This is a genomic window from Parabacteroides sp. AF21-43 (assembly GCF_003635435.1).
GTDB classification, from domain to species: Bacteria; Bacteroidota; Bacteroidia; order Bacteroidales; family Tannerellaceae; genus Parabacteroides; species Parabacteroides distasonis.
The window spans coordinates 57,672-173,014 of record NZ_QTMG01000002.1; the positions used below are offsets into that span (position 1 = coordinate 57,672).

Sequence of the window (115,343 nt, forward strand, 5' to 3'; positions counted from 1 at the left end):
GGGAGGCTTCTTTTTACGTGATAGCTGTTCCTACCCCGATAGACAGCCATAACGAGCCGGATCTATCCCCTTTGTTGGGTGCGACTCGCACGGTAGGCAAAGTCCTTAAACGAGGCGATTATGTAGTATACGAATCTACCGTATATCCGGGATGTACGGAAGAGGATTGCATCCCGATCTTGGAGGAGGTTTCAGGGTTGAGAGTAGGAGAGGACTTTAAGGTTGGATATTCACCGGAACGAATCAATCCGGGTGATAAGGTACATACCTTGGTAAATACCGTGAAGATCGTTTCCGGCTGCGATGCCGAAGCTTTGGAAACGATATCGGACGTCTATAAGCTGGTCGTTCAAGCGGGGTTGCACCGTGCGCCTAGTATCAAGGTAGCCGAAGCCGCCAAGATTATCGAGAATACCCAGCGTGATGTGAATATAGCCCTTATGAACGAGCTTTCCATTATTTTCGATCGAATGGGGGTAAATACGTTTGATGTCTTGAAAGCCGCCGGAACGAAATGGAATTTCCTGCCTTTCTCTCCCGGATTGGTAGGTGGGCATTGTATAGGGGTAGATCCTTACTATCTGGTGCATAAAGCCAAAGAATTGCAATATCACACGAAGATGATCAACTCTGGTCGCTACGTGAACGATTCCATGGGACGGTATATCGGAAAGAAGGTCGTGAAAAAGATTATCTCGCAGGGGAAAAATATCCTAGGAGCGCATGTGTTGGTGATGGGTATGACTTTTAAGGAAAACGTATCGGATATACGTAACTCGAAAGTAGCCGATATTATCAATGAGTTTAAGGACTTCGGAGCCGAGGTCGATGTGATGGATCCGTTCGCTTCCCCTTTGGAAGTATTGCAAGAGTACGGTATCCGGTTAGTAGAGAGGCCCGGGAAGAAATATGACGCGGTAGTGGTAGCTGTCGCTCATACGACTTATTTGAAGCTGGATGAGTCCTACTTCATGTCGATCACGAACGAACATGCCGTGTTGGCGGACGTGAAAGGAGTCTATCGAGGTAGCATCCATCAGATGATCTATTGGAGTCTGTAATTGTTAAAAAGTAACACAAGCTGCAAAGAAATTTCGATAAACTTAAAAAAATGTGTTGTACAATATCTTTTTTTATTTGCTCAATTATATTAATTAGCCCATCTTTGCATGCAGATAACCTAAACAATCTTTTTGCCTTAAAGACTAATACCTATTAAAAACCTATAAAGAGAGCCTTTGCGAAAAGGCTCTCTTTATGATTTTCAAGGGATTAGTAGTTCGTTTCCTCTATCTTTGAGGTGATTCTGCTAATAGCCTCATTCAGTTTGTCTTCGGGTAATATTACGTTAAAATCTCCCCAGAAACCCTCGTCGTAGTTGAAGTGAGTATCCGAGAAAACCGTGCGGGTGGGAAGGGATTCAATGCGTGAGAAGCGGTTCACATTGGCTGTATCTATCTTACAGGTAACCATTTCGAACCAAGTATGTAAAATATTTGTGTTAAAAAGTTGTCTTCTTTTTTTAATTTTAAAATGCAGATCTCCCCGGATATGGTTAATGTAGTAGGTGCCATTCCATTGCTTGTAAGATACCGTATAGGCTACTTTCTGGGGCGTGATCCGTAAATTCCGGCTTTTTCTCTCGACGAACATGCCGGCCGCTTGCTCGATATATTGGGGATTGACCTCAAAGTCCACTCTTAATAAGGCATTATTTTCCATGTCGATATATATCTGTCCCCGATAAAGCGGTTCATTGATACTCTTTCGTTGCTCGAAAGAGATGACGTTAGCAAGTCGATCACCCACTACCGTGATGTCGGTATGGGCGTATGTATAGGGTGAATCCGGGCTAGGATCCAGAAACTCCGGTAACTGTTTCATCAAGTCCAAGACAAGGCAGGAGTAGATACCCGACTTCATTTTTGTGATCAATGTGTCCTTTTCCTGCTCGTTACTGATGCGGCGCATCTTTAGTAGTTTCACTTGATCGGCCAAGGCATTGCTGTGGTAAGATGCCTTATATACCTTAAAAACAGCCTCGGTCAGTCCTACGAGTCCTTTTTTACGTTCAACGCCTTCTCTGTAAAATGTGGTAAGGTAAATCGGGTGCTGGGAATAATTGCTTCTTCTCTCGTTCAGCATCTCCTGTAATAAGCGTTTCGGATTGGTTAGACGCACGATAACTTCTTGGATGGAGATTACTTTAGGCTCTAGGGATAAGACGGTATGTTTATCTATTAACTCCCGACCATCTATCTCTTGGGGAAGATAGCCGATATGAGAGAAACGTACCTTGGATAATCGGAGTGAGTCCGGTAATTTCAATCGGAACTCTCCATTCTGGTTGGTGATGGTGCCGATAGCGGCCTCGCCGATTCCTACCGATCCGAACGCGATTGGCTCATGGGTATATTGATCCTGTAAAGAACCTTCTATCGAGAAATAGGTTTGTATGGAATCGGGAGTTACGGATGCGCTTTTAGGAGCGGAGGGACTCTCTGGCAGATAAAGCAAGAGATGGTTCTCTATCGTACGGATCGCCAGATTTTTATTACCGGTAATAGCGTATATAGCTTCTTGTATCGTATAATCTCCACCTTTTATCGATGTTGTTTGTTCATTATCGATAATCTTACTGTCGTATATAAAAAGATAGCCGGAACGTTCCGTGACGAGTCCCAGCAATTGGTAGATATTTCCTTTTGATTTAGGCAATCGTATGACCTGTCCCAGTACGTTACCATTCTGGGCATTCATAGGGATGAGAGCTACGAGTAACAGCAACCATCCTACGATCAGCTGTCTCAAGGTTCGGAAATCATCCATATATTATTTTGTTGCGTACATTTTAGTTTTAACGCCGCGCAGATCAGTTCAGCCATCGTTGCGGGTGAGTTATTATAGAAACTAACGGTCAGCCGTCTATTCTCTAAATCAGCCGTTGTCTTCAATGGCATCATCGGATACTCCAGATTAATTACATGCAAGATATCTCCTAAGCGCTCATCCTTAAACTGGATACGGCGGGTGTAATCGGAAAATTGTTCGTTATCTTGAGTCGGAGCTACTTGTAAACGGTTGGAGAATAAGGATACGGTTTGACCGGCCTTTACCAGCGTTTGTTCTCCGTTCTTCTTGAGTGTCACTTTCACTAATCCCCGGCGAACGGCCAATTCAAAGGCGCTTTTATCCGAGCTTTTGATATTGAATGAGGTTCCCAATACCTCGATCCGGGCCTGCTCTGTCTCGATTAGGAAAGGACGTTCCTTATTCCCGCTTACATCAAAAAGGGCGTTTCCTAATAGAGACACCTCTCTTTTTTCTCTTTGGAAATGTTCCGGATAGCTTAACTGGCTGTTATCGGCCAGATAAACGATAGACCCGTCTTCCAAAGTCGTGACCAAGGTGGTGGAAGCCTCGTTATTATGCAGGGTGAGCAGAGTGGTCTCCGGTGTCCGTTCTTGTCCAAGGAAAATAGCTGTAGCTACCGATACGCAAAGTATAATGATAGCGGCGGCCCATTTCATGAGTCCGATCCGGTATGGGATTTGTGTACCGGAAATTGGCTTATCCAGCAGCCCGTCTTGCTCCAAGCGAGTGTATAATTGTGCCCATGCTTGGTCTGTCTTCGATTTATTTTTTTCTATTTGATTCATAACTGTTAGGTATAATTCTCGATTTCTTTTCTTAGTGTTTGTAGTGCCTTGGTCATTTCCGCTTCTACTGTCTTTATGGACAATGAGAGGCTGGAGGCTATCTCCGCGTATTTCATTCCTTCGAAACGGTGCATCCGAAAGATCCGGAGGCGGCGTTCGGGCAATTTACCTAATGCCCGGTTGACCAAGGATTGCAATTCTTTGTACTCAAGTTGATCTTGCGGGGTATACGATTCGGATTCCGGATTCTCTCCGGCTAAAACCGTATTCCGGTATCGGTATCGTACTTCCCGATGCTCCAGATATTGTAAGGACCGGTTCCGGGTAGCTCCATAAAGGTAGTTCTTGATGGAACGTAAGATTGGAAGAGATTCTCTTTCTTTCCAGAATACATAAAACAAGTCCTGAACGATCTCCTCCGCGACTTCCTGCTCTCCTGTTATACTGGTTGCGTACAGGCAAAGAGGGGTATAATAAAGCCTGAAAATACTTTCGAATGCTTTAATATCCCCTTCCTTGATCTTTTTGAGTACGAACAAATCCATAATAATTTGGTTTCAACAGATAATTGATAATGGACAAAGATAATGATTTGTCCATATCATTGTCGATAGTATATTTACACGGTCAATTTTTATGTTGCTTCTTTAATTTATATACCGCATTCTCCAAAGACTCGGTAGGCTCGATAATGTTGTAAGCTCCCCAGAAGTTCTCGTCGGCGAAGTCCGATACCTTGTCGGATAGAGACTGATCCGCTTTAAAAGACATCCGGTAGGGGATGGAGTTATTTTGTTCTTTACCATCGGTAACGACCATCTCGGATACGATCGTGTAGTTGGTAGAGAAAAGTTTTCGTTTCCAGTCGCATTTAAAGCGAACCTCATTGCGGATATAACTCAGATAGCTCATGCCGTCACGTTCTTTGTAAGTTACGAGGAAAGCTACCTCCACGGGTTTAAATCGCAAGCCAAAAGGCTTTTTGCGGAGGATGGCCTCGGTAGCCTTATTCCGGTCATCCATGCTGAGGGCGAATTCCGCACGGCTGAAGGAAAGCCGTTCCTTATCGATATACAATTTACCGTAATATAAGGCGTAAGGCAAGATCGCTTGAGGTTGGAAACTGATTACGTAATGCGGTCGGTCGTTTAACATCACGCTTTCTTCCATACGGAAGGCGTAATAAGGTAAGATATTCGGGTCGAGCAATAAATCCGGATTCTTCACCACATCCACGTAAACGGATAGGTTAGGGCCTCCCAATAATTTCACGGCTAATGTGTCGCTAGCCTTCTCGCTCAATAATTTACGTCCTTTATAGATCTGTACCCGATCCCGTTCCACGTTCCTGTCCTTATAGGGAGTTTTGTAAACATCGATAACCGCTTCCGAGATATTGATGTAACGACGGCCTTTTTGTGCGGTCTCCCGGTAGAACCCGGTAAGCATGCTACCTGTGGCGATGTAATTCTTATTTACTTTCTCAATCGCCTCCTCTACGATATATCGAGGATCTCCGGCCCGGATAATGACTTCGCTAAGCGTATTCATGTTCGGTTCGAGTAATACCGTACATTCTAATATGTCCTTATCGTTCACGGGGATCAAGCCATTCAAATATCCGATATGCGATACTTCTACTTGTCTGGCATGGAGGCCGTTTTTCACTTTGATAGAGAACTCACCGTCATTATTGGTGATCGTTCCCACGTTGGTTCCCGGAATAGAGATATTTACGTATTCCAGTTTTTTTCGTGTTTGCTTGTCTTTTACTACACCGCTGACAGTGATAAACTCATCGTCTGCGCTATCCTGTGCCTTTATAGAGGTTACACCGCAAGCCAACAGTATCATCAGGATAAATCCCATAGTTTGTTTACAGAGCGCTTTCATATTTGTATTGTTTTAATGGTAAATAATCACTTTGTACTTATAGGATCGCTCAGAAAAGAAATACCCTATGGGATTTATCGAAAAAAGAATGACTAAAAAAGCAAAAAATAGCAGATTTGGGCTTTTGTTTTGAGTTTCAAGTGGTTGTGGCAGTTGTTGGCTTTAAGTGACGTTCGTGAGGAAATGCGAAAATGACGGATTTGAGAAGTAGAAACGCTTTCAAGTCATTACCTCAAAGAAACTCTCTAATAAGCATTTTTAACGGCTTCGGTTTTTACTTCTCAATTCTGCACAGGTTGTGAATTTGCCATGCAACTCTCATGATTTAATTTTGCACAGAACAAAAAGCAAGGAATTATGAGAAGTACATTCAAGACAGTCTTCTATGTAAACGGAAGCAAGGAGAGAAACGGAATTGTCCCTATCATGGGACGTGTGACAATCAACGGAACTATCGCACAGTTCAGTTGCAAGCTGAGCGTGACCAAGGCGATATGGGATGCCAAGGGCAACAGAGCCAAAGGCAGAAGCAAGGAAGCCAATGAGGTGAACTTTGCGCTTGATAACATCAAGGCTCAAATCGCTAAGCATTACCAACGGCTTTCCGACCGTGAGGCGTTCGTTACCGCTGAAATGGTGAGAAACGCATATCAAGGCATAGGTACGGAGTATGAGACATTACTCAGAGCTTTTGACAAGGAGAACGCAGCCTTTGCCCAACGCGTGGGAAAAGACCGAGCTGTCCGAACCTACCGCAAGTATCTGACGGTAAGAAAGTACGTTGCCGAGTTCATCAAATTTCAGTACAAGCGCAGCGATATGTCCATGAATGAGCTTACCGAGGAGTTCATCCGTGATTTTTGTCTGTATTTGAAGAATGTCATTGGACTCACGCAATCTACCATTTGGATATACTCCATACCATTGAAGCATATCGTCACGGCAGCACACTACAACGGCAAGATACAGAGAAATCCGTTTGCCATGTACCACGTTGACCCAGACCACAAGGAGCGTGAGTTCTTGACAGAGGAAGAATTGGACATATTTGCAGGAATAGAGTTGGAAAATCCCAACTTTGCTTTTGCGAGAGACTTGTTTATGTTTGGTTGTTGGACAGGTATCTCTTTCGTTGACATCAAGAATCTTACAGAGGACAATGTTGCCATTATAAGTGGGTCTCCATGGATAGTTTCTCAGCGTCAAAAGACAGGCGTACCATTCAAAATTAAACTGATAGATGCAGCCATACAGATAATTGAACGTTACAAGCCATTGAGAAAAGATATGCACTTGTTTAATATTGGCTCACTTGACATGGTAAACAAGCGTATAAAGAAAGTGGCAAAAATGTGTGGCATCAAGAAGCGAATTTCATTTCATGTAAGCCGGCATTCGTTCGCAGTTTTGGCTTTAAACTACGGTATGCCGATAGAGAGTGTAAGCAAGATACTGGGACATACGGACATCGCCACAACACAAATTTACGCAAAGGTGACAAGTACTAAATTGGAGCATGACATATCAGCTTTTGAAAGTCGAATCAAGGGGCATATGCCGACAATGGGAGGAATGGCATGAAAAGGACAGTAATCACCGTGGACGGAAATGGAATGTTATCCATTCCGTCCAACTTGCAAGACTTGTGGATGAGTGAGGGTGAATTGGTTGATATGCTTCATGTCACCGCCATGAAACTCCATGCTGTGATAAGGTCAATATACAAGGATGGTTTATTGACGGTGTCGGAAGTCCAACAGAAACAGGAAACTTCCAATGGCATTTGGCAAACGTTGTATGGCTTTCCGATGATTGTTGCCCTTTGCTTCCGTATAAACTCATACGGGGCAGCTCGGTTTCGTGTCACCATCTTCAAGAGATTGTACGGGGCAAAAGAGAAAAGTAGTGTCATTATCCTACAACTCAATAGAAGAACAACCGCCTTTAGTTGAATGTCCTCTTGCTTGTTTGTTGGCTTGGCGCTGTCGTACTGTCGTGAATAAGTACTGAAGCATAAGCATGACATTCTTACTTGTAGGGGGATTAGTTCTGTTCATAAAAATGACGGACAAAACACCCCTTATTTTTGTTGAATTGTTGAATATGATGAAAGAAGTATTGAACATCAGGCATTTACGGCTCAACATATTCTCAACAAATCTCTCAACAAAAGAAAGATAATGTTGAAAAGAGAAAACCATGAACACCATTCCTTTCTTTCTTTTTTGCCCAGTAATTTGTTGTGTAGAGCTATTTGTTGAGAGTTTGTTGAGGGTATAAGTGGTTGGTTCTCATAAAGATAACACCTATCTTCAACAATTCAACGTTTTACATGCCCTCACTTGGTACGCTGTAAAATGTGCTTGTGGATTAATTGGCAACCGCTCTATTCTCCGAAATGGTTGCAGCAACGTTCCTTGGAGGCTTTGCGCCTCCAGCCACTTGGGCGAACCTCCGCAGTGTTTTAGCATGGCATTAGATTTATGCAGACTATACCGAGGACACACAGCACACATAACACACTCGGCATAGTTCACAAAGGAAATCAACAACACACAACTGAAACACTTGGCAAGTTTCACACTGAAAATATCACCTTTTCCTTTGCAAACTCCATGTACAAAGTAGCTTGTGTCTGTGACCTTGTTCTTTCAATGTGGCAGCTTTGATGTTTGGCGTAAATTGAGAGAATTAAGGTCTGCAACCTTGGGCATGGAAAGCCGAAAGGCAAATATCTCGTCTTTTGTTCTTAGAGGAGGGAGCGAGGTTATGTTTTGGGAACCCCAAAACGCCTCGCTCCACCATGAGGGCGGAGAAATTTTGCTCCCAACGGTTGCAGAAAGTGAGTGTACCAACTGTAGGCAGTGCATAGAAATATGTAAATAGATTTGTCAGGTGTAGTTTATTCTTCCTTTATTTGCACAAAAGTATGTTTTGAGTGTTATAAAAAATAAAAAAATGCACTATTACGTTGATACTTTTGTATTTTTGCACTCAGTTATCTTGGACAGCAGAATTTGAAACACTGAAAATCCGTAATCTGTCTATATGTAAAATCTTTAAATTTGGATTATTATGACTAAGAAGTTTTGGTTAATAGCACTCATCGTAGCTTGCACTGTTGTATTTGGCAGTTGCGATAAGTCTGAGGAATTGAGTGTTGAGCAATGTAAGTTGGATATGAATCTATTCAACCAAACCTATACTGTTAATGATGAGGGGTGCTGTGTGCTAAAAGGGAGAAAGCCAATAGCAGCAGAAGAAATACAGAGTAAGGTCAAGGGCTATGGTTGGGAGAGTATTGCCACTTATGAGGTACAGGAAAACGGAAAGTTGAGCAAGGAGGAATTTTGGAAAGACAGATTTGGTGGCAGCCCTACACACTTTTGGTTTGAGACATCACAGCAAGCTTTTAGTTATTTTTATAGTGATGCCTTGCCAGCCTTTTGTTTCAGTCGTGTATCATGGACTTATGACATGGACAAAGGCTTCATACTGTTTGGCAGCAACAAGCAGACAACAGACAGCAGATACATGCAGATTCTTAAGCTTGACGAGTCGAATGGCAAGACCTTAATGTACACCATACAAAAATTGGGAGCGACGAGTGATGGCAGCAATGGTTACAAGTCTATATATGGCATGATTGTATATAAACGCATGACCGAAACCGATTTGGAAATGATGAAGAAAAGTTACACGTATGATACGGATATTGACCGTTCTGTTCCCGACAACTGCAAGTTTAAGATTAAGGCATACTATGCAGAAGACGACAAAGACAACACAGACCCTGTGTTTCAGACCTTCTGCCTTGTAACATTTGAGCTTACCGATGAATATGGTTTCAACTCTTCAGATAATGCCTATTACAACTACTACGATTCAATTACTTGGACGAGTGATTGTCGTGATATGCCAGATAGCTTTGGAATCATGGAACGTAAGACAAACTGTTTGAATACTTCCTATTGGTGGAGCACATACTTCTTCACGCCTCATGACAATACTATTGTCTATGCCAATGGCTATAAAGATGGCCGTATTGTCTATCAAGCCCGAAAGAGGCTCTATTTGGTGAATGATGGATTCTTTGGTTACGATTGGGATAACGTAAGGTATAATTCCAAGAACCCCGAACTAACAGAATATTGCTTGCTGGACAAGAGCCGTGAGTTTATCCTAACTCCACCTACTGCCTACAAAGAAGACATTACAAAACCGTATGCAGAGTTACGTATTGTACTGAAAGGAGCAAAAGACAAAAACGACAAGGAATATATGTTAGGCGTGCTTGAACGTGAAAGAGAAGGTCTGTTGAAGATTATGGACCAGTACTATGAAGCACATAGTACTATAAAAAAAACAGAAAAGGCTTCGCTGTGTAAAACGTTTAAGGCACTACCCGAAGATGCTGATATTAAAGCATATTGGCGTACAAAACATTCTCGCATGGTACTGATACTTAAAACTGACGGGGAAGACCCTATAAACAGTGAATACTATGTGCATGCGGAACCAATTAAATGATAAATAAGTTTAATGTGGATAACGCAATTGAATGTAGCTTATATAACAACAATAGTCATAAGGCGAAGTTAATCTTTGTTTTATGACTATTGTTTTTTGCACCAACATAGTGTGGTTTCATTTTTATTTTGTATTTTTGCAACTGTAAAGAGTTGTTAGGCAAAGCAAACATATGCATATTGCAGAAGTTGTGACTATTGCCAAGTCATTACCTCTATTGAGGTTGAACACTTATAAATCGCTCATTTTAAGCTATTCAGCAGATTATAGAAGAATTTTACGGAAAAATCACACAACCTTTTGTCCGGGCTGCAAAGTCAACATTTCTTTAGGTACCGCTTTCTTGATGCTCTCTATTAAAATACCCGCTACGGTATGCCGGATAAAATCTTTACGGGTGACAAAGACGATCTCCCGTGTCGGCTTGGGAATGGCGAACGGACGTACCAATTCTTTCTGCTCTTTACTTAATTGCAGGGTAGCCAATTCCGGGATGAACGTAATACCGTTACCGCTTTCCACCATACGCATAAATGTCTCTAGGCTACCTAAACGGTAAGCGGCTTGGCGAACCTTTACCTTTTCCATCTGGCAGAAACGCATCAGCTGGTCACGGAAGCAATGTCCCTCGTCCAGCAGCCACAACCGCTCGTCGTTGATATCGGCGGTACGGATCAAATCCTTTTTGAAGATAGATTCATTATGAGCCACGTATCCGAAGAATTGCTCATAATATAATATGTCTCCTTGTAAATAGGATTCTGTGGGTTGGTTCGCTATGATAGCGGCATCGATTTCCCCGTTTTGCAGGGCGGCCATAGTGGGAGCGGTTTTCATTTCCAGCATACGGATGTCAAGATCCGTATGCTTTTCCGATAATTGCTGGAAAAAGCGAGGTAGCAAATAAGGGGCGATAGTCGGTAGCACCGCTAAGCGGAACGTACCTTTCAATGACTGTTCCTCCTCGTTCACGATATCTTTGATAAGAGAAGCTTGATAGAGGACATTTCTCGCTTGCTCAATAACCTTACGTCCGGCAGGTGTGGGGCGAACGGGCTGCAGGTTTCGATCGAACAATTTAATACCTAGTTCGTCTTCCAGCTTTTGGATCATCATACTCAATGTCGGTTGTGTCACCCTACAATGCTCTGCTGCCTTTGCGAAATGACGATAAGTATCCACCGCTAGGATATATTCGAGTTGCTGTATATTCATAGTACTTAATTTTACAAGCGTTAGAAATTAATGAAGACAAACTTACGGAAAAACGCTGGAATAATCGAATAAAAGTGGAAGAATAAAGCAACTTAATTTGAGTATTAGGCATTTAGGGGGAAATCGGGGAAGTTGGGTGAAAAGCCAAAATACATTTGCTTATCATGGAACAGACGAATGGGCTAACAGGATGATAGATTTACACAGAAAAAATATGTAACTTTGGAGAGTAATTTACAAATGGTTTACAGTCGTATATATAATGAGCTAAAAATTAATTGATTAAAGTATATGTCAGACAGTATCGTCATTATTCCTACATACAACGAGAAGGAGAATATTGAGAATATCATTCGTGCCGTGTTCGGGCTGGAGAAAGTGTTTCATATCTTGGTGATCGATGATGGCTCTCCGGATGGGACGGCGGCTATCGTGAAGGGCTTGCAGAAGGAGTTCCCGGAGCGTCTTTTTATCGTGGAGCGTAAAGGGAAGCTGGGATTGGGTACCGCTTATATCCGGGGTTTTAAATGGGCTATCGAGCATAAATATGATTTTATTTTCGAGATGGACGCCGATTTCAGTCATAATCCCAATGACCTGCCGAAGCTATACGCCGCTTGTACCGCACAGGGTGCCGACGTAGCCATCGGGTCGAGGTATTGCAACGGGGTGAATGTGGTGAACTGGCCGTTGGGCCGTGTGTTGATGTCTTATTTCGCCTCGGTGTATGTCCGTATCGTCACGGGTATGAAGATACAGGATACGACGGCGGGCTTTAAATGTTACCGCCGTGAGGTGCTGGAGACGATCGATCTGGACCGTGTCCATTTCAAGGGATACGCCTTTCAGGTGGAGATGAAGTTTACGGCTTATAAGTGCGGCTTCAAGCTCGTGGAGGTGCCGATCATCTTTATCAACCGTGCCTTGGGTGTCTCCAAGATGAACTCTTCGATATTCGGGGAGGCTTTATTCGGCGTCCTTCAATTGAAATGGTGGAGTTTCTTCAGGAAGTATCCGAGGAAACATGCGAGCCATGCCTAATGAAAACAGAGTTTGACAATTTATAATAGAATAAGAAAGATGAATAAAATATTAATCCAAAATCCGAGAATCATCAACGAGGGCCGTTCTTTTATCGGCTCGGTGTTGGTGGAGGGGGATAAGATCGCGGCGGTGTTCGAGGGGGAGGTTCCCGGGAATGTGCGTGCCGAGGCGAACCAAGTGATCGACGCTACGGGGAAATGGTTGATACCGGGCGTCATCGATGATCAGGTGCATTTCCGGGAGCCCGGGCTTACCCATAAGGGGGATATCGGGACCGAGAGCCGTGCGGCCGTGGCCGGTGGCGTGACGACCTTCATGGACATGCCGAACACGAAGCCACAGACCACGACGATCGCCGATCTGGAATGGAAATTCAACCGTGCCGCCGAGGTCTCCCGTGCGAATTACTCCTTCTTCTTCGGTGGGACAAACGATAATATGGACGAGATCCGCAGGCTGGATCGTAGCCGTGTGCCGGGACTGAAACTCTTCCTCGGCTCGTCTACGGGAAATATGCTGGTGGACAAGAAAGACTCGTTGGAGCGTATCTTCGGCGAGGCCGGTATGCTGATCGCCATCCATGCGGAGAAAGAGGAGGTGATCCGGCGTAATATCCAGTATTACACGAACCTGCATGGCGAGGATCTGGATATCTCTTTCCATAGCAAGATCCGTAGCGAGGAGGCCTGCTACCAATGCTCGGCCGAGGCGGTTGAACTGGCTACCCGCTTGGATTCCCGTTTGCATATCCTGCATCTCTCCACGGAGAAGGAATTATCGTTGCTCAGTAACCATCTTCCCTTGAGCGAGAAAAAGATAACCGGCGAGGTCTGCGTGCACCATCTGTGGTTTCATGACGGCGACTACGCCCAATTCGGTAATCGTATCAAGTGGAATCCCGCTATCAAGACGATCGAGGATCGCGCGGCGCTGCGTGAGGCGGTCAATAACAATACGATCGATATCGTGGCTACCGACCATGCCCCGCATCTACCGGAGGAGAAGCAAGGCTCTTGCTTGAAGGCGGCTTCCGGAGGACCGCTTATCCAGCACTCCTTGATCACGATGTTGGAGCTGGCGATGGAAGGCCGTTTCACGTACGAGAAGGTGGTCGAGAAGATGGCGCATATGCCGGCGGAGCTGTTTCGTATCGATAGGAGGGGATACATCCGTCCCGGATACTACGCCGATATCGTATTGATCGATCCGGAGCAGACTTGGACGGTATCGAAGGAGAATATCTTGTACAAATGCGGCTGGTCTCCTTTCGAGGGCTATACGTTCCACCATGGCGTATGGAAGACTTTCGTGAATGGCGAGTTGGCCTATGGCGATGGAGAGGTGAATGACGCCGTGAGAGGTAAAGAAGTCCGTTATCTATAGCAGTAGAGACGGGGCATGCCCCCGTCTCATCCTATCTATTGGATATCGATCAGTTTATGGGTTTGCAGACTTAGTCTCCACCGGGGATGCCGGAGGATGTAATCCACTACCTCTTTCGTATTTTGGCAGGAGCAGGGTTGCAGGAAATGGTACCGTGCGGGGATTTCGGCGTATGCGGACAGGTCTTGCCCGGTATAAACCACCTTTATCTCGTCGACTCTTTCCAATACCACCGGGGCGTTCTCCTTGGGCGAGCAAGTCACCCAGTCGATGCCGTCGGGCAAGGGGCGTGTGCCGTTGGTCTCGATACAGATCTGTTTCCCCGCCTCACGTAAGCGGGATATAAGCGCCTTGTCGATCCACAGGCTAGGTTCTCCTCCCGTCAGGATTACCATCCGTGCGGGAAAGGAAGATACCTTCTCCACGATCTCCTCGTCCGTCATCATTACGCCCTCCTCGTGGCGGGTGTCGCAGAAGCTACATCTCAGGTTGCAACCGGAGAAGCGGACGAATACGGCGGGAGTCCCCGTATGGAACCCTTCGCCTTGCAAGCTGTAGAATATCTCGTTAATCTTCCTCATAGATCGCCGTGTTACCCTCAGACTCTTTTACCTCTACCTTGAAACAAGACGGGATCTGCTCGTATACCCAAAAGGCTATGTTCTCCGCCGTCGGGTTGAAAGGCAAGATATCGTTCAAGTTCTGGTGGTCCAACAGGGATTTCACCGATCTCTTGATATGACTGAAATCGACTACCATGCCATCGGCGTTTAATTCCTTGGAGCGGCAATAAACCGTGATCATCCAATTGTGACCATGTAGATTCTCACATTTGCTGGGGTAGGACAATCTCAAGCTATGGGAAGCGGAGATCTCCATACGTTTAATTACGGTATACATACGATAATAATGTTTATACGATAAATAATAATGTACCTAATGTCACCTCGGCACACAAAAAAATCCCGGATATTAATCCGGGATGCAAATATACGAAATATTTAGTTTGTTTGTACGACACTTGTCTACGATCGGTAGAGACAGGCGGTACGTCGATCGGCTATGCCTCTTGGTTCAGCGCCTTCATCGAGAACAGGAAGATCGTTCCTTTGCCCTCGCCCTCGGACTCGAACCAAAGCTTTCCTCCATGAAGCTCCACGAAGTCCTTGCAAAGCATCAATCCCAGACCGGAGCCTTTCTCGTTCTTCGTCCCGTAGGTCGTGAAATGCGAGTCTTGTTTCAAGAGCTTGTCTTGATCCTCTTTCTTGATGCCCTTGCCGGTATCTTTCACGCTAACGGTTACGAAATCCCCCTCGGAGCGTGAGGATAAGGTGATCGTGCCCCCCTCGAAACTAAACTTCATGGCGTTAGAGATCAGGTTACGGATAATCGTCTTGAGCATATCGATATCGACCAAGCCTACCAGCTCTTTATCCAGATTTTCTAGGATAATCTTCACGCCTTTTTGCGCCGCCATCGGGACATACATCTCGGCGGTACTGTCGATGATACTGTTTATGTCGGTCTGTTGCTTATATACGTGCTGCTTGTTCAAGCGGTTCTTGGCCCATTTCAGCAGGTTGTCCAGCAAGAGGAAGATCTCCTCGGAGGTCTTGTTCATCATCTGGATCATCTCGTACACCTCGTCGCCTACCCGCTCCTTGTCCACCATCATCAAGATGGCGTTATTCATCATTTTCAACGAGCCTAGCGGGGAACGCAGGTCATGGGCGATAACGGAGTATAGCGTATCCCTAGACTCGATCGTGTTCTCCAGCTCGGCCTTGATGCGCTTGATGCTGTAAAGCTCGTAGCGGTGGGCCACCCTCTTCACCAGCTCCTCACGTTGGAAAGGCTTTGTGACGTATTCGGTGGCGCCCAATTGGTAACCTTTCACGATGCTTTGCATATCGCTTAGGGCGGACATGATAATCACGGGTATATCCGTAGTCTCGGGATTGCTTTTCAGATGCTGGAGGACCTCATATCCGTCCATCTCAGGCATCATGATATCGAGTAATATCAGATTTGGGTGTTTCTCGTTAGCTATGCGTAGCGCTTTTGTCCCGCTGTCGCAAGTCAAAAGCGTATATCCCTCTTTCTTCAGTATGGCTTGTACTAGCATGACGTTTGTAGGGACATCATCTACGATAAGAACTTTATACTCTGAGGCCAATTTATCCATTGTATCTAAATTGTGTTCTAGTTTTCTTGATATTCAAATAGTATCAATAGCGCAAAAGTATTAATTAAAGTCGACATATAACGACTATTTATCCATCTATTTTTTTATTTTTTTATCCCGCGCCTCGTTTGGCTTTTTCCCAAGCGCCTGTGCCTTTATGCTTAGCGAGATAGCTATACCCTCGTATGACATTGATATTCATGAATAAAAAGTAATAAGGAATGAATAATAGCTTGTTCCGGATGTTCCGTTTTTCCATTTTATACCCCAAGTATCCCAGCAGGTAAAACGCTAATTGCAGGGCAAGGATGACCGTGTAAAGGGTATGCCCGGTACAGGCTAGGAGAAGGTTGAGGGGCAGGAGGGCGAAGAGCACGACCGGCGTCAGCGTCCAGCGCAGTACCCGGTGGCTGATGTATTGGAAGCTCAGTATCCCGTACCGGAAGATATTCAATAATCCCCGTAGCCGCCATACCGATTGCAATCCTCCGGCCGATATGCGTACTTTACGTTTCTCCTCCTCCCGCATGTTCAGGGAGGCGCTCTCGAGGGCGTACGCCTCTTTGCTGTAGGCGATCTTGTAGCCTCTCATCGCTATGCGCAGGGAGAGGATGAAATCGTCCAGCAGGGTATCCGGGGGCATCTGCTCGAAGAGGGAGGTGCGGATGGCGAAGAGCTCGCCTGCCGCCCCGACGGCGGAGTATAGGCGGTAGTCCAGTCGCTTGAGGGCGGACTCGTATTTCCAGTATATGCCTTCTCCGGCGGTGGCTCCTTGCTCGGCTTGTATCTCTACCCGTTTCTCTCCGGCCACGCAGCCTACCCGTGGGTCGCTGAACTGGCGTATGATCTCCTTGATGGCGCCCTTGTTCAGCATCGTGTTGGCGTCGGTGAAGATGACGTAGGGGGTATTGACGTAGGGGAGGGCCCGGTTCAAGGCGGCGGTCTTTCCTTGTCGCCGCGGTTGGTACAGTACGGTGACCTCCGGGTACTCTTTCAGTCTTTCATTCGTGTTGTCATTGCTTCCATCGGTGATCCAGACCAGTCTCAGCTTATCCGCCGGATAATCCAGTTGTCTGCAATTCACCATCTTGCTCGCCACGATCGCCTCCTCGTTGTAGGCGGCTATCAGCAACGTGGCCTCCGGTAGTGTCTCGGGAAGGCGGGGGAGCCGGGGTTTAACGAACAGCTCCTTGATCTTTACCATAAGGTATAATACGATCCCATACCCCAGATAGGTATAGAAAACGATCCCGATGCCGATCCAGAAGAGGATCTCAATGACTTGACAGCTCTTTTCCATAATTCATATCCTTGTTGATTGCGATTAATCCGTTTATTAATCCCTTGCCTAGCGCCCCGATCAGCCGGAATTTCCCTTTTACGAGATAGATCGAGAGGCGTTTCGGGAAAGCCACTAGGGTTTGGTAGATGTATGAGTAAATCCTTTCATCCCTTTTATCGATCGATCGTTTGGCGAATAAAAGGCGGTTGCGGGTATGATAATAGACCTGAAGCGGACTTTGTTTCCCTACGCTCATGCTCTCCTTATGATAGACGGTGGAGGTAGCCTCGTACCAGATTTTCAGCCCGGCCCGCCTTATTTGCACGCACCAGTCCAGCTCCTCGTAATAGAGAAAATAAAATTCAGGCATCATCCCGAACTTCTTGATATCCGTGGTCCGGATCATCATGGCCGCACCGTGGGCGAATGCCGTATAGCGGGATTCTCTGAATTGTCTCGTGTCGGTTTGACCGAATCCGATATTCTCGTTGCGGAGGGTAACCGGGCTCATCGGGGTGGAGCCTGCGTACTGTAGCTGCTTTTTCTCAGGCCAGCACGCTATCTTGGGGGAGACACATCCTATTTGCGGATTGTTGTCGAGAGCCCTTGCTAGGTTCTCCAGTATCGGTTGGTTGATGATCGTGTCGTTGTTGAGAAACAGGATATAATCACCGTCGGCGTATGAAATCCCTAGGTTGTTCCCGCCGGCGAACCCGAGGTTCTTGTCGCTGCGAATCACTATCGGCTTGGGGCTATATTTACTGAGTACGCGGTGTTCGCCGTGATTTTTCGAGCCATTATCGATGATGATAATCTCATAAGGATAGGTCTCGTACCGACCGAACGACTCGATTAGGTCTACGGTATCATCCTTCCCATTGTAATTGATGGTGATGATGGATACTTTTTTAGCCATTATTTTCTTTATTTTTTATCGTTATGTCATGAGGAGTACTCTGGAAGCTGGTGTCCTTCTCCTTCACCCGGCGCAAGGAGGCTATATATCCTTTTATCAAGACGCAAAAGAGAAAAGGGAGCCTCGACAGGTTCATGTAGAGCTTCCGGGTATGCATCTTCCGGGGGATAGCCAGCGTATACGTCAAGATGCTGACCAGTATTAGCCCATACCATTTCAGGGCAAGCGGGAAAACCGTGAGGCTCCATGCCAAGGCGAGGAGGGACGGGATGATCAGTTTTAATATTCTCGGGAGCGGGAACCATTGGACCGCCTTGTCCATATAATTCCAGTTGAGGGTACGGAGGTCGAGATGCCGTATGATCAAAGAGAATGCTAGCAGTTGGGCGTGGAACCAGCGGGATCTTTGCCGTGCCATGACCTCTTGGCGTGAGGTCTTCTCGTCGTACACGAGGATGTCCTCGGCGTAATCGACAAAGATATTTTCCGTGGCGAGATAGATCTCCAGCTCCTTGTCCTCGGCGAAAGTGCCGCATTGGGGCATGTGGGATTTCAGCCATCCGAAGTCGAATACCATGCCGGAGCCTATCAAGGAGGAGGAGATCCCGACATTGACCCGCCCCTTGCGGAAGATGGTGTTGTTGATCTCTTCGGAGATACCGTCCCATACCGCTATCGGCGTATTGTCGTTCTTGAGGGTACGGTGCGCTTGCAGGGCGATGTTGTCTTGCGTGATATCGTTGACCCGGGTCAGGAAATCCGTATCCGTGAGGTTGTCGGCATCGAGGATGACGACTTTATCGATTCCCTCTTTCAGGTATTCCAAGGCGTAGGTGATGGACTTATGTTTCATGCTATGCTTGAAATCCGGCGTGAGGAGCTCGATCGGGAGCTTGGCGAGCGCTTGGTTCGTTTCCTCCCGCATATGGTCCGATACCACGATCACCCGGTATTTGTCCGCCGGATAGTCTTGCAGGAGGATGCGCTCCACGGATTCCTGTATGACTTGGTCTTCCTTATAGGCGGCGAAGATGACGGCGAACTTCTGGAGCCGTATGCTCCGGTGCTTCCGGTACCTCCTCCGAAAAAAGGACGCCAACGTAAAAAATAGGTCATAGCCTATGAAAAAGGCGATGAAAATGAATAGGGCGATATCTATGTAGATCAACAAGTGCATTCGCTTTTTTTTACAAAAGTACTTATAATTTTCAATAAGAGTTTGATTCTGCCGTTTTTTCTCACCTAAGGGGGCCATATCTTTCCCAGCGAGCTCAGCGCCGCCGAGAGTATCAGCCCCCAGCCCAGCAGGTTCAAGGGGCCGGGCGAGGGGTGGACGAGAGCGAGAGTATCGCCCCGATAGCCGCCAACGCCGCCTCCCGCATGTCTAGCAGGAGGGAGAGTACCGCCAGCAGGAAGAGGCTGGCCAAGGCGAGCAGGCGGAAGTGGGGGAAAGGGGGGCGTGGGCTCCGTGGGAGTGTCGGTCGTGTCATGGGGCGGTTGTTTTTGGGGCGTGTGAGATCCTAGGTTTAGCAAGAAATCCAGCAGGCTGCGGACGAAGGCAAGTATTTGTCGTATCTTATTCATATCAATTGTTGTTTTTTAGGGATGAGTAAATCGGTTCGATCTCGTGGCAGAGCTGTACCAGCGTCTCCCGGTAGCGCTCCCGGTTGTCGCCGTTCAGCTCGCTGATGTAGGGGCTGTAGGCGATGGCCTTGGCGTAGTCGGCGGGGAAACGGCTCATGGCGGCGGCCTGCGGGTAGGAGCAGACGAGGAGGCGGGCGAAGTCGAGGTAGGAGTTGCGTGCCGAGTCGTAGCGGCGGAACAGCAACTCGCCCCGCTTGTATCGGGCGGTGACGCGGCCCCCGTGCCAGAAGGCGTTGCTCGCCCCGTAGCTGGTGATGCCGAAATGGTTGTTGGCCTCACGGGCTAGGCGGGAGGTGCCCCAGCCGCTTTCTAGGGCGGCTTGGGCAAGGAGGATGATGGGGTTTAGGTGGAAGCGGTCGCCGGCGGACTGGGCGTCGGCAAGGTGGGTGGAGATATAGGCTTGTTTCATGATATATACGATGAATTATGGTTTGATTTTTCTTGGAAAATTAATCTTAAATTACTATCTTTGAATAAGTTAATAAATAAACAGCATCAGTATGGAAAAGCGGGAGACCGGTGTCGGCGCCTATTATTTTTGTGATATAGCGATGAGTTATTTTCCCTTATTGTCGAAGAAGAAAGCCTCGGATAAGCTGTCCCGGTGGATACGTGTCAGCGGAAAGTTGATGGAGCGGCTGGAGGAGTGCGGATGGCATCCCCGCCAACGGATCTTATCGCCCCGTCAGCGGGAGTGCATCGTTTCTCATCTAGGGGAGCCCTGAGTCAGATTTCGTCGGGGGATTCGCTGTCGCCTCCTCCCGGGGCGGGTGCGTCGGGCACGATCTTCTCGAACTTGGCGAGGCCGGTGACGCTCTTTAGCGTCACGCTCGGACGGAAGACGATCCGGGGACGTTTGATAAGGGAGGCGTTGAAGTCGGCCTCCAGCTTGGTGCCCTTGCTGCCGATCACGGCTTGGAAGTGGCCGAGATCGCCCAGCTGGACGGTCTCCCCTTTCTGGAGGCGTTGCTTGAGGATGTAGAGGAGGCCGTCTACCACGACCTGCACGTCGCCCCGGGAGGCGGTGCTGCGGTCGGCGATCTGGTCGCACAGCTCCTCGAAATCGCAGGTGCCGGTGGACTTGTTCACGGCGTAATACAACTTGGAGCCGGCGGCGGCTCCCTTGGTCATGTCTTTTCGTAAGACTAATCGGTACTTGATCGGCATAATGTCTGGTGTTTTTTTGATTACGTTGTAAAGGTACGACATGCCGCCGGTGGGATTCCGGTCAACGGGGACGAAGGGGGGCGAGGTCGGGTGAATGGGGGTAAAGAGGTGATTTTAGGGGGGAGAATGCTTGTTTGTCAAGAAAAATAAGCGTATGTTTGCCTTATCAAAATTCGATTGACATGAAAAATTTACGGTATGAAAGAGAAAGACAAGCGGCGAGACGCGAGAGGTGAGTCCCGTGAACGGGCGAAGTGCCAGCGTGAGACGTTGGGCAAATATTTTTACGATTTGTCAAAACTGACGTTCACGGCGTTGGTGCTGGGTGGAATAGCTATGTTATTCCAATCGGAAAAGATAGAGATAAGTATGATTGGAATGTTCATGGTAGGGATCTTGTTCTCTGTCGGGTTAGCTTTCTGTGGTAATAAAATCTTGAAATAATAAAGAGCTATGAATCCATTGACATTTCTTTTCGGGGTAATGCTATTGATACTTGTGGTGTTTATCGTTTGGATGTACACGCCATCCGGCAAGCGTTGGTTGGATAGCATGAAATAAAAGGACTATCGTATTTCCGGTCCGGACACTACTGTGTTTGGCTTCGGATACTACTGTGTTGGCTTCCCAACACAATAGTGTTCGGTGCCAAACACGGTAGTGTTTTTTTGTGGGCGGCTGATGGTTGGCGGGTCAGCCCTCCACCCGCCTCACGCTCTGGCTTCCCAGCACCCTCCCGATCCGGTCGCTCAAGGCGAAACAATCCCTTAGTTCCCCGAGGCATGCCGCCCGCTCATCGGTCGAGGTAGCGGAGCGGAGGCGTGCGGCCGTGCGTTGTAGCCGGTCGTGTATGAAAGGCTCGGCGTAGAGGAAGAGCTGGCGTTCGGCCTCGTCGGGCAAGAGTTCGTCGGGGAGCCTTTCCGGCGGTCCCTCCTCCGGGTAGGAGGAACGGAGGGAGAGGATGAGGGCGGAAAGAGACTCGTCCGTGATCCCGTCCGGATGGCCGCCTCCCGAGAGGAGAGTCAGCAGGTCGAGATGGGCGGGTTCCGTCAGGGGCATCCCGCCGGCGGACAACTCGGAGGCGACCCATGCCGGGAGGGAGATACCGCTACCATCCCCGGCGTAGAACATCCGGTCGTGGTTGGCGAGGCAGAAACGCAGCAAGGCCCTTTCCCGGAGGCGTGCGGGAGGGAGGCCCGTCACTACTTCCGCCGGCCCTGTCCGGACAGGCTCGCCGGGAGAGGCGGACAACTCCTCACGCAATACGTCGAGAGGGATACCCGTAGCCTTGGAGAGCTCCTCCATCCGCCGGTACACGGCCAGCGGAGAGCCTACGAGACGGATCTCCCCGAGCACCTCCCGTATCCCCCCGGCGTCGGGTCCGCCTTTCCGCCCCGCCGCCTCCCGGATGCGGTGGCTCAGGTAATCCACCGCCTCTGTCCGCACGAGCCTGCGCAGCGCCTCGGCCCCTAGCCGGCGGAACACCTCGTCCGGGTCCATGCCACCGGGCAGGGGAAGGAGGCCCACCTCGCATCCCCGTGCCAGCAAGAGATGGGCGGAGCGGAGGGTGGCGGTCTGTCCCGCCGGGTCCGGGTCGAGGGCGAGCGTGACGTGCCCTGTCAGCCTCCGTATCACCCGCACGTGATCCTCGGTGAGCGCCGTGCCGCAAAGCCCGGCGGCGTGACGGATACCGGCGGCGTGGAAGGCGATCACGTCCTTGTAACCCTCGCATAGCAGCACGTCGCCCTCGGCGCGGACGGCCCTCACCGCCTCGTACAGGCCGTAGAGGATACGTCCCTTGTTGTACGCCTCGCTGTTGTCGGAGTTGACGTATTTGGCCGTTCCTGCCCCGTCCGCCCCCCGGTACCGCCCGGCGAAGCCCGCTATCTGCCCCCCGGTGGTCCTTACCGGGAAGACAAGCCGCCTCCGGAAGCGCCTGAAGCCCTCGGGGGCGTCGGGCGGGCAGATACCTACCCCGAAGTGGGAAAAGGTCTCACGGAGCGCCCTGAGGTCTTCCTCGCCGTTCTCGTCCTCGCCCGTTATCCCCTCGGCGGGATCGTAGGGAAGGAGGGAGCGGGCGAAGGCCTCGTTGCCGCGTAAGATCGCCTGTCGTGCCTCGTGCCGTCCGGCCTCTTCCGTGCCCCGTTCCTCCTCCACCTCGATGCCATACTTGCGGGCCAGCAGCCGTACGGCCTCCTCGAAGCCACATCCCTCCATGTGGCGCACGAGGCGTATGGGGTCCGCCGCCTCGCCGCAACTGAAGCATTTCCCGATATTGAGCGCCGGGCTGATCCGGAACGAGGGGTGACGCTCGTCGTGGAAAGGGCAGAGTGCCACGAGGTCCTTGCCGGAGCGCCGTAGCGTGAGGTACCCGGCCGCTACCTCGTCGATGCGGGCGGTTTCCCGTACCCGCAGTAAAGTGTCACGTGCGATCATCCGAACAGGTCTTTATCCAGCTCCGCTTTCGCCGGTCTGCGGTCGTTCGGCACCGGCGTGCGGTCGTCGGTGAAGCGGGTAACCCCCTTGTTGTGGCAGAAACGCACCTCCCCGGACTCTCCGTGCCGGTTCTTGGCGATCGAGAGGGTACCCCGGCCCTCGGTGGAGAGACGGGTCTCCGGGTCCTCGTCGATGTTCATCACGGAGAGGCGGCGGAGGAAGAATACCGTATCGGCGTCTTGCTCGATGGAGCCGGAGTCACGCAGGTCGGACAGCATGTTCTTCAGCGTGGGTCTCGCCTCGCAATTCCGGTTCAGCTGGCTCAGCAGCACGACGGGGATGTCGTTCTCCTTGGCGATCAGCTTTAGTTGCCGTGTGATGGCCGATATCTGGTCGTTCGTGCTCTTGCGGTCCTCGGAAGGCGAGAGCATCAGTTGGAGGTAGTCCACGATCACCATCTCGCACCGCCCCTGCTTCCGCCGGAGCGAGATCTGGTAACGCAGGTCGGCCACGCTCAGGTCCGTGCGCTCGTCGATCCATATCGGCAGTCGCTCCAGCTCGTCGGAGGCCCTTTGTATCCTCTTCATCTCGGGGGCGGAGAGGGTCCCTTTCAGGATCTTGGAGGGCTCTATGTCCGCTATGCATCCCAGCAGCCTGAACACCAGCTGCTCCTTCGACATCTCTAGGCTGTAGAGGCAGACCGGGTGCCCGTTCCTCGCCGCGTTCAGCGCCATGAAGAGGGCGAAGGCCGTCTTGCCTACCCGGGGGCGTGCGGCGATCACGTTGAGCGTGCCCGGCATCATGCCGCCCGTCATCCGGTCCAATCCCTCCAGGCCGGTATGTATGCCCGGCGTGCGTCCTTCCGTCACCCTGCGTTGTATCTCCAGCATGCGCTCCTTGGCCAGCAGGGTGGCTTCCTTCATGCCTACGCTGTTCGTGGCGTGCGAGAGCCGTTCCATCAGCCGGCCCACGTGCGAGTCCATCTCCTTCAGCAAGGCCTCCGTGTCACGGTCCGGCCGTGAGGCTTTCAAGGCCGAGTCGTAGCAGCTCAGCATGAACTGCCTCGCCACGTAGGCCTCCCGCAGGTGCCGTGCGTGGGTAGGCATGTACTCGTCGCTGGTTTCCAGATACCGTCCGCCCAGCGCCAGCTGGTACAGGTCGGTGGCCAGCGTCTCCTTATCGGGCGCTATCCTCCGCAGCTCCTTCTCCACGGAGAGGGCGTCGGCGCTCTCCCCCCGGTTGTAGATGTTCAGGTACGCCTCGAAGGCCATCGCCACTTGCGGTAGCGTGAACATCTCCGGCAGCAGTTGCGCCGCCAGCGTGGGCATATGCCGGTGGGAGGCCATAAGCCCCGATAAGATCGCTTTCTCGATCTCCTGCTCCTGCGGGAGGGCGAGGCCGTCGGGCAGTGTCGCCGGGCGGTCGTTCTTGTTTTTGCTCGTGTTTGCCATGCTTTACTCCTGTTCTTGTTTGTCGTTATCTTTCTGTATCTTCTCCTCCTTGATGAAGAGGGACTTGTAGAAGGGTACCTTGATGGCGAGGCCGTTTCCTGCCTTGATCTTATGGATCATGTTTTCCTCGGCCAGCTCGTTCAGCGCTTTCCTCGCCGCGTATAAGGAACATCCCAATGCCCTGGCCATGGTCGTGATATGGATGATGCACTGCCCCTCGTAGATAGATACCCGCTTGCCGCCGGCGTATCGATAGTTGTAAGGCTTGTTGGCTAGTTTACCGAAAATGTATATGAACACGCCGATCTTAAGGCGTGTTTTGTTCTTCGGATAGTAATCTTGCAGTAATAGGTCGATAAATAACCTCGGAAAACGTGTGTAACCTCCACTTTTTAACTCTTTGACGCTAACTGTCTGTTTCATTGTACTTTGTATTGTTTTGAATGGTGAAAATAAAGAATCGAACCTAGTTTCGAACCCCCGATCGAATGGGGGGTTTAAGGATTAACAATCTGTTAAATAGTGGTTTGTCTTGAATAGGTGTCTATTTTTCGAATGCCCTTTTTAACGTCATTTCGCACTATATAAGATATAAATAGGTATTTATAATAAAAATAAAAGAATAGAAAACGAAACGTTTCCTTCTTTTTTTGAATTAATAATTATTTATTTTGTATCTCATTAAATCAACTTATTTGTATTTCCTACTTTCTTTACAAAGGTAAGGTTATGTTTTGGTTTATGCAAGCATTATTATTGGTTAATTATTTTGTTTTATAACATGGTATAATTTTTTCTAATGTGGGTTTAAATGATTAATTTGATTCTTTATTATGACTAGATTGGGGTGAGTAACCTTTTGCTTAAAAATGAATTTATTATCTTTAAAAAATTATGTTTGTTATAGAGACGGGGTATATCCCGTCTCTTATTATATGATAATGTTACTTATTTAATTAAATTAGATTCCTCGTCTTGATACTTTTCTTGTTTGGTGAAAAGCTGGTGTATGTTCCTTAACGCTTTGTATACCCTTACTTTTAGGCTATTGAGCAAGGAGCCGTCTTGACCCACCGTTCCGTACCCTGTGACGGCCCTCGCCTTGCGATCGTGAATGAATACGATCTTACCTACTTCTCTTAGATGCATGGCTAATGTACCGTCTTCTCCTCTTTTTATATCTACCCGAATCCCGATTCTCCGGGCCGGCTCTGTATGATAGGCGAAAACGAGCCCTCTTACGCTTAGTTCCGGGCGCTTGAATGATAGAAAGTATAGATAGATATCCCGTGACAACTCGTAGAAGAACAGGTCGAGCCTTGAGTGTCGCTCATCCGGGATATAGCTCCATGAGGAGCAGCAGGCTACGTTTCCCGGAATCCGCAAATGATCTACTAGGATCTGGACGTATAGGGGAGGGTACATGGTATCTGCGTCGATATTGATATGGTATCTGCCTCGTGCGTGGTCTAGTCCGCATTGGCGGGCATATCCACAACTATGTCGTTTTTCCAAATAATGCGGGAGGCCTACGAGACGGAATATCTCACCGGTCCTATCGGATGAATCATTGTTTACGCCGATGATCTCCACGGGATATTCGCATCTCATCTCACTCAGCGCCCATAGGCAAGGCAATAAATGCCTCTCCTCATTGTAAGCTATGACGGATACGGTAACCACGGGCTCGTCGCTTTGTACCTTCGCTAGTTTTTGCTTGATTTCTTGAATGATCCCCTCATGGACGTTGTCTAGGGGTTGATTGTATATGGATATGTATTTTTTTGCCCATTTCATGATAATTATCGTTTTAATAGCATCTTCTCCAAAGACCTTACGGCCTTGTATCCGAATATCTTGATGAATAATGTCCGTGTACGGTAGTAGGCGAAAGCCTTATGCGAAAACCATGAGTTTTGGTAATGATGAATCGCATGGGTCTCAGGGGTGAGGAATACCTCTCTCGAATCGAATACCTTAGGCGAGAAGTATTCCTTGGGCAAGACATAGACAGCCTCTCCTAGGTCTTTTTTCTTCAGATCGTCGATATTGCTACCGCTGGGCATGTTTATGACGGGCTTTAGACGGAGTATGGTCTCGTTCAGGATCTCCGGTAGCATACGGATATCATAACTTCCGTCTTCACGTATGAAATTTCGTCCTTCATAATAATCCAAGCAGCATTTGATCCAGTCACAACCTTTTTCGGCTCCTAATATGGCCGCCTCAATCGTACCGGAAGTTTCCGCCCCGACGAAATAGGGCAGCTCAAGAAAGTTATCGAGGCTCTTCAGTATCTCCACGTCTGAGTCTAAGTAGATTCCTCCATGGTGGTAAAGAGCGTACAACCGGATGTAATCGGCGGCGAACGCGTATTTCTTGGTGTTGAACGCTTGCTCTACCCATGGGACTTCGTGGATGTTAAAACGTTTCGTGTCCCATAAAATGATCTCGTAGCTAGGAAGGTGTTTTTTCCAGCTATCAAGGCAGTCTTGTATTTTCCGTGGATATGGATCACCACTTAACCAACAGAGATGTATGATTTTAGGAATCATGGCTTATTCTATTTTTTGTTTTCTATATCAATTTCACTTAATACTTTACTCATTTGGCTCTCCCACGAAAGCGATAGGACGGACTCCCTGATCTGGCAGGGAGATAGCGTTTGCCCCCTATGAAATTCCAGGATAGCGGGAATCTCGATCGGGCTTTCATCTGCTTTGGCTTTCAGTATATAAGACTTTCCCTCGAAATCACTGTCCATCTCGGAGTAAATGAAAGGGAGTCCTCTTGCTGCGTACTCTCTGTTTTTCAGTGTTTTGATGTGGGTGATGCCGCTTCTATGGCGTGCGAGGCTCCCTATGCCCATATCGGCCTGTTCGAAGAGCTCATCCAATTCTTCCCCGTGTCTCATCCCGTGTAGGATCACATATCTCTCTAAGTTATATTTCTTGATGAGTGGGAGAATATCGTTCTCTTCCCGTTTCGCCGCGAAATTGCCGACGATGTGGAAATATACATTATATCCGGAGTTTGCTTGGTAATAATTGACTAAGCCTTTTACTAGGCGGTCGAAGCCATGCCAGTAATGGATTTCCGCCACCCCGATCAAGTGGAGCTCATGGCTCGTGTCGTTTATGTGTTTCTTTAGCTTGATTTGTTTGAAGTCTATCCCGTTCGATATTTGTATGGTACGGCTACCGAATATTGTTTGGTAATCGGAAAAGGTGATGACCCCGCTTAACCGCTTAGCTAACGTATGGCGGAAGCATTTGTCGATAAGCAGCGTTGCCTTACGGGAGAAACCGATATATTCTTGGTCATAGGGGTATGTAGGTATCTCCATGACCACTTTCACGTGGTTTTTACGCATCTGCCATACCATGTGGAGCGTGAAAGGGTTCGCGTTATTGTCTGAGCGCATATAGACGAGGTCGATACCTTCTTTCCTGACGTATTCCACTATAGAGGAATACTCGATTCTTTTAAGGATCTTGCCTTTTATGCCAGTTCCGTAATCCCGTAAAATCTCGGAGTCGATCATGCGTAGTTTCCTGCCAGCTGGTTCTCGCATGTAGCAAAGCCTTGTATCCACTCCGCATGCCTGTAAAGCGTCTACTTGATATTGTATCTTCTTGCTGATCCCGTTCGCCGGGTTAAATCCATGGAATATAAGGAATAGGGCTTTCATCTTTTTATCTTTGATTTTAGGAAGTTAATTATGTTATATACGCCACTCAATTGAATATATATGCAGGAGATGAGAACGGCAATAACCGCTTTTATGAACAAGTTTGCCAGCTCCGGTAATATAATGGATGATTGGTGGATAGACCATAGGCATACTATCAATATACCCACGAGCGGAGCCGGGGAAATAAGTTGTCTGATTAAAGACGCTAGGCTGCGTTTTAGCGTCACTTTATACATCCATACATAACATTGTATGAAATTGATGGCGAAGGTCGCACATATACACCATGCGACAGCTTCGAGGCTCTTGAATATGAATATGCCGGCGAGGATGCCTGATACGTTCAATAGGGCTGAGAATACGCCACATATGAACAGGCTTTTCGTATCGTTGGCTGCTTGGTAGATGGAGCCGGAGGTGGACAGGATGATCTGTATGCCTACGGATAAGGATAGGATCTGAAATACGGGAACGGATGGCAGCCATTGGTCTCCGAATAGGATGAGCGTAATCTCCTTGGCGCAAAACCATAATAATACTGATAATGGGAACCCGATGAATGCTAGGATGCGGATGACTTTCTCGTAGGAGAGGGCTAATTTAAGCGGATCATCTTGAAAATTGGAGAAGACGGGATGCATGACTGGTGATATGACATGTGTTATGTTTTGCAACGGGAGCATCATCAAGCGGTACGACTTCTCGTAATATCCTAAGGAATTCATACTCATATACTTTCCTATTAATAATTTATCAAGGTTTCTGCTGAAGTAATTTATCACATTAAACATGAATTGATATGCGGAATAACTGAATATCTCATGAATGGATTTTGATCCAAATGTGTATTTTAATTTCTGGGGCTTTTTTCTTATGGAAATAATGAATATAAGGATGCTTGAGAATATAGGATTGATAATTAAGGCATATAATCCAGCTCCTGATATAGCTGCTAAGATTGCTATGATTCCTCCAATGCATTGAACAAATAAACTCCTGTATGCTATAAATTTAAATTCTTTGTCCTTGAATAATAGTGCGTTTGGAACGATGTTGGCTGAGGCAAAGAATAAGTTGAAAGATAATAAATGACATATGGATAGCAATGAACTCTGTTTGTAAAATAAGGAGATTGGCCATGATGACAAGAAGAATAAAATGGAGATCCCTATCCCGGTCCATAGTGTAAAAGAGAATATATCGTTAAGTTTATCCTCTGTTAAATGCTTGTTTTGAATGATAGCTGGAGCGATCCCTAAATCACTGAAAATACTGAAAAATGAAATGATGACGGTGGCGATCGCTACGACCCCGAATTCCTCTGGATCGATCAGCCGGGCCAGTACACCTGCCACGGCTAAAGAAATGATGATTCCTGAGTATTTTGATATAGCTGTATAGATTATTCCAGATGCCAACTCTTTTTGTATTGATGCCATATTTTTCTAGTAGAGGTGTATTATTCTCCTAATAGGCAAATATATGTTTTTTATTTAAATTATTCATGAGGTGTTCCTTATTTTCGATAAAAATACATACCTTTACATTAAAACAATAAAATTAAATGAGAGTCCTATTTGTCTATAAAGAGAAAAATGGGGATAATTTATTTGTTCCCGTGATTCGAACGAGGCTTTCTGTTCATGGAATAGAGGCTATCAGCTCAGTTGATGAGTTTTGGAATCCATCCCGGTCTTATGATATCATCCACATTCATTGGCCTGAGGAAGTGGTGGGATGGAATGTGAATGACGTGGATATCGATAAGCGGCTGGAGACCCGGCTGAGATATTTTAAGGAGAAGGGCTCTCGGGTTTATTATACGTGCCACAACTTATCCCCTCATTATGGAAGTCCTTTGCATCAAGCTTGCTATAGAGTGGTAGAGAGAATGGCCGATTGCATGGTACACCTCGGTAACTATAGTCTAGGCAAGATGGCCGGTCTATATCCTGATTGTAGGCATGTCCTAATTCCTCATCCGATTTATCTGGGCGCTTATGACGATACTCTGACGAGAGAGGCGGCAAGAGAATATTGGGGCATTGACCGGAGGACTTTTGTGGTTACGGCGTTTGGCAAATTCCGGAGGAGAGATGAGGTCTGGATGACGTTGAAAGCTTTTTTCTCTTTGCCTCGAAGGAAGAAGCTCTTGCTGGCCCCAAGAATGCTTCCGGGGAGTTATCCGAAGCCTTTATTGTCCGTAATACGTTGTTTATTACATCTTTTAGGGGTACGAACGGAGAATAATGAGCGGATTATATCAGATGAGGATTTACCGTATTATTTTGCGGTGTCTGATGTTGTCTTTATACAGCGTTGCGTTATCCTTAATTCCGGAGTAGTTCCGATGGCTTTCTTGTTCGGGCGGGGTGTCGTTGGCCCTGATAGCGGGAATGTGGGTGAATTACTGAGGGTGACAGCGAACTTGGTCTTTTCCCCCTCGGATCAAGGGTCTGTCAATTCAATGCTTCGCTCTGCCATGAACATGGATTTGGACGATTTAGGAGCTAAGAACCGGAGGTATGCCGACAAGTATCTCCATCCCGATAAGATAGCCGGTCTTTATGCGAAATGTTATCATTTTGAGGAATCGCATTGATCCCTTTTATCGGGTTCGTTTCCATTGCTGTCCGCATGGGTCATAATGTTTGACAACTTTAGCAGGATTGCCTACGGCCACAGAGTAATCTGGTATATCTTTTGTGACGACACTGCCTGCGCCGATCACGCAGTGCTTGCCGATATGTACGCCTGAGGTAATGACCGTGTTCGCTCCTATCCAAGACTCATCTTCTATGATCACAGGGGAGGTAGTTATGCCTTGTTTTACGATTGGTTTAGAAATATCATGGTATGTATGGTTGAGCCCGGATATAGTGATGTTCTGAGCCAAGATAACTTGATTCCCAATAAAAACGGGACCGATGATCGTATTATGTATGCCTATGCGTGAATGATCACCGATGTGTACGTGGCCTACCCCGTTGTCTATCGTGACGTAATGCTCAATTATACTTTCCTGTCCAAGTATGAATGAGTTAATGGGACTGACATTCATTATAGCAGATCTTCTGATCTTGCTCCGTTTTCCATAGGTTAACATAAATGGATTGACAAACCATTTAACCCATAATCTAGGGCAAGAGCCTCTTTGATTCATTATTAAGTAATGAACCGTTCTCTTTAATCTGTCATTTTTCTTTATCTTTTGTTTAAGATCGCTGATATTCATTTCTTTAAGGATTGAATGACTTCCATATAAACTTGCAATAGTTTCCTAGCCGTATGATTCCATGAGAATAATCGGGATCTTTGTAATCCATATTTTATTTGTTCATCATGGAATGCTTGATCTTCTTCTAGCCGCAGCAATAAGGAAGCTACTTCTTCTTCGTTGAAAGGATCTGCCAATAATCCTCCCTTTCCGGCGATCTCAGGCATGGCCGAGGTATTCCCCGTTATCACGGGTGTACCGCATGCCATAGCTTCTAGCATGGGGATACCGAAGCTTTCCCTTAGGGAGGTGTATAGGAAGACGAAGGCCCCATTGTACAAGTATGCCAAATCCTTGTTGGAGATGTAACCTGGGTAAGACAGGTAAGGCTTGATTTCCTCTATATGCTGCTCTCTCAATATCATATCCAGCTTGTCTTCGCGTAAGTCCGCTATTAATAGAGGACGCTTTCTTGATGAGCGCTTGAGATACAGACTGTATGCCTTCAAGGTGCGGGGTACATTTTTCTTAGGGTCCGTATTTCCTAGGAAGAAAAGGTAATCGTCCGAATGAATGTATTTATGGGTGATGGCGGATATGCCTGATAGGGGATGAAAATGCTGGCTGTATCCATTGTAGATCGCCATGATTTGTTCTTTGGGCAGACATAAGGCCTCTCGAATCCGATCACGTTCAAAATGAGATACGGTAATGATTCTCTTACACTTAGGGAGTATACGGGGAACTACTAAACGTCGGTAGTGCCAACCCATGTTTTGGTACCATGATGTATTACCTCCCTGCTTGGGCTCAAGGAAGATGATGTCGTGCAAGGTCAATACCAATGGGACGGGGCAATGAATCGGAGCCGTGTTACTCGTACAATGCAATAGGTCTGGCCTTATCTTGGCTACAGCCCGTGGCAACGCCACCTGCTCCCAAAGGGGGTAGGTGGGGCATTTTACCTCCACGATGTGCGTATTGCTTGTTTCTTCTAGGCAATGATCTTCTCCCGGACTTACGAATATGAAATATTCATTTTCCTTGTCGATTTTCTGTAGCTCTCGAATGCTCTCGAGCGCTACAAAATCCATCCCGTGCTTATTCGTACGGAAAATTCGCTGGGCTTCAATGGCTATCTTCATGATTTGGAGAATGTTTGGTGTGAGAGAATGTATGCTTTTTCCCTATTCGGAACGTGTTTAGGAACATGAGGAAGAATAGGATGGGAACACTGGCGATCGCCTTCCTGAATTTTTGGTCCACTAAATAGTCTGGAACCGCTACGCTAAAAGTGATGCCTAGCCATATCAAGAGGAACCACCATTTAATGGAGATTATGATATCAAGTGGACTTAGGATGGCGGCAATTAACGTGATAAACCCTAGCAATAAGACACGAGGGGGCATCATCCATTGAAATAATTTATCGCAATAGTCCCAATTTCCTTTTATTAGTGCTCCCGGTATCTGGAGAATCCCTGAGAGTAAGTTGTGGAATTGTGTGGCAAGCCAGCGCTGTCTTTGATTATAGAAGTCTTTCTTGCCTCTTACTTTCTCGTCGTATGTATAGACATCTTCAAGATATTCGATATATATATTTTGGAGTAACAGTTTTCGCTCCATGTACTTATCTTCTCCGATATCGTTGCAACCTTGTATGATATTCTTGAAAAGACCGTATTCGAAAGCCATACCCGAGCCACTTAGGGCGGACGAGAAACCTAGGCGGGTATGTCCTTTCCTGAAAATAGAGTTGTTGATCTCCTCGCTAACGGCGTCGAGCACCGCTATGCTGCTATCTCTGTTCTTGGCTACCCTATGCGTCTGTATGGCTGAACAACCTGCGTAAATAGCATCGTTTATTTTCTCTATATAATTGTTTTTTACGATATTATCGGCGTCAAGGATAATCACGTTGTCATATTTTGTTTTTCCTTCTTCAATGTAACGGATGGCTGCCTTGAGGGCCTCTATTTTGGTACTTTGTGGGTTCTCCATTTTTATAATCTTTACGGATAATGACTTTAGCCTATCGAGGGTTTCCTGACGCATTTGGTTGGCTATCACGATAATATCATATAATTCTCTTGGATAGTCTTGCTGAAGGAAACTTTTGACGGAGTCTATAATTACCTCATCCTCCCCATAGGCCGGAAATAAGGCCGCAAAACGGTATTTTTTCATAGTCGTAGGGTATTTATAAGTCGATTTCCTTTTAGAGTAAACGGCGAATACGAATAAATACAGTACGCATACCATAAAACATAGGAATACGATGGCGTCTATCAATTGAAATAGATACTCCTCCTTGTCTATCCAATTTTCTCCTATTTGAAAGAATTGCTCAATCATGGTGTTTTATATTTGAATCAGTTGATTTTTTTTCTTGTATTTCTTGATCTAGATAGGGTCCTACCATTATAAAAGTAAGTCCCGTAAAGGAAATTACCATTGTCGGGAATTGTCCCCAGAAAGAGTTCCCGTATGCATTGATAAACATTCCGAATATGCCACAAAGTAACCCTGTCAGTAGCCCTTTCAGCTCCGGATCTCTGAGCCGCATGGCTATGATCCATCCTCCCCATCCAATGGATAGAAAGATCATGCTTAGGTAAAGTGTCAAGCCAACCGCTCCTGTCTCCACCCAGATTTTGACATACCATGAATCTGTTGGAATGGAGGTGGTAAAGCGTTTTGATATTCTCTCTCCAGCCCTGTCACCTGATAATCCCAGCCCTTCTCCAAAAGGCTTGTATTTCATGTAGGATGCCAATTTCTTTTGATTTTCTTTTCGAACATTGAATGAGGCGTCTTCTGTCGGGGTGAATGCGGTACGCATCCTTCGGATGGTAGCGTTGCTATTTCCTATAGTAGTAAGGGCAAAAAAAACATAAGTAAGCAATAATAAGGTCGAGCTTGTGATAATGGTTTTGGTTTGTTTACTGACGAATGTATAAAGCGCCAATCCCGCTAATGGAACGATCATGGCCCCTCTTGTACCGGAAAGGAACATCGCATAAATGGCTAGGATAGCTATGCTTAAATAATATATTCTACATAAATAGGAGCGCATGTGGAATGCTGCGATCCCAAAGAACATAGTGGCGGCTCCCATATTCGCCCCCATATTGCTAGCGTCGGTGAAAAAAGAGAAATAGCGGACTCCGGACCATATGATATGAGTCGTAGCTCCCCCTTCATTAAGCCATTTGGTCTCGAAACTGTCAAATCCAATATATTTTTGCATGAAGGTTTTAGTTATAGCTAAAAGGGTGAATAGGGATAAACAAAATATCAAGGATTTTAAAAAAGAGTAACGAGTGCATAATAACGATGTAATAATAACAATGATAAACCCATTGAATATCAGTCCTCTTGATAATATCCAAGCCTCAAGTACTCCGGAGGGGTTAGCGATTTCAAAGATACAATATCCCATCCATATACAGCACATGACGCTTAAGGGGTGAATTGCTCTTTTCCATTCGATGTTCTGATAAAGGGCCGCATGAATGGATAGTAATACTAAGGCTGTTACGTATAGGATATCCATGATTACGCTAATGCCTTCTATTGGAATATATCGGGTAATACCCAATATGAAATAGTTGATCGTAAAAATGACAAATAGTATGAACCAAGGATATTTCAATAATAGGATACAGGTTATACATAACAAAGGCAAAGCTATTATCATCCCGAAAAGAGGGATGTTATTAAATAGTAAAGCTCCTCCTATTCCTACTAGTCCTATGACAAGGATTAATAGGGTCATATTGAAAGAAGAATCCTCTTTTATCTCTCTTGAAGTATCCATGAGCTTCGCTATTTTATGGCCGAATTGGTTGCGGTTAACCCCATATACATCATACGGTTCGTGAAAGAGCGCATGGAGGTCTGAGGGGGCAATTGCCCGGTGAAATCTTCTACGGCTTCTCGTGAGGCGTTATTCAAGTATAAATACAAAGATGTATTTTTAGTTATCTCACGCAAATAACTAACAAATTCCTTATCGCTATTTTTCCATACTCTGCGTACATTAGCTATTAGAATATTAACTTGACTTGAGCTTAGCAAATGTGGAGGCACACTGTTTCCTTGAATGGAAGGATATTCGATTAATACAATGTCTGGTTGACTTTCGGCTTTAATATACTCTTCTATATTTTCTGTGGTGAATAGTGACGATTCAATGTTTATCTCTTCTCCGATCCTTATATATCGTACTTGGAAACCTAGCTCTTCCCAACGTTCTTGAAAATATTTGGCAACGAATGTCTTCCCTTCTCTTTCTTCTATACTTAATATATTTATGTATAGAGTCTTATTTTTTTGCAAATAAGGAGCCAACCGATTGCAAGCGTATGCGGCTGATATTCGGTTACAGGTCTTTACAAATCCCCTGTATTTCAATTGGGAGTTGCGTCCGTTGAAGGCTCCTAATATATTCATTCCTGTGAGGCGTTTAGCCCGTTCTGCATCCCGGAGGGTACGGTCTAGTAATTCAATGACCAAATTTAGGGCTATAATGAAAATTAAACTACCGATAAAAGCGGCTATGACTAAAAACATGCGCTTACCTTTGTCACTAAACAATGGATAAGCGGCCTCTGAGATAGTTGTTAAGTTTGATGAGGTTAATTGTAAGTTCACCTGTTTCATCTTAGCCATATTTAAGGCATGGAGAACTTGTAGATAAGACTGTTCAGTGACATTGATCTCTCGTTCTTGCTGGTTGATCTTAGTCCCAATGGGAGAATAATTCTTATACTGCTCCTCGAAATCGTGCTTTCTTTTGTTTAAAATCTCTAAGTCTGCCTTGGATTTCACTTGTATCAAGGTCTGTGACAACCATTCTTGTACTAATCCGTCAATAGCGACTCCTTCTTTACTTTCTTTATAGCTGTTAATTTTATCTGTCAGTAATGCTATTCTCTTCTCGACATCTTTCAGTTGATCTTGATATCGTGTTAATTCTGTATCCTTGTTTAATGCGTTTTCAGAGGTGAAAGTCTCTATCTCGGTGATTTTACCACTGATGCGGGAAACATCTTCCAATGCGTTGATAAACTCTTCATTCGTTTTGACAAGTTTAGTACGAACTTCCATGTATTTCTCTAACTCGTTGATGATTTTGGTTGAGCTCTCGTAACTTCGTTGTGTTTCTTCGTAACGGTTCTCAAAATCAGCAAAAGAGTTTGCGATAGATTTTGTTTGTTCTGTATAATTTATGACGCTGTTTTGTACGTTATAATCTGTAAGATCATTTTCTTGTTGATTGAGTTTTGTCCTTAATTTATTCAATTCCTGCTCATAATATTTTACGATATCATTTGCTGTTTTATATTTTAAATTATCGTAAGAATATTTCATTTCTTCGCTGACTAACTTAACCGTATTCCATGTGATTCCGGGATCTGAGCTAGTGTAGGCTATCTCTATCAAATCGCTATTACCTTGGCGTCTAATAATTATGCTGGATAAAGCTGCGTAGCTATAGAATGCAGCTCCTCCGTTGAGCAATTCATGCAAATAATTGCGGCTATCACTGTTTTTATATTCTTTAAATCTGTTTATAGTGTTATCGAGAGAAGCCGTGTCTATTAAATTTATTATTTCTTCAGGTATAGATGCTGTTAATTTCTTGTAATTGTCAGCTGTTATATAGAGATTATCTATTTCAGGATTTCCTTGTGTTAGGTTTAATGCTAATAATTTTAGTGATACGTTTTCTAGGGTTCCTCTTGATTTTGTTAAATTAACCAAGTTATCATATGTGTTGTTTACTGCCTGCCAATCAGGTTTTGTCTCTTCATCTAAACCCGTGTTGGAGGTAATACCTGTGTAGATCGAAGTTGTCACGGTGTATTTTTTCTCCATGAATTGACTGAAATAGGCAACCAATGCTGTTACAATAAGCGTTCCAAATATCAGTTGGTGACGAATTCTATATAAAAAACGGGATATGTATAGTGTAATATCCATAAATTATCGATTTATGATTTTTACATTTGTAAGCATCTCTAATAGGGTTACCGCATTGTGTAAGGTAGCTCTACCCTCTTGATAAGAGATTACGGCTCCAGAACGACGTCCTCTTTCCATGGCCAAAGTCGTAATGTCAATTTTACCGTTGATGAAGTCTTGTTCCGATATTTTCATTTGGGCGTTGTAAAGGGCAGCAGCGTCTGATTTAGCTTTCAAAGTAGCTAAAGCTTGCAATACGTTATTATAAGCTTCCAATATTTTTAATTTCCGTTCTTCTATTGAGATCTCATATTCATAATCTAATTGCCGGAAACGAGCTTTCCGAGCTCGTACCTTTTGGCCACGGCTAAATAGGTCACCAAATGGGATAGACACCGATATGCCTGCGCTATAAGTATGTTGATTACTACCCAGACTTGTGAGATATTCAGGATATTCTACGGTTTCATGAGAGGATAGCTGCACTAATCGTCCATATTGGTACTGTCCGTATACCCTGAAATAATCTAGCCATTCTCTTTTGGTCACTTTCATTTCAGCATTAGCTTCATCTTTCTTAGCTTCGTAAATCTTGATCGAAGGGTGATCATATACTGATTCTAAAAAAACAGATAAAGGTGGTAATTGGATACGTTCATAATCATCTAGCATCGCTTGAATAGAGTCTGAGCCAGATGTTACTTCCACGGTTGTAGCTTTATCGAAATAGGTTTTCTTTTTCTGAGCTATAGCCGAAAGGATACTGAATATGAATAGGATGATAAATAAGTTCTTCATACGATTTATTAATGGATCTATACGTCCTCTTTCTGTACGAACGCCGTAAAGGTCTTAATGATGATCTTCATGTCCAGCCAGAAAGAAAATGTATGAGCGTATTTAATATCTAATTGTTTACGTTCCTCGGCGGACATACTACCAGAATTGCCACGTTTCTCTACTTGCCAAAGACCTGTAAGGCCGGCAGGAGCCATGAAGCGTTGTATGTATTCATCGCTGGTCAATAATTCCGCCTCGTATACGGGAAGAGGGCGGTTACCAACTATTGACATGTCTCCATTTAATATATTGAATAGCTGGGGAAGTTCGTCAATGCTGTATTTCCGGATAATATGGCCGATCTTTGTTATACGGGGATCATTCTCTAATTTGATGAAAGCGTTGGAGCGTTCGTGACGTTTTACTTTTAAATAGTCGTTTTCAGGAGTAGCGTCATTGTCGGAATATAAAATGATATTTTGCTCATCGTCTTTAAAAAAAGAAGCTTGCTTCTGTGAATTCACAGAAGTTGCTGAAGAGGCTGTAGCCTCTTCAGCAATAGATTCCGTATACTGATTAAGTTTCTTATATTCAGCCAAGCGTTTGTCCGCATCCATATACATAGAGCGGAACTTATAAAAATCGAAAACCTTATAGTTGCTGCCTACTCGTTTCGACTTGTAGAAAGCGGGGCCTTTGTCCTCCAGCTTGATCCAAATCACCGTGATGATAAAGATAGGGGAGAGGCAGAGGAGCGCCATGGATGAGAAAATGATGTCGAAGACCCTTTTCCATAAAGGCAGCTTGAAAATGGCGAGATCAGGCTCTTTTATTTGAGGCTTACGCGCTTTTTCCATTCTCTTGCATTTCTCGGCGATACCCAGTAGCTTCACTAAATCTTCCTTAGAGGTAGACTCGGAGATGACACAGTCCGTTCCGGCTTGCAAATAGGATATTTTCTCCTCCCGGGTCATTTCCGGGGCGATTAATACGATATATATATTTTGAAACGTCTTATGCAAATGCATGATCGCAGGAATGTTTAACGTAGGATCTGTTTTCTCGATGAATACACAATAATCCATTTCCTCGGCAGGAAGAAGCGTGTTTTTCATCTGCAGAAGCGTTATACATTCTATGACCCCGGTGCCTAATGCCTTACGTAAACGTTCGGCCAACGGCACGTTATTACCGAAAAAGACATAATTCATTATCTTAATATTCGTTTTACCCTTACCCTTAATTCCTCTGGATTGAAAGGCTTCAAGATAAAGTCTTCCGCCCCTTCCTCAAACAAACGTATTCTATTTGAGCTGCTCTCTACGCTCGATAGGATCAAGACCGGTATATGGCTGAACATATCGTTCGCTTTTAAATAAACCAAGAATTCCTCTCCGGACATTTCTGGCATATTCAAGTCAGAGATGATCAAATCCGGTAAATTGCCTTCTTGAAGCCAAGCGATCGCTTTCAAAGGATTTTCTTTATAGGATACCTTGTAAGTACTTGATAAATAAAGCATGATTATCTTTGCGATTTCTTGCTTGTCATCCACTAAAAGAACAGATTTCTCCATAGAGTCGTATAATATTGTCGTCTTTTGTTTTATCTATTATGCAAATTTAGGATATTAAATTGAAAAAATCTATGTTTTTCAATTGTTTTTTTGAAAAAACAGTTCGGACTTTGAAAATAGGGGAAACTGCGATTTTTTGATTAAGTTTGTACGCACATAAATGAGATGAGTATTCGAAGATGCGTTGGAGGAAATATATAGATTTTGATGTTATTCATTTATTGGTTGGCGCTATTGTCGGGATGGGCTTGTCCTCTTGCCAGCCGGAGATGCCGGTGATCTCTACGATAACCGTGGAGGCGGATGGCCTGACGGTTCCCGTGAACCCGGATCTGTATGGTTTGACCATTGAGGAGATCAACCACGGGATCGATGGGGGGCTGTACGCCGAGCTGATCCAGAACCGGAGCTTCGAGGATGGCGTGCCACCCTTGAACTGCCCTTACGACGCCGCCCGGAACGTCTTGATTACCCCGAATGGATGGACGATCCCTTTCATGCGGGGAGATTCCGTACCGGGATGGAGGCGGATCGTCCCTAATACACAGATATACCCGGATATGAAGGAGCTGGTGAATGATAAGAACCGGCGGTCGTTGCTCGTGGCCGTATCGACTTCCGGGGAGTCGGGGCGCGGAGGCGTGATAGCCGAGGGATACCGGGGGATACCGATCCGGAAAGGGGAACGATACGATCTCTCGTTTTTCGCCAAGGGGGCGAATATGGTGCCCCGTACCATCCGGGTGGCCTTGGAGGACTCGATGGCTAATACGGTCTTGAGCGATGTGTTTCAGGTAGCGCCGCTATACGAGTGGAAACGATACAGGCATACGTTTACGGCTACGGAGGATGCGCCGAACGCGGTCTTGACGATCACGGCCGATACCTCCGCCGTGTTTTGGCTGGATGTGGTATCCCTCTTCCCGGAAGGTACGTGGAAGGGACGGAAGAACGGGCTGAGACCGGACTTGGCGGCGCTGGTCGATTCCTTGGCCCCTCGTTTTATCCGTTTCCCCGGAGGCAGTTTCGTGGAGGGGTATACGGCGGGTACGTACCCTATCTGGAGGGAGACGCTGGGCGATATCTCGGAACGTAAGCATTTCTGGAACGTATGGGCCTATGGTACGACGAACGGCATGGGCTACCACGAGTACTTGCAAATGTGCGAGGATATGGGGGCGGAGCCTATCTACGTTATTAATAGCGGGATCACGAGCCAAAGCCGCCGGCCCCGCTACGAGGATATCACGGCGATGGATAAGCTCACGGGAGATGCCTTGGACGCTATCGCCTACGCGAACGCCCCGGCGGATTCCCTGCCGGGCGCCCTGCGTGCGAGGAACGGGCATCCGGAACCTTTCAACTTGAAGTATGTCGAGATCGGCAGCGAGAACTATGGCGGGGAGTATTTCAGGCGCTTTGAGCTTTTCCGCAAGGCGATCAAGGAGGCCTATCCGGAGATTACCGTTATCAGCAGTTCGCCCCTCACGAAGCGAGGCCGTAGCGAGTGGGTGGATTCCCATTATTACGCCGGGGAGAATTTCTTCCTATCGAACTCCGGCCGGTTTAATAGCGACCGGTATTCCCGACGTTCGCCGGCGGTGTTTATCGGGGAGTTCGGGACGACGGAGCGCCCCTTGGCCGGTACGCTCCGGGCGGCGGTGGCCGAGGCCTGTTTCTTGGTCGGGGCGGAGGAGAACCCGGATATGGTACGCCGCTTGGCGTATGCCCCGGTATTGGGCAACGCCGGGTTCGAGAACCAGCGCCATCCGTTGATCTCTTTCAACACCCATCAGGCGGTGGTCTCTCCTTCCTACCATTTATTAAAGATGTTTACCCGCCATCGGGGGGATGAGGTGCTGAAGACGATCGTGGATACCTACGAGAAGCCACAGGCACGTACGGGCCGGGCGGGCGTAGAGATGTTTGATAATAGCTATGAGTTCAAGGACGTGCGGATCGACGGCGTGCCCGTATCGGATATATCCGTGATGAGCGGGGGATGGAGGGTCCCGGAGGCTGGTATGTTGGTGCCGGAGGCCAACCGGTGGAACCAGGTATTGTTCGGCGACTCTACGAGCTACGCCTATGAATATACGGCTACCGTCCGGCGTACGAAAGGTAGCGGGCAGATACAGCTTCGCCTCCGCGACAACGGGCGGACGGGCGAGCAGGCGGATTATATCGCCCTGACGATCGGGGCGGGAACGAGCGAGCTGTACCATCAGGTAGGTGGCGTGAAGGATAGCTTGGTCTCTCCTGTGCGCTTCCCTTTTGAGAGTAACCGGTGGTATACGGTTCGCATGACGTGCGAGTACGAGCGTGTCCGTTGTTATGTGGACGGCGTATTGCTGCATGAGGTGGATATGCGTGCGATCCCGTCGTTGGTATCCGTCGCTACCCTCGACAAGGAGAACCGGGTGATTTACTTGAAGGTCGTGAATACGACCCGCCACGAGGAGAAGACCTCTTTGCGTATCGAGGGAGTGAATATCCGTAACGAGGCGGAGCTGATCCAATTGAGAGGGGAGCCGGAGGCTCGTAATACGTTTGAGAACCCGGGGGCCGTAACGCCTGTCACCGAGCCTATCGTATTCCCGATGAGCGGCCCGTTTATCTATAATTTCCCGCCTAATTCAGTGACGATCTTGAAATTATACATGGAGTAGGTCAGATAGGGCAGGAGGGCCGGTACACTTTATCTGTATTTATCCTAACTTCGCGGCGACTTTAACAAAAAAATGTGTTATGGAACCAATGCATAAGATAAACAAGGTAGAGCTCCGGAGCTTGCAGCTTGAGGACTATACGCAGTTGTCGCAATCTTTCAAGAGGGTGTACGCCGACAAGGATGTTTTCTGGACCCGCAAGCAGATCGAGACGTTGATACGGATATTTCCCGAGGGACAGGTCGTGACGCTGGTGGATGACCGGATCGTAGGATGCGCCCTCTCCATCATCGTGGATTATGACATGGTGAAAGGGGATCATACCTACGCCAAGGTAACGGGCAACGAGACGTTCAGCACGCATAATCCGAACGGGAATATATTATATGGTATAGAGGTGTTCATCCATCCGGACTACCGGGGCCTCCGGCTGGCCCGCCGTATGTACGAGTACCGGAAGGAGCTGTGCGAGAAGTTGAACCTGAAGGCGATCATGTTCGGCGGACGTATCCCGAACTATTATAAATACGCCGATCATATGCGTCCGAAGGAATACATCGAGAAGGTGCGCTCACGCCAGATCTACGACCCGGTGCTCACCTTCCAGCTCTCCAACGATTTCCACGTGCGGAAAGTGATGATGAACTACTTGCCGAACGACGAGGAGTCGAAGCATTGCGCTACCCTGCTGCAATGGGATAATATCTATTACCAGCCGCCTACGACGGATTACGTGGATAAGAAGACAACCGTGCGTGTCGGTCTGGTACAATGGCAGATGCGGCCTTATAAGACACTGGACGACGTGTTCGAGCAGGTGGAGTTCTTCGTCGACGCCGTGTCCGATTACAAGAGCGACTTCGTCCTTTTCCCCGAGTATTTCAACGCTCCGCTGATGGCCAAGTTCAACCATCTGGGCGAGGCGCAGAGCATCCGTGGGCTGGCACAGTACACCGAGGAGATCCGTGAGCGATTCGTGAACCTCGCCATCAGTTACAATATCAATATCATCACCGGTAGCATGCCTTTGCTGAAGGAGGACGGGGCGCTATATAACGTGGGATACCTGATCCGTCGTGACGGCTCCTACGAGATGTACGAGAAGGTACATGTCACCCCGGACGAGCAGAAGAGCTGGGGACTCTCGGGCGGGAAGATGGTGAAGACGTTTGATACGGATTGCGCCCGGATCGGAGTGCTGATCTGTTATGACGTGGAATTCCCGGAGCTTTCCCGTATCATGGCCGACCAAGGGATGCAGATCCTCTTCGTGCCTTTCCTTACGGATACGCAGAACGGTTACTCTCGGGTTCGTGTATGTGCCCAAGCCCGGGCGATCGAGAACGAGTGCTTCGTGGTGATAGCGGGCAGCGTGGGCAACCTGCCTCGTGTGCATAATATGGATATACAGTACGCCCAGTCGGGTGTGTTCACGCCTTGCGATTTCGCTTTCCCGACCGATGGCAAGCGTGCGGAGGCAACCCCGAATACGGAGATGATCCTTGTATCGGACGTGGACCTTGATTTGCTCAACGAGTTGCATACGTATGGTAGCGTGCGTAACCTTCGGGACCGTCGCCACGACTTGTATGAGTTGAGGGTAAAAAAACAGTAGTGTTTGCGGTTGAACACAATAGTATTCATGGTTGAACCCAGTAGTGTTCGCTATTAAACACAATTATATTTGCCGGAAGAATGCAGTAGGGGCGGGATCTGTCCGCCCTCCCGTGCCGTGTATGCGTGGGAGGGCGGACGAATCCCGCCCCTGCGGTTTATATCGGGGGGAGGATCGCTCGCTTCCCCCCTTCGGAAATGATCTTAATGACTTAGCATCTCAGCCGTGATCGACGTGAATTTCTCGGCATCCGATTTACGGAGTTGTACGCTGCCGTCGTTCCAGTTGGAAGGCCAACCTCCGATGATGTGTCCGAGGAATACCAGCTTGATCTCGTGCAAGCCCTTTGCCAAGGCCGCGGAGGTGTCATGACGGGAGAAGCGTTTTACCTCGCCACCGTTATTGACCATCAACTTGCCGTCGATCCATACCTCCTCTAAATCCGAAGAGATGTAATAAACGCCATCCTCCGGGATATTCACGTAGCCGGTAGCGATAGCGGCGTATTGCTTCACGCCTCGCATGGATTCGGGGGCGGGCACTTGGTTGGTCAGTTCACGGGTCGTCTTGATGACCTGTTTCTTACCGGTCTTCTGAGCGGCCTCCAGATTATTTACGCTTAGGTACATGCCATCGAATACCTCCATGTCGAGGCCCGGGGTCGTCTTGGCTACCTCCTTGGCGGGAGCCAGCGTTTGTTTCTCCACGAGGATCGTGCGAGGCTTACCCATCTTGCCGGAAGGCAATACGGAAGCGATCTTCATGGTCGTAGTCTCTGTGATGTCGAAAGGAGCCGTATATACGGTAGATTCCGGGGTAGGCTCGGTACCGTCCAGCGTGTAGACCATCTTCATCGGACGGTTCGTGGTGAATGTCATGGTAGCCTTGTCCGTGAAAGCCACGAAGTTGCAAGAACCGTTCGGTTGCTCGGGCTGCGGGATGTAGTAGTTGATACCGTGTCCGTCTAGGCGAACCTGAGCGTTGTCCAGACGGCGTTCGAAGTCCTTGTAATCCTTCCGGTCCAGCGGGCTCCAAGCGATCTCGGAGAGGGCTAGGATACGAGGATAGATACGGTACTCCATGATGTCCGTGTTATAAAGGTACTCACTCCATACGTTGCATTGCACGCCCTTGATGAAATGTCCTTTACCGGCCGCTGCCAGCGTGTCGGGGACGGGGTTGTATTTATAGACCCGCTCCGCCGTGGTGAATCCTCCGATAGATACCGGGTTGATCTTGTAGTCGCCTTGGAACTGGTCGATATACATACCCTCGCTTCCCGGGGTCATGATCACGTCGTGGTTCATGCTAGCGGCGGCGATACCGCCTTCCTCACCTCGCCAAGACATTACCGTGGCCGATGGAGCCAGACCTCCCTCGAGGATCTCGTCCCATCCGATCATCTTCTTGCCGTGCTTGTTTACGACCTTCTCCATGCGTTGTACGAAATAGCTCTGCAATTTCTCCTCGGCGGAATGTTCCTTGTCGCCTTTCAAGCCTTCCTTACGGATACGGGCCTGACAAAGCGGGCATTTCTCCCAGCTCGTCTTCGGGCACTCATCGCCTCCGATATGGAAATACTCGCCCGGGAATAGGGGAGCTACCTCGGCGATCACGTCCTCGAAGAACTGGAAGGGTTCTTCCTTCCCGGCGCATAATACGATGTCTTCCACGCCCCAGATGATACGGGGAGTACCCAGCTTACCCTCGCAAGACAGCTCCGGATAGGCGGCGATAGCGGCCATCTCGTGTCCCGGAAGCTCTATCTCGGGAACGATCGTGATGAAACGATCCGCCGCGTATTTAACGATATCCTTCACCTCCTCTTGAGTATAGAAGCCTCCGTACTCGGTACCCTCGCCATCGATGCGCTTAGAGCCGATCTCGGTCAGTTTCGGATACTTCTTGATCTCGATACGCCATCCTTGGTCGTCGGTCAGGTGCCAATGCATGCGGTTGATCTTGAACAAGGCCAATACATCCAGCTGCTTCTTGATATTCTCTACCGGGATGAAATGGCGGCAGGGGTCTAGCATGATACCACGGTAGCCGAAACGAGGCTCGTCCTTGATAGATACGGCCGGAGCGGTCCATGCGATACCTTTCACGGCGGAAGGACTCTCGATCTCGGCGGGCAGCAATTGCAAGAACGATTGCATACCGTAGAAAAGACCTTGAGGGGTCTTGGCCTTGATACGGACGCCGCTGTCGGCTACGTCGAGCGTGTATCCCTCGTCGTTTACGTCCAGAGAGCCGTCGATAACCAATGAGATACCGTCGGAGGTCTCTTTGTCGGCGGTAGCTATCTGGTAGCCTGTCGCCGTGTTCATTTTAGCCGCGAAGAACTCGGCTACGGTTTTCGCCTCCGGGGTGGAAGCGTAGATCTTCGTGTTTTTGTTTAGCTTGAAGTTTCCCTCGTTCTGCGTAAGGCTGACCGGTGTCGGGATGATGTTGATACCTTGGTTGTAAGCTTTCGCTTTACCGGGAGCATCATCACACGAGGCCATCAGGCCCAAGACAGCGCCGGCGCAGATTGTAGCAAGGAGCTTTTTCATAGAATTAAAAATTGAAAGTTGAAAATTGAATATTGTTTAGATGTTTTTGAGAGTTTAAAAAGAGAATTGAGAGTTGAAGATAAGATGCCGTTTGGCATCCTTTTCAATTCTCAATTCTCAATTTCCTATTTACCATGCGAAGATAGGATATTCCTTCATGATACCGTTCACCTTCTCACGAACGGCGCCGATAGTCTTATCGCATTCGGGAGCGGCCAATACGGTGTCGATCAGTTCCACGATCTCGCCCATAAGCGGCTCTTTAGCGCCACGGGTCGTGATAGCGGGCGTACCCACACGGATACCGGAGGTCTGGAAGGCCGAGCGGCTGTCGAACGGAACCATGTTCTTGTTCACCGTGATGTCGGCGGCTACCAAGGCTTTCTCGGCTACCTTACCGGTCAGGTCGGGGAACTTCGTGCGCAGGTCGATCAGCATGCTATGGTTGTCCGTACCGCCGGAGATGATCTTGTACCCTTTGTCCGTGAAGGCCTTGGCCATAGCGGCGGCGTTCGCTTTCACCTGTGCTTGGTACGTCTTGTATTCCGGCTCCAAAGCCTCTCCGAAGGCTACGGCCTTGGCCGCGATCACATGCTCCAGCGGACCACCTTGGATACCCGGGAATACGGCGGAGTCCAACAACTGAGACATCTTCTTGATCTCGCCTTTCGGTGTCTTCTTGCCCCAAGGATTCTCGAAATCCTTACCCAGCAGGATGATACCGCCACGAGGACCCCGCAGGGTCTTATGCGTCGTAGACGTTACGATGTGAGCGTACTCCAGCGGGTTGTTCAGCAAACCGGCGGCGATCAGGCCTGCCGGGTGAGCCATATCGATCATCAATAAGGCGCCTACCTTGTCGGCTATCTCACGCATACGTTTGTAATCCCAGTCACGGGAATAAGCGGAACCACCGCCAACGATCAATTTCGGTTTCTCACGAAGGGCTACTTCCTCCATCTGGTCGTAGTCCACCCGTCCGGTATCTTCCTTTACATTATATTCGGTAGCGTGATAGAGAACGCCGGAGCTATTTACTGGTGAACCGTGGGACAGGTGTCCGCCATGCGACAGGTTCAACCCGAGGAACGTGTCGCCCGGATTCAATACGGCGAAAAATACGGCTGCGTTGGCCTGCGCCCCGGAGTGAGGCTGCACGTTGGCCCATTCGGCGTTGAATAGCTTTTTCAACCGTTCGATAGCGATCGTCTCACTTTGGTCTACTACCTCGCAACCCCCATAATAACGCTTGCCGGGATATCCCTCGGCGTATTTGTTGGTCAGACAGCTTCCCATGGCCTGCATGACCTGGTCGCTGACAAAGTTCTCGGAAGCGATCAACTCAATGCCTTTCAATTGGCGTTGGTGCTCCTTCTCGATAATGTCAAAAATGATGTTGTCTCTTTTCATTACCTCTTAAATTGGTTATTGCAATGATATGTTCCTCATTGAAAAGGAATCCTCGCGAATGTACTATATTATTTTAATACTATTTAAAAGATTCCGTTTAATTATTACAGATGCGCCGGAAACGGCTCCGCTTACCACTTGGTGAGGGTTACGTTTCTGAACTCAACCTCCTTACCCTCGCTCTGTAGCCCGATATGGCCTTCCTTCACCTTGTTGGTTCCGGTGTTCTGGTATACGCCGTTGATGTAAACGGTGATGACGCCGTCTTTCACGAAGATGTTCGCCTCGTTCCACTCTCCGGCGGGCTTCTCGCTGGACGGGTTCACGTTCTTTACGACAGGGAAGAAGGGACGTTCCTCTCCCGGGCGTTGCTGGTACTCGACAAGGTCGGAGCCTCCCAGCAGTACGAACAATCCGGCCCTCCCGGCTTGCAGATTACACTCGATCCCGTTCGGGAAGGGGTTCTTTAGGTCTGCGATATGCAGGAAGATGCCGCTGTTTGCGTTGGAATCCCCATTCGGCCAACGCCATTCCACGTGCAATTTATAGTCGCTGTATTTCTCCTTGGTGTACATATAGCCGAAAGGCTGGCCGGTGATGAAGATCTTACCGTCGCGTACGGAATAGACCTGATCGGCGGGGACGGAGTTTTTGTCGACTACGAAATTCCAGTTAGACAGGTCTTTCCCGTTGAACAGTTTCTCGGTCTTCTGTGCGTTCGCCCCATCGGAGAAACAGAAGAGGGAAGCGGCTAATACAGCCAAAGATAGCATTCTTTTTTTCATGGCATTAAACTCTATTTATAGTATGATTAATCAACGATTAGTTTGCGATAGCGTACCCGTTTCGGCTCGGCGTCGCCCAAGGTCTTACGTTTGTATTCCTCGTACTCGGAATAGGTCCCTTCGTAGAAGACCACGTTGGAATCGCCCTCGAACGACAGGATATGGGTACAGATACGGTCCAAGAACCAACGGTCGTGAGAGACGACGACGGCGCAACCGGCGAAGTTCTCCAGCCCCTCCTCCAAGGCACGTAGCGTGTTCACGTCGATATCGTTGGTCGGCTCGTCGAGCAGCAATACGTTCGCGTCCGCTTTCAGCGTCAGCGCCAGATGCAGGCGGTTACGCTCTCCTCCGGAGAGTACGCCGCATAGCTTCTCTTGATCCGCTCCCGCGAAATTGAATTTAGACAGGTAAGCGCGTGCGTTCACCTCCTTGCCGCCCATACGGATGAATTCTTGTCCGCCGGATACGACTTGGTAAACGGTCTTTTTCGGGTCTATATCCTTATGGGTCTGGTCGGCGTAACCTACTTGTACGGTCTCGCCCACCTCGAAGGTCCCCTTGTCGATGCTTTCCATGCCCATGATCATCTTAAATAAGGTAGTCTTACCGGCACCGTTTGGCCCGATGACTCCCACGATACCGTTCGGGGGAAGCATGAAGTTCAAATCATCGAACAGCAGCTTATCGCCGAACGCCTTCGCCACATGCTGTGCCTCGATCACCTTATTGCCCAAGCGAGGGCCGTTCGGGATGAAGATCTCCAGCTTAGCCTCACGCTCCTTCTGGTCCTCGTTCAAGAGGGCCTCGTACGAGTTCAGACGTGCCTTACCCTTGGCGTGACGGGCCTTCGGCGCCATATTGATCCATTCCAGCTCACGCTCCAAGGTCTTACGGCGCTTGCTGACTTGCTTCTCTTCTTGAGCCATACGCTTCGTCTTCTGGTCTAGCCAAGAGGAGTAATTACCCTTCCAAGGGATACCCTCGCCACGATCCAGCTCAAGGATCCATCCGGCCACGTGGTCTAGGAAGTAACGGTCGTGCGTGATGCAGATAACGGTACCGGCATATTGTTGCAGATGTTGCTCCAACCAGTCGATCGACTCGGCGTCCAAGTGGTTGGTCGGCTCATCCAACAGCAATACGTCCGGCTGCTGGAGCAGCAATCGGCAAAGGGCCACCCGACGACGCTCGCCTCCGGACAACGTATCCACCACCTGATCCTCCGGCGGACAACGCAAAGCGTCCATGGCACGTTCCAGACGGCTGTCGAGGTTCCATGCGTCCGTAGCGTCGATCTTGTCCTGCAACTCCGCCTGACGGTTGATCAAGGCATCCATCTTATCCGGATCTTCCAGCACCTCCGGATCGCCGAATCGCTCGTTCACCTCCTCATATTCTTTCAAGGTGTCCACGATCTCCTGCACGCCTTCCTGCACGATCTCCTTCACGGTCTTGCCCGGCTCCAACTTAGGGTCCTGCTCCAGATACCCTACGGAATACCCGGGGGAGAAGACCACCTCTCCTTGATAATCCTTATCGATACCGGCGATAATCTTCAGCAACGTAGATTTACCGGAACCATTCAATCCAATGATTCCGATTTTCGCCCCATAGAAAAAGGACAGATATATATTCTTTAAAACCTGTTTTTGAGGCGGAAAGATCTTGTTCACGCCTACCATCGAGAAAATAATCTTCTTATCGTCTGCCATATAATTTTTTGTGTGTTAATTGGTTCCTTAACTTAAAATAATGGTGTACAAATCTACGTAAATATCTTTTATTTTACAAATGAACAAAGATCATAGGTATCAGATATCTACCGATTGCCAAGTTTGGCGTGTGGAGATTACTCGGTTTAATTCTCTTGTGCAAGAAGCCGGTAGATATGCTATTCCTCGGAAGTTGAGTTTTAGCGTTATCATAAATGAAGGGTAGGAGAGGTTGTGCGGCGTTGTGGTTAGGACTGTGCGATCATGTGGCTTTAGGTTGTGTGATCCTAACGATTTAGGATTGTGGTTCGTCTTCGTCTCGTGAAGATATGTAACCGGTTTATGCATGATTGTAATACGTGATGTAAAGTGCTTATATCTTGTTTCTTGCATTTGCTCCCCATGAAAAAACTAAAATTTATCCCTCTTGAAATTTGTATAATAAAATAAAACCCCCTATCTTTGCACTCGCATTACAAAAGTAACGCACAGGATGATTCGCTAGCTCAGCTGGTAGAGCACAACACTTTTAATGTTGGGGTCCTGGGTTCGAGCCCCAGGCGGATCACTGAAAACAAAAGAAAAATCAAGCAAATCCCTGATAATCAGACATTATCAGGGATTTCTTTTTTCTGGCAGATAGCAGAAAATAGCCGTTTCAAGCATATTGTTGGTGTGCAAATCGTGGTACATAAATCAGGCTGAAAAAAGTCCCACGATTTAGCTTCTTTCTCACTGATTCATAGCATTTTGCATGGTCGTACTTTGGAAGAGAATACATAGTTTTGTAACTCTAAAAACGATGTAAAAATGGCTAGAAAAACCTTCAATGTGCTATTCTTTATCAAGAAAGCCAGATTATTAAAGAATGGAGAAGCACCCGTGTGCATGAGAATTACTGTAAACGGCTGTATGGTAGATGTTTTAGTAAAAAGAAGCTGTCCTGTAAATCTATGGAATCAGGCAAAAGAAAACTCCAAAGGAAAAGATCGTATGTCGGTGGAACTGAACCACTACTTGGAAATCACACGCTCTCGCATACACCAAATTTATAGAGAACTGGAATCCACAGGTAAGACTATTACAGTCGATCTTATGAGAAAGCTATATTATGGGGTGGATGAAGATAGTAAAACGCTATTGCAAGTATTCAGAGAGCATAACGAACAAAGCCGTAAGCTAATCGGTAAGGACTTCGTTAGTAAGACCGTTCAACGGTATGAAACCACTACCCGATATTTAGAGGAATTCATAAAGAAAGAATATCAATTATCTGATATTGCCCTAAACAACTTGGAAGCCAACTTTATTTCTAAGTTCGATGCTTTTTTGAAAATTGAAAAAGGTTGTGCGCAGAATTCAGCTATCACCCGATTGAAGAACTTGAAGAAGATTATCCGTATTGCTTTGGAAAACGACTGGATAAAGAAAGATCCGTTTGCTTACTATCGCTTCAAACTGGAAGAAACCGATCCTGAGTTCCTGACGATGGACGAGATTAAAATTATTCTTGCAAAAGAATTCACGATTAAGCGAGTAGAACAGGTACGTGACGTTTTTATCTTTTGCATTTTTACTGGATTGGCGTTCAGCGATGTGAAAGATTTATCACCCGAACACTTGGTAAAAGACAACAAAGGGGAGCTTTGGATAAGAAAGAACCGCCAAAAGACAAAAATCATGTGCAACATTCCTGTGCTGCCTGTAGCAGCTTCTATACTTGATAAATATAAGGATGTGGCAGAGTGTACCGGAAAACTTTTACCTGTATTGTGTAATCAACGCATGAACAGTTATTTGAAAGAAATTGCCGATGTGTGCGGAATTCATAAAAATCTTAGCACTCATACGGCCAGACATAGCTATGCCACTTCCGTGTGCCTTGCAAATGGCGTAAGTATGGAAAATGTAGCCAAGATGTTAGGTCATGCAGATACCAGCGTGACGAAACACTACGCACGGGTACTGGATCAGAATATTCTAAAGGATATGCAGAAAGTGAATAGCTGCTTGTCGGAATTGGCTATATAAATAAGGCAGTAGCCAATATAGAAAAAAGGATTGGGAATAATGAACTTCATTTTCTCAACCCTTTTCTTTTAAAGTAAGTTTTCCAGAACCCAATATGAAGCATTGACAAAGGTAATTTTCGTATTTAGCCTGTTCAAGTCCAAGCCTTCGGTTTAGATAAAAATCTTCCTCTCATTGCATTTCGAGCGTATTTTTATCTAAAGACTTGCACAGACTAAATACTTCACTGGAAAAGTCAATGATTCAAATTAAATTCCGAAAAACAATGTTTTTGTGAGTGGCAGATTATTCTTTCCAACTTTCAAAATAATGCTTTTGGAGCAGTTTATCAATATCACTTTGCCGATAGATGATTTTACCTTTTATCTGGATAAAGGGGATTAAGCCTGTATCTCGCCATTCTTGCAGGGTTCGCAGGCTGACATTCAGTTTTTTAGAAACCTCATGATTGGAAAGAAAACGTTCTCCGTTCAGGTGGGGCTTATAGTGCTTGACAATTGATTCAATACCGCTTAGCATTGAGTCGAGCGAAGAAATAAATTCTTTGACTTGTGGTGTATCTTTATTTATTAATTCCATGATTGAAAGATTGTTTTATTGAAATATTGATTTTAAGATGGCTAGATAGCGAATCAGTTAGAGATTAACTGGTCGATTGATTAGTTACGCAGATAGTCACCCAATGACGAAAGGTTTAGCACATCTTTCGCTGGATCATAATCTATGTAAATCCGTTTAGGAGCAGGAGCAATAAAATACTGGCTACCGTCTTTCTGTATTTCATAAGTAGAGGGTGAAGCCTGTTTGGTGGTTTCCGATACATATATAATAGAAAGAAGATACTCTTTGTCGTTCCGATAGATGATAACCGTAGGATTCAGATTAACACTTTCCCATGTGCCGACAATGGAAAACAAGTTGAAGGACGGATAATATTCTTTAGTTCTTTTCATAAGGCTTGATTTGTTTGGGTGACTGATTTTGTGTTTCACTGTCCGCAATAATTCTTTCAATATCGGAAGACTTATAATAAATCTTGCTCCCTATTTGAGAATAAGCCAGTCGCCCACTACTTCGGTAATATTGCAGCGTTCGCTTGCTCAAGCCTAACAACAGGCACACTTCCTGACTATCCAGCCAGTTTTCTACTTTTTGAGTATGACTGCTGCACAAACTCTCTATCCGTTTGGCAAACTCCGTGAAGCTCTCGCAGACATACGAAAATGTTCTTTTTTCGATGGTTACTACTTCCATACATTTAATTTTTAATGGTTAATAAAACGTGTTGATTCTATTTTCATCGGCAAATGAAAGAAGAATCAAGAGCCGTTTTCTAAACTGTCCGAGAGTGGTATAAAAAGACTGTTTATGGCAAAATGACACATGAATAATTTATTAGTCATAATACTCTTGCGGCACAACTATCAAAATGAATCCGAGTTAATTAATGGCGACAAGCTAAATAGATAAAAGGTAGAATGACAGAAAAGAGAAGTTTTATATGATACATTTTTAGCATATTCGATTAATCATTACTAAAATGGGAATCATGAAAAGATTAAAGTAGTTTTTACACATGATTTATAACCTGCGTATTAACAATAGCCATGGAAAGAGGTCAGAATAAGAATAACAAGAGGATACAGTAGAGGCAATACACGTACTTATGACTATGGTTTGGCGTGAAGTGGCTCTGCTGATAGTTACATACCCTTTTTTGTATCCCTACAAATAGGGATTGTTTTATAGAAAATACCCATTTGTATGGATTGTTTTATTTTTGAAATACAACGTACTTTGTATTCTAATAACAGGAACTACGTTCTGACCTATGCAAACAACAAAAGAATATACACATAAATTATTGTTGGAAACAGCAAGGAGAGCCTTTTTCAAGAAGGGCTTTAAGGCTGTGTCTATGCGTGAAATATCCAAATTGTCGGGTATCGGTCTGAGCAACATCTACAATTATTATCCTTGTAAGGACGATTTGTTGGCTGACGTGTTGCATCCGCTTTTGGAGGCGATGAACAGTATGCTGGAAGATCATAATCGCCCGGAGGCCTTTTCTTTGGATGTCTTTACCTCCGAAGAATATCATCGCTCATCCATGAAGGAGGTAATGAACATCGTAAGACGGTATCGTGAAGAATTTAAGTTACTTTTTTCATCTATCCAAGACTCTCGTTTCAATGATTATTGGGAACAATGGATTAAAAGAAGTACAGTAATGGGTATAGAATATATGGAAGGTATGAAAAAGCTCTACCCTGATCTGCATACCGATATTTCTCTATTCTTTATGCACTTCACCTGCTCATGGTGGGTTAATATGATGAAAGAGGTGGTGCAACATGAAGAGCTTTCCAGTGAAGAAATTGAATGTTTTATTGGTGAGTATATCCGCTTTAGCACAGGAGGCTGGAAAAGGCTCATGAATGTAAAAATAGAAAGATGAAAACAAATAGAAACATCCACACATCCTCCTGCCTACAATGCAACCCTTGTGGAAGCGGTTGTACAATTGTGGACAATCGGATTTCTTTCGTATTCGATTCGGAAAAGAAGCACTTTAGCCATCTTCTGTTCGACCCGACACCCGTTGCTTGCATGGGCAGATGCGGCAGGTCTTGTCAAGCAGGATTTCGCTTGGTGCAGGAGGCTAAATACCGCACCACTTCGGTAGAACAACTAAAAACAATCAATATATGAGTATCACCAACATCATCTGTAACGGCGAAATAACGCTTGTGCAAGGAGTAAACGGACTTTTCCTCTGCGAGGAATCGTGGGTAACACAAAGCAGAAAATCCGCTCTGCCCAGAGAGGCTTTGAACAAAGAGACTATTAGAATTAAAAAAGAATGCATCGATATTGAACGTCCAGAGACTGATTTTCCAGACTTAACTTAGTAACAGATGTATGAAACATCCCATTTTTAATAATAATAATTCATCGTATCAAGCGAGTCGCCTGCAAAGAGCGACTCGCTTTGTTTTTGAACAAAATAGATTTTCGTTCTCTTTTGAAGTACTAACTCCCAATCTGTCATAGCCATGTCACAACAAGTATTTGTTCCATTTCTTCTGACACTGTTTGCCGGTATATCCACCGGCATAGGCAGTGCCATTGCTTTTTTCGCCAAACGCACCAACACGTCGTTTCTTTCTCTATCGCTGGGCTTTTCGGCGGGAGTCATGATTTATGTATCGTTTGTCGAACTGTTTACCTCTTCTGTGCAAACACTTGTGGAGATGCACGGCAAATCAGAAGGAACGTTTTATGCCACGCTCTCTTTCTTCGGGGGTATCGTGTTGATATTGCTCATCGACAAGCTAATTCCTCGCTACGAGAATCCGCATGAAATGCACCGGGTGGAAGAAATGAGTGAAAAAGCGAAAATACAATTAGACGTGAAGCCCAAATTGCTACGTGTTGGCATGGTAACAGCCTTGGTGCTGGCTATCCACAATTTCCCGGAGGGTATGGTTACGTTTCTTGCTGCCCTAAAGGATGTGAACATTGCCATACCCATTGCCATCGCCATTGCCATACACAACATACCGGAGGGTATTTCGGTATCCGTTCCTGTTTTTTACGCTACAGGCAACCGCAAGAAAGCCTTTTGGTTCTCGTTTTTGTCTGGATTGGCAGAGCCGGTGGGAGCCGTCATAGGCTATCTCGTGCTGGCTCCGTTCCTCGACGACAATGTGTTCGGCATCATCTTCGGCATGATTGCTGGCATCATGGTATTTATCTCGCTCGATGAGCTGTTACCCGCAGCTGAAGAATACGGTAAGCACCACCATGCCATCTACGGTTTGGTGGTAGGCATGGCGGTCATGGCACTAAGCCTGCTGATGCTGGGTTAGCAAGAAGAAGTAATATAGAAACAATAAATAAAAAACAGAAAAAGATATGCATACATCTCACACTTACCACTGTCATGAGCACGATGCTCACAAAGAGCATACTCACGGGCGTATATTTTTTAGGTATCGCGCACAGCAAATAATAGACATATCATATTAGTAAGAAAAGACTTAAAAACAAAGAATAATTATGAGCATAATAAAAAACATCTTTCAAAACTTCCGCAAACCCAAGAATAGCTTTATGGGCAGGTGCATTGTGAAAATGATGAACCAAGGGCATAACCGGATTTCTCTTTGGTGCATTGACAACTTCGTAAAACTTTCCGGTGGCGAAACGGTGCTCGATATCGGTTGTGGCGGTGGGCAAAACGTAGCTAATTTCATCAAACGAACTCATGGATTAGTTTGCGGCATGGATTATTCACCCACGTGCGTGGACATTGCGAGTCGCAAGAACAAGGCGGCTATCAGTCAGGGACGAGCATCTATAGTAGAGGCGAATGTTTCAAACATTCCTTTTGACGATAACCGCTTCGATATTGTAACCGCTTTCGAAACTATCTACTTTTGGAATGATATAGTGGAAAACTTCAAGGAAGTATTGCGTGTATTGAAACCCGAAGGAAGGTTCTACATCTGCAACGAGGCATGCAGCGAGGAAGGCAATGAAAAGTGGGTGAGGAATATCGACCTGCGCATTTACTCACCCATAGAAATACAAAGAATGCTGGAACAAGCGGGATTTATAAATGTGACCTACGACATCTCGCCGGAGAGCCAATCGCAACGAATATGCGTGCAAGCGACAAAACAACCGATGATGAAACCAATAGACAGATGAGCATCAATAAATATACCCCGATACATCGGGTTCTGACTACCTATCCGCAGTTGATTCATCGACTGGTGAAACGAGACAGTCGTTATGTTTCTTTAATCAATCCTGTATCAACTTGTACGTTGGGGCATTGCACTACTATTGAGAGCATTGCCTTTACAGTAGGAGACGATATGGAGACTCTTCTCACATACCTCAAAGGAGAAATGGAACGAGAAGATATACAGTTCAAATATTGAAAATTACTACTAATAACTGCCCGAAAGGGCACAAAACAATATCGATTTATGCTTATACTTTATAACAAAGCAGCCCGCAAAAATCTTTCCAAGCCGAAGGAAGCTGCCAAATGGTATCCCGTGCTACGTTCTACGGGTATGTTGAAAGAACGTGAAGTGCCCAAACTCATTGCTGACAAAACGACACTCAACCCCAAAGAGGCGATCGCCAGAATAGAGTTTAAGGATGTTGAGGTACTTACACAAAAAGTAACCGAAGGAAACTCTTCAGGTACAACTCCTATAGTCGTTTCCACGCCGGAAGCTCCCGATCCCAGCATTTAAGGAGAAACCAACAATCATATAAATAAACAATGAAACAGAAAGTACTATTTTCTCTATTGATACTGATGCTCATGAGCATCAGTGTATCCGCCCAAACAGGTGGGGGGCGGATTGCGGGCGTGGTCATCGACAACACTGACGAAGATCCACTGCCCGGAGCAACCCTCTTTATTGAGGAACTGAAAAAGGGCGATGTAACCAACAAATATGGCGAGTTCTCTTTTTCAGACATTCCTTTCGGTACTTATACATTCACCGTGAAGTTTATGGGCTATCAAACAGCAGTCCAAAAAGTAACCGTAAGTAAAGAGAATGTAAAGAAAACTATTATCCGCCTGAAAGCCGAAGTCAAATCGCTGGACGAAGTGGTGGTGATGGGCAAAAGTGAAGCCCGCAAGATTCGGGAGCAAGCCATGCCGGTAACGGTTTACAGTATGAGCCAGTTACAAGGTACAGTAAATAGCGTAGAAGATATTCTGACTAAGACCGTAGGCGTAACCATTCGTTCGCAGGGAGCAGTAGGCAGTGCCTCGCGTATCTCTGTTCGCGGCTTGGAAGGCAAGCGTATTGGATTCTTTATAGACGAAGTACCGATGAACGATAATTCCGATTTCATCGACATCAACGATATACCCATCGACATGATTGACCGCATTGAAATATATAAAGGTGTGGTTCCAGCCAAGTTCGGTGGATCTGCCGTGGGGGGTGCTGTAAATATCGTGATTAAAGAGTATCCACCTCGTTACTTGGATGCTTCGTATTCGTTCGGTAGCTTCAATACACATAAAGCAAGTAGCGTCTTCAAGCGGAATCTGGTCAAACAAGGAATAGAGTTGGGGGCAGCGTTGTTATACACCCATTCTGATAATGACTATCGTATGGAATTGCCTCAGAACAAAGGTAAGTTCATAAAACGCGACCATGACAAATTCAACCAATCGGGGGGAGGGATATCGATGAAAGCCCGTAAATGGTGGTTCGATCAGATGGAGTTTGAACTTGAATTTATCCGAAACAGCAAGCAGATACAAGGCGTGGTAGAGAACATACGCTCTGCCGAAAGTAGTGCCGGAGCTTACAACTTCGCCATTGATTTACAGAAAGACAATTTCCTACTCAATGGACTTGACTTCAGTAGCGGCACGGGCTATGCCTATTCTCAATACAACTTTGTGGATACAGCTAGGCTTCGCTACGACTGGGATATGAATCCTTATCCGCCTGTTTCGGCTTACGGAGGAGAAATAGGAGTTTTACCCTCTGACATGAAAATGCGTAAGCATACCGTGGGAAATAAGACCAATCTCAATTACATCATCAATGACCGGCACTCCATCAACCTCAACTCATTATTCAAATGGGCATTGGGGAAGCCCTCCGATCCGTTGTTGGATAAAGCGGTGGGGCGACAGATAAACTTCGACTCACACATGACGAGCTGGGTATTAGGCTTGGGTTACGACTATAAATCCCCCAATGACAAATTCCTCAACTCGCTGACGGGTAAGTATTATTACTATTCCATGAATACGAAAATAGGAGATGTTTGGAATTCCGTACCCAAAGAAGTGGATATGCAGCAGCACGATTGGGGTGTAAGTGAAGCCTTGCGCTACCGCTTCACCAAAGAGTTGTTGGGGAAAGCCTCCGTAAGCTATGATGTACGACTACCGACAGATGCCGAACTCATTGGCGACGGCTTCCTTATTGCTCCTTCGGGCGACTTGAAACCCGAAAGAGGAACTAACGCTAACATCGGATTGATGTACGATAAAAAGATTGGTTCCGGATTGTTGCAGGTGGAGGTAAACGGATTCTTCTCTTACCTGCAAGATATGATACGCTATACGCGCAACTTCGTGCAGGGCAGATACACTAATTTCGGTGAGATGCGTACCTTCGGTGTAGAGGCAGAAGTCAAAGCAGATGTTACACGCTGGCTTTACGGATATGTAAATGCCACGTTTCAAGACCTTCGCGATACACGTAAGTACGAACCAACGAGTAACGTTCTCAATCCGTCGAAGGGATTGCGTATGCCTAATATTCCCTATTTCTTAGCAAATGCGGGGGTAGAGTTTCACAAAGAGAATCTCTTCGGAGGGAAAGGTCAGAATGTAAGACTATTTACCGATGCTTCATTCGTAGAAGAGTATTTCTTCGATTTCGAAGTAAGTCAATATCAAGAGAAACGCATTCCGCGCTCTTTCAAGCTTGACTTGGGATTAGAATACTCCATCATGAACGGTGGGCTTACCTTCTCGGCAAAAGCATCCAACCTTACGAATGCCCGCCTGTTCAGCGAGTTTAATTACCCGCTTCCCGGCAGAGCCTTTACCGCACGTATCAGGTACGTGCTGAAATAAAGCTAATCACAATTCAATATATTATTCAACAATAAAATAAAAAGTAAAATGAAAAAGAGAATCAACGGAGTATTACTCCTCCTAATGAGTATCACTATGCTGTTTTCAGCTTGTAGCAAAGACCCGGAAACGAAACCAATCACGACCGATCCGGAAGTAAAAGTTGGCGATATACTTGTTTACACCATGCTTATGAATCCCGGTGGACAGACCGGGTCAGGTTGGATGCAGTTAGCAGATGGAGTGTCTCCCAAGAAACTGACAAACAAAAATGCCGTGCAAGTCGGTTACGGAATGATGCCAGTGTGCAACGGTAATGATGTGTACACTTTTCCTGCGTTCGGAGCACAAGGTGATGAAAATGTAGTAACAAAATGGGGGCGTTCGGGAACTAAACTCACCAAAACGGCAACCATGCCTATTCCCCTTAATTCTGTTCCAAGACACATCTCTTTTGTTAATGCAACAAAAGCCTATCTGATATCACTTATCGGCAAGTTATTTATATTCAACCCTCAAACGATGGAACTAACTGGTGAGATTGATCTGTCCTCTTACGCTGCACCGGGATTGGCCGTACCGATGTTTGGATCTCCGTTTGTGCATAATGGACGTTTGTATGTAACACTGAATCAGACAGACATGACATTCCAACCGGCTACCGAACCTCAGATAGAACTCGCGGTAATCAACACTCAAACGGACAAGGTGGAGCGTGTCATCTATGAAAAGGCGAGTGGTATCGGTATCGGGGCTTATACCTATGGGCAACAAACCTTTATCGATGAAAAAGGCGATATGTATCTGATGTGCACGGGCGCATACGGCATGAATCCTAAGTACAAGACCGGTATCTTGCGCATCAAGAAAGGCGAAACCGAATTTGACCCTACCTATAATTGGGTGTTGAACGATCAAACAATCGAAGGCGAATCGGGCAAAACCGTTTGGCTGCTTCAATCACAATACGCCGGCAACGGAAAAATGTATGCCACGATGGATATTCCTTCTTATTGGGCAAACCCAACATCTCCCAACTGGTTCACGGATAAATCGCTCATCAGTGTAGAGATGGATATTTACAATAAAACGGTAAAAAAACTTCCGATACCGATGACGTCAAGCTTTGGAGGAGCAGTGGAGAAATACAAGAATCTTATCGTGTTTGCTATTAATGGCAGAAATGATGTGGGCTTTTATACGCATAATCCTGCAACCGGCGAAACAAGCTCGGATGCCGTAGTAAAGGTAGATGGAGCTCCTGCATATTTCCATTGGTTTGAAAACTAAGTAATAATCAATCACTCAGAAGAGGCAAAGGTGAGAGTTGAATTATCGGCCTTTCCTTTGCTCTCATTTTTTAGCCCAAACATTTATTAATCTTGTTTCTCCATTCAGAAATGGCTATTCAAGGGTTTCAATATCACACACAATAAATAAAATTTCGTATGCCAATAAACGATTTCATTCAATTTCACTTCGGTTGGCTCAATGCATGGATACCTTCGTTTGCATTGGTGCTGATACAACTTTTGTATATGATTCTTTACCGAGAAGGTGGCAAACGTGCCGTAGATACATCTTGGTATACCTCTAAGGACAAGCGGTACGCCACTTTAAGCTTTGTGTTTCAGGGAACATTGCTTTTGGTGTCGCTCTTTGTCCCTCTCCGCATAGGTACACCGCTATTCACGGTGGGGTGCGTCTTGTTTGCCTTTGCACTTGTCGGATTTATGGCAGCCTTTCATGCTTATGCCTCTACGCCTAAAGGAGAAACTGTCGTACGAGGCGTTTACCGCCTGTCGCGCAATCCGATGTACTTCTTCTATGAAGTGGGAGCATTGGCGGTTTGCATTGCCTCGGCATCGTTGTGGTTGCTGCCTGCCACAATTCCTTTGATCCTCGTCACGCATGGCGTTATCTTGGGTGAAGAGCGATACTGCATGACCACTTATGGGGAAGACTATGCGCGGTACAAAGCGAGAACTCCCAGATACTTCTTACTCAAATAGCAACCTTATGAACAATCTCTCTCAAATACTCAATTCCGCCACGATGGGGCAGCCCCGTCGCTTGCGTCCGCTGATAGGCTGGACGGTTGCGGAGTACTTTTTTCGTGGCGCACCGTATGGGGCAATGCTGCTCGTGGTGTGGGAGGTATTCAAACCTCTGCAAAATCCCGGCACACCGCTCAACCTCGTGAACATAGGTTGGGCGTGCCTAATGCTCCTAATTTCTCTCGTTTGCCTTTGGCTCATTAGCAAAAAGGCATACCTTGTAGCCTATAAAGACGGCTACGACATTTGTTGCGATGGTCGTTTGGAAGTGGTCAATCACCTGCGCCAACTGCCGATGAGTTTCTTCAATAGTCGTGATCCCGGCGACATCGGGGCATACATTGTCAGCGACTATAACAACGTGGAGATGCTCACTACTCACCTTATCGGTCAGTTCTTTGGCGGGCTGGCGATGCCCATCGTCGCTTTGGTTTCGCTCTCATTCTTCAACTGGCAATTAGCTTTGGCGGCAGCAGCTGTCATTCCATTGGCATACCCCATGATGTGGCTCACCAATCACTTTGTGGCAACCTTGGGCAAGAGGCATCAAAAAATAAAGACCAATGCCGCTTCGCGCATGATCGAGTATATACAAGGTATCCGCCTGATTAAGGCTTTCAACCTGAGCGGCAATAAGTTTGAACGCTTGGAACGAGCTTTCCGTGATCTAAAGCGGGAGAGCATCCGTTTGGAAGCGGCTCCCGCACCCAGCATCACGCTGGCTTCCACTCTGCTCAATGGCGGCCTGGTTCTTATTATGCTACTTGGCTTCTCGATGTTGTTAAATGCCAAAGTCTCCATGCCCGTTTACATCATGTTCCTGCTGGCAGGATCGGCTATCTATGCCCCACTCATCAACGCCTTGACCTTTATCGCCCTCATCAACTACATGAAGCTGGGAGCCGAACGCATTGATGCTCTTTGCAAAACGCCCGTACTTCCGGAGGGTATAATAGAAGATGTTGTCAACTCAGAGATAGAGTTCCGTCACGTCAGCTTCAGCTATAATGCCGATATTCCCGTACTTCGGGATGTATCGCTTACCATTCCCGAAAAGGAACTGACCGCTTTTGTGGGACCATCGGGTTCGGGCAAAACGACATTGACACGACTCATTGCCCGTTTCTGGGATGTAAGCGAGGGGGAAATCCTATTTGGCGGACGAAACATCAAAGACTACACCGTGCATACACTGATGCAACAAGTTTCCATCGTCTTTCAGGATGTGTATCTCTTCAACGATACCATTTATAACAACATCCGCGTGGGACGTGAGACAGCTACCCGCGAAGAGATAGAAGTTGCCGCACGCAAGGCGCAATGCCACAACTTCATCACCGCTATGCCTGATGGCTACGAAACGATGGTGGGTGAAGGAGGTAGCACACTATCCGGTGGAGAGAAACAGCGTATCTCTATTGCCCGTGCCATTTTGAAAGATGCGCCCATCGTGTTGCTTGACGAGGCAACCGCTTCGCTCGATCCCGAAAACGAGGTTCACATCCAAGATGCTATCAACGACTTGGTGAAAGAAAAGACTGTAGTCATCATCGCTCATCGCTTGGGCACGGTGATAGGTGCCAATAATATTGTAGTGATAGACCAAGGACGGGTGGTGCAGCAAGGCAAGCATCAAGCTCTTTTGGCAGAGGAAGGACTGTATCGCAATCTTTGGGAGGAACAACAACGGGTAAAAGGATGGAAGTTCAAACAATCGAATAAACAGTAAGGCTATGGATACAAATAAACGCAAGACCGGGCTGGCACGGTTGATAGAAATAGCCGGCACTAAACGTCGGCTGCTCATCGGGGCGATGTTGTTGGCAGTTATCACCGCCATCGTGCAGTTTGTGCCGATCATAGCGGTGTACAATATTCTCATCGAGTTGGCAGAGCATGCGCTTGATCCCTCATTAATTGACAAGGCATACATCTGGCTGTGGAGCTATATCGCCTTGGGAGCTTTCTTCGCTTTCGGAGTGCTCACGTTTGCTTCCCTCATGCTCTCGCACATTGCCGCTTTCAACATTCTGTATGAAATACGAATGCAGCTAGTACAAAAAATGGTTCGTTTGCCCTTGGGGTTCTTTTCCCGCCGGGCTTCGGGAGAACTGAAGAAAATAATGAGCGACGACGTGGAGCGCATCGAACTGTTTATTGCCCACCATATCCCTGACATCGTAACTGCCCTACTTTTTCCGCTGATTCTCGTCAGCTATATGTTTGCCGTAGACTGGCGGTTGGCTATCGTAGTATTGGCTGTGCTGGCGATGGCATTCTATGTGATGGGAAGAATGTACACCGGCAAAAAAATCCGGGAGGTTTCCAAACGGTATGTGGAGACCTTAGGCAGAATGAATGCTAGTATTGTGGAATATATTCGCGGTATTCAGGTGGTGAAGACCTTCACCGAATCGACTAATGCCTATCGCAAACTCAATGACGACATCAAGGAGTACCGCAAATTTGCCAACGAGGTAAACGTACAATACCAACCCACATATGTAGGTTTCCTTACCATACTCTCTTCGGCACTGCTCTTCATCATTCCCGTGGCAGTGTGGCTGTTTGTGGGGAGTGCCTCGTATGCCACTTTCGTGCCGGTGCTACTCATGTTCCTGTTTTTCGGCGTGGCTGTTTTCTTTCCCGTGCTTAAACTCTTGTGGATAGGCAGCTTTCTGAATCAGAACAACATGGGTGTACAGAAGATTGATGACATTCTCTATATGGACGAAATCGAAGAGCCTGACATTCCCCGACACCCCAAAGACGCTTCAGTGGAATTTCGCAACGTCTCTTTTGCCTACGACACCACGCCGATACTCAAAGCGATATCTTTCATCTCCCATCCCGGTACGATAACTGCATTAGTCGGTCCTTCGGGAGCCGGTAAAAGTACCGTTGCTATGCTTGCCGCCCGCTTTTGGGACGTTCAAAGCGGAGAAATCTTAATAGGAGGAGTGCCAGTCAAAGAGATTCCCACTTCGGTGTTGATGGACAACGTCGCTTTTGTCTTTCAGGATAATATGCTCTTCTTCGATACCATCGAGGAGAATATCCGTATGGGTAACAAGACTGCAACCTTTGAGGAAGTGGCACGGGCTGCCTGTGCCGCTCAATGCCATGAGTTTATAGAATCCTTGCCCAATGGTTATCAGACATTGGTAGGCGAAGGAGGCATCTACCTCTCTGGTGGTGAAGCACAACGCATAGCCTTGGCTCGCGCCATATTAAAAGACTCCCCTATTATCTTGCTGGACGAAGCCACCGCCTTTGCCGACCCCGAAAACGAAGGTAAGATTCTGGCAGCATTCTCTCATCTCATCAAAGGAAAGACGGTATTGGTCATCGCTCACCGATTGTCTACAATCACCAATGCCGACCGAATTCTGTATGTAGATAAGGGTGTGATAGCCGAGCAGGGAACACATGAGCAGCTACTTGCTCTTAAAGGAGAATACGCTCGTATGTGGGAAACCTACAACCGAGCAAAGAGGTGGACGATTGGTGGAAAAAATAACCGTAAATTATAAATACAACAAAATATAACCGGTATGAAAAAACTCATTCAAACCGCTGGCTACGGGAGAATTGTATCAACGCAATCCTCAGCAAAGCAACGCAATTTATCAATATGTAAATGTATTAATTATGAAAGACTTATCAGATTTGAGATTTTTCCGACTATTATCGGAACACTCACAGAAAGAGTTTGCCGTAAATGATTTTACGGCCGCATTGCAAGAACTTGCCAATCACTTAGTAAGTATTGCTATAAAGGAACAGGACTACGCTGTATTATTACGTTACTTCTCTTTTGGACTAAACAGGCTCAAGTCGTATCGAGTACAATTTGAGCAGGGGGAAAAACGCCTTGTCATTGCTTATTGATGAAGCGATAGGACTTGTAAATACGGAAATCCGCATACTCAATATGCAAATTAAATATCCGGTTCAATTCCAAAACCGGAAGAATAAACTTCCACTCTCGCCGCTCTACCTTACAGACGAAACCTATCTTATTGAGATTATGGAGATAGTTAGTGGATTGTTCCTATCTAAAAGAGTGGTAACGCGCAGTGGTACAGAAGCACCACTTACAGAAATCGGAAGAGCCTTTGAATACCTTTTCAATATTAAATTGGGCGATGTGCATAAGAAGCATGAAAGTGTCGTTAGTCGTAAACCATCAAAAATAACCGAATTTTTAGATACGCTTCGTAAAGCCATTAATGAAGAAAGCAAAAAGAAAGGCTATCTATAAATCAACTATTTAACAACTATTTATAGGGGTGTACCAGTGGTACACCCCTAACTTATTTTCATCCATTTGCCGAACTTTGCTTCATCAATCGATTGAAACCAATAATGTTAAACTTAAAAATGAAGCAAAATGTATATAGACAACGAAAACTTCGACAAGTGGATGGAACGGCTATCAAAAAAGCTCTCCGAAATCGGACAAGACCTAAAATCCCTTATCAATACCGACAAGATATTAGATCCTAGCGACAAGATATTGGATAATCAGGATTTAGCTTTCCTGCTGAAAGTATCTTTCCGAACCCTGCAACGCTATCGGGCAAGTGGCAAACTTCCTTACTTTATGATAAGTCATAAAACCTATTATCGTGCTGCTGATATTCGGGTATTTATTCAAGAAAATGCCGACTGTAAAACATACGAACGGTTCAAAAAGGAAAACCAACTCGATAAGCAAACTGAGGCAAACCAAGGTGGGTAATATTACCGCCTGATGAAAAGCTATCGCTCCCCATTTAGCAGAAACGGCCTCACCTTGTGGCTCGGCTCGTTTCGCTAAATGAAGCAAGAGGGAACTGGACAAGTCCTGTTCTTCCTTCTTGCCCCGCGGGGCAAAGCCTTCGGCTTTAGCGGTTTAAGTGAAACCGCTGTAATGACACCTGTAATAATCAATTTTAGTTTATTGCTTATTATCAGGTGATTAATAGAGCGAATTTCTATAAAATTGTAATTACTCATGCAAAATAACAGCAGGAAAACCATATTCACCACCGTTTCCATAGACAAGGAAACGGGCGGCTTAGTAGAAAAGATATGTAAACACTATTCGCTGAAAAAGGCGGAAGTAGTGAAACTGGCTTTTCGGTATATCGACAAGGCAAATATCAATCCCGCCGATGCCCCCGAATCGGTCAAAGCCGAACTTGCCAAAATCAACAAACGGCAGGATGCTATTATACGTTTTATCCGTAACTACGAGGAAAAGGAACTTAACCCGATGATACGGGCGACCAATTCGATAGCCGTCCGCTTCGATAGTATTGTGAAAGCATTGGAAACACTTGTTCTTTCGCAGTTGGAGAAGAACCAAGAGAAACACAATGCCGTGCTGCAAAGAATCAGTGACAAATTCGGCGAACATGCCGACGTGATAAACAGTCAGGGTAAACATATCGGCGCGTTAAAAGAGACGCAGAAAAAAGACAATGCAAAACTTTTGAAGTTGATTAGCCTTTATGCGGAGTTGGCAGCTTGCGGAGTGATGGACGGCAAGCGCAAAGAGAGCCTGAAAGCCGAGATAACGAACCTGATAAACGAATAGCAAACAATGAACATCGATTTCCCGCCACCGTCCAACGGAGTGTATAACAATGCAGGCAGCAGCCGACAGTTAGCCAACTATTGCGAGCATGAAGATTTGCAACGGATGGAGCAGGGAATCTATACCGAAGGCTTTTTCAACCTTACGGATGATAATGTCTATAAATCCCATGTGATTAAAGACATTGACGGGAATATCGGGCAACTCTTAAAGACTGATGCCAAGTTTTACGCCGTTCACGTCAGCCCGTCCGAAAAGGAACTGCAAGCGATGGGAAGCACGGAACAGGAACAAGCCGAAGCCATGAAGCGGTATATCCGCGAAGTGTTCATTCCCGAATATGCCAAGAATTTCAATAAAGGATTATCAGCCGAAAACATCAAATTTTACGGCAAAATCCATTTCGACCGAAACTGTTCCGACAACCGTCTGAATATACACTGCCATTTGATTGTGAGCCGTAAAGACCAATCGAACAAAGTCAAGATAAGCCCGCTTACCAATCATCGAAACACCCAAAAAGGCGTTATTACAGGCGGTTTTGACCGTATCGCCTTATTTGAGAACGTGGAGAAAGGTTTTGATAATCTATTCGGTTATAATCGGCAACTACCCGAAACTTTTGAATACTGCAACACTATGAAGAACGGCACTGTCACGGATAAACTATGGATGCAGGAACGGGAACTGAAAGCCCCCAAACAAGATTTTGCTGGTGAAAAGAAAAAAATTGTCTATGTTCAAACAGATGAAAATATAAAAACACAAATAAATAAAAATGTAAAAACGTTTTCAAATATTCCAACCAATACGCAAACAGATGAAAGCGGTTTATCTTCTTTATTGTCCATACTTCCATCGGCTGCGGATGTCAATCCAATGGATGAGCAACAACCGCTGAAACCCAAGAAAAAGAAGAAACGGAGACCAAGATTAAGCTGATAAAATATTAGATTTATATTGTGTCAAAAGTTATTTCCCGTCCAACTTCGGTTATTTCCCGCTCATGGCTTCCCTGCCCGTTTTGGAGGGCGGAAGCCCCGCGAGAATAACCGATTGTCCGAGAATAACTTTTGCCAGTTTAACGGCGGCATAGCCGCTTTTATTAATACTGTTTATTTTTGATACTAAAATCTAAAGATGCAAATATATATTGTGTACAACAGTTCTATGGCTGAAACAATTATAATAAGTAACGACAATATGGTGACCTGACCATATTTCTTTTCTGCTTTATTTAAATGCTCAGATAAATTTACTTCAAACATACCGTATGACTGCTTGCGAGCGATTTCTTTCATAAAATGCTCAATATAAATCAGCATTGAAAGAGAACAAAATGGCAACAACAATATCAGACTATTAAATTCTTTATTTATCTGACATAAAGCAAAATATCCTGTAATAAAAATTGTATTGAACATGAACAACTTATCATGCAACCTATCGAAATGTTTTAACACATCTCTTTTGGAATCGTATTCCAATTGTTCTATTTTACGTGAAAGGCGTTCCAAAGACTTCTCCGCTTCTTCGATTATTTTATCTCCATCAAGATTATCCATATTATTCATTATATCTTAGAATTATCGTTTATTATCGGCATATCTATTGTTTTGGTTAAACCCTCTAAAGGCTTTCGGAAGCTTTCTTCTTCGTAAATAAGAGATGAAAGATAGATTAATGCAGACCTCGTAAGTTTCAGAATTTTAAATGCTTTATCATAAAAATCAAGCCTTTCAATTTCATATGTTTCCGGTGATTCGTTCCAACAAATATTTTTCCCTTCAACAATTTTAAATGATTTATGCTCCATAAAATTTCTCATTATCGCTATTTCCTTCGCTTCCGGTTCTATTGGTGAATCTACTCCTTCGTCCAAATCCTTGCTTAACCAAAATAAGCCCTGCAAAGCCAAATTTTGAGAGGTAAACATTTCCTCATTTATCGGATTATTCCTATTTCCTCTTTTATGCCATATATTTCTAAAAGAAACTCGATTTTTATCAATTCCCAAGTTTAAATATATATTCATAAGATAGGCTATCTTATCAAAAATAGAATAGCAAACGCGAAAGGATATTTTTATTTTTTCAATGGAAATGGCATAGACCGGACAATCAAAAGCAGTATAAAGGACAACATCTCTGTCTGAATAATGAGGTTTATCAGTATTTACGCCTTCATAGAACAGAAACCTTGCTGAAACAAATTCCTGCTTCATTTGATTATACATCGATTGGCATATTGGTTTTTCTTCTCTTTTCAAGACCATTGTTGGAGTATGCAGAATATCGTGTGCAACAACATTTTGGGCTATAACATCATTTAGTGGATTTAGAAATAATACATTATCAATGCACCACTGTCTATAGTCAATTTCATCCGTTGATAATCCATGAAAGAAATCGTCATATTGCTTGAAATCATTCAAGTCTTTTAATGGATACCTTGTGGCAATGTGTTCCGCCAAACTATTAAACCCTGAACGGGCTTCTTCGTAAACATCTTTTTTATCACATGCTTCCAGTAAATGCTTTCGGGCATATTGCAAAAATATAAATTGATGTACCCCGTCGAAAACTTCCCTTGCATATCGGTATAATCCCAAACCCTTATTCCCCAAAGCCATGCCAAAATTGGGATTTATCAAAAGTGCTTTATTGAAATAGTCCTGCGCTTCTGAGAAACGCCCGATATGGTCAAAAGCACATCCCAGATTAGTTAGGATTTGACAAACATTAATATCTTCTCTTTTGCCAATGAGTTGCAAAGCACAACGTAAATGATATACTTGTTTTTCAAACTCTTTGGAACTAATGGGAACTTCGTAAGAGTTTGGATATTTTAGTTGTAATACATAACTCCAACCATTTGCCAAAAAATAATGAAATGTACTTTTTTGCTCATCATTGAAACGCTGCAAATCCACGTCCACAGATAGATTTAAACCGTTTTTTATAGATACAAGGTCATTTATACTTCTGGATTTCTCAAAAATATTGGCAAAATTATTTAGTATCTCATTAGGCGAATATGTATTTATATTAGTAGGGGTTATATTCATGTTTATTTGTAGATTTATGTTATTTTACTTTTCCTATCTCGTCGATTATTCGACCTATATCGTTCCCTTCTTCCTCAATCCACTCATCAGTTTTTATGAGGTTTTGTAGTATTGCCAGTTGTTCAGAAGAATATAGGTTAGCGGTTAATGATGATAATTCTGTAGTTTTATCCCATTCGCTACGGTGATAATCTTCTGTATCTTTGATTCGTTCGGGTTTACCGTTGGGATTTAGAAGTTGTAACGAAGAGGCTTTGTCCTTAATCATTTCAACCCGATGATAAATCCGCTCATAAATTTGTAATCCCATCAAGTCCCAATCACACAGGTAATATATCGGATATTCAATTTTCGGTAAATTTTCAATCGGCAAGGTATTATTGCCGCCAACGTGCCATAATTCAACATTCCTTTTTGGGGCAATGTCAAGGGTAAGAAAATAACGATTTTCACATAGGATTATACATGTTGGATTTTTGCATGGAACACGATAAATCCACTGACCTTCGTTCTGGGGAAACTTATCTATCCCTATTATTTTTAACACAGCATCTTCCAATGCAGAACCCTTTTCAATATGTTTGGCCGATTTGAAGAACGATTTTGAAATTCCTTTTCGTCCGTCTTTTCCTGCCTCTATTTTACTTCGCATTTCGGATAATAGTGTTTGCCCACTATCGACCAAGACATTCTCACATTGCTTGATGTTCATTAGGCTCTTGATTTCAAATTCCGAAAATGGAGTGTGGGGCGTCAAAATCTGATTTTCCGACAAAAAGGAATAATACTTGTGAAATAGACCTTCTATATTTTCCCGCTCATATTCATCGTCAAATTTACTGTATGGCTCTATGGTTTTAGTTGAACCGATTTTCTTCTTAATATACCCTTCTCGTTTTAGATATTTGAAGTATGGGCGTTCCTGTACTTTCAAATTGGTTTTGCGTTCGTGGTATAATTGATACAGCGCTTTAAACTCAGGCCATGTTAATTGTTTATTTATCATATCTTCTGAATTTCATCGGCATTACTAAATATAGCAAAAGTACTCACTCGTTCTTTCCGCTTTTTACTGCCGTTGAGGATGTATAAATATTGTTCACCGTCCCTGAAATCATCAAGGGGATTGATTGACATTGATATTAGCTGATAATCTTTGGCTTCGGCAATTCGTTCAAGTAAATCGAAATTACTACCAATTCCTTCAGCCTCGTCAATAGGCATAAAACGTAATCCACTGTGTTGTCTCCCCTTTTCTTTTTTCTCAACTAAGGAAAGACGGGCAACGCATAACATGGCAGTAACGGCATAGGTCTGACCTGCGCTCCCGACATTCTTTTCTCCATCATCCGACTCCATTTCGAATTTTATATCAAAATAGTTCTTGGGATTTAATAAGTCTTCTATTTTCGCATTCTTGAATCCACCACATTTTTCAAAAGCTGTAGCCATCATGTCAGGAATATCAATTTTTTCTCTTAATGCTGCAAATAAATCTTGATGAATGCTTTCTTGTTTTATCGAATCATTAAGCTTTTCCAAAAACATATCAATCCAATCGATTGGATAAATTAAAGAAAACGGACAAGTAAGACTTAACTTAAATCCTTGTGATATTTCTTTATCCGAGCCTTTAAAATAGGCTCCAATCTCATACATTTTTGCAACATAATCGCTGACAGCATCTCTAACATCCTGAAAAATTTCCTTGAGCAAATTCAGTTTCCGATTTCCGATATGGATATGTGTGTCATTTAACTGTTTGAGAAAGTCTAACATTTGCTGTAAAGCATCTGTCTCATTTGACGTCAATTGTTTTGCGGGAATCTCATTAACAACTTCCCTTGTTAATGCCAAATAATCTTCAGACCCCATGAATCGTTGATACATTTTTTCGCTTAAAAACTCGATAACAATATCATCATATGCTTGCTTATAAGCATTCCTTGCTGAATAGAATAATTGTTCTTTTTCTTCGGGTTTGGCTACAATATTAATTTTTAAGTTTATCTGTTGGTCTGACTGTGCTTGATAATCTAACTTTGCCTGATGATAAAGGCTGTCTTCTTCTTGAATCTTAGTTTTCAGAACTTTTATTTCTTCTTTGCAACTGTGTTTTTTCTTTAGATTATCATTTAGTTCTGAGCGAAGATTTAATATGCTTGTCGTATCTAAATCCTCAGGGATTTGTATATAAGTTGAAAATAATTGTCGAAATCGAGTTGCTCTATTTTGTTTATATATAAGCAGTCTGTTTGCTTTTTCTTGAAGTTGTCTGATAGCGGTTTGAACTTCAAGAAAAGAGAAATTCTTTGAGAATTCTATTTGGCAGGCTTGTTGTATATCTTTTTTTACTTGCTCTTGCTCCGTTTCTCCCTTTATTTTCAGGATTTTGGCAGCATCAAGTTCCGATTTGGTTTGCTTAATGTCTTCTCCATTAAAATGGACTTTCAACAATTCATCTAATTGTGTGGCAGTAATATCTAAATTTTCATCAATGATATATGCTGATATTTCATCTCTACGAACAAAAGCGTTAACTGCATTCTCGCCATGTTTAGACGCCACTTTTTGCATAGCCTCTATAGTTTCTTTCTCTTCTCTTAATGAATTGATGATTTCTGCTGCATCTTTGTATTTTTCGTTGAAGTATCCCGTAATTTCGTCACTATTCTTCGTTGTGAAAAATCGTTCGGGTATGTAAGGTACAAATCTCCTAATGCTGCCCCAATCAACCCAAAAACCATTCGGATTGCTTTCTTTTTCCCCGATTTCCAAGTTGCCAAAAAAAGTTTCCGGATTTGGTATATATTGTGTATTCTTTTCAATACTTGCAGGTTTCTCAATAAGTATCATATCTAAGTTGAACAAGACACTTTCTTCCTCATGTGATAATGATGGTTTGTTCTGTATTGTCCAATATGCTAAAGATTTAGTATTGGTGACATCTGAAAAGTCCTTTAAAGTAGTAAGTCTCTTTATTTCGGTGTTGATTTCTTCTGTTCTCTTCTTGTAAAAAGCAGAGCCATCAACTGCTCCTCTCGCCCAAGGAGATTTTGTCCATTCTTCATATAACTTTTGCTTCATCAATTCATCACCCAAATTTTTCAAGTGTTCCTTTTCAGCCTTCTCACTCAATTGTTTTGAGTGCCTATCTCGTAATTTTTCGCATGTTTTATAAGCATCAAGTAATTTTTCTACTTTTTGCACTTGAATGTACTGTTCGTCGAGTTTGGGGTATTTCTGAAATGCAACGGACTCTTTAGTCAGATACGCTGTTATATTTTCTTGAGCATTTTCAATGATGGATAATTTATCTGCTAAAAGATTTACGTTTTTCCGTTGCTCCTCAGCTTCTGCTGAAAATAAACGCAAAAAGGAATTGGCTACTTTATGATTGATACTTTTTATGTCATACTGAAGCTGAATACATTTTTCTTCTGCCGTATTCTTGTTTTGATAATGAAATATGGTTTTTGTTTTCAAATAGTCTTCCTGTGCTGCATCCCGTGCTTGTTTTAAATCGAAAAGACGTTTGAACTTTTCGTATTTGATTCGCACTTTTTCTAATGTGTCTTTATTTTCTTTGTGGTCTCTTAATTCTTGTGCTATATCTGCAAGTTGTTCGTCAAAACGAACTTTGATGATATTTTCCCTATCGTCATTAAGGAAAAACTCTTTCAACCATTTCGAATTGTTTTTAAATCCTTTACCACGAGAAAATGCGCGAATGATTTGTGCAAAATTCTTTAAGTTTCCTTCTGTCTTCAGGTCAATGGGAAGGATTTTGTTTTGTTCAAGTAATTCATGATATTTATTCAAAGACAGTTTTGCAGCATAAGCCTGTTTATTTTCTTTCATCCTTTCAGGAAGATTAGTTATATCTATAATCTCGTCACCCAACATAAAATCTTTTGATATAAGAGGTGAAGAAAGAGGCTCAAATACGTCTAATCCTATATTTGCTTGAATAATAAAAGGGTCAATGGAAGTAGTTGATATGTACATCCCGATGACAATAAATTTGTCCGTATCTATTGCAATGTTTAGAAATACATATCCATATCGTTCAATGATTAACTTTCTTGCTTCCCGCTCTGAACTTGAATCTGTGGCAGATTTAAATTCCCTTTCTCCGACTAATATCAGTTGTAACACATCTGCAATAATAGATTTTCCGACACCGCTGTCACCTGCAAAATCTGTCCGAAACGGATGAAAACGATAATCTGAATTATAATGATTACGAATGCCTACTGTTGAAAGGCTATATATACGAGGAAATTTTTTATTACTCATTGCTAATCGGTGTATTGATGATGTAGTTTTCAAACATATTCAGTAAACGATTGAGAGACGGCATGATTTCAAAAGTTTCCGTGCTTTTGTCTATCATAATCCAACATAAATCGTTGAATTTTTTAAGCGCTTTGTCCATCTCATCTTCAATAGATTTTAGCTCATAATCCGTTTCTTCTGTATCTTCCGATTTTGCAAATAGCCGTAATAAGTGCGGTTTATATTCTTCATACTCCGACAATACTTGTACTTTAAAATCTTGGATTAGTATACGGCTTTCTGCTCTTGGTTCAAGAACATACATGCGAATTAATAGAAAGGCTATGATTAGATGCGATTCCGCAAGATATTCACGATTTTCTACAGGAATATTACCCCGTTGGTAGTATCCGTTTCCATCTTTGAAGAAATCAATGAAAAAGTATTCTAAATCACCTTCGCCCTCACGATTCAAATGGATATCAAACAAATTGTCATAATAAGATTTTAGTTTGTCGTAATATTTTCCGACAAAAGCAAACTGCTTACCCTGTGAAGGACATTTTTGAATATGTTTTCCACTTTTCAAAGCATAATCGACATCTGCAAATATTGATATTGCTTCTTGTGTCGTTAAAAATGCATAGCCTACATTTTCTTGTAAATAATCGTCTTCCATATTTTTATCATTGGATATTCGGGGATGCCAACTATTTCAGTTGAAATAGATATCCCGAATGAATTAATGTCACGGTAATATTTAGACATGGTTTTGTGAGCTAACTTCACACAAATACGGATATTCCCATTTTCTTTTTTGAGCACTTCATAAAAGAAAGCAGAAAAATCAACTTCTTGATATGCTTTTAGTCGATTTTCCAAATCAAGCATATAAAGGTTAATCCTTTTTTGAATTTCAATCCTTTCTTTTTCCAATAAAAAGCGATTCTCTGTTTCAGTGGCGTTGGTTACGGGAATTTTTGATTTCGCTGTTTTGAACCGACTAAGGGAAGCTCCATCAAAATTTTCTTTAACGATAATAAACCTTGGTTGCTGAGTATAACGTATCGGGATACTTGGTATGCCATCAGGGAAACGGATTTTGCCTTTTTCCAAAGTGCTTTTTTCAAGTAGTTGATTAAAGAAGCGTTTGAACCGAATGTAGAAATCGTGCCTATTGATATTTCTGATATATTCATTTAGTCGAGGTTTAACGCTGTCTATACGCTTGCTGATGATTTTCAGATTACCTCGAACTTCCTGAAAGAAGGATAGCACATTTGCCCGTTGTCTGTTCAGAAGAATATCTTCTGTAATGATATTACTCTTCAATAGCTTGTTTTGAATATCGTGCGCTCCACTAAAGGCATTATTCAACTCTTCTGTTTTGGAACGAATATCTTCCAATGTGTTAACTATTGATTTTAAAGCATTCAAATCGTAAGCATGCTCATTTGATATCTGTCGTCTGAAATCAATGACTAATCGGTCAATTTGGATATATAGGGTATTAATTTGTGTATCTACTCTTTGGCTATAGCTTTCGAATGTAGTAGAGTACCACTCTGTGAAGGATTGTTCGCTAAAGGTGTTAGAAAGGTATAAAAACTCTTTTTGTAGCTGAGTGGGATTGAATGTCTCTTCAAGAATATTTTCAATCAGTTTGCACCACTTTTTGGTAAAAGGTTTGAGACGGTATAGCCGATTCTTTTCATCGCGCCATAAAAAATACTTTTGAAAATACTTGACTATATTATTAAACTGTATTTTCTGATTGGTTTTCAAATCATATCGGATCTCCCTCAACGATTTGATGATTTCTTCTTCTGAAAACTCTTTCCCGATGTCTCCGTCCTTTTGTTTCTGATACAGATGAAACAGCACCAATCCTTCCTGCTTAAGAGGAATAAGATTTTCATATTCTTTTTCTATTTCATTGTATAGATTGAATAAGGACATAACTTTAACAATACAAAAAAGTTAACCTTATTGCCAAACATTGGTTGTTTTAGCATTATAAAGATTAACCTTACATTTAAATTTAGTTTTTATTTTCTCAATATGCATCAAATCGGCATCTGAGTATACACCGATATACACACTCCATAATTTGTCTTGTGCCTTCTTCCCTTGATTAGCCGCGATGTTTATGGCTTCTATGATATGTGTATCATTGTCGCCAAAGTTGAAACCAAATGTTATTAATGAGCCTTTTATCGAAGAAAACTTATCAAAGCAAAACGACAGGTATTTGTTATGCATAATGTGCGTAAGTTTTTCATTTGCATTGCCTGCTGTCACAAAAATGGGATATTCTTTCTTTTCCATTCTTGCTTTAATGTTATCTAATAAGTAGTCACCGTTATATTCTTCTTTGATTATATCTATTCCTGTATCAAATAGAGGAAGCGCACCATGCAAATAAAATACGGATTGGCTATCCTTATTTTTACCCCAACGAAGTTCAGAATATTCCGGTTCATAATCCGGAACATACTCATCTCCTAATGGGTTTTCGACTTCTCTTCCAAAGCCATCTCCTGCATTTTTACAAGTGTTGCGCATTAATACCCAATAAAGAAGCAAGTCATAATTCGACGAAAAAACATATCCGTCATTAACTAAGTAATCTTCTAAAAAAGTACAGCAAGCGGCATTTTTTTCTTCAGGTATCTTAAACACATGTTCAGGGTGCATTGCTTTAACAGCATCAATCAAGCTATTTTTCAGGGTTTCACTTGTATGCTTGATTTTATCAATCAGTTCTTTGTCTGCATTGAAAACTTGAGCAACATTAGCGAAAAGGTCTAATTGCTGCATGATTATCTCAAAGTTCTTTGTATTTATGCTGTTGAATAGCTGTTTCAATAATTCATCTTCCGAGTTTTCTATAAATGCACTAAGCGCATTATATGAGAATATTTTGGCATCATAAGCCATACTGAATCCATTTCCCAACAGCAAATGCTTAGCCCTTCCTTTTTTGCGTAGGGATTGAACAACCTCTTGATAGGTTTGAAGTTCTTCAACTTTCATACTTCAACTTTTTTCCAATGATGTTTGGGAACAAAACAAGGCAATTTACTCAAAATAATATCCTGAGGTAAGCCCCACATGATTTCATATGTATTTTCTCCAACTTGGGAATTAGCTTCCTTTGCTTCTAATTCCATATCTATGGGGACATTCACAAATATAGTATAGTAAGGACTGGTAGATTGGTCATAACTTTTAAGTTTTGGGTCTATGGCAACAAGCTTGTCAAATAACCCTTCAACATTTAACTTCTTATCTACACTAATAGGAATTGAACAATAAGAATTGCCCTTGCTGTCCACAAGGTGACTTTTAATAATGCTATCTGCTAACTTAATCTTTATCATGATATTTTCTTTAAGATTTCTACTTCAAACTTTCGTTAATGGCAAAGTTAGCAAATCTTTTAACATTGTCACTAACTTTTTCATTTTAAGAATGAAATCTATGGTATTAATACTAGGAATTAGTTGTTTTGCTTCACCATTCACAATAAACAAGCTGTTTTTATTCGAATAAAGTTGCTTATGACATCTCTGTTACCACTACTTCAGCAGTTGCAAAATAGCAGGGCAAAGTCTTTTTTGTTTTATCGACAAAACAAAAACAGCTTATTTTCGTCTTATCGACAGAACAAGAATACCCCTAACTAATCCTGATATTTTGTTTTGTTTCTAAAATGCATTATATTTGCAGCATAATAGAAACAAAATCAAGAAATGACATTTTTGGAATTTAAGAATCAGCTATTCGATTTGGCATGCTTCAATATCTATCAGGTATATGCATGGCAATCGGATTTTGACCGTAATAGCCTTACTCGCTGGGTGAAGAAAGGATATCTTATCCGGTTACGGCAGGGATACTTTGCTTTCTCTGAATATAAGAGCAAACCGGATTATTTCCTTTATTTTGCCAACAGGATTTACCGTCCGTCCTATATCAGCTTGCATACAGCATTGTCGTTCTATGGGATGATACCGGAAGCGGTGGTACAGATTACCAGTGTGACAACCCTAAAAACAGCATCTTTCGTCAATGACTTCGGCGAATACTCTTATAAGAACGTCAAAGAAAACCTGATGTTCGGGTACGAGTTGAAGCCAATGGCAGACAATCGTACCATACAGTTTGCCACACCCGAGAAGGCATTACTTGATTTGCTGTATCTTTATCCGTTCTATGATAGTGAGCAGGAATTGGAAGAATTGCGCTTGGATGAAGATTACCTGCACGATGATTTAAACAAGGATTTACTGATGGACTACTGCGACATGTTTCAAAGCAAGGCACTTGATCATCGTGTAAAGTTACTTCTTAAAACTTACGATTTATGATACAGATTGAACAGATAAGAAATTATTTTCCGGTTCAAATCCGTGGAAATTCGGGGTTCGATAAGCACATACTAAAAGAGTATTTACAGTTGATGATTCTGGATTACCTTTCTTCTACGCCAAACATCCAAAAGATGGCTTTTATCGGTGGGACAAACCTGCGTTTAGTAAAAGGGATAGACCGGTTTTCTGAAGATTTGGATTTTGACTGCAAAAACCTGTCGAAAGACGAGTTTATTGAAATGACAAACGGCGTAATTCAGTTTCTGGAACGTTCAGGATTACGCGTGGAGGCAAAAGATAAAAAAAATCCAAAGCTAACAGCCTTCCGGCGTAATATTCATTTTCCTGAACTGTTATTCGATTTGGGATTGAGCGGACATAAGGAAGAACGCTTTTTGATAAAGGTCGAAAGCCAATACCAAGGAATTGCTTATCCCCCTGTTATCACAAATATCAAAGGGTACGGATTCTTTTTCCCGTTTCCCGTTCCTTCTGATGGTGTATTGTGCAGTATGAAAATTGCCGCCATGTTAGCCCGCGCCAAAGGACGTGATTTTTACGACCTGATGTTTTTGCTTTCGCAGTCAAAACCCGATTACGATTTTCTTTCAAAGCGTTGCGGAGTACATAATTTGCAGGAGTTCAAACAGGCAGCAGGCGAATTGCTGAAAACAGTCGATTTGAAGAAGAAGCAAAAGGATTTTGAGCACTTGCTTTTCAATAAAGCGAATAGTGAGAAGATTTTGAGGTTTGGGGATTTCGTTAATTCGCTTACAGAATAATTCGATGCGAAATGCACATTTCGGAAATGACCGTTTCGGAACAATGGAAAGGCAAATTAAACAGCCGTAAATTTTACCGCCATAAAAATTACCTTCTATTTCTGTTATGCCCTATTTTTGCTGCACAAGAGAAGTAAAAAGACTAATTATTTCAACTTTTCGGTCAAACAATGGATTAATTTAATATTCTTTCTTAACTTTGCAGTAACAATCGTGTTAAATCACGGGCAAAACGATGAGAAATAATCGTGTGCTAAATCGTGTGGATTTTCCGATGAAAGAAAAGATAAGTCGGTGATTGTCAATGGTGATACGTAAAGCGTTCACTTTCTGGTGGAAACAAATGCATATTACCCCTAATTTTGTAGATTTAAAGAAAGTACTTATCTTTGCTTTCAGTATTCTCCATGAGCAAACTATCGCAAAAGCACGTAGCAAATTAGTGGGTTAAATCATGGGATATGCTTGAAGCTAAAAATATAAAGTTTTAAATATCAGCGTGGTAACTCTGTAAGGAGAATCCCAGGCGGATCACATAAGAACAAAGCCAAACGGCGACAAAAAAGAGACAAGTCCTACAATATCAACGTATTGTAGGACTTTTTTTATTGTTTCAGTCTTGCCTGAAAGACAAAAAAGGGGCACGAAAAGACACGGTTGAGTATCCAAATCGTACCCCCTTCCCCAAAAAACGATTAGGGGGTACGATTGTCGGAAATCACTATCCATGCAGAAGGTTTCAATCTCTGTATTGATTTTAGATATTATCATCTGAAACCTGTTTTACTGTGATTTTTTTATTAATGGTGTTTAAATTCAGTTGTTTACTCGAATACCTTTCTTTTATTTAAGAATAGCAAAGCAATACAAAAGTCATTCTGTAAAAGTAATTCAAAGTCCAAAACAGATACAGACACGATTTTTGTATATTTGCAGGATACAGATAACACCTGACAAGTATGAAAAAAGAAATCCTATATCAAGAAATAGCGAGAACTATTGCCTGTCAAATTAAGAAAGGCGTGTGGAAAGCTGGTGAGAAACTACCTTCTTTACGCACTATTAGCAATGAAAATGGTGTAAGTCTTAATACTGCAATTCAGGCATATTATGAATTGGAAAAAGACGGATTTATAATATCACGCCCAAAATCAGGTTATATTGTCAATTACAAACCCATACGCCTATCTGTTCCAGCGACAACACAACCGTCTGTAAAGCCTGAGAGCAAAGAGGTGATAGATTTGATTGCTGACGTATACAGCTCGTTAGAAATAGGAGATAAATCGATCACTCGATTTTCATTAGGAATGCCCGAAGATATTTTATTACCAATTGCAAAACTTAATAAAGAACTTATAAGAGCTATGCAGGCACTTCCGGGTAATGGAACCCGGTATGATGAAACACAGGGAAATATGCGATTACGTAAATCTATAGCTCGTTTTACGTATAGTTGGAAGGGAAACTTGACAGAAGATGATATAGTGACAACTGCTGGAGTTACTAATGCGGTTGCTTTAGCTTTATCTGTAATTACTAAGGTAGGAGATACTATTGCGGTTGAAAGTCCGGTCTATTTTGGAATGTTACAATTAGCCAATAGTATGGGGTTGCGTATATTGGAATTACCTACCAATCCAGTAACAGGGATTGATCCAGATGCGCTGAAAAAAGTTTTACCACAAATTAAAGCTTGCCTGCTTATAAGCAACTTTAATAACCCATTGGGAAGTTGTATGCCTGATGAACATAAAAGGGTAGTTGTTGATATGCTGGCCGGATATGATATACCTTTGATCGAGGATGATTTATATGGTGATTTATTTTTTGGTAATTCACGTCCTAAGCCCTGCAAGGCTTTTGACAAGAAGGGGCTTGTTTTATGGTGTGGTGCGGTATCTAAAACATTAGCGCCGGGGTATCGGGTAGGATGGATTGCTCCCGGCAAATTTAAACATGCTATTATTCGCCAAAAGAATATTCACCTTATTTCTACGCCTGCGCTTAATCAAGAAGCGGTTGCCAATTTCATGGAGAATGACAGATACGAAAACCATTTACGTAAACTGCGACAAGAATTATACGCAAACAGTATTCATTTTGCCCATTCCATCATGGATTACTTCCCCGAGAATACAAAAATTGTTACTCCACAAGGAGGATTTATGCTTTGGGTGGAATTAGACAAACAGATTGATACAACAGAACTTTATTATCGGGCTATGCAGCGAAAAATAAGCATAGCCCCCGGACGTATGTTTACATTACAAGAGCAATATACCAATTGTATGCGTTTAAGCTATGGACAACGATGGACTCCACTTCTTGAAGAACGTTTAAAACAATTGGGGGATATAATTAAAAATCACTTTAACTGATGTATGTATTCTTTTAGTACTTCCCCTATTACTTGAAGTCCTTTCATGATTCTATCTTCTGGCATATTAGAGTAATTTATTCTAAAAGTATTTTCTTTGTGCTCAACAGGATAAAATGAACTGCCGGGTACAAAGGCTATTTTCTGTTCAATGCATTTTTGCAGGATGTCATGCGCTGAAATATTTTCGGGTAATTCAATCCAAGTAAATAACCCGCCTTGAGGATGAGTATATTTTATGTCATTAGGAAAATAGCGTTCAATACATTCTAAAGCTATATCTCTGCGTTTTCTGTAGACTTCTACTATTTTGCTAATATGCTCATCAATATCATATCGTTTTAGATATTCGGCAATAGTCATTTGAGCTATTGTGTTACACTGCAAATCAGTGCCCTGCTTAACTAACACATACTTGCGGATAATATCTTTATCACCTGCAATCCACCCAATCCGAAAGCCCGGACAAAAGATTTTAGAAAAACTACCAGTGCATAAGATATTACCTACCTTATCAAAAGACTTTATAGAGGGTAAAGACTCTCCTTCAAACCTTAATTCTCCATAAGGGTTATCTTCAATAACAGGAATATCATATAAAGCAGATAGTTCAGCCAGTTTTTTTCGTCTTTCCAAACTCCATGTTTTTCCAGTGGGATTTTGAAAGGTTGGTATTACATATATTAGTTTTATATTTTGAGTATTATTCAGTACCTCTTCCAAAGTAGCCATATCCATGCCTTCTTCATCTGTTGGAATTTCAATGAAGCCACTCCCATATGATTTGAATGCGCTAATTGCTGCTAAATAGGTGGGGCTTTCACACAATACGATATCACCATCGTCCAGAAATACTTTTCCGGATAAATCTAATCCTTGTTGCGAACCGTGAGTTATAAGAATATTATCCTTATCAAACGATGTCCCTAAGCGTTCATTCATTCGTTTGGCAATCCATTCACGTAAAGGATAATACCCTTCAGTAGTCGTATATTGAAGAGCTTTTGCTCCTGCTTCTTGTAAAACGACCTGATTCATTTTGTTAATTTCATCTATGGGGAATAGCTCAGGGGCAGGTAGTCCACCAGCAAATGAAATAACATCTTCCCGTTCTGTAACTTTGAGTATTTCTCTTATTTCCGAAGCCTTTATATAAGACATTCTCTTGGCAAATTTCAACTTCATAATCATTAAATATATTTGAAAACTAAAATAATGCAAAGTAAAGCATAATAGATAAATGAGAACAGATACAATTTGCACAATATCAGCGGGTACAGATTTTCGGAACCAAGTATTATCCCGATTGTATCGCCTACCGAAAGAATCAAACGGACAGTTATCAATAGAAAGACAGGACTGATACTTGCGTCGAAGTTATTCTAGCCGAACCTCAATTAACCAAGCGTGAGAAAGAAATACTAATATTAATTCGGCAAGGTTTTCTGAGCAAAGAGATCGCTTATAAGCTAAATCTTAGTATTTATACGGTAAATAATCACCGAAAGAATATATTGGCAAAGCTAAATGTAGATAATGTGATCGAAGCTATCAATAAGACGGAAAATTTCGGTATTCTCTATTGATTACGATATCCAATCCAAACCACTAGCTAATATTGATATGATTGCGGTTATATTTCATCCTCTGGGGCTGAATCCATTTGTGCGATGCGCTATGAGTGAATTATACAATCATTTTTCTGCGGAAAAAGTAGTGCGGGTATCGTATGTAAAGAATACCCGCACTTTCTATTTATTTTGAAAAACGTAATTTTATAGTTCAAGATTCACTTCATTCATATTGATTTCAAGAGAGCGCCGCTATACCTGTTCCTATCAAGTTTGCGTTATTCATATTGTTGATATGGATTTCGACATCCGCTAATGCGGATTCATTAAGGAGTTCTTGTAATTTCTCCAGAACAAGAATGTTATAGTTTTTATCTTTTCTATTCTCGCTCCAAAATAGACTGCCTTCGGCTACTAGACAGATTTTTTGTATATCTTTATTATATGATCTCAGTAACTGAATAAGGCCCAGTAGCGATGCGGCGACTAATTGTGCTGATCTGTTGTAGATCCAATGAGCTACATCTACATATACGTCCTTGTGAATATCCGGATAGTTCATGATAGCGGTCAATTTTTGGGCATCGAATTTATTCTCAAACTCATCCAAAGGGAAAGCCGCTTTCAATATATCGCCTAGATACATACCCGAAACCGCTTTCTCAAATCGCTGTTTTCCAAGGCTGCCTGAAATGGCGTCAACCGTATCATCGACTGTCGTGAGGAATGGAGGATGGAAGTTACCCGACTCTAGGTTGACAGGGACTAAGCCTTGTATATTATAGCTCGGATCTAATTTCTTTATTTTATCCGCCGGAATGAAAGTGGCCATGTTGGTGCCTGTTCCTACGATCAGACCGATATAGGCGTCATAGCTATTGTCGGTTAGGCCGGCAAACAAGCTGGCGATAGTATCGTTTAATACTTTAATACCTGTAAATTTGATTTTACAATGTTCGTTTAGGTAGTCGAGAAGTGGTTTGCCAACTAATTGCCCTACCATTTCTTTAATGTCGACTCCTTTTGTCCAACGTAACAATTTGGCGTCTCCACTGAGTACGGATTCTGCTGGATAAGAAAAACAATAGCCGATTGGCATTTCCTCATCCCGTTTTATCCCGACAATCATATCGGCTAATTCTTTAAATAGCTCCTCACGAGTATATCCCGGTGATTTCATGATCGACATGTCTTTTTTCCACCCATTGTTGGGATGGATGGTTGGTGATCCTTGTCCAAGATCGACGGTCGCTACTCTATAGTTGGTTCCTCCTAAATCGAGAACCAATGCTTTTCCATTAATATCAGAGGTTTTGGGAGAGATAAAAGTCGGTATGCATTGTATCTCCGCATTTTCATGTTTTAATCCCTCTTCAACCTTTTCCCGAAATGAACAGGCTATCTCTTTGAGTTGGTCATTTTCTAACCAGAAAATATTTTTCTCCATAAGATTGATTTTTTGATTTTGAAATATCCTTGTTAGTGAATAACAATTTAGAAAGGGATTTGACTATCCTTATTGGTTGATTAAGTTAAGGAGATAAATTTTGGATACTGTAAAATTTGTCGTGTTAAATTTAAATTTTGTATAAACAAAAGGGTGACGATGTCTGTTTAAAACATCAAACAGATGATTTTATTTATTAATCTAAATTAAGATATATGATACCGAAAGTGGAGATAGAAGCAGGCAAGGCGGATTTAATCCGTGAGATTTTAGGCGTTAATGATTTGCAGGACATTAACTTACTTGATGAGTACCGTGATATATTTATAAAATCACAAAAGTCTGCGTATGAGAATGAATCTGTTAATGATATTAATTGTACGGATTGAATTTTGTGAGAAAAATGTCTTATATACAGGGCATAGGATGAGAATATATTATTCAATATTCTGTTTACTAGTATATTACAGTTTCTTTGTATTTCTTTCTTAGGAAACTACAGTTTCCCGCTAGGATAGAAACTGCAGTTTCTTCTAGGGGAAACCGGAGTGTCTTTTAGGCTCGGTTTGTGTAAACGATAAGGAAAATCTACTACTTATCATTTACGGCCTTCCCATATTCCTCATCACTTACCGGCTCAAGCCAAGTGTTTTTATTGGTTTGGGGATTACATTCTACGGCGATATGCGAAAACCAACTGTCCGGTGAGGCGCCGTGCCAATGCTCTATGTTTGGTGCGATTTCGACAACATCCCCGGGTAGTAAACGACGGGCGCTTTTACCTCGTTCTTGATAATAACCCACACCACCTACGGCGATGAGTATCTGCCCTCCTGTATGCGTGTGCCAGTTGTTTCGGCAGTTAGGTTCAAACGTTACGTTAAACATTGGTACGTTTAAATCCTTATTGCTTGTTAATGGCACCAGCCAAGACTTCCCCGAGAAATATTGTTCAAACCCGGTGTTTTCATTTCCTGTAGGGAATTCACTAATTTTTGGAATTTCAGTTTTCATTTCTTGTGCGTTTATATTGCCAATGGAGATTAATGTGATCAACATGGCAATGGTTATTTTCTTTATATTCATATTTGTTTTCTTGATTTTATTCATATTACAAAATTATTTAAGATATTCCATTGCTTTTGTATACCAATTACTGATAAGTGTAACAGAATTACTGATTTTACAATCTATAGAATCTTGAAGTTGATGGCTTTTAAATAAATATAGGGGAAATCTCAAATTGGCGAGATTGGACAATTGTTAGTCTGTTGGGATTATGTATTTTTGTCATCATAAGAATCTATAGGATGAAGCCTGATACGGAAAACATATATCAACGGAAAATTAATCAAGTAATTGATTATATCAATGCGAATTTGCATCTCCCTTTACGACTGGATATAATAGCCGGGCAGGTAAACGTGTCCGAGCGGCAGCTACTACGTATTATGAAAGGAGCCTTGAATGAGTCATTATATGCTTATGTGGCAAGGCAACGTGTAGAGCGAGCGGTTCTATATATGCATACGGAAGATATGAGTCTGGCAGATCTAGCGAGTCGGGTAGGCTATGATAACCCCCAATCTTTCTCGAAAGCGTTCAAGAAACAATTCAGCGTATCTCCGAAAGCTTATATGGATAAGTTGCGAGCACGTCTGAGAGAAGAGACCGAGAAGTGGAGTAATCCACACGATCTTGAAGTTGAGGTTTGTGAGGTAGATGATTTAGATTTGGTTTATATCCGGATTTTTGGAAAATATGGTGAGGCGGAACCCTATGAGGAGGCATGGAATCTGTTGATCGGATTCTTAAAAGAGAATCAAGCGTTATCAGAGGACACCCGCTTTATTGGTCTAAGTTTTGATGACCCGAACGTCACTCATCCGGACCAATGTCGTTTTTACGCTTGCGCTTCGGTCGGGAAGGAGATTATTCCATCAGGGATGTTCGGTACGATTCGTTTGCAGAAAGGAAAATATGCGGTTTATACCTTAAAAGGTAGTTATGCGGGATTACAAGAACTATATAATACTATAAATATAGATTTCAATTATACCAAACGGCATGGAATGGCGTTTGAGGAATATGTGAGTTATTCGGAAGAGGATGACGATACGCAAGTGACAAAGATTTATATACCAATAAAATAAATTAGTATGGAAACAAAATTTTGCCAAAGCTGCGGTATGCCGCTGCAAAAGAATGAGGAGTTAGGAACGAACCATGACGGAAGCAAGAATGAGGAATATTGTTGCTATTGTTATAAGGACGGGGCCTTCACGATGGACTGTACGATGGATCAGATGATCGATCATTGTGCCCAGTTTGTCGATGAGTTCAATAAAGATGCGGACTTTCATTATACGAAAGAGGAGGCCGTAGCGAATATGAAATTATTTTTCCCGACATTGAAGCGCTGGGCGGTACAATAAGCCTCTATAAAAAGCGTCTATCTGCGCTTCGGCTTGCTGGATTAGTTTCACTGGAATGCGGGGCTTCTTCTCGAAAAAGTCCATTTCTATTTGAATGGTGTTTTTTTTAATGGAGCGGCTCCAATTACCTATTATCTTTCCGTTATACAAGATAACCGGGTAGAAGGTGCCGAATCGGTTGAACGCTTTTGGATGATGTTCTAGCGGCAATACGTCCGTGCGGTTTTTGTAACTGATCAAGTATTCATCGAAGGCGGGGAGGAGACGCAGTACAGGTTCGCTCTCATTTTTTCCTTTCCATGATTGGTGGATGAAATATTCACGGGAATCGAACGTCTCGGTCATTAACTCCGCCTTGATCAGATTGATAGCGAGCCTACACTCGGTAGCGGTTAGCCCGGACCACCAAACAAAATCCTGTAACTGGGCAGGGGAGTGGCTTTGAAAATATCTGGATGCCAATCTCGCCAGAGCCTCTTCCCTGCAAAGTTCACGAGTAGGAGGGACACGTTCGTCCAATAAGGCGTAAGTCGTTTTCTTTCCTTTATCGATCCCGCTACAGACGATGCCTTCCACCTCACCCCATGTAAGGAAAAGGTTTACGTGATCTATGGTGGGCAAAATCCCGGATTTTTGCAATTCCGCCGTTACTTCTTGTTTGGTCAGGCTTTTGTATCCTTCCAATATCTTTCCGATCTGATCTAGGCATCTTGTGAACAGCGTTTTTTCTATCTTCCCGAAATGTCCCTTGGCGTACGACATAACGGCAGCCTTGATACGCTCGGAAGATAGCATAAGCATCCAACGGATATCCTCGGCGGCCACGAAATGCCAAGTAGGACGCATCACATGGGTACGTAGAATATCACCTTTGTACAAAGCCTCATTTACCTTTTCAAGGGAAGAGGATCTCAAGCGAATACCGATCGCCCATTTGGCCATCTCATACTCCTGCGCCTGGATAGCGCCCATCCAAGAGACCAACTCTTTCGGGGACTCGAATCGGGGTTGTTCCAATTGTTGGCTAGCTACTCGTATATGTGTTATCATAATATATGAATATAAACGCAAATGTACGAAATAAAGCGTTAAACATCCCATAATCTTGAAGATATACTCATTCTTTTTGTACCTTCACGCTAGAAACAATTAGTGAAATTTATGACGATAGCGTATTTAAATGTGGCTACAGACCGGCAACACTTGGATATTCAAAGGGAAGAGATCTCTTCTTTTGCCGCGGCCAAAGATATCCATGTGGATAAATGGGTCATGGAAGTATCCGGAGAGAAAGCGAAACAGCCGGGACCAAAGTTAAAACTTGTTCTCGAACGCTTGAAGAAAGGGGATGCCTTGATCGTATCGGATATTACCCGTTTGTGTCTTACCTTATATGAGTTGATGGGGATACTTACCGTTTGCATGGAGAAGGACGTGACGGTCTATTGTATAAACGACCGTTATATATTCGATGACCGGATGGATCGCCAATTGATGATTAATGTCTTCAAGCAAGTAGACGAGATTGATCACAGTCTGGTTTCCATACGTACAAAAGACGCCTTGGAACAGGTGAAAAGTACGGGAAAGCGGTTGGGACGTCCTAAAGGCTCGGAATCCAAGTTGTTCTTCTTAGACGCCCATAAGGGGGAGATCATGAACATGTTGGAGCGGGGAGAATCGGTAGGATCGATTTGCGAGCATTTCAACGTCTCTAAGAATACTTTTTATAAGTATAGGAAGAAATTCTTCAGATCGTAAGGATTGGTTTTAATACCAATCCTTTCGTTTCATATATAGCCAAGTCAATACTCCGGTAACTATCATGACGGCCCAAGCTATGAAATAACCGTAACGCCAATCCAATTCCGGCATTATCTTGAAGTTCATACCCCATACGCCCACCAAGAATGTCAAAGGGATGAAAAGGGTGGAGACAATCGTCAGCCGTTTCATGATGGCGTTCATCCTAAGATCGTTATTGGATATATAAAGATCGACAAGGGAAGAGGTGATTTCCCGGCAGCTTTCCGTTGTTTGGATAACGAATTGGAGTTGGTCTTGCAGGTCATTATAGATCGGCAGGATATCCGGGGTGATAATCCCGTTCTCTGTTCGTAATAGTTTTGAGAATTGATCTTTCAGCGGTTGGCTATTCTTACGGATAATCATGTACTCATGGCGGTGTTGTTGGATTAGGGAACCCATATTACCCTGATCGTTCTTAGGATCGAGCAAAGTCTCTTCTATATCCTCTAGTATCTCTTCTACCTTTGAGGCGGATTCTACTAAATTCGCTATGATCGTGTTTAGAAGGAAAGCGAGCAGCAATCCACTGCCTTTTTTCCGGATGTTCAGCATGTTGGATAGTAGCGCTTTATGAGCGGCCTCGAATACGGGGTTGTTGCTTTCCGTAAAAGTGATAACCGTATTGTTCGCTACCAGTATACTGATGTGCTCAGACCGCATCTCGTTATTGACATCGTAATAGCAGGAGTTTAATACGATAAGCATTCGTCCTTTGTATTCCTCTACCTTGACCACGTGTTGGGGAGTCAAGATATCCTTAGCGTCCAGATTATGCAGTCCGAAATCTTTTACGATACGGGTAATGGCATCCGCATTGGTCAATCCGCTAACCTCGAACCAATTGATCTGATCCGAGTCGGATAGTTTGCTGAAAGAGGTGTCGGTTATCCGCACCTCTTTCGTATGCAAAGATTGTTCGTTGTATTGCGTGAGACGGATGCCGGTTGCTGTCTCATGTTCGCCGGCGTAATAATACTTGTCCGATAAATGCCGGTTGGATATATGTCTTCTCCTGTGTGTATATTCATTCCGTCTCATAATAAGGATCTCTTTTTAATCGAATTCAACAACGGTGATGCCGGCGCCTCCGAACTGCACATGCTCGTCTTGAAAACGACGGACACCGGGAACCGTGCGCAGATAATCCCGGATTAGCTGACGTAAGATACCCGTACCGGTTCCATGCAAGATGCGAACCTTGCCTGCCCCGACTTGAATGGCGTCGTCGATAAAATAGGTCACGCTTTGCAATGCCTCATCGCCCCTCATTCCTCTCACATCGATTTCTTGCTTAAAGTTTATCTTCTTCTCATGCATATTGTCAGTGGTCTGGGAGCTGACGAACGTGCTTTTCTGGATTTCCCGTTTGATCTGGCCTTTGCTTACCTTTTCCAACTGCTCCAGCTTAACTGTGCTTTTGATCATCCCGAATGCTACTACGGCCTGCTTTCCTTGTAGTTCCATAACGGTTCCGGCGGAAACCTGCCCTTTAAGGCGTACATTGTCGCCGACCTCTATCACCTCTTTATTAAATATCGGCTGGGCCGTCACTTTTTGTTTCTGTTTCTTCCGTTCGTTCCGTTCCTTGAGCTTCGCCATCTTGCGTGCGATCTTATCGTCTTCTTCTTCGGTGGCCATTACGGAGTTCTTGAACTCTTCCAAGGCTTTGCGAGCCAGTTTGGTCTGTTCTTTTTCCGCTTGGGCCTCCTTGATCTCACGAACGGTATTCTCGATCTTGGCGTTAGCCTCCGCTAGAATACGTTGGGCCTCGGCCTTTGCCTCCCGGATGATCTCTTTCCGTTGCTTGTTTACGGCTTCCAAGTCTTGTTCATAACGGGAAGTGACATCTTCCAGTTTTTTCTCCTGCTGACGGATATTCTGCCGTTTGCTTTCCCAGTACCGTTTATCGCGTACGATATCTTGCAGGTATTTGTCCATATTGATATAATCCGCTCCGACGTTCGCAGAAGCGTCGGCTATCACGTCCTCGGGCAGACCGATCTTGCGTGCGATCTCTACGGCGAACGAGCTACCCGGATTTCCGATAGAAAGCTTGAACAAGGGCTGCATCAAATGGCGGTCGTACAACATGGCACCGTTTACGATACCCTCCGTATCCTCGGCGAAATGCTTCAAATTCTGGTAGTGGGTCGTGATTACCCCAAAGCTATGATTCCGGTTGAAGCGATCCAATAAAGCCTCGGCGATAGCGCCGCCAATCTGGGGTTCCGTACCGCTACCGAACTCATCGATTAGGATAATGGTCCGCTCGTTACAATTCTTCACGAAATACTTCATGTTGGTAAGGTGGGAACTGTAGGTACTCAAATCGTTCTCGATGCTTTGCTCATCGCCTATATCGATGAATATATGCTCGAAGATCCCGGTTCTTGATCGCTCATGCAAAGGAATCAATAAACCACATTGCAACATGTATTGAAGTAATCCGACCGTTTTCAGGCAAACGGATTTACCACCGGCGTTCGGACCGGATATGATCAAGATCCGTTTTCCCTCGGTCAGCTCGATATCGAGGGGAACTACCTGCTTGCCCTGTTTCTGTAAAGACAGGAATAAGAGCGGATGCACGGCACGTGCCCAATCCATTTGTCGCTTATCCTCCACGATCGGCTTGATCGCCTTGACTTGCTCCGCGAATAACGCTTTCGCACGAATGAAGTCAATGTCGGCAAGAAACTCGTAAGATTGTAGGATATCCGGAGCTAAAGGACGGATCACGTTCGTGAATTCCGTCAGTATCTTAATGATTTCCCGGCGTTCTTCCCCTTCCAGTTCCCGGATGCGGTTATTCGCTTCCACGACCACCTCCGGCTCTATAAAGACCGTCTTGCCACTGGCGGACTCATCATGTACGATACCTTTTATCTTTCGTTTGAAAGCCGGGGCTACCGGGATCATCAAACGACCGTCGCGCATGGTCGGTGTCACGTCCTTATCGACAACCCCGTCTGATTGTGCCGCACGGAGGATGGATTGCAGGCTGCGGGATATACCGCTCATCGTGATCGTTATCTCCCTGCGGATTTGCGATAGGGTGGAGGAAGCACTGTCCTTGACCTTGCCGAATTTATCGAGGATGCTATCGATCTTTCCAATCAATTGGGGGAAGACAAAGATATCTCCCGCCAATTCAGTCAAGGCCGGATACTTGATTTCCTCATCGTCCATGGGCTTGAAGAAGCGTACGATGTCATTGATCGTTTGCAGGGAACGTTTGAGGTCGAATAACTCCCGTTCATCCAGCCAAGTACCTTCCGGCCGAATCCGTTTCAAGGAATAGCGCACGTCGAAGAAATAACTGGCGGGGAATTCCGTGTCTCCGTGTAGGATACGGATAAACTCATCGGTTTGTTCCAATCGCTTGGATACGACCTCGAAATCGGCGGAGAATCCCATCTCCGCTACCCGCTCTTCCCCGAGCGGGCTTAAACATTTTTCTGTGATTAAGTGACGGATCTTATCAAAGCCCGTCTTTTGTTCAAAATTTTGTGGATATATCACGTGTTTGTAAAATCTTTATTTGATCTCTACCGTCACTTCAGAGCGAATGGTAGGACGGATAATTACTTCTAATTTTGTCTTGCCACGCTTTATATTAAATGTACAGGCGTTGTTGCCGGACGGATTAATATAAGGGGCGAAATAGTATAAATAAGAGAACGCCGGCAAGTAATCGGAGCTTTGCGACGCATCCGCTATTTGGGGATATTTGAATACGTCCCAAAACATGCAATATTTGAAACCGTTCGCGTCCGTAAACATCGTCTTCGGATCACGATATTGCATCGTGTTCGTGATAAAGCGTTTGTAGGCGGATGAGAACTCCTCTGCCGAATGATCCATCTTATGGCGGCCGATCTTTTCTATAATGTCACGAGGACGGATGCCTGCCGCATAAGCGGGAGAGTTACGATCTACGTCAACCACTTGATCCAATTTATCGATATCGTAGCTGATCCCCGTATAATTATAGGTCTTCTTGCTCACCTTGAACGGTACGTTACGTCCGTATTTCGTGTATGGGTATTGCATACACATCAACGGGACATGCACCCGGGCGTATTCGTCTAAACGATAAGAGTCTTCCAGCAACTCGTTCGCCTCACATTCCCAGAGTACACGTCCGGGGATATCTTTTTGATCGATGATACGGATACCGAATTGCAACAGATATTCGGCTTCCGCTTCGGCGGCGGCGTAATTCAAGAACGGGAATTTCTCCATCTTACTGTGCGAGAAGTTGTACCGGTAAGTCGGTTCTTTTTCTACCAATACTTTATTCGCTCCCAGATAGTTCGGGTTCTTATCGAAAAAATAGAAAGTCTGTATCAATAAATCCGGCTTCGCGATATCAACCGTAAGTCCTTTTTTGGTCAACTCGTTCTCGATGCATTCGTTGATGACCGTTTCCAGTTTACGGTTATTCTCGTCGATGGTCGAGAAGGCGAATGTCTTGAAGTTACCGAAATCTACGCCGTCGGATGTGACGGTAGTCTTGAACGGGCATACGAATTCTTGCTCATTGGTTGTCTCCAAGCTATACATCGCATAGGCGGACGCCAGCTGGTCTTCCGTGATGGCGTTACTTTTCTTGCAGTCCTTCTTTACCAATACTTGTTTAGAAGGAGAGGAAAGGTTGCTGATGGTCAATAGGACATCGTTTCTTCCGGCGGGATTCAGCAGTTGAGGGATCTCATCGACAGATATTTCCGTCACAGGTACACCGTTGATCTCCTCGATCACGTCGTATTTCTTAATACCTGCTTGCTCGGCGGATGAATAAGGGATGACGCTTTTAATGACCGGCTTGTTGTTTCCCCAGTTCTTGCTCTGGCTGATATCGTATGTGAAGCCTAGTCGGCAGATGGATGTATTCCTGTTTTGGGCGGAAACCGTACAGACCGCCAATACTAATAGTAACGTTGATAAAATCACACTTCTCATCATATTCTGGAATTTTATTTACTCTAAAAATACCTGTTTCGTTTAAAACATAGGCAAAGGTAAAGATATTTTTGATGTGGTGGAATAGTTGGCAATATATTTGCTGCTATAATAGTGTATGAACTTGATATGGATGCTGTGTATATACTTTTTAAGGGTATTTATGTGGTACCGTATTTCGCTTACAATTAGTTAGTAATGAAAAAAATCAGATAGATTATGAGCAAGATGAATCCAAACGAGAAAAAAGAAAACGCTTCAAAAAACGAAAACGTGAATAATGAGGAAGCGACAAATTTGCAGGAAGAACAGTCAAATGCGGCAGATGAAACTGCCGGCTCTGACAATGTGTCGGGCGAGGTGGAAGCCTTGCAAAAGAAATATAACGAATTGAACGATTCCCACCTGCGCTTGATGGCGGAGTTTGACAATTACCGTAAACGTACGATGCGTGAGAAGGCCGATTTGATCAAGACTGGCGGCGAGGGTGCGTTAAAGAACCTTCTTCCTATTATCGACGATTTCGAGCGTGCTTTGCAGAATGTCCGCACGGCTGAGGATGTAGAGGCCGTTAAAGAAGGCGTGGACTTGATTTTCGGTAAGTTCATGGGCTATCTGTCTCAGCAAGGCGTAAAGCCGATCGAGGCCATAGGCAAGCCGTTCAACACGGAGGAGTTTGAGGCTATCGCTACGATTCCCGCTCCGGAACCGGACATGAAGGGCAAGGTATTGGATTGCGTACAAACTGGATATACCTTATTTGACAAGGTAATACGTCACGCTAAAGTAGTAGTGGGAGAATAATCGGAAAATCGGCAAATAACAAATACAAGGATGGCTAAAAGGGATTACTATGAAGTGCTGGGCGTTGAGAAGAATGCTTCGGCGGATGAGATAAAGAAAGCGTACCGTAAGAAGGCGATACAATTCCACCCGGATAAGAACCCGGGCGATAAGCAAGCGGAGGAGAACTTTAAGGAGGCGGCTGAGGCATACGACGTGTTGAGCGATCCGCAAAAGCGTCAGCGTTATGACCAATTCGGCCATGCGGGTGTCGGCGGGGCTTCACAAGGTGGTGGCTTCGGTGGTGGTATGTCCATGGAGGATATCTTCTCCCAGTTCGGTGACATCTTTGGTGGACATTTTGGCGGTTTTGGTGGCTTCGGTGGTTTCGGCGGTTCTCGTGGAGGACGCCGGGTGAACCGTGGATCGGACTTGCGTGTGAAGGTGAAGCTGAACCTGAAAGAGATCGCTAACGGCGTGGAAAAGAAGATCAAGGTGAAGAAGTATGTGCCTTGTTCGCATTGTCACGGTAGCGGGGCGGAAGGCTCGGAGGGTGTGAAGACGTGTGATACGTGTAAAGGTAGCGGTGTCGTTACCCGTATCGCCAACACGATCCTTGGGCAGATGCAGACGCAGACGACTTGTCCTACTTGTGGTGGCGAGGGCAAGATCGTTGTCAAGAAATGTACGGAGTGTAACGGTGAGGGCGTCGTTCGCGACGATGAGATTATCACGATCAATATCCCTGCCGGTGTAGCCGAGGGCATGCAGCTCTCCATGAATGGTAAAGGCAACGCCGCACGACATGGTGGAATCAACGGCGACTTATTGATCCTTATCGAGGAGGAACCGCATCCGGAGTTGATTCGTGATGAGAACGATCTGTTATACAACCTGCTATTGAGTGTTCCGCAAGCAGCCTTGGGAGCCACGGTAGAGGTCCCGACCATCGACGGAAAGGCGAAATTGAAGATCGAGCCGGGTACACAGCCGGGTAAGGTGCTTCGTTTGCGTAATAAAGGACTTCCTTCCATCAATAGTTATGGTACGGGCGATTTGTTGGTGAACGTGAGTGTATATATCCCCGAGACTTTGTCGTCTACGGAGAAAGAGACGCTGAACGGATTGGAGAATTCACCGAACTTCCAGCCTAATAAGACGATGAAAGAGAAAATCTTCAGTAAGTTTAAGCACTTCTTTGATTAACGAATAGGAAAGACTATTGTGTTCGTGTGAGAACACTATAGTATTCGTGGATAAACACAGTAGTGTTTGGAAATGAATACTATAGTGTTTATCGCCGGAATACGGTAGTCTTTTTTCATAAGTCCTAAAATGAGTATCCTATGAGAATATATACCCGTGGAGGAGATAAAGGAAAAACCGGCATACATGGCGGTGAGCGTGTCGATAAGGATGACATCCGTATCGAGGCGAATGGGACGTTGGATGAGTTGAACGCCGAGATCGGCATTGTCCGTACGTTGCTGCCTCCCGATCATGAATGGCAGGTGTTGCTGGGTAGGATACAGCGTGAGATGATGGCCGTGATGTCTCATGTGGCGACACCATCGGCGATCCGTGATCAGAATCCGAATCCGCTTCCCGATGATTTGGCCGTCTTTTGTGAGTCCCATATCGATGATCTATCCGCCCAGATGGAGGATAACGGGTATTTTATCCTTCCGGGAGGCACACCTGTTTCGGCGCACCTCCAATTGGCCCGTACGATCACCCGCAGGGCCGAACGCCGCTTGTGGACATTGAATCGGAAAGACCCGGTTCCTGCCGGGATCATGGCGTTCGTGAATCGTTTATCGGATCTGTTCTTTACGATGGCACGTTATGACATGTTTCGTCAAGGGAACGCTGAGGAACGTTGGCAATCCTTCCTGTATAAGCGGAAAAATAAATCCTAGAGGGCGATATCTTGCCATTTGCCTTTCACGAGCTCACGGGTGGACTTGAAGCCGGCTTGCTTCAGCAACTTGAAAGCCTCCTTGCGACCGTCGTTCACCAAATCCGGATAATGGCAATCGGAGTTCACCATGACAGGGATATTCATTTCCCGCATCCGTGATAGGTATTCCACACGGGGGTAAAGCTCTTTTTTCTTGGTCCAGTTCTTGGTGTTGACCTCTACCATCAATCCTTTCTCCTGAACCAGATCCAGACAAGCCTCAAAAGGCTTCCGATACCAATCCTCCTCAAAATTGAAGATCTCGTACTTCTGTCCGTTCATATAGATCTTATCCATATGCCCGACGATATCGATGCCTCCGGCCTCTATCATTTTCATCGTGGTATCGAAGAAACGCTTGACAAGCAACCGGACATCTCCCTCGAAATGCCGCTCCACGGAGTGGGCGTATTCCCTGAATGAGCCGTCTATACAGACCATGTTCTCTTCGACCAGACGCTCTGATACGGGCAGGAAATGGATGGAACCGATCCGGTAGTCCAAAGGCAACTCTTGGAAATAGGGGATCGAGGCGTTATAGGTCTCGTCCAGATAATCAATCTCCAGACCGGCATATATTTCTAGTTGATCGCTGTATTTCTGTTTTAGTCGTTTTATCTCTTGCAGATACTCCGGCATATCGTCTTTAGACATATTCCAGAAGGTCTCGAACGGAAGCGGCGAGTGGGAGGAAAAACCGTACGCACGGAACCCGTGTGTTATGGCGAATCTCACGAAATCCTCCGGAATACTTCTTCCATCACAAAAAGTACAATGACTATGGTAGTTACTGAGTTGCATGATTGTTCTTAGTGATTAAAAAGCCACATCCAGATCATCTTGCCCGGATGTGGCCTTGTATGATGAATGAGAGAGGTGTTATTTGATAACGCCTAGCTCTTTTCCTACCTTGATAAACGCGGCGATAGCCTTGTCCAGATGCTCAGTCTCGTGGCCGGCGGACAATTGTACACGGATACGAGCTTGTCCCTTCGGTACTACCGGGTAATAAAAACCGGTTACGTAAATACCCTCTTCCTGCATCTTGGCGGCGAAATCTTGAGACAACTTAGCGTCGTACAACATAACAGCGCAGATAGCGGATTGAGTCGGCTTGATATCGAAACCGGCTGCCAGCATCTTGTCGCGGAAGTAACTTACGTTGTTCATTAATTTCGTATGTAAAGCGTCGCTTTCCTTCAACATCTTGAACATCTCCAAGCTTGCGCCTACGATGGCCGGAGCCACGGAGTTAGAGAACAAGTAGGGGCGAGAACGCTGGCGTAACATATCGATAATCTCCTTCTTTCCGGTCGTGAAGCCACCCATGGCACCACCGAACGCCTTACCCAGCGTACCCGTGAAGATATCTACACGTCCGTAAACATCAAACTGCTCGGCTACGCCATGGCCCGTCGGTCCAACGACACCGGCAGAGTGAGATTCGTCCACCATAACCAATGCGTCATATTTCTCGGCAAGCTCGCAAATCTTGTCCATCGGAGCGACATTGCCGTCCATGGAGAACACGCCGTCCGTGGCGATGATACGGTGACGTTGGGCCTGCGCCTCTTGTAGGCAACGCTCCAAGTCCGCCATATCGGCGTTAGCGTAGCGGTAACGTTTAGCCTTGCATAAACGAACGCCGTCGATGATAGAGGCGTGGTTCAAGGCATCCGAGATGATAGCGTCTTCCTCGCCGAACAATGGCTCGAACAAACCACCGTTAGCGTCGAAACATGCGGCGTAAAGGATCGTGTCCTCAGTCTTGAAATAGTCGGAGATGGCTGCTTCCAATTGCTTGTGCAAATCCTGCGTTCCACAGATGAAACGAACGGACGACATACCATAACCGTGTGTATCCATGGCTTCTTTCGCGGCCTTGATCAGTCGTTGGTTATCGGACAGGCCAAGATAGTTGTTGGCGCAGAAGTTCAAAACATCACTTCCGGCATTTACTTTGATGTCGGCTCTCTGTGGCGTAGTAATGATACGCTCGTTCTTGTATAAACCAGCGGCTTTGATGCCTTCAAGTTCATTTGTCAAGAATTCTTTAAGTTTTCCGTACATAAAAACTTCGTTTTTTATTAGTATTTAGATGTGAGTAGTAGCTTCGTTGTCAAAGCGACAGACAAAGGTCTGTTTTTTTTTTGAATTTTAATACTAAAAAAGAGAAGAAATTCATGTCTAAACTGTTTTATTCTCTATACCTTTGCCGACGGAAAAAAACTTAAATCTCATTAAACGCGATGAAGAATGTATTAGTAATTGGTTCTACCGGTCAGATCGGATCAGAGTTAACCATGAAATTAAGAAGTATCTACGGTGGGAACATAGTAGCGGGTTATATCCCGGGTGCGGAACCTAAAGGCGAGTTGTTAGAATCGGGACCTTCCGCTATCGTGGATATCACGAACGAGCAGCAGATCGCTGAGACGGTATCAAAATATAATATTGATACGATCTACAACTTGGCGGCTCTTTTGTCGGCTGTAGCAGAGGCTAAACCTCAGTTGGCGTGGAAGATCGGAATGGGGGGCTTGTTCAATGTGCTTGAGGTGGCCCGTGAGATGCACTGCGCCGTATTTACGCCGAGCTCTATTGGCGTTTTCGGTAACAATACCCCGAAAGACAAGACTCCTCAAGATACGATCCGTAATCCTCGTACGATGTACGGCGTGACGAAGGTATCCGGTGAGTTGTTAAGTGATTATTATAATATCCGTTTCGGCGTGGACACACGTTCGGTTCGGTTCCCCGGATTGATCTCTTATGTGACACCTCCGGGTGGTGGTACGACGGATTACGCTGTCGATATTTACTATTCGGCCGCTAAGGGCGAGAAATTCGTTTGCCCGATCGCAGCCGGTACTTTCATGGATATGATGTACATGCCGGACGGCTTGCGTGCCGCTATCGAGATTATGGAGGCGGATTCTACGAAGTTCGTTCATCGCAACTCTTTCAACATTGCGTCGATGAGTTTCGATCCGGAGATCATCTTTAATAATATCAAGAAATATATGCCGGACTTCCAAATGGAGTATGAGGTAGATCCTTTGCGTCAGGCTATAGCCGAGTCGTGGCCGAACTCCTTGGATGACACTTGCGCCCGCCAAGAGTGGGGCTGGAAGCCGGAGTATGATTTGGATGCCATGACAAAAGACATGTTAGCTAAATTGAAAGAACGTTTCAATAAATAAGAGTGATGTTGTAGCCATGATTGTTTGTGGATAGAGGGGCCGGGGTATCATCGGGGGGGGATGATCCCCGGCCTTGTTTTTTAACGCTGCTATTTCAATAAATCCGGCCGGAGGCGTGCCGTACGCTCTTGTGCTTGTTGCAAGCGCCATTCTTCGATCTTGCGCTGGTGCCCGGATAATAGTACCTCGGGTACTTTCCAACCTTTGTAATCGGCGGGACGTGTATAAACAGGCGGGGCCAGTAAGTCATCTTGGAAGGAGTCGGAGAGGGCGCTTTGCTCGTCGCCGATCGCTCCCGGTATCAAGCGTACCACGGCGTCGGTTATGATAGCGGCGGCCAGCTCTCCTCCGGTAAGGACATAGTCTCCTACGGATATCTCTTTCGTTATCAAATGCTCACGGATACGATAGTCGATCCCTTTATAGTGCCCGCAGAGGATAATCATATTATTTAGTAAAGACATGCTGTTGGCCATGGGCTGGTTGAGTGTCTCGCCATCCGGGGAGGTATAGATTACCTCGTCATATTCCCGTTCGCTTTTCAACGCTGAGATCGCCCGGTCTATCGGTTCGATCTGCATCACCATTCCGGCCTCTCCTCCGAACGGATAATCATCCACCCGCCTCCATTTATTAGTGGTGTAATCCCGTAGGTTATGTAAATGAATCTCCGCTAATCCTTTATCTTGCGCCCTCTTGACGATAGAGCAATTAATCATCCCCTCGATCATCTCGGGAAGTACGGTAAGTATATCTATACGCATAAAAAATAGTTGTAACGTTAAAACCTCCCGCAAAGGTACATCTTTATTCTGACTCATCGTAAAGTGAGTCTCTATTATCTATGATTCGCGATAGAAAATTAAGAATGAATGAAACGCATGCGTTGGCGCAGTTAAGAGTTCGTAGAAGTTCATGAGGATATTTTTGTATCGTTTGAATTATTATTCGTACTTTTGTCCGTCAATTCGGCGGCTATCAATAGAGGCCGTCTCTTTAGAGAATAAATTTTATAGCGATGAATATATCTTACAATTGGCTGAAAGAGTATCTTGATTTCGATCTGGAGCCAGAAGAAGTTGCTGCGGCGCTTACCTCTATCGGTTTGGAAACCGGTGGAGTAGAGGAAGTTCAAACCATTAAGGGCGGACTTGAGGGACTGGTTATCGGTGAAGTGTTAACTTGTGAGGAACACCCGAATTCTGACCATTTACATATAACGACCGTAAATGTAGGTGGCGAGGCTCCTTTACAAATCGTATGCGGCGCCCCGAACGTGGCTGCCGGACAGAAAGTGGTCGTAGCCGTGAATGGCACGAAACTGTACGACGGTGATGAATGCTTTACCATCAAGAGATCTAAGATCCGTGGCGTTGAGTCCAACGGTATGATTTGCGCCGAGGACGAGATCGGTATCGGTACCGACCATAACGGTATTATCGTACTTCCCGCCGATGCTGTTGTAGGTACGTTAGCTAAAGATTATTATAATGTAAAGAGCGACTACGTGCTGGAGGTGGATATCACCCCGAACCGTGTAGACGCTACTTCCCATTTCGGTGTCGCCCGTGACTTGGCCGCTTATTTGAAGCAAAACGGCAAGCCCGCCGAATTGAGACGTCCTTCGGTAGACGCTTTCAAGATCGATGACGAGACACCGGGTGTAGAGGTCGTGGTAGAGAATACGGAGGCTTGTCCCCGTTATTCCGGTGTTACGATCAAGGGCGTTACGGTGAAGGAGAGCCCGGAGTGGTTACAAAACCGTTTGCGTGTGATCGGCCTTCGTCCCATCAATAACGTAGTGGATATAACGAACTTTATCCTGCATGAGTTGGGGCAGCCTTTACACTCTTTTGACGCGGGTAAGATCAAAGGAAATAAAGTGATTGTCAAGGCGGCCGAGGCTGGTACGAAATTCGTCACGTTGGATGGCGTGGAGCGTACGTTGACCGATCGTGACTTGATGATTTGTAACGTCGAGGAACCGATGTGTATCGGTGGCGTGTTCGGCGGTTTGGATTCCGGCGTGACGGAGGAGACCACCGACGTATTCTTGGAATCCGCTTGTTTCCATCCGACGTGGATTCGCAAGACCGCTCGTCGTTTTGGCTTGAATACGGACGCTTCTTTCCGCTTCGAGCGTGGTTTGGATCCGAACAATACGATGTATGTATTGAAACGTGCCGCCTTGTTGATACAAGAGTTGGCGGGAGGTAAGATCACGGGTGCCGTACAGGATGTTTATCCTACCGTGGCGGAACCGTATACGGTTGAGGTGACTTACGAGAAGATCAATACGTTGATCGGTAAGGATATTCCGGTAGAAACCGTGAAAAGTATCTTGGCAAGCCTTGAGATGGAGATCGTATCCGAGACTGCCGAGGGCTTGACTTTGCATGTTCCCGTATATCGTATCGATGTGCAGCGTGATGTAGACGTGATCGAGGACATTCTTCGTATCTACGGATATAATAACGTGGAGTTCAGCGATAACGTGAAGTCCAATTTAAGTTACCAGACTCCTACGGATCGTAGCTGGAAATTGCAGAACTTGATCTCGGAGCAACTTTGCGGTTGTGGTTTCAACGAGATCATGAACAATTCCTTGACACGCTCCGCTTATTATACGGATCTGTCTGTTTATCCGGAAGCGCATTGTGTCATGTTGATGAACCCGTTAAGCGCTGATTTGAACTGCATGCGTCAGACCTTGTTGTTCGGAGGCTTGGAGAGCATCGAGCATAACATGAAGCGTAAGAATGGCAATGTCCGTTTCTATGAGTTTGGTAATTGCTATGATTATAATATCGATAACAAGAAGGAAGATGAGACCTTGGCGCAGTTCAGCGAGGATTACCGTCTAGGCATCTGGGTAGCCGGCAACCGGGTGGAGAACAACTGGGCGCATCCTGACGAGAAATCTTCCGTTTATGAGTTGAAGGCTTACGTAGAGAATATCTTAGCCCGCTTGGGTGTGGATATGAAACGGGTTATTTTCGGTAACTTGACGAATGATATCTATTCTTCGGGCCTAAGCATCACGACCGGTTCCGGACGTCAATTGGGTACGATGGGTATCGTAAGCAAGAAACTTCGTAAGATGCTGGATATCGATATGGAGGTTTATTACGCTGAGTTGTCGTGGACCCAATTGATGAAGGAGATCAAGAAGGCGAAAGTAACCTTCTCCGAGATTTCCAAGTTCCCGGCCGTTAAACGTGACTTGGCGTTGTTGCTTGATAAGAGCGTACAGTTTAGCGAGGTAGAGAAAATCGCTAAGGATAGCGATCGCAAGCTATTGAAGGAAGTATCTCTGTTTGACGTTTACGAGGGCAAGAATCTTCCGGCGGGCAAGAAGTCGTATGCCGTAAGCTTCTTCATGCAAGATGAGAGCAAGACTTTGAACGATAAGCAGATCGACGCTATCATGAAGAAGATCCAGACGAATCTGGAACAAAAGCTAGGTGCTCAATTGAGATAAGAATTTAATTACATAAAATAAAGATAAACTGATAAACATATGGGAAGAGCGTTTGAGTTTCGTAAAGCGAGAAAGTTTAAGCGTTGGGGCAATATGGCCCGTGTATTCACGAAGTTAGGTAAGGAAATCACGATCGCGGCAAAACAAGGTGGGCCGGAGCCCGAGAATAATCCTCGTTTACGTGTGTTGATGCAGAACGCCAAAAAGGAGAATATGCCGAAGGAGAACGTGGAGCGTGCCATTAAACGTGCTGTATCCAAGGATTTCACGGATTATAAGGAGATGAACTATGAGGGATATGGTCCTTTCGGTATCGCTATCTTCGTTGAGACCGCTACGGATAATACGACTCGTACGGTAGCCAACGTTCGTAGTTATTTCAATAAGAACGGTGGTTCTCTGGGAACATCCGGTAGCTTGGAGTTCTTGTTCGATCATAAATGCGTATTCCATATCGCTAAAAAAGAGGATCTTTCTTTAGAAGACCTAGAGTTGGAGTTGATCGACTTCGGTGTAGATGAGGTTGAGGAAGACGAGGACGAGGTTGTTCTTTATGGTGAGTTCGCACAGAATTCGGCGATCCAGAAATATTTGGAGGAGAATGGTTTCGAGATCTTGAGTAGTGAGTTCGTACGTATTCCGAACGATTTGAAGGAGGTTACTCCGGAACAGCGTGAGTCTATCGAGAAGATTATCGAGAAATTAGAGGAAGACGAAGACGTTCAAAACGTATTCCATAATATGAAGGAAGACGATTCTGAGGAGGAATAACGTACGCTTATACGTAAAATAGTATACTTTATCCGTAAAAAAGCGACATCGAGGCAAATTCGATGTCGCTTTTTCTTTTTTACAACGAATGTTTCATGTTTTTTATTTATTTTTGTGAGTCTAGGGTGAATAACAATTTAACTTATATGGTGAAAATGAAAAGACTATTTCTTCTTTGTGCGTTCGTGAGCATGTTTGCGACGTGTAATTTTATCTCAGCTCAAAAGGAGTTAGGGATTTTCAATTCTGTTTCGGCAGGAGTGGGTGTTGGTTTGACGGGTGTAGATGTGGAAGTCGCTACTCCTATTACGCCTTATCTGGCGTTGAGAGGTGGTCTTACCTTTATGCCGGGTTTCAGCATTAATACGGACGTGGATGTAGATGTTAACGATCCGCGAGCGGGTGTGTATAATGATACATACTCCATGGATGTCAAAGGTAGCTTGAAACGTACTTCCGGACAGTTGTTGGTGAATGTTTACCCGTTTCCTCACGCTTCTTCGTTCTTCGTTGCGGCCGGCGCCTATTTCGGTGGTTCTTCCTTGGTGAAGATAGAAGGACATAGTGATAAGCTGAAAGACCTGATCGCCCAAGGAGAAAGTGCGGGCATAGTTATCGGTGATTATACGATTCCGGTGGATAATAACGGTAATGTATCCGGTGGATTGAAAGTGTCCGGTTTTCGTCCTTATCTAGGTCTTGGATTCGGTCGTGCGGTTCCTAAGAAACGGGTTGGCGTGATGTTTGAGCTGGGTGTGCAATTCCATGGCAAACCGGAGGTGTATACGGATTCAGGGGATGTAAAGGACTTGGTGAATGAGATAGACGAGGATGATACCTTTACGAAGATCATGGATAAGCTAACGGTTTATCCGGTCATGAAGATTCGTATTTGCGGAAGAATATTTTGATTGTCAAAGATAGTATAAGCTAAGAGTGGCGTTAATAATACGATGCCACTCTTTTTTTTATGGCTAAACTTTCATTTATTTTGTTTATTTTTGTGCGCTGTTAGGGTCATAATTTTGATAAAAATAACTTTATATGAAAAACAAACATTTGGTGATGCTATTGCTATCATCTTGCTGTTTAGCGGCATGTGTGGATAGTAAGTATGATTTAAGCGATGTCAATACGGACGATGCGGTAATGGGTGAGTCTTGGGTAGCTCCCCTCGGTACGGGTTATGTAACGTCGGATGACGTTGTGAATGTAGAGAAAGTCCCTTCCATTCGGGAAGTCGACGGGGCTTACGTCATGATCTATGATGGAGAGATGAAGATTAAGGGGAAAAGCTTACGGGCCGCCTCTGATAAAGTGGAGATCGCCTCGGAAGATATAACGACTGGGGATATCGATGGCTTGTTCGATGGCGATTTCGTTTTGGCGTTAACGAACCCCCACATTACGTTAAAGTCGAATGTAAAGAATGCCTCTTTGGATTGTAGCTTGTCTATCGAGGCTGAGAACGCAAGTAAAAAGGAGGCTACTTCCTCTGATTTTACCTTGTCAACGGTGTCTCCTAATATTTGGATCGGCCCTCTTGATCCGAAGACGGATGCTTTTAAGTTTGTCAAGAACGAGAAGTTACCGGGAATCGTACAGATTGTTCCTCAAAAAATACATTTGTCTTTGTCCGCTGATAGCAAACAATGGGCGAACGCTCCTGCGGATGCCTTGAGTGAGTTACGTTATGCGGTAGAGCTTCCGTTGACTCCGGCACCGGAATTTAGCGCCGTATCCGTCGAGCGGATCGAGGACGCTTTTGATGAGGATTTCGTAGACTATATTTTCTCGGACGGAAGCGCGAGGATCTATGGAGAGGTTACGAACGAGATGCCGTTCGATATGTCTATCGAGATGGTGATCATGGATGAGAACAATGTACCGGTAGATATCCAATTTCCGGCGCAAGAGGTAAAAGGACAATCCGGAGAGGTTGTCTTCGAGATCACGAAGGAGGATATGCCGAAAATGAAGGACGCACGTCATATAGACCTGAATTTACATTTAACGGGTAGAGATCAAAGCGAGGCTTTGAAGAAAGGCCAGAAAACGACCTTCAACTTGAAACTCAAGAAAGAAGGCGGAATTTCTATTTGATCCCAGTACTAACCATTTAAATTACGAAAAAGAAAGATGAATACTATATATAATATGTATAAGAGAGGTCTGTGCGCTTTATGTTTATTGACCACTGTGGGGATGTCGGTATCCGCCCAGCAAATACGAACTTCTTACTTCATGCAATCCTCTACGGCACGCACGACAATGAATCCGGCGTATCGTCCCGAGAGAGGCTATGTCTCCATTCCGGTATTAGGCGCGGTTGGCGCTTCGTATGGTACGAACGGAATAGCTGTGGATAATTTTATTTATCCGAAGAATGGTGAGACCGTTACGTTCATGGATAACTCCGTGAATACCGAGTCTTTCCTGAATGGCTTGAAGGATGAGAATCAGGTAAACATGGATTTTGGCACGCAGGTTCTATCCGGTGGCTGGTACGCCGGCAAGGGATTCTGGACGGTTGATGTTTCTATCAAGGGCTTGGCGAATATTCGTGCTCCGAAGACATTGTTCGAGTTCATGAAAAAGGGTAATGGATCTCAGAGTACCTATGATATTCGTAATATCAGGGCGTACGCCGAGGCTTATTTGGAGACAGGTGTAGGATATTCTCGTCCTATCACGGATAAGTTGACAGTCGGAGGTAAGGTTAAATTGTTATGGGGCGTAGGTTCTATGGACGCTACGATCGATCAGATGCATGCTGAGATGGGAGAGACTAGCTGGAAAGTTACCTCTACCGGTACATTGCAGACGAATATGAAAGGCTTGGTTCCGGAAATGGAAGTAGACGAGCAAGGCCGTGATTATTATAATAGCTTTGATTTCGATTCTCCGGGTCTTAGCGGTTTCGGTATGGGAGTGGACTTGGGTGCTACGTACCAATTGACCGAGAATATCATGTTATCCGCCGCTGTCCTTGATTTAGGTTTTATCAGCTGGAGCAAGGGAGGTAGCACGCTAGGTAAGTTGGATGGAACTTTCGACTTTAACGGCTTTGATCTGGCTATTGGCGAGAATAACGGTGATATACCGAGCATGGGCGATCAGTTTGACGCTATCAAGGAAGATTTCGAGAACTTGCTTCATTTCAAGAAAGAGGGTGAGTCCGGAAGCACTACCCGTCTTCGTTCGACAATCAATATCGGTGGCGAGTACCGTTTACTGGAAAACAAGTTAGGTATCGGTTTATTGTCGAGCACTCGTCTTTATTCCCCGAAAGCCTATACGGAACTGACATTGTCCGGTAATTACCGTCCGGTGAAATGGTTTGAGGCTACGCTGAGCTACTCATTTATCCATAGTAAGTTCAAGACGTATGGTATCGCCTTGAATTTCTCACCGTCTTGGATCAATTTCTTTATCGGATCGGATTATATGTTGACAAAGGTAACTCCACAATGCTTACCGGTCAGCGGTAACGCCATGAATCTTTACATGGGAGTAAGTGTTCCTTTGAAATCATTCGCTAATTAATAGGGAATACTCAGAATAGAGTCTGTATCATAAAGGAAAAGGCTGTCCGGGTTATATACCCAGACAGTCTTTTCTTTTTTATTAGGCTCGTTTTATTAGGTTTTTTATCTTTGTGGACTGATTGAAAGGAAGAAATTGGATATGAGATTAAAGACTTTAGCCACCCATCCGGTATGGAGAGAGCCCCGGACTGTATTCGGGGTATGGATGCTAACAGGTGTTATTTTTGCTATTGTCAAGTTGTTGATCGGGAAATATAATAATTATAAGATATTTGAAGGAGTCTACTGGCATGCTATCGAAGGCTTAACCTTATATGGGGATCATTATCCGGAATATTATGATTCAAACCATTATGGAGTCTTATTCAGTCTTATCATAGCTCCTTTCGCCCTGTTACCGGAATGGCTGGGTATGATCTTATGGATAGCGGGGAATACCGCCCTATTATTTTATGCGATTAGCCGATTGCCATTGTCGAGTACCCCCAAAATCATTATTTATTGGTATTCGTATTGTGAGTTGATGACGGCTCAAGGAGTACAGCAATTCAATATATCAGTAGCGGCCTTTATCTTATTATCATTTGTCTTGATACTGGAGAAAAAGGATTTCTGGGCGGCAGGCATTATTATGCTCGGAACATTTATCAAGATTTATCCAATCGTGGGATTGGCGTTCTTTTTCTTCTCAAGGCAGAAAGTGAGATTATTAGTCTCTTGTCTTTTCTGGGGATTGGTTTGCTTTGTGATCCCGGTGCTTTATACACCGGGGTTTGAGTATGTGATCTCTCAGTATATAGATTGGTTTGAGCGATTGAAGGTGAAAAATATGTTGAATATGTTCGCTGATCCGCAAAATATATCATTATTAGGAGTGGTTCGAAAGATATCCGGGAATGCGGAGTATAGCGATATGTGGCTTATCATACCGGGCTTGATTTTATTCTGCATTCCATATTTGAGGATCTCTCAATATAAATATCTGGCTTTTCGCTTTATGCTGTTGGCTAATGTTTTATTGTTTGTCGTATTATTCAGTACGGGAAGCGAGGCGAGTGGGTATATCATAGCGATGATAGGAGCCGCTATCTGGTATATATGCAGTGTATCGCCCCATAAGAAATATACTTATTGGCTTTGGATAGCTACCTTGGTGATTGTTGGCTTATCCACTACAGAGCTGGTTCCATCTATTGTCCGGAATGGACTGATCCGTCCGTATGTGATAAAAGCTTGGCCTTGCATTGTGGTGTGGCTGACCATTTGCTATGAGATGTGTTTCTTGGATTTTAGTCATTCTCCCTATAAGCATATCACGACTTAGGCAGAGTGAATATCGCCTGTTTTTTAATAGAAGGTTACATAATAAAACGAGACTACTCCCGACAAGCGATGAGAGTAGTCTCGTTTTAAACTACTTTTTATCGATCTCTTTCAGTAATTCTTGTACCGCTGTTCTCAATTGCGTATCTTCCCCTTTGACAACAGTTTCCGGAGAATTAGCGACTTTAACATCCGGTTCCAGCTGTGTGTTCTCTAAGTAACTACCGTCCGACAGGCGATAACCGGTAATAGGTGTGCCGAATACCAGCGTCGGATCTTGCAGGGTTTCCCAAGAGACGGTAGTCATTGTTCCCGGTACGGGCATACCAACTAAACGTCCGATGTGTTGATGCTTATAAACCCACGGGGTTCCATGTGCGTTACTATAATTAGCCTCGCATTGGAGCATGATGGAAGGTTTATTCCAGCGGCGGCTAGGCATATCGCAAGCCTCCCGGCCACGTGTCACTTGGGTGAGGTATTTCTCTCCGCTGAACAAGATCTCGATATCCTCATGCAAACGTCCACCACCATTAAAGCGGGTATCAATGACGATGCCCTCCCGGTCGTTATATTTACCTAGGATATCGGAGTAGACAGAGCGGAAACTAGGGTCTCCCATGGATTGGATATGGACGTATCCCAATCGTCCGTTCGACCATTTATCCACGTCGGCGGCACGTTGTTTCACCCAGCGGGTATAAAGCAAGTTATTTAACTCACCGTTACTGATAGGCAAGACTACCTCTTCCCAACGTTCTTTGGTTTGTGGATCGTAGAGGGAAACCAAGGTCTTCTTTTTGGCCTTATTGTTTAATAGCTTGGAGTAATCCATATCCGGGGTTATTTCTTGTCCGTCTATTTTCTCCATGACGGTACCGGCTTTTACCTTGGAACGTGCGTGATCGAATGGGCCTTTTTCCACTACCTCAGCGATTAATAAACCTTTGCCGCTATGGTTCCAATCGAAAAGTAGGCCTAGGTTGGCGGTAATATTGCCGCTTGTTTGCGGACGGAAGCGTCCTCCGGTATGAGATACGTTGAGTTCTCCCAGATATTCGCTTAGCAACTCCGCGAAGTCATAGTTGTTATTGATATGTGGCAAGAACTTACGGTAGGCGGCGGTCATAACGTCCCAATTTACGCCGTGCATGTTCACGTTGTAGAACCGTTTTTGCTCTTGTTTATAGACATGGTCGAACATATACTCACGTTCGGCGGCCAAGTCCATTTTTAAGTTCGCTTGGTAATGAATCGGTGTTAGTTTCTCCGATCCCATATCCATTTTTTGCATGGAATTGCTACCCAACAAGAACAGGTTCTTACCTTCCTTATCCATTTCCATGTTCGCCCATCCGGTATTCATCTTGTGGAGTAGCTTGGTCTCTTTCTTGCGCAAGTCCATTTTCCACAGGTCGTATTTGTCTTCGAAAGCCGAGAAATAATATAAGGTCTCGCCATTCTTTGAGATGACGGCACTACCCATTTCGGAGGAATTAGGAGTAAGACGTAGGATACGATCTTGGATGCCTTTCAGTTCCACTACGATATCCTTGGGCTTTTCGTCTTTCTTTTCATCGGCTTTATCTTCTTTTTTCTTGTCGTCGGTTTTGTCCCCGGTTACCTCTTTCTGCTCCTTTTCCAGTTCCTTTTGCAACTCATAATCCTCTTTGCTCAAGCGGAATTTATCATAAGCGTCTTGATTCATGAATACCAGCATGGCATCATTCAAGGAGCCCCATGAAGCATGCGCACGCATTCCATAACGCTCGGTGGTGAATAAGATGGCGTTTCCATCCAGTACCCATTGTGGGGAGGTGCTGGTGTAACCGCTATTGGTCAGGTTGGTGATCTCCCCGCCTTGCGCACTAACCAAGCCGATATCCGAATAAGGATCGTGCTTGTTTCCGATAAACCGGAGCGTGAACCATTTACCGTCCGGCGACCATGAGTAATCGAAACCGCCGGCTGTACTATACCATGTGGAGCCATCCGTGACTTGGCGTACTTTCTTCGTCTCAAGGTTGACTACCATCAGCCGCATACGATCTTCTATGAAAGCGAGTTCCTTACCATCCGGTGAGAATTGAGGATAATTACGCTCTACGGTCTTAGAAGGCAGGAGAACTTCCTCTTCGATAATCGTTGCGTTCGGGAAATTAGCTTCTTCCTTACGGGCGATCTTAGCCAAGTAAAGTTGCCAATTACCACCACGCTCGCTGGCGTAAGCCAAGGTACGGTTATCCGGCGAGAAGCATACGCCTGTTTCGGCGGCCGGGGTATTGGTGATTTGTTTGGTCGTGTTGTAATCGGCCGAGGTGACGAATACCTCGCCTCTTAGGGTTAAGGCGATCTGCTTGCCATCGGGGGATACGGTGGCAGAGGTAGCTCCTTTGCTGGAATTCAGATCGCTGATTTGCTCTTGATCGTCACGGATCAAATCAATCCGCACTTTCTGCGGATTGACTCCCGGACGTTGTGTATAGATCTCGCCATCGTATGTGTAGCATAATGTATTGTCGCTACTTGTAGAGAGGAAACGTACGGGATGTGTCTTGAACTTAGTAACCGCCGTTATAGATTGTGGGGTGTTGAGAGGGAATGAATATACATTGAAAGAACCTCCGTTGCGTTCGCTCAGAAAGTAAACCGTCTGTCCATCCGGGGTAAATACGGCGTTGCGGTCTTCTCCCGCATGGTCGGTCAAATTGGTATGTTTTCCAGTTTGCGTATCGTACATCCATATATCCCGGGTGACGGACGAGGTATGATGTTTACGCCATTCATCCTCGAAGCCCTTACGGTCTTGGTATAAGAATGTCTTTCCGGATTTATCGAAGCAAACCATCTCGGCGGGTGTTCCCAATACTTGCTCCGTACGTCCGCCACCGATCGGCACTTTATAGAGTTCCGTCATGGCCGAGGTCGGGAATAAGGCGCTCTGGGCGGGATCTTGTATGGATGCGGAGAAGAGTACGTATTTGCCGTCGGGAGTAAAGGCCGATGGAATCTCGGAGGCGGAATGAGTGGTGAGGCACTGTGCCGTTCCACCGTTGGAGGGCATTACGAATAAATCGAAATTGCCGTTACGATCGCTGGCGAAAGCGATTTGTTTTCCGTCCGGAGACCAGATTGGCGTGCATTCATACGATGCTTGGGTGGTAAGTTGTGTCGCTGTTCCTCCTTTGGCCGGTACTTTATAGATATCTCCTTTGTAACAAAACGCGATCTCTGTTCCATCAGGAGAAATTTGTACATCACGCATCCACAAAGGGGTTACAGCGTAGCTGGTAGTCGCAAAGCCCAAGGCAATGCAGGTTAAAAGTTTTTTCATGTACTTAATGCTTTTTTAGAATGGTACGAAGATACATATTATTTTGTACCCATCAGTCTGCTCTCTATTGAAATATTAACTGGATTTACCCTTTCAATTTCACGATAAATAACACGAGGCTTTCCCCTTGGGCCTGTGCGGGGAAAGTATTTCGCAGATCCTCTCCGGATTTGCTGAAACAATAGGAATGGCAATAGGGATCGATAGGGTCCATTCGTCGCACATTTCCGGTTTGATAAAAATTATCTTTTAATCCTTCTTTTACCTGCCAGCATTCTTCCTTCTCCGTATCATAACAGAAGGTGTAATTTCTGGACTCATCCTCTGCGTTATAGTAAGTAGATACCCAGAAACGGCTACCCATGCGGATCGGTAGCAAAGGGAATGTATTCTTTCCGGCAAGGTTCTCCAAGGCTTGGCTTTGCCGCTTTTGCTTAATATATAAAGTGTCCCGTAATAAGTTCCCGGGTTGATAGGAGGGGGCGTAGGCATAAACCGTTCCGCTTCCGGGCTCCACGGCTACTTCCGGGGCGAGACAACCGATCGGGCATGCGGAACGTTCCAGATCGACCGGACGGATCGTATGAGATTGTAATTTATGGAAAGAGGAATCGTATTCAACGATCTGTTTCTCAATCGTAGCGGTTTGCCCTGCCGTATCCCCATGAACACATTCCTCGGTGGTAAATATCCGGTTATTGTGCATGGATATGGATAGCATATGCCTATTCTCCGGAAGGTCGCATTTCAGTTTCTTGCGGGTAAGGAGATCACCATTGAATGAGTAATAGAAAATATCGTCCGTGTTTCCAAGTACGATCAGCTGCTGGTTGGCCGGGTTCACTACATACCCCGCTACCCGTATGTCATCCGGATGGGTGATGCGACAGATAAATTCTCCCTTGCGATTGAAACGGTAAAGCGTCTCATTGCTGATAAGGAATAGGTTGTCTCCCTCTTGACGGATATACTTGGCCTCCTTGATCGAATGCGTCCCTGAGTCCTGTAATGGAATGGCGATTACCTCATCCGCGATGTCAGACAAGGCTCCGGTAGGGTTGCTCCGGATCGATTCATTCGAGATTAACAGGTTATAGGCTTGCTTTCCGCAAACCAATAGAACAAGTAGTAATAAATATGTAAAGGTTCTTTTCATATCACCGCTAAATTAAAGAAGGATAAACCTTTTTATGATTTTTACGAATTGTTCTTATAAAACGTAGATCATCTGATTTTATTGGATAAGCCTAGAATTATTCTTGTAGAAATACCCAATTATCCCCCTCGGACATGGATTCTTTATAGGAAAAGCCTTCCCATGTGAATGCTTTTAATGCCTCCGGGTCAGAAATCCGGTTCTTTATGAGATAGCTGCTCATTTGTCCCCGGCACATCTTGGCATAGATCACGATCGTCTCCGCTTTGCCGTTCTTCCATATCTTGAACTCGGGCGTGATGATCCGGACGGATCGCTCCACCTCCTTCCACTGGAAAGAGGGTTGGATATCCAAGCTGGCTAGATTCAGTAGGATTTCGTCTCCCTGTCGGACGTCATGGATTAATATATTTGTTTGCCTGTCCTTCCAGAAGGCGTACATATTCCCGTCGCCTAGTTCCGGGATTTTTACGTCGAACTCCATCCGGTAAGGCTTGATAAGGTCTAATGGGCGAAGTAACCCGTAGCATCCCGATACGAAACGCATATGTTCTTGCGAGAAAAGA

The 115,343-nt window shown here is 44.7% G+C and carries 101 protein-coding genes, 1 tRNA gene and 1 pseudogene (2 of these 103 cut by a window edge); 47 read left to right on the forward strand and 56 right to left on the reverse strand.

The features are described from left to right. Positions 1-1,061 carry the 3' portion of a nucleotide sugar dehydrogenase gene (locus tag DWX84_RS02075; protein ID WP_036614288.1) on the forward strand. It extends 229 nt beyond the left edge of the window, so only the last 1,061 of its 1,290 coding nucleotides appear in the window; its start codon lies beyond the left edge, outside the window; its stop codon occupies positions 1,059-1,061. A gap of 211 nt (positions 1,062-1,272) precedes the next feature. Here DWX84_RS02075 and DWX84_RS02080 read toward each other — a convergent pair whose 3' ends face one another. From DWX84_RS02080 to DWX84_RS02095, 4 genes are all read right to left on the reverse strand, one after another. Next, a complete protein-coding gene (locus DWX84_RS02080; protein ID WP_122297336.1) occupies positions 1,273-2,829 on the reverse strand; it encodes an STN and carboxypeptidase regulatory-like domain-containing protein in 1,557 nt (518 codons plus the stop codon). Beyond that, positions 2,808-3,659: a FecR family protein gene (locus DWX84_RS02085; RefSeq protein ID WP_005868343.1), complete on the reverse strand. Its 852-nt coding sequence runs from the start codon at positions 3,657-3,659 to the stop codon at positions 2,808-2,810. Before DWX84_RS02085 ends, DWX84_RS02080 begins: the two co-directional genes overlap by 22 nt. A gap of 5 nt (positions 3,660-3,664) precedes the next feature. Next, complete coding sequence (locus tag DWX84_RS02090; RefSeq protein ID WP_005856513.1) at positions 3,665-4,204, reverse strand: RNA polymerase sigma-70 factor; 540 nt, start codon at positions 4,202-4,204, stop codon at positions 3,665-3,667. Between the two features lie 82 nt (positions 4,205-4,286). Next, positions 4,287-5,552: a carboxypeptidase-like regulatory domain-containing protein gene (locus DWX84_RS02095; protein ID WP_005868347.1), complete on the reverse strand. Its 1,266-nt coding sequence runs from the start codon at positions 5,550-5,552 to the stop codon at positions 4,287-4,289. 357 nt (positions 5,553-5,909) lie between these two features. On the opposite strand from DWX84_RS02095, the gene DWX84_RS02100 reads away from it, so the two are divergent. The 3 genes from DWX84_RS02100 (at position 5,910) to DWX84_RS02110 (ending at position 10,082) form a co-directional block, all read left to right on the forward strand. Next, a complete protein-coding gene (locus DWX84_RS02100; protein WP_022459668.1) occupies positions 5,910-7,133 on the forward strand; it encodes a site-specific integrase in 1,224 nt (407 codons plus the stop codon). Continuing rightward, the gene (locus tag DWX84_RS02105) at positions 7,130-7,504 is read left to right on the forward strand and encodes a hypothetical protein (RefSeq protein WP_053397540.1); all 375 of its coding nucleotides are present in this window, start codon (positions 7,130-7,132) and stop codon (positions 7,502-7,504) included. The genes DWX84_RS02100 and DWX84_RS02105 overlap by 4 nt, the downstream gene beginning before the upstream one ends. A 1,123-nt stretch (positions 7,505-8,627) precedes the next feature. Further along, entirely contained in the window at positions 8,628-10,082 is a 1,455-nt protein-coding gene (locus DWX84_RS02110; RefSeq protein WP_117677891.1) for a hypothetical protein, read from the forward strand. Between the two features lie 288 nt (positions 10,083-10,370). Here the strand turns inward: DWX84_RS02110 and DWX84_RS02115 are convergent, their stop codons facing one another. Then, a complete protein-coding gene (locus DWX84_RS02115; protein WP_005868349.1) occupies positions 10,371-11,297 on the reverse strand; it encodes a hydrogen peroxide-inducible genes activator in 927 nt (308 codons plus the stop codon). Positions 11,298-11,588: 291 nt separating this feature from the next. On the opposite strand from DWX84_RS02115, the gene DWX84_RS02120 reads away from it, so the two are divergent. Then, positions 11,589-12,338, forward strand: coding sequence for a polyprenol monophosphomannose synthase (locus tag DWX84_RS02120; RefSeq protein WP_008780511.1), 750 nt, complete (start codon positions 11,589-11,591; stop codon positions 12,336-12,338). Positions 12,339-12,377: 39 nt separating this feature from the next. After that, entirely contained in the window at positions 12,378-13,724 is a 1,347-nt protein-coding gene (locus DWX84_RS02125) for a dihydroorotase (RefSeq protein ID WP_121960921.1), read from the forward strand. A 35-nt stretch (positions 13,725-13,759) separates the two neighbouring features. Here DWX84_RS02125 and DWX84_RS02130 read toward each other — a convergent pair whose 3' ends face one another. The 7 genes from DWX84_RS02130 to DWX84_RS02165 form a co-directional block, all read right to left on the reverse strand. Further along, positions 13,760-14,305 carry a radical SAM protein gene (locus tag DWX84_RS02130; protein WP_005868354.1) on the reverse strand — a complete coding sequence of 182 codons (546 nt, stop codon included), beginning with the start codon at positions 14,303-14,305 and terminating at the stop codon, positions 13,760-13,762. Then, positions 14,292-14,624, reverse strand: coding sequence for a 6-carboxytetrahydropterin synthase (locus DWX84_RS02135; protein WP_005856525.1), 333 nt, complete (start codon positions 14,622-14,624; stop codon positions 14,292-14,294). Before DWX84_RS02135 ends, DWX84_RS02130 begins: the two co-directional genes overlap by 14 nt. Before the next feature lie 160 nt (positions 14,625-14,784). Further along, positions 14,785-15,909 carry a hybrid sensor histidine kinase/response regulator gene (locus tag DWX84_RS02140; protein ID WP_048927378.1) on the reverse strand — a complete coding sequence of 375 codons (1,125 nt, stop codon included), beginning with the start codon at positions 15,907-15,909 and terminating at the stop codon, positions 14,785-14,787. 112 nt (positions 15,910-16,021) lie between these two features. Next, positions 16,022-17,209, reverse strand: coding sequence for a glycosyltransferase family 2 protein (locus tag DWX84_RS02145; RefSeq protein ID WP_005868356.1), 1,188 nt, complete (start codon positions 17,207-17,209; stop codon positions 16,022-16,024). Further along, positions 17,184-18,107, reverse strand: coding sequence for a glycosyltransferase family 2 protein (locus DWX84_RS02150; protein WP_122377403.1), 924 nt, complete (start codon positions 18,105-18,107; stop codon positions 17,184-17,186). Before DWX84_RS02150 ends, DWX84_RS02145 begins: the two co-directional genes overlap by 26 nt. Next, complete coding sequence (locus tag DWX84_RS02155; RefSeq protein ID WP_022192407.1) at positions 18,100-19,284, reverse strand: glycosyltransferase family 2 protein; 1,185 nt, start codon at positions 19,282-19,284, stop codon at positions 18,100-18,102. The genes DWX84_RS02150 and DWX84_RS02155 overlap by 8 nt, the downstream gene beginning before the upstream one ends. Before the next feature lie 408 nt (positions 19,285-19,692). Continuing rightward, positions 19,693-20,160 carry a glucosaminidase domain-containing protein gene (locus tag DWX84_RS02165; protein ID WP_122377404.1) on the reverse strand — a complete coding sequence of 156 codons (468 nt, stop codon included), beginning with the start codon at positions 20,158-20,160 and terminating at the stop codon, positions 19,693-19,695. A gap of 91 nt (positions 20,161-20,251) precedes the next feature. Between DWX84_RS02165 and DWX84_RS02170 the strand changes: the two genes are divergently transcribed. Then, a complete protein-coding gene (locus tag DWX84_RS02170; protein WP_005856539.1) occupies positions 20,252-20,476 on the forward strand; it encodes a DUF4248 domain-containing protein in 225 nt (74 codons plus the stop codon). A gap of 1 nt (position 20,477) precedes the next feature. Here DWX84_RS02170 and DWX84_RS02175 read toward each other — a convergent pair whose 3' ends face one another. Beyond that, positions 20,478-20,918 (reverse strand): HU family DNA-binding protein, encoded by a 441-nt coding sequence (locus DWX84_RS02175; RefSeq protein ID WP_122377405.1) that lies wholly within the window; start codon positions 20,916-20,918, stop codon positions 20,478-20,480. Positions 20,919-21,116: 198 nt separating this feature from the next. On the opposite strand from DWX84_RS02175, the gene DWX84_RS02180 reads away from it, so the two are divergent. After that, entirely contained in the window at positions 21,117-21,362 is a 246-nt protein-coding gene (locus DWX84_RS02180) for a DUF6722 family protein (RefSeq protein ID WP_044545084.1), read from the forward strand. Positions 21,363-21,611: 249 nt separating this feature from the next. On the opposite strand, the gene DWX84_RS02185 is transcribed toward DWX84_RS02180, so the two are convergent. The 7 genes from DWX84_RS02185 to DWX84_RS02215 all read right to left on the reverse strand — a co-directional run bounded on the left by DWX84_RS02185 (position 21,612) and on the right by DWX84_RS02215 (position 29,938). Further along, positions 21,612-23,354: a DNA primase gene (locus DWX84_RS02185; RefSeq protein ID WP_122377406.1), complete on the reverse strand. Its 1,743-nt coding sequence runs from the start codon at positions 23,352-23,354 to the stop codon at positions 21,612-21,614. Further along, positions 23,351-24,805, reverse strand: coding sequence for a DnaB-like helicase C-terminal domain-containing protein (locus DWX84_RS02190; RefSeq protein ID WP_121960923.1), 1,455 nt, complete (start codon positions 24,803-24,805; stop codon positions 23,351-23,353). Before DWX84_RS02190 ends, DWX84_RS02185 begins: the two co-directional genes overlap by 4 nt. A 3-nt stretch (positions 24,806-24,808) precedes the next feature. After that, positions 24,809-25,228, reverse strand: a complete 420-nt coding sequence (locus tag DWX84_RS02195; RefSeq protein ID WP_011966385.1) for a hypothetical protein — start codon at positions 25,226-25,228, stop codon at positions 24,809-24,811. A 525-nt stretch (positions 25,229-25,753) separates the two neighbouring features. Then, on the reverse strand, positions 25,754-26,602 hold the full coding sequence (locus tag DWX84_RS02200) for a glycosyltransferase family A protein (RefSeq protein WP_022192103.1): 849 nt from the start codon (positions 26,600-26,602) through the stop codon (positions 25,754-25,756). 5 nt (positions 26,603-26,607) lie between these two features. Then, on the reverse strand, positions 26,608-27,360 hold the full coding sequence (locus DWX84_RS02205) for a glycosyltransferase family 32 protein (protein ID WP_005856556.1): 753 nt from the start codon (positions 27,358-27,360) through the stop codon (positions 26,608-26,610). Between the two features lie 8 nt (positions 27,361-27,368). Then, positions 27,369-28,496: a glycosyltransferase family 1 protein gene (locus DWX84_RS02210; RefSeq protein WP_048927371.1), complete on the reverse strand. Its 1,128-nt coding sequence runs from the start codon at positions 28,494-28,496 to the stop codon at positions 27,369-27,371. Further along, positions 28,493-29,938, reverse strand: a complete 1,446-nt coding sequence (locus DWX84_RS02215) for a lipopolysaccharide biosynthesis protein (RefSeq protein ID WP_005856560.1) — start codon at positions 29,936-29,938, stop codon at positions 28,493-28,495. The genes DWX84_RS02210 and DWX84_RS02215 overlap by 4 nt, the downstream gene beginning before the upstream one ends. A gap of 125 nt (positions 29,939-30,063) precedes the next feature. Here DWX84_RS02215 and DWX84_RS02220 point away from each other — a divergent pair, with 125 nt between their 5' ends. Continuing rightward, positions 30,064-31,101 (forward strand): hypothetical protein, encoded by a 1,038-nt coding sequence (locus DWX84_RS02220; protein ID WP_005856561.1) that lies wholly within the window; start codon positions 30,064-30,066, stop codon positions 31,099-31,101. A 6-nt stretch (positions 31,102-31,107) separates the two neighbouring features. Here DWX84_RS02220 and DWX84_RS02225 read toward each other — a convergent pair whose 3' ends face one another. The 8 genes from DWX84_RS02225 to DWX84_RS02260 are packed head-to-tail and all read right to left on the reverse strand — an operon-like array spanning position 31,108 to position 40,042. Beyond that, positions 31,108-31,734, reverse strand: a complete 627-nt coding sequence (locus tag DWX84_RS02225; protein ID WP_005856563.1) for a DapH/DapD/GlmU-related protein — start codon at positions 31,732-31,734, stop codon at positions 31,108-31,110. Beyond that, positions 31,731-32,861 carry a glycosyltransferase family 1 protein gene (locus DWX84_RS02230; protein ID WP_011966382.1) on the reverse strand — a complete coding sequence of 377 codons (1,131 nt, stop codon included), beginning with the start codon at positions 32,859-32,861 and terminating at the stop codon, positions 31,731-31,733. Before DWX84_RS02230 ends, DWX84_RS02225 begins: the two co-directional genes overlap by 4 nt. Beyond that, positions 32,845-34,071 carry a glycosyltransferase family 2 protein gene (locus DWX84_RS02235; RefSeq protein WP_005856568.1) on the reverse strand — a complete coding sequence of 409 codons (1,227 nt, stop codon included), beginning with the start codon at positions 34,069-34,071 and terminating at the stop codon, positions 32,845-32,847. Before DWX84_RS02235 ends, DWX84_RS02230 begins: the two co-directional genes overlap by 17 nt. Further along, positions 34,064-35,536: an O-antigen ligase gene (locus tag DWX84_RS22140; RefSeq protein WP_048927370.1), complete on the reverse strand. Its 1,473-nt coding sequence runs from the start codon at positions 35,534-35,536 to the stop codon at positions 34,064-34,066. The genes DWX84_RS02235 and DWX84_RS22140 overlap by 8 nt, the downstream gene beginning before the upstream one ends. Positions 35,537-35,544: 8 nt before the next feature. Continuing rightward, a complete protein-coding gene (locus DWX84_RS02245) occupies positions 35,545-37,704 on the reverse strand; it encodes a hypothetical protein (RefSeq protein WP_009276008.1) in 2,160 nt (719 codons plus the stop codon). A gap of 3 nt (positions 37,705-37,707) precedes the next feature. Beyond that, positions 37,708-38,484, reverse strand: a complete 777-nt coding sequence (locus DWX84_RS02250) for a TolC family protein (RefSeq protein ID WP_005856573.1) — start codon at positions 38,482-38,484, stop codon at positions 37,708-37,710. Between the two features lie 17 nt (positions 38,485-38,501). Then, complete coding sequence (locus tag DWX84_RS21765; RefSeq protein ID WP_048927369.1) at positions 38,502-39,677, reverse strand: sugar transferase; 1,176 nt, start codon at positions 39,675-39,677, stop codon at positions 38,502-38,504. Beyond that, entirely contained in the window at positions 39,677-40,042 is a 366-nt protein-coding gene (locus DWX84_RS02260) for a PleD family two-component system response regulator (RefSeq protein WP_005856577.1), read from the reverse strand. Before DWX84_RS02260 ends, DWX84_RS21765 begins: the two co-directional genes overlap by 1 nt. 179 nt (positions 40,043-40,221) lie before the next feature. On the opposite strand from DWX84_RS02260, the gene DWX84_RS02265 reads away from it, so the two are divergent. Both DWX84_RS02265 and DWX84_RS02270 read left to right on the forward strand, forming a co-directional pair. Next, the gene (locus DWX84_RS02265; protein ID WP_121960925.1) at positions 40,222-42,711 is read left to right on the forward strand and encodes an alpha-L-arabinofuranosidase C-terminal domain-containing protein; all 2,490 of its coding nucleotides are present in this window, start codon (positions 40,222-40,224) and stop codon (positions 42,709-42,711) included. Between the two features lie 79 nt (positions 42,712-42,790). Continuing rightward, the gene (locus DWX84_RS02270; protein WP_005868392.1) at positions 42,791-44,326 is read left to right on the forward strand and encodes a carbon-nitrogen hydrolase family protein; all 1,536 of its coding nucleotides are present in this window, start codon (positions 42,791-42,793) and stop codon (positions 44,324-44,326) included. Positions 44,327-44,529: 203 nt separating this feature from the next. Here the strand turns inward: DWX84_RS02270 and DWX84_RS02275 are convergent, their stop codons facing one another. From DWX84_RS02275 to ettA, 4 genes are all read right to left on the reverse strand, one after another. Next, the gene (locus DWX84_RS02275; protein ID WP_122297338.1) at positions 44,530-46,881 is read right to left on the reverse strand and encodes a family 20 glycosylhydrolase; all 2,352 of its coding nucleotides are present in this window, start codon (positions 46,879-46,881) and stop codon (positions 44,530-44,532) included. Between the two features lie 129 nt (positions 46,882-47,010). Beyond that, positions 47,011-48,291, reverse strand: a complete 1,281-nt coding sequence (glyA, locus tag DWX84_RS02280) for a serine hydroxymethyltransferase (RefSeq protein WP_005856586.1) — start codon at positions 48,289-48,291, stop codon at positions 47,011-47,013. 131 nt (positions 48,292-48,422) lie between these two features. Further along, positions 48,423-49,076 carry a DUF1080 domain-containing protein gene (locus tag DWX84_RS02285; protein ID WP_036651046.1) on the reverse strand — a complete coding sequence of 218 codons (654 nt, stop codon included), beginning with the start codon at positions 49,074-49,076 and terminating at the stop codon, positions 48,423-48,425. A gap of 26 nt (positions 49,077-49,102) precedes the next feature. Further along, positions 49,103-50,791 (reverse strand): energy-dependent translational throttle protein EttA, encoded by a 1,689-nt coding sequence (gene ettA / locus DWX84_RS02290; protein WP_005856590.1) that lies wholly within the window; start codon positions 50,789-50,791, stop codon positions 49,103-49,105. 495 nt (positions 50,792-51,286) lie between these two features. Here ettA and DWX84_RS02295 point away from each other — a divergent pair. Both DWX84_RS02295 and DWX84_RS02300 read left to right on the forward strand, forming a co-directional pair. Continuing rightward, positions 51,287-51,359: transfer RNA gene (locus DWX84_RS02295), tRNA-Lys, on the forward strand. Between the two features lie 242 nt (positions 51,360-51,601). Next, complete coding sequence (locus tag DWX84_RS02300; protein ID WP_005868395.1) at positions 51,602-52,822, forward strand: site-specific integrase; 1,221 nt, start codon at positions 51,602-51,604, stop codon at positions 52,820-52,822. Positions 52,823-53,107: 285 nt separating this feature from the next. Here DWX84_RS02300 and DWX84_RS02305 read toward each other — a convergent pair whose 3' ends face one another. The 3 genes from DWX84_RS02305 to DWX84_RS02315 all read right to left on the reverse strand — a co-directional run bounded on the left by DWX84_RS02305 (position 53,108) and on the right by DWX84_RS02315 (position 54,076). Further along, entirely contained in the window at positions 53,108-53,401 is a 294-nt protein-coding gene (locus DWX84_RS02305) for a helix-turn-helix domain-containing protein (protein WP_005868396.1), read from the reverse strand. A gap of 80 nt (positions 53,402-53,481) precedes the next feature. Beyond that, a complete protein-coding gene (locus DWX84_RS02310) occupies positions 53,482-53,775 on the reverse strand; it encodes a DUF3876 domain-containing protein (RefSeq protein WP_005868398.1) in 294 nt (97 codons plus the stop codon). After that, positions 53,762-54,076, reverse strand: a complete 315-nt coding sequence (locus DWX84_RS02315; protein WP_005868400.1) for a helix-turn-helix domain-containing protein — start codon at positions 54,074-54,076, stop codon at positions 53,762-53,764. Before DWX84_RS02315 ends, DWX84_RS02310 begins: the two co-directional genes overlap by 14 nt. A gap of 577 nt (positions 54,077-54,653) precedes the next feature. Between DWX84_RS02315 and DWX84_RS02320 the strand changes: the two genes are divergently transcribed. The 16 genes from DWX84_RS02320 to DWX84_RS02400 all read left to right on the forward strand — a co-directional run bounded on the left by DWX84_RS02320 (position 54,654) and on the right by DWX84_RS02400 (position 69,050). Beyond that, positions 54,654-55,280, forward strand: coding sequence for a TetR/AcrR family transcriptional regulator (locus tag DWX84_RS02320; RefSeq protein ID WP_002560569.1), 627 nt, complete (start codon positions 54,654-54,656; stop codon positions 55,278-55,280). Between the two features lie 250 nt (positions 55,281-55,530). After that, positions 55,531-55,734, forward strand: a complete 204-nt coding sequence (locus DWX84_RS02330) for a hypothetical protein (RefSeq protein WP_005868403.1) — start codon at positions 55,531-55,533, stop codon at positions 55,732-55,734. Between the two features lie 144 nt (positions 55,735-55,878). Next, positions 55,879-56,694, forward strand: coding sequence for a zinc transporter ZupT (gene zupT / locus DWX84_RS02335; protein ID WP_005868405.1), 816 nt, complete (start codon positions 55,879-55,881; stop codon positions 56,692-56,694). A 190-nt stretch (positions 56,695-56,884) separates the two neighbouring features. Next, a complete protein-coding gene (locus DWX84_RS02340) occupies positions 56,885-57,538 on the forward strand; it encodes a class I SAM-dependent methyltransferase (RefSeq protein ID WP_005868409.1) in 654 nt (217 codons plus the stop codon). Continuing rightward, positions 57,535-57,774, forward strand: a complete 240-nt coding sequence (locus tag DWX84_RS02345; RefSeq protein ID WP_005868411.1) for a DUF1858 domain-containing protein — start codon at positions 57,535-57,537, stop codon at positions 57,772-57,774. Before DWX84_RS02340 ends, DWX84_RS02345 begins: the two co-directional genes overlap by 4 nt. Positions 57,775-57,822: 48 nt before the next feature. Continuing rightward, positions 57,823-58,098, forward strand: coding sequence for a hypothetical protein (locus tag DWX84_RS02350; protein WP_005868413.1), 276 nt, complete (start codon positions 57,823-57,825; stop codon positions 58,096-58,098). 29 nt (positions 58,099-58,127) lie between these two features. Further along, positions 58,128-60,467, forward strand: coding sequence for a TonB-dependent receptor (locus DWX84_RS02355; RefSeq protein WP_005868415.1), 2,340 nt, complete (start codon positions 58,128-58,130; stop codon positions 60,465-60,467). A 48-nt stretch (positions 60,468-60,515) separates the two neighbouring features. Further along, a complete protein-coding gene (locus DWX84_RS02360) occupies positions 60,516-61,757 on the forward strand; it encodes a hypothetical protein (RefSeq protein ID WP_013611617.1) in 1,242 nt (413 codons plus the stop codon). Between the two features lie 158 nt (positions 61,758-61,915). Continuing rightward, entirely contained in the window at positions 61,916-62,479 is a 564-nt protein-coding gene (locus DWX84_RS02365; protein ID WP_005868419.1) for an isoprenylcysteine carboxylmethyltransferase family protein, read from the forward strand. 7 nt (positions 62,480-62,486) lie between these two features. Continuing rightward, positions 62,487-64,253, forward strand: coding sequence for an ABC transporter ATP-binding protein (locus tag DWX84_RS02370; protein ID WP_005868421.1), 1,767 nt, complete (start codon positions 62,487-62,489; stop codon positions 64,251-64,253). A gap of 4 nt (positions 64,254-64,257) precedes the next feature. Beyond that, complete coding sequence (locus tag DWX84_RS02375) at positions 64,258-66,057, forward strand: ABC transporter ATP-binding protein (protein WP_005868423.1); 1,800 nt, start codon at positions 64,258-64,260, stop codon at positions 66,055-66,057. Positions 66,058-66,175: 118 nt separating this feature from the next. Next, positions 66,176-66,415, forward strand: a complete 240-nt coding sequence (locus tag DWX84_RS02380; protein ID WP_002560578.1) for a hypothetical protein — start codon at positions 66,176-66,178, stop codon at positions 66,413-66,415. Next, positions 66,405-66,788, forward strand: a complete 384-nt coding sequence (locus DWX84_RS02385) for an RteC domain-containing protein (protein ID WP_008778329.1) — start codon at positions 66,405-66,407, stop codon at positions 66,786-66,788. Before DWX84_RS02380 ends, DWX84_RS02385 begins: the two co-directional genes overlap by 11 nt. 129 nt (positions 66,789-66,917) lie before the next feature. Continuing rightward, on the forward strand, positions 66,918-67,268 hold the full coding sequence (locus DWX84_RS02390) for a helix-turn-helix domain-containing protein (RefSeq protein WP_005868427.1): 351 nt from the start codon (positions 66,918-66,920) through the stop codon (positions 67,266-67,268). A gap of 255 nt (positions 67,269-67,523) precedes the next feature. Further along, positions 67,524-68,108: a BfmA/BtgA family mobilization protein gene (locus tag DWX84_RS02395; protein ID WP_028728133.1), complete on the forward strand. Its 585-nt coding sequence runs from the start codon at positions 67,524-67,526 to the stop codon at positions 68,106-68,108. Between the two features lie 6 nt (positions 68,109-68,114). After that, positions 68,115-69,050: a DUF5712 family protein gene (locus DWX84_RS02400; RefSeq protein ID WP_074859019.1), complete on the forward strand. Its 936-nt coding sequence runs from the start codon at positions 68,115-68,117 to the stop codon at positions 69,048-69,050. Between the two features lie 185 nt (positions 69,051-69,235). Here DWX84_RS02400 and DWX84_RS02405 read toward each other — a convergent pair whose 3' ends face one another. Genes DWX84_RS02405 through DWX84_RS02440 form a run of 8 tightly spaced genes read right to left on the reverse strand, consistent with a single transcriptional unit; the run spans position 69,236 to position 78,836 of the window. Continuing rightward, positions 69,236-69,673: a hypothetical protein gene (locus DWX84_RS02405; RefSeq protein WP_229101492.1), complete on the reverse strand. Its 438-nt coding sequence runs from the start codon at positions 69,671-69,673 to the stop codon at positions 69,236-69,238. A gap of 8 nt (positions 69,674-69,681) precedes the next feature. Beyond that, positions 69,682-71,175 carry an LA2681 family HEPN domain-containing protein gene (locus DWX84_RS02410; RefSeq protein ID WP_074859016.1) on the reverse strand — a complete coding sequence of 498 codons (1,494 nt, stop codon included), beginning with the start codon at positions 71,173-71,175 and terminating at the stop codon, positions 69,682-69,684. 19 nt (positions 71,176-71,194) lie between these two features. Continuing rightward, complete coding sequence (locus tag DWX84_RS02415) at positions 71,195-72,181, reverse strand: hypothetical protein (RefSeq protein WP_008778330.1); 987 nt, start codon at positions 72,179-72,181, stop codon at positions 71,195-71,197. Continuing rightward, positions 72,178-75,474 carry a hypothetical protein gene (locus DWX84_RS02420; protein ID WP_025866445.1) on the reverse strand — a complete coding sequence of 1,099 codons (3,297 nt, stop codon included), beginning with the start codon at positions 75,472-75,474 and terminating at the stop codon, positions 72,178-72,180. The genes DWX84_RS02415 and DWX84_RS02420 overlap by 4 nt, the downstream gene beginning before the upstream one ends. Then, positions 75,467-76,132: a hypothetical protein gene (locus tag DWX84_RS02425; protein WP_005862058.1), complete on the reverse strand. Its 666-nt coding sequence runs from the start codon at positions 76,130-76,132 to the stop codon at positions 75,467-75,469. Before DWX84_RS02425 ends, DWX84_RS02420 begins: the two co-directional genes overlap by 8 nt. Then, positions 76,102-77,412 carry a hypothetical protein gene (locus DWX84_RS02430; protein ID WP_005862059.1) on the reverse strand — a complete coding sequence of 437 codons (1,311 nt, stop codon included), beginning with the start codon at positions 77,410-77,412 and terminating at the stop codon, positions 76,102-76,104. Before DWX84_RS02430 ends, DWX84_RS02425 begins: the two co-directional genes overlap by 31 nt. Positions 77,413-77,439: 27 nt before the next feature. Further along, positions 77,440-78,489, reverse strand: a complete 1,050-nt coding sequence (locus tag DWX84_RS02435) for a DUF4917 family protein (RefSeq protein ID WP_005862060.1) — start codon at positions 78,487-78,489, stop codon at positions 77,440-77,442. Beyond that, the gene (locus DWX84_RS02440) at positions 78,486-78,836 is read right to left on the reverse strand and encodes a hypothetical protein (RefSeq protein WP_005862061.1); all 351 of its coding nucleotides are present in this window, start codon (positions 78,834-78,836) and stop codon (positions 78,486-78,488) included. Before DWX84_RS02440 ends, DWX84_RS02435 begins: the two co-directional genes overlap by 4 nt. Positions 78,837-79,208: 372 nt before the next feature. On the opposite strand from DWX84_RS02440, the gene DWX84_RS02445 reads away from it, so the two are divergent. The 3 genes from DWX84_RS02445 to DWX84_RS02460 all read left to right on the forward strand — a co-directional run bounded on the left by DWX84_RS02445 (position 79,209) and on the right by DWX84_RS02460 (position 82,992). Next, positions 79,209-79,826, forward strand: a complete 618-nt coding sequence (locus DWX84_RS02445; protein ID WP_028728131.1) for a hypothetical protein — start codon at positions 79,209-79,211, stop codon at positions 79,824-79,826. Beyond that, positions 79,823-80,611 carry a nucleotidyl transferase AbiEii/AbiGii toxin family protein gene (locus DWX84_RS02450; protein ID WP_005862063.1) on the forward strand — a complete coding sequence of 263 codons (789 nt, stop codon included), beginning with the start codon at positions 79,823-79,825 and terminating at the stop codon, positions 80,609-80,611. The genes DWX84_RS02445 and DWX84_RS02450 overlap by 4 nt, the downstream gene beginning before the upstream one ends. A gap of 959 nt (positions 80,612-81,570) precedes the next feature. Then, the gene (locus DWX84_RS02460; RefSeq protein WP_008772066.1) at positions 81,571-82,992 is read left to right on the forward strand and encodes a PLP-dependent aminotransferase family protein; all 1,422 of its coding nucleotides are present in this window, start codon (positions 81,571-81,573) and stop codon (positions 82,990-82,992) included. On the opposite strand, the gene DWX84_RS02465 is transcribed toward DWX84_RS02460, so the two are convergent. Then, positions 82,980-84,176, reverse strand: a complete 1,197-nt coding sequence (locus tag DWX84_RS02465) for a PLP-dependent aminotransferase family protein (RefSeq protein WP_005856630.1) — start codon at positions 84,174-84,176, stop codon at positions 82,980-82,982. The genes DWX84_RS02460 and DWX84_RS02465 overlap by 13 nt on opposite strands. 117 nt (positions 84,177-84,293) lie before the next feature. On the opposite strand from DWX84_RS02465, the pseudogene DWX84_RS22145 reads away from it, so the two are divergent. After that, positions 84,294-84,577, forward strand: a pseudogene (locus tag DWX84_RS22145) (response regulator transcription factor); the annotation flags it as partial. A gap of 223 nt (positions 84,578-84,800) precedes the next feature. On the opposite strand, the gene DWX84_RS02475 reads toward DWX84_RS22145, so the two are convergent. Next, on the reverse strand, positions 84,801-86,009 hold the full coding sequence (locus DWX84_RS02475; protein WP_048927353.1) for a hexokinase: 1,209 nt from the start codon (positions 86,007-86,009) through the stop codon (positions 84,801-84,803). 215 nt (positions 86,010-86,224) lie between these two features. On the opposite strand from DWX84_RS02475, the gene DWX84_RS21585 reads away from it, so the two are divergent. Continuing rightward, entirely contained in the window at positions 86,225-86,398 is a 174-nt protein-coding gene (locus DWX84_RS21585; RefSeq protein ID WP_005856636.1) for a hypothetical protein, read from the forward strand. Positions 86,399-86,600: 202 nt separating this feature from the next. Here the strand turns inward: DWX84_RS21585 and DWX84_RS02480 are convergent, their stop codons facing one another. Next, the gene (locus tag DWX84_RS02480) at positions 86,601-87,119 is read right to left on the reverse strand and encodes a cupin domain-containing protein (protein WP_048927352.1); all 519 of its coding nucleotides are present in this window, start codon (positions 87,117-87,119) and stop codon (positions 86,601-86,603) included. Positions 87,120-87,319: 200 nt separating this feature from the next. Here DWX84_RS02480 and DWX84_RS02485 point away from each other — a divergent pair, with 200 nt between their 5' ends. Together DWX84_RS02485 and DWX84_RS02490 are read left to right on the forward strand one after the other, a co-directional pair. Beyond that, complete coding sequence (locus DWX84_RS02485) at positions 87,320-88,162, forward strand: GyrI-like domain-containing protein (protein WP_008772069.1); 843 nt, start codon at positions 87,320-87,322, stop codon at positions 88,160-88,162. 6 nt (positions 88,163-88,168) lie between these two features. Beyond that, complete coding sequence (locus tag DWX84_RS02490) at positions 88,169-88,444, forward strand: zinc ribbon domain-containing protein (RefSeq protein ID WP_048927351.1); 276 nt, start codon at positions 88,169-88,171, stop codon at positions 88,442-88,444. Here the strand turns inward: DWX84_RS02490 and DWX84_RS02495 are convergent. Further along, positions 88,406-89,494, reverse strand: a complete 1,089-nt coding sequence (locus DWX84_RS02495; RefSeq protein ID WP_048927483.1) for a winged helix DNA-binding domain-containing protein — start codon at positions 89,492-89,494, stop codon at positions 88,406-88,408. The two genes, DWX84_RS02490 and DWX84_RS02495, sit on opposite strands and share 39 nt — an antisense overlap. A gap of 111 nt (positions 89,495-89,605) precedes the next feature. Between DWX84_RS02495 and DWX84_RS02500 the strand changes: the two genes are divergently transcribed. Next, positions 89,606-90,205 (forward strand): recombinase family protein, encoded by a 600-nt coding sequence (locus tag DWX84_RS02500; protein ID WP_005856646.1) that lies wholly within the window; start codon positions 89,606-89,608, stop codon positions 90,203-90,205. A 9-nt stretch (positions 90,206-90,214) separates the two neighbouring features. Here the strand turns inward: DWX84_RS02500 and corA are convergent, their stop codons facing one another. Genes corA through DWX84_RS02515 form a run of 3 tightly spaced genes read right to left on the reverse strand, consistent with a single transcriptional unit; the run spans position 90,215 to position 95,221 of the window. Beyond that, entirely contained in the window at positions 90,215-91,291 is a 1,077-nt protein-coding gene (gene corA, locus DWX84_RS02505) for a magnesium/cobalt transporter CorA (protein WP_044544578.1), read from the reverse strand. Between the two features lie 15 nt (positions 91,292-91,306). Next, a complete protein-coding gene (locus tag DWX84_RS02510; protein WP_044544579.1) occupies positions 91,307-93,775 on the reverse strand; it encodes an endonuclease MutS2 in 2,469 nt (822 codons plus the stop codon). Between the two features lie 15 nt (positions 93,776-93,790). Further along, a complete protein-coding gene (locus tag DWX84_RS02515; protein WP_005862083.1) occupies positions 93,791-95,221 on the reverse strand; it encodes a DUF4136 domain-containing protein in 1,431 nt (476 codons plus the stop codon). A gap of 216 nt (positions 95,222-95,437) precedes the next feature. Here DWX84_RS02515 and DWX84_RS02520 point away from each other — a divergent pair, with 216 nt between their 5' ends. The 3 genes from DWX84_RS02520 (at position 95,438) to DWX84_RS02530 (ending at position 97,920) form a co-directional block, all read left to right on the forward strand. Then, positions 95,438-96,022 carry a nucleotide exchange factor GrpE gene (locus tag DWX84_RS02520; RefSeq protein ID WP_005862085.1) on the forward strand — a complete coding sequence of 195 codons (585 nt, stop codon included), beginning with the start codon at positions 95,438-95,440 and terminating at the stop codon, positions 96,020-96,022. Between the two features lie 30 nt (positions 96,023-96,052). Next, complete coding sequence (gene dnaJ, locus DWX84_RS02525) at positions 96,053-97,207, forward strand: molecular chaperone DnaJ (RefSeq protein ID WP_005856657.1); 1,155 nt, start codon at positions 96,053-96,055, stop codon at positions 97,205-97,207. Positions 97,208-97,347: 140 nt separating this feature from the next. After that, positions 97,348-97,920 (forward strand): cob(I)yrinic acid a,c-diamide adenosyltransferase, encoded by a 573-nt coding sequence (locus DWX84_RS02530; protein WP_057327748.1) that lies wholly within the window; start codon positions 97,348-97,350, stop codon positions 97,918-97,920. Here the strand turns inward: DWX84_RS02530 and DWX84_RS02535 are convergent. After that, positions 97,917-98,762, reverse strand: coding sequence for a histidinol-phosphatase (locus DWX84_RS02535; RefSeq protein WP_122377407.1), 846 nt, complete (start codon positions 98,760-98,762; stop codon positions 97,917-97,919). The genes DWX84_RS02530 and DWX84_RS02535 overlap by 4 nt on opposite strands. Positions 98,763-98,840: 78 nt before the next feature. Next, complete coding sequence (gene kbl, locus DWX84_RS02540) at positions 98,841-100,031, reverse strand: glycine C-acetyltransferase (protein ID WP_005856664.1); 1,191 nt, start codon at positions 100,029-100,031, stop codon at positions 98,841-98,843. A 179-nt stretch (positions 100,032-100,210) separates the two neighbouring features. On the opposite strand from kbl, the gene DWX84_RS02545 reads away from it, so the two are divergent. Continuing rightward, entirely contained in the window at positions 100,211-101,164 is a 954-nt protein-coding gene (locus DWX84_RS02545) for an NAD-dependent epimerase/dehydratase family protein (RefSeq protein WP_005862091.1), read from the forward strand. 89 nt (positions 101,165-101,253) lie between these two features. Here DWX84_RS02545 and trmD read toward each other — a convergent pair whose 3' ends face one another. Next, positions 101,254-101,928: a tRNA (guanosine(37)-N1)-methyltransferase TrmD gene (gene trmD / locus DWX84_RS02550; protein WP_008772076.1), complete on the reverse strand. Its 675-nt coding sequence runs from the start codon at positions 101,926-101,928 to the stop codon at positions 101,254-101,256. 254 nt (positions 101,929-102,182) lie between these two features. Here trmD and pheT point away from each other — a divergent pair, with 254 nt between their 5' ends. From pheT to DWX84_RS02580, 6 genes are all read left to right on the forward strand, one after another. Next, on the forward strand, positions 102,183-104,645 hold the full coding sequence (pheT, locus tag DWX84_RS02555; protein ID WP_005862093.1) for a phenylalanine--tRNA ligase subunit beta: 2,463 nt from the start codon (positions 102,183-102,185) through the stop codon (positions 104,643-104,645). A gap of 39 nt (positions 104,646-104,684) precedes the next feature. Continuing rightward, the gene (locus DWX84_RS02560; RefSeq protein WP_005856672.1) at positions 104,685-105,416 is read left to right on the forward strand and encodes a YebC/PmpR family DNA-binding transcriptional regulator; all 732 of its coding nucleotides are present in this window, start codon (positions 104,685-104,687) and stop codon (positions 105,414-105,416) included. Positions 105,417-105,562: 146 nt separating this feature from the next. After that, positions 105,563-106,327 carry a hypothetical protein gene (locus tag DWX84_RS02565; RefSeq protein ID WP_122377408.1) on the forward strand — a complete coding sequence of 255 codons (765 nt, stop codon included), beginning with the start codon at positions 105,563-105,565 and terminating at the stop codon, positions 106,325-106,327. Between the two features lie 133 nt (positions 106,328-106,460). Beyond that, positions 106,461-107,519 carry a DUF4621 domain-containing protein gene (locus tag DWX84_RS02570; protein ID WP_005862095.1) on the forward strand — a complete coding sequence of 353 codons (1,059 nt, stop codon included), beginning with the start codon at positions 106,461-106,463 and terminating at the stop codon, positions 107,517-107,519. A gap of 36 nt (positions 107,520-107,555) precedes the next feature. After that, a complete protein-coding gene (locus DWX84_RS02575) occupies positions 107,556-108,962 on the forward strand; it encodes a DUF5723 family protein (RefSeq protein WP_005862097.1) in 1,407 nt (468 codons plus the stop codon). 141 nt (positions 108,963-109,103) lie between these two features. Further along, on the forward strand, positions 109,104-110,288 hold the full coding sequence (locus DWX84_RS02580; RefSeq protein ID WP_005862099.1) for a glycosyltransferase family 87 protein: 1,185 nt from the start codon (positions 109,104-109,106) through the stop codon (positions 110,286-110,288). A 90-nt stretch (positions 110,289-110,378) separates the two neighbouring features. Here DWX84_RS02580 and DWX84_RS02585 read toward each other — a convergent pair whose 3' ends face one another. The 3 genes from DWX84_RS02585 to yaaA all read right to left on the reverse strand — a co-directional run. Further along, positions 110,379-113,621 carry a S41 family peptidase gene (locus DWX84_RS02585; RefSeq protein WP_005862101.1) on the reverse strand — a complete coding sequence of 1,081 codons (3,243 nt, stop codon included), beginning with the start codon at positions 113,619-113,621 and terminating at the stop codon, positions 110,379-110,381. A gap of 85 nt (positions 113,622-113,706) precedes the next feature. After that, positions 113,707-114,777, reverse strand: coding sequence for a 6-bladed beta-propeller (locus tag DWX84_RS02590; RefSeq protein ID WP_121961034.1), 1,071 nt, complete (start codon positions 114,775-114,777; stop codon positions 113,707-113,709). Positions 114,778-114,874: 97 nt separating this feature from the next. Continuing rightward, positions 114,875-115,343, reverse strand: the 3' portion of a protein-coding gene (gene yaaA / locus DWX84_RS02595) for a peroxide stress protein YaaA (RefSeq protein WP_121961035.1). The gene runs 296 nt beyond the window's last position; only the last 469 of its 765 coding nucleotides appear in the window; its start codon lies off the right edge, out of view — the gene reads right to left on this strand; it ends in the stop codon at positions 114,875-114,877.

Excerpts from the sequence above, each read along its gene's own strand:
- DWX84_RS02080 (WP_122297336.1), bottom strand. The coding sequence starts at position 2,829 with ATGGATGATTTCCGAACCTTGAGACAGCTGATCGTAGGATGGTTGCTG.
- DWX84_RS02085 (WP_005868343.1), bottom strand. The coding sequence starts at position 3,659 with ATGAATCAAATAGAAAAAAATAAATCGAAGACAGACCAAGCATGGGCA.
- DWX84_RS02090 (WP_005856513.1), bottom strand. The coding sequence starts at position 4,204 with ATGGATTTGTTCGTACTCAAAAAGATCAAGGAAGGGGATATTAAAGCA.
- DWX84_RS02095 (WP_005868347.1), bottom strand. The coding sequence starts at position 5,552 with ATGAAAGCGCTCTGTAAACAAACTATGGGATTTATCCTGATGATACTG.
- DWX84_RS02100 (WP_022459668.1), top strand. The coding sequence starts at position 5,910 with ATGAGAAGTACATTCAAGACAGTCTTCTATGTAAACGGAAGCAAGGAG.
- DWX84_RS02105 (WP_053397540.1), top strand. The coding sequence starts at position 7,130 with ATGAAAAGGACAGTAATCACCGTGGACGGAAATGGAATGTTATCCATT.
- DWX84_RS02110 (WP_117677891.1), top strand. The coding sequence starts at position 8,628 with ATGACTAAGAAGTTTTGGTTAATAGCACTCATCGTAGCTTGCACTGTT.
- DWX84_RS02115 (WP_005868349.1), bottom strand. The coding sequence starts at position 11,297 with ATGAATATACAGCAACTCGAATATATCCTAGCGGTGGATACTTATCGT.
- DWX84_RS02120 (WP_008780511.1), top strand. The coding sequence starts at position 11,589 with ATGTCAGACAGTATCGTCATTATTCCTACATACAACGAGAAGGAGAAT.
- DWX84_RS02125 (WP_121960921.1), top strand. The coding sequence starts at position 12,378 with ATGAATAAAATATTAATCCAAAATCCGAGAATCATCAACGAGGGCCGT.
- DWX84_RS02130 (WP_005868354.1), bottom strand. The coding sequence starts at position 14,305 with ATGAGGAAGATTAACGAGATATTCTACAGCTTGCAAGGCGAAGGGTTC.
- DWX84_RS02135 (WP_005856525.1), bottom strand. The coding sequence starts at position 14,624 with ATGTATACCGTAATTAAACGTATGGAGATCTCCGCTTCCCATAGCTTG.
- DWX84_RS02140 (WP_048927378.1), bottom strand. The coding sequence starts at position 15,909 with ATGGATAAATTGGCCTCAGAGTATAAAGTTCTTATCGTAGATGATGTC.
- DWX84_RS02145 (WP_005868356.1), bottom strand. The coding sequence starts at position 17,209 with ATGGAAAAGAGCTGTCAAGTCATTGAGATCCTCTTCTGGATCGGCATC.
- DWX84_RS02150 (WP_122377403.1), bottom strand. The coding sequence starts at position 18,107 with ATGGCTAAAAAAGTATCCATCATCACCATCAATTACAATGGGAAGGAT.
- DWX84_RS02155 (WP_022192407.1), bottom strand. The coding sequence starts at position 19,284 with ATGCACTTGTTGATCTACATAGATATCGCCCTATTCATTTTCATCGCC.
- DWX84_RS02165 (WP_122377404.1), bottom strand. The coding sequence starts at position 20,160 with ATGAAACAAGCCTATATCTCCACCCACCTTGCCGACGCCCAGTCCGCC.
- DWX84_RS02170 (WP_005856539.1), top strand. The coding sequence starts at position 20,252 with ATGGAAAAGCGGGAGACCGGTGTCGGCGCCTATTATTTTTGTGATATA.
- DWX84_RS02175 (WP_122377405.1), bottom strand. The coding sequence starts at position 20,918 with ATGCCGATCAAGTACCGATTAGTCTTACGAAAAGACATGACCAAGGGA.
- DWX84_RS02180 (WP_044545084.1), top strand. The coding sequence starts at position 21,117 with ATGAAAGAGAAAGACAAGCGGCGAGACGCGAGAGGTGAGTCCCGTGAA.
- DWX84_RS02185 (WP_122377406.1), bottom strand. The coding sequence starts at position 23,354 with ATGATCGCACGTGACACTTTACTGCGGGTACGGGAAACCGCCCGCATC.
- DWX84_RS02190 (WP_121960923.1), bottom strand. The coding sequence starts at position 24,805 with ATGGCAAACACGAGCAAAAACAAGAACGACCGCCCGGCGACACTGCCC.
- DWX84_RS02195 (WP_011966385.1), bottom strand. The coding sequence starts at position 25,228 with ATGAAACAGACAGTTAGCGTCAAAGAGTTAAAAAGTGGAGGTTACACA.
- DWX84_RS02200 (WP_022192103.1), bottom strand. The coding sequence starts at position 26,602 with ATGAAATGGGCAAAAAAATACATATCCATATACAATCAACCCCTAGAC.
- DWX84_RS02205 (WP_005856556.1), bottom strand. The coding sequence starts at position 27,360 with ATGATTCCTAAAATCATACATCTCTGTTGGTTAAGTGGTGATCCATAT.
- DWX84_RS02210 (WP_048927371.1), bottom strand. The coding sequence starts at position 28,496 with ATGAAAGCCCTATTCCTTATATTCCATGGATTTAACCCGGCGAACGGG.
- DWX84_RS02215 (WP_005856560.1), bottom strand. The coding sequence starts at position 29,938 with ATGGCATCAATACAAAAAGAGTTGGCATCTGGAATAATCTATACAGCT.
- DWX84_RS02220 (WP_005856561.1), top strand. The coding sequence starts at position 30,064 with ATGAGAGTCCTATTTGTCTATAAAGAGAAAAATGGGGATAATTTATTT.
- DWX84_RS02225 (WP_005856563.1), bottom strand. The coding sequence starts at position 31,734 with ATGAATATCAGCGATCTTAAACAAAAGATAAAGAAAAATGACAGATTA.
- DWX84_RS02230 (WP_011966382.1), bottom strand. The coding sequence starts at position 32,861 with ATGAAGATAGCCATTGAAGCCCAGCGAATTTTCCGTACGAATAAGCAC.
- DWX84_RS02235 (WP_005856568.1), bottom strand. The coding sequence starts at position 34,071 with ATGATTGAGCAATTCTTTCAAATAGGAGAAAATTGGATAGACAAGGAG.
- DWX84_RS22140 (WP_048927370.1), bottom strand. The coding sequence starts at position 35,536 with ATGGATACTTCAAGAGAGATAAAAGAGGATTCTTCTTTCAATATGACC.
- DWX84_RS02245 (WP_009276008.1), bottom strand. The coding sequence starts at position 37,704 with ATGGATATTACACTATACATATCCCGTTTTTTATATAGAATTCGTCAC.
- DWX84_RS02250 (WP_005856573.1), bottom strand. The coding sequence starts at position 38,484 with ATGAAGAACTTATTTATCATCCTATTCATATTCAGTATCCTTTCGGCT.
- DWX84_RS21765 (WP_048927369.1), bottom strand. The coding sequence starts at position 39,677 with ATGAATTATGTCTTTTTCGGTAATAACGTGCCGTTGGCCGAACGTTTA.
- DWX84_RS02260 (WP_005856577.1), bottom strand. The coding sequence starts at position 40,042 with ATGGAGAAATCTGTTCTTTTAGTGGATGACAAGCAAGAAATCGCAAAG.
- DWX84_RS02265 (WP_121960925.1), top strand. The coding sequence starts at position 40,222 with ATGCGTTGGAGGAAATATATAGATTTTGATGTTATTCATTTATTGGTT.
- DWX84_RS02270 (WP_005868392.1), top strand. The coding sequence starts at position 42,791 with ATGGAACCAATGCATAAGATAAACAAGGTAGAGCTCCGGAGCTTGCAG.
- DWX84_RS02275 (WP_122297338.1), bottom strand. The coding sequence starts at position 46,881 with ATGAAAAAGCTCCTTGCTACAATCTGCGCCGGCGCTGTCTTGGGCCTG.
- glyA (WP_005856586.1), bottom strand. The coding sequence starts at position 48,291 with ATGAAAAGAGACAACATCATTTTTGACATTATCGAGAAGGAGCACCAA.
- DWX84_RS02285 (WP_036651046.1), bottom strand. The coding sequence starts at position 49,076 with ATGAAAAAAAGAATGCTATCTTTGGCTGTATTAGCCGCTTCCCTCTTC.
- ettA (WP_005856590.1), bottom strand. The coding sequence starts at position 50,791 with ATGGCAGACGATAAGAAGATTATTTTCTCGATGGTAGGCGTGAACAAG.
- DWX84_RS02300 (WP_005868395.1), top strand. The coding sequence starts at position 51,602 with ATGGCTAGAAAAACCTTCAATGTGCTATTCTTTATCAAGAAAGCCAGA.
- DWX84_RS02305 (WP_005868396.1), bottom strand. The coding sequence starts at position 53,401 with ATGGAATTAATAAATAAAGATACACCACAAGTCAAAGAATTTATTTCT.
- DWX84_RS02310 (WP_005868398.1), bottom strand. The coding sequence starts at position 53,775 with ATGAAAAGAACTAAAGAATATTATCCGTCCTTCAACTTGTTTTCCATT.
- DWX84_RS02315 (WP_005868400.1), bottom strand. The coding sequence starts at position 54,076 with ATGGAAGTAGTAACCATCGAAAAAAGAACATTTTCGTATGTCTGCGAG.
- DWX84_RS02320 (WP_002560569.1), top strand. The coding sequence starts at position 54,654 with ATGCAAACAACAAAAGAATATACACATAAATTATTGTTGGAAACAGCA.
- DWX84_RS02330 (WP_005868403.1), top strand. The coding sequence starts at position 55,531 with ATGAGTATCACCAACATCATCTGTAACGGCGAAATAACGCTTGTGCAA.
- zupT (WP_005868405.1), top strand. The coding sequence starts at position 55,879 with ATGTCACAACAAGTATTTGTTCCATTTCTTCTGACACTGTTTGCCGGT.
- DWX84_RS02340 (WP_005868409.1), top strand. The coding sequence starts at position 56,885 with ATGAGCATAATAAAAAACATCTTTCAAAACTTCCGCAAACCCAAGAAT.
- DWX84_RS02345 (WP_005868411.1), top strand. The coding sequence starts at position 57,535 with ATGAGCATCAATAAATATACCCCGATACATCGGGTTCTGACTACCTAT.
- DWX84_RS02350 (WP_005868413.1), top strand. The coding sequence starts at position 57,823 with ATGCTTATACTTTATAACAAAGCAGCCCGCAAAAATCTTTCCAAGCCG.
- DWX84_RS02355 (WP_005868415.1), top strand. The coding sequence starts at position 58,128 with ATGAAACAGAAAGTACTATTTTCTCTATTGATACTGATGCTCATGAGC.
- DWX84_RS02360 (WP_013611617.1), top strand. The coding sequence starts at position 60,516 with ATGAAAAAGAGAATCAACGGAGTATTACTCCTCCTAATGAGTATCACT.
- DWX84_RS02365 (WP_005868419.1), top strand. The coding sequence starts at position 61,916 with ATGCCAATAAACGATTTCATTCAATTTCACTTCGGTTGGCTCAATGCA.
- DWX84_RS02370 (WP_005868421.1), top strand. The coding sequence starts at position 62,487 with ATGAACAATCTCTCTCAAATACTCAATTCCGCCACGATGGGGCAGCCC.
- DWX84_RS02375 (WP_005868423.1), top strand. The coding sequence starts at position 64,258 with ATGGATACAAATAAACGCAAGACCGGGCTGGCACGGTTGATAGAAATA.
- DWX84_RS02380 (WP_002560578.1), top strand. The coding sequence starts at position 66,176 with ATGAAAGACTTATCAGATTTGAGATTTTTCCGACTATTATCGGAACAC.
- DWX84_RS02390 (WP_005868427.1), top strand. The coding sequence starts at position 66,918 with ATGTATATAGACAACGAAAACTTCGACAAGTGGATGGAACGGCTATCA.
- DWX84_RS02395 (WP_028728133.1), top strand. The coding sequence starts at position 67,524 with ATGCAAAATAACAGCAGGAAAACCATATTCACCACCGTTTCCATAGAC.
- DWX84_RS02400 (WP_074859019.1), top strand. The coding sequence starts at position 68,115 with ATGAACATCGATTTCCCGCCACCGTCCAACGGAGTGTATAACAATGCA.
- DWX84_RS02405 (WP_229101492.1), bottom strand. The coding sequence starts at position 69,673 with ATGGATAATCTTGATGGAGATAAAATAATCGAAGAAGCGGAGAAGTCT.
- DWX84_RS02410 (WP_074859016.1), bottom strand. The coding sequence starts at position 71,175 with ATGAATATAACCCCTACTAATATAAATACATATTCGCCTAATGAGATA.
- DWX84_RS02415 (WP_008778330.1), bottom strand. The coding sequence starts at position 72,181 with ATGATAAATAAACAATTAACATGGCCTGAGTTTAAAGCGCTGTATCAA.
- DWX84_RS02420 (WP_025866445.1), bottom strand. The coding sequence starts at position 75,474 with ATGAGTAATAAAAAATTTCCTCGTATATATAGCCTTTCAACAGTAGGC.
- DWX84_RS02425 (WP_005862058.1), bottom strand. The coding sequence starts at position 76,132 with ATGGAAGACGATTATTTACAAGAAAATGTAGGCTATGCATTTTTAACG.
- DWX84_RS02430 (WP_005862059.1), bottom strand. The coding sequence starts at position 77,412 with ATGTCCTTATTCAATCTATACAATGAAATAGAAAAAGAATATGAAAAT.
- DWX84_RS02435 (WP_005862060.1), bottom strand. The coding sequence starts at position 78,489 with ATGAAAGTTGAAGAACTTCAAACCTATCAAGAGGTTGTTCAATCCCTA.
- DWX84_RS02440 (WP_005862061.1), bottom strand. The coding sequence starts at position 78,836 with ATGATAAAGATTAAGTTAGCAGATAGCATTATTAAAAGTCACCTTGTG.
- DWX84_RS02445 (WP_028728131.1), top strand. The coding sequence starts at position 79,209 with ATGACATTTTTGGAATTTAAGAATCAGCTATTCGATTTGGCATGCTTC.
- DWX84_RS02450 (WP_005862063.1), top strand. The coding sequence starts at position 79,823 with ATGATACAGATTGAACAGATAAGAAATTATTTTCCGGTTCAAATCCGT.
- DWX84_RS02460 (WP_008772066.1), top strand. The coding sequence starts at position 81,571 with ATGAAAAAAGAAATCCTATATCAAGAAATAGCGAGAACTATTGCCTGT.
- DWX84_RS02465 (WP_005856630.1), bottom strand. The coding sequence starts at position 84,176 with ATGAAGTTGAAATTTGCCAAGAGAATGTCTTATATAAAGGCTTCGGAA.
- DWX84_RS02475 (WP_048927353.1), bottom strand. The coding sequence starts at position 86,009 with ATGGAGAAAAATATTTTCTGGTTAGAAAATGACCAACTCAAAGAGATA.
- DWX84_RS21585 (WP_005856636.1), top strand. The coding sequence starts at position 86,225 with ATGATACCGAAAGTGGAGATAGAAGCAGGCAAGGCGGATTTAATCCGT.
- DWX84_RS02480 (WP_048927352.1), bottom strand. The coding sequence starts at position 87,119 with ATGAATAAAATCAAGAAAACAAATATGAATATAAAGAAAATAACCATT.
- DWX84_RS02485 (WP_008772069.1), top strand. The coding sequence starts at position 87,320 with ATGAAGCCTGATACGGAAAACATATATCAACGGAAAATTAATCAAGTA.
- DWX84_RS02490 (WP_048927351.1), top strand. The coding sequence starts at position 88,169 with ATGGAAACAAAATTTTGCCAAAGCTGCGGTATGCCGCTGCAAAAGAAT.
- DWX84_RS02495 (WP_048927483.1), bottom strand. The coding sequence starts at position 89,494 with ATGATAACACATATACGAGTAGCTAGCCAACAATTGGAACAACCCCGA.
- DWX84_RS02500 (WP_005856646.1), top strand. The coding sequence starts at position 89,606 with ATGACGATAGCGTATTTAAATGTGGCTACAGACCGGCAACACTTGGAT.
- corA (WP_044544578.1), bottom strand. The coding sequence starts at position 91,291 with ATGAGACGGAATGAATATACACACAGGAGAAGACATATATCCAACCGG.
- DWX84_RS02515 (WP_005862083.1), bottom strand. The coding sequence starts at position 95,221 with ATGATGAGAAGTGTGATTTTATCAACGTTACTATTAGTATTGGCGGTC.
- DWX84_RS02520 (WP_005862085.1), top strand. The coding sequence starts at position 95,438 with ATGAGCAAGATGAATCCAAACGAGAAAAAAGAAAACGCTTCAAAAAAC.
- dnaJ (WP_005856657.1), top strand. The coding sequence starts at position 96,053 with ATGGCTAAAAGGGATTACTATGAAGTGCTGGGCGTTGAGAAGAATGCT.
- DWX84_RS02530 (WP_057327748.1), top strand. The coding sequence starts at position 97,348 with ATGAGAATATATACCCGTGGAGGAGATAAAGGAAAAACCGGCATACAT.
- DWX84_RS02535 (WP_122377407.1), bottom strand. The coding sequence starts at position 98,762 with ATGCAACTCAGTAACTACCATAGTCATTGTACTTTTTGTGATGGAAGA.
- kbl (WP_005856664.1), bottom strand. The coding sequence starts at position 100,031 with ATGTACGGAAAACTTAAAGAATTCTTGACAAATGAACTTGAAGGCATC.
- DWX84_RS02545 (WP_005862091.1), top strand. The coding sequence starts at position 100,211 with ATGAAGAATGTATTAGTAATTGGTTCTACCGGTCAGATCGGATCAGAG.
- trmD (WP_008772076.1), bottom strand. The coding sequence starts at position 101,928 with ATGCGTATAGATATACTTACCGTACTTCCCGAGATGATCGAGGGGATG.
- pheT (WP_005862093.1), top strand. The coding sequence starts at position 102,183 with ATGAATATATCTTACAATTGGCTGAAAGAGTATCTTGATTTCGATCTG.
- DWX84_RS02560 (WP_005856672.1), top strand. The coding sequence starts at position 104,685 with ATGGGAAGAGCGTTTGAGTTTCGTAAAGCGAGAAAGTTTAAGCGTTGG.
- DWX84_RS02565 (WP_122377408.1), top strand. The coding sequence starts at position 105,563 with ATGGTGAAAATGAAAAGACTATTTCTTCTTTGTGCGTTCGTGAGCATG.
- DWX84_RS02570 (WP_005862095.1), top strand. The coding sequence starts at position 106,461 with ATGAAAAACAAACATTTGGTGATGCTATTGCTATCATCTTGCTGTTTA.
- DWX84_RS02575 (WP_005862097.1), top strand. The coding sequence starts at position 107,556 with ATGAATACTATATATAATATGTATAAGAGAGGTCTGTGCGCTTTATGT.
- DWX84_RS02580 (WP_005862099.1), top strand. The coding sequence starts at position 109,104 with ATGAGATTAAAGACTTTAGCCACCCATCCGGTATGGAGAGAGCCCCGG.
- DWX84_RS02585 (WP_005862101.1), bottom strand. The coding sequence starts at position 113,621 with ATGAAAAAACTTTTAACCTGCATTGCCTTGGGCTTTGCGACTACCAGC.
- DWX84_RS02590 (WP_121961034.1), bottom strand. The coding sequence starts at position 114,777 with ATGAAAAGAACCTTTACATATTTATTACTACTTGTTCTATTGGTTTGC.